Genomic DNA, 88,275 nt, shown 5'->3' with positions numbered 1-88,275 from the left:
CCAGGCCGACGGGCAGTTCTCGGTGGTGTGGCAGACCCAAGCGCCGATTCGTGCGCAACCGTGGAGCCCCTACATTCCGGGCAATGACAAAAAGCCGGACTATGCCGTGAAGAGCAACTAAAGCCCCCCACAGTTTGACCGCGCATGATCAGGACATTTTGCTATGCCCACTGCCCTCCACCGCCTCATCCTCGCCCTGCTGCTGTTGCTGTTGCTGCCCCTGGCCGCACACGCCAGCGACGCCGAAGACTTCCTCAACGCCAATCCGATGCAGCAAGCCAAACTCCTGCAGGACTGGGCCGCCAACCCCGACCCTGCGCGTATCGAGTTGGTGGACGCCCTTGAGCAAGGCCAGCTCACGCTCAACGGCGAAACCAAGACCTTGCGCCTGAACAACCGCCTGCGCGGCTTGATCAATAACGTGCAAGCCAGCCAGCAACTGCTCGCCGCCGACCCCAAGGTGCGCCTGGACGCAGCGCGAACCCTGCAAAAAAGCGCGGTGCCGGCACAACTTAAATTCCTCGACCAGCAGGTCGCCGCCGAGACGGATGAGCAGGTGCACAGCGCCCTCAGCCTGGCCCTGGCCAACCTGCAACTGGTCGACCCCGACCCGGTGGTACGCCTGGCGGCCGTGCGCTTGCTCGGCAGCACCGGCGACCCGCTGGCCCGCACGCGCCTTGAAGCGCTTCTGGCGCCAGGCGTGGAAGCCGACGCCGCCGTACACACCGCCGCTGAAACCAGCCTGGCCCAGGTCAAACGCAAACTGATGATGGGTGAGATCCTCGGCCAGGCGTTCAGCGGCATGTCCCTGGGCTCGATCCTGCTGCTGGCGGCCCTGGGCCTGGCGATCACCTTCGGCCTGCTCGGCGTTATCAACATGGCCCACGGCGAGATGCTGATGCTCGGCGCCTACTCCACCTATGTGGTGCAGTTGATGATGCAGCGCTATGTGCCCCAGGCCATCGAGTTCTACCCGTTGATCGCGTTGCCGGTGGCGTTCTTTGTCACTGCGGCCATCGGCATGGCGCTGGAACGCACAGTCATCCGTCACTTGTATGGCCGCCCGCTGGAAACCCTGCTCGCCACCTGGGGCATCAGCCTGATGCTGATCCAGCTGGTGCGCCTGGTGTTCGGCGCGCAAAACGTCGAAGTGTCGAACCCCGCCTGGCTGTCCGGCGGCATCCAGGTGCTGCCTAACCTGGTGCTGCCGTACAACCGCATCGTCATCATCGCCTTCGCGCTGTTCGTGGTGGTGCTCACCTGGCTGCTGCTGAACAAGACGCGCCTGGGTCTGAACGTGCGTGCGGTCACCCAGAACCGCAACATGGCCGCCTGCTGCGGCGTGCCCACCGGGCGTGTGGACATGCTCGCCTTCGGCCTGGGTTCCGGCATCGCGGGCCTTGGCGGCGTGGCGCTGAGCCAGATCGGCAACGTCGGCCCGGACCTGGGCCAGAGCTACATCATCGACTCGTTCCTGGTGGTGGTGCTCGGCGGCGTCGGCCAACTGGCCGGCAGTGTCATGGCCGCCTTTGGCTTAGGAATCGCCAACAAAATCCTCGAACCCCAGATCGGCGCCGTACTCGGCAAGATCCTGATCCTCGCGCTGATCATTCTGTTTATCCAGAAACGCCCGCAAGGACTCTTCGCACTGAAAGGACGGGTGATCGACTGATGAACCAGCCATTGATGCTCACGGCCACGCAAAAGGCCGGCCCCAAAGTCACGATTGCGGTAGGGGCGCTCATCCTGCTCCTGCTGCTGGCGCTGCCCTTGTGTTCGCTATTGCCTGCGGATAACCCGCTGCATGTGTCGGCCTACACCCTGACGCTGGTGGGCAAGATTCTCTGTTACGCCATCGTCGCCCTGGCGCTGGACCTGGTGTGGGGTTACGCCGGGATGTTGTCCCTGGGCCACGGTTTGTTCTTCGCCTTGGGCGGCTACGCCATGGGCATGTACTTGATGCGCCAGGCGGCCGGTAGCGAGTTGCCTGCGTTCATGACCTTTTTGTCCTGGACCGAATTGCCCTGGTATTGGGTCGGCACCGACCACTTCCTCTGGGCGTTGTGCCTGGTAGTACTGGCCCCGGGTTTGTTGGCGCTGGTGTTCGGTTTCTTTGCCTTCCGCTCACGGATCAAGGGCGTGTATTTCTCGATCATGACCCAGGCCCTGACGTTCGCCGGGATGCTGTTGTTCTTTCGCAACGAGACCGGGTTCGGCGGCAACAACGGCTTTACCAATTTCCGCAGCATCCTCGGTTTTGGCATCACCGAACCGGGCACGCGGGCGGTGTTATTTATCGCCACGGTGCTGTTGCTGGTGGCCAGCCTCTACATCGGCTGGCGCCTGGCGAAGAGCAAGTTCGGCCGTGTGCTCACCGCCCTGCGCGATGCCGAGAACCGCCTGATGTTCTGCGGTTACGACCCGCGCGGTTTCAAGCTGTTCGTGTGGGTGCTGAGCGCGGTGTTGTGCGGCCTTGCCGGCGCGCTGTATGTGCCGCAGGTGGGCATCATCAACCCCAGCGAAATGTCACCGACCAACTCCATCGAAGCCGCCGTGTGGGTAGCGCTGGGCGGGCGTGGCACGCTGATCGGGCCGTTGCTCGGCGCCGGCGTGGTCAATGGCATGAAGAGCTGGTTCACCGTGGCCTTCCCCGAGTATTGGCTGTTCTTCCTGGGGGCGCTGTTCATCATCGTCACCCTGTACCTGCCCAAGGGCGTTATCGGCCTGCTGAAGAAATGAGGAACGTCATGCTTGAACCTGTTTTCGACGCAGGCAGCGGCCGCGATGCGATTGGCATCGGCCAGGTCGCGGGCAAAGGGCTCAACACCCGCCACGGCACCATTCTGACCCTGGAAGATATCAGCGTCAGCTTCGACGGGTTCAAGGCCCTCAACGACCTGAACCTGTACATCGGCGTTGGCGAATTGCGCTGCATCATCGGCCCTAACGGCGCGGGCAAGACCACGCTGATGGACGTGATCACCGGCAAGACCCGCCCCAGCCACGGCAAGGCCTGGTTTGGCGAAACCCTGGACCTGACCCGCATGAGCGAAGTGCAGATTGCCCAGGCCGGCATCGGGCGCAAATTCCAGAAACCCACGGTGTTCGAAGCTCTGAGCGTGTTCGAAAACCTGGAGCTGGCGCAGAAGACCGACAAGTCGGTGTGGGCCAGCCTGCGTGCGCGCCTGAACGGTGAGCAGAAGGACCGCATCGAGGAAGTGCTCGACACCATCCGCCTCACCGCCTCGGTGCATCGCCCCGCCGGGTTGCTGTCCCACGGCCAGAAGCAGTTCCTGGAAATCGGCATGTTGCTGATGCAGGACCCGCAACTGTTGCTGCTGGATGAACCGGTGGCAGGCATGACCGACGCCGAAACCGAGTTCACCGCCGAGCTGTTCAAGCGCCTGGCCGGCAAGCACTCGTTGATGGTGGTGGAGCACGACATGGGCTTTGTCGGCTCCATCGCTGATCACGTCACCGTATTGCACCAAGGCAGCGTATTGGCCGAAGGGTCGCTGGAACAGGTGCAGGAAAACGAGCGGGTGATCGAGGTGTACCTCGGTCGCTAACGCTGACACGAACTGCTTTATGTGGGAGCTGGCTTGCCTGCGATGCAGACGACTCGGTGTATCCGGTACACCGCTATCGCAGGCAAGCCAGCTCCCACAGTTGATCCGGTTCCCGCAGGGGGATTGAGGAGGTTCTGAGAATGTTGCAAGTCGACACGCTGCACCAGTACTACGGCGGTAGCCACATCCTGCGCGGGCTGTCTTTTGACGTGAAGATCGGCGAAGTCACCTGCCTGCTCGGGCGTAACGGCGTGGGCAAGACCACCCTGCTCAAGTGCCTGATGGGCCTGCTGCCGGCCAAGGAAGGCGCGGTGAACTGGGAAGGCAAGGCCATCACCGGCTTCAAGCCGCACCAGCGCGTACATGCCGGCATCGCCTACGTGCCCCAGGGCCGCGAGATATTCGGCCGGCTGACGGTGGAAGAAAACCTGCTGATGGGACTGTCGCGCTTCCCCGGCTCCGAAGCCAAAGAGGTGCCGACCTTCATCTACGAGCTGTTCCCGGTGTTGCTGCAAATGAAGCATCGACGCGGCGGCGACTTGTCCGGCGGCCAGCAGCAACAGTTGGCGATTGGCCGCGCCCTGGCCAGCCGTCCACGCCTGTTGATCCTCGATGAGCCCACCGAAGGCATCCAGCCGTCGGTGATCAAGGAAATCGGCGCGGTGATCAAGCAGCTCGCGGAGCGCGGCGACATGGCGATCCTGTTGGTGGAGCAGTTCTATGACTTTGCCGCTGAACTGGCAGACCAGTACCTGGTGATGTCCCGTGGCGAAATCGTGCAGCAAGGACGAGGTGAAAATATGGAAAGCGACGGTGTGCGCGGGCTGGTAACCATCTAATCTGTAGCCTCCTGACGATAAGCCAAGAACCATGAACCTGCCCATTTCCCCTGCCCTGTTCACCCCCAGCTGGCACGCCGAGCTGGAACTTGGCTATGCGCGTTTGGGCGACACCACGCGCCCGGTAATGCGCCGCCACCTTGGCCCGCTGCGAGTGCAAAAGCACCTGTACGCCGAAGGCCCCGAGGTGTGCCAGCACATCATCGTGCATCCACCCGGCGGGATTGCTGGTGGCGATCGCCTGGACATCAGCGCCCATGTGGGCACGGGGGCCTGGGCACAACTGACCAGCCCCGGCGCGGCCAAGTGGTACCGCGCCAGCGGCCCGGCGTTTCAGCGCGTCGAGTTGACCGTCGAGGCCGGTGCGACGCTGGAATGGCTGCCCCAGGAAACCATCGTGTTCAGCGCGGCCCAGGCCGAACTCACCACGCGAGTCGAGCTGTCGGGCGATGCGCGTTTGTTCTATTGGGATGTGGTCGCCCTGGGCCGCCCGGCCAGTGGCGAACGGTTCGACCTGGGCCACTTTCAATCGCACCTGGACATTCGCCGCGACGGCCAGTTGCTCTGGCATGAACGCCAGCGCATTGTGGGCGCCGATGGGTTGTTGGATTCGCCTATCGGGCTGGATGGGCAACCGGTGTTTGCCACGCTGCTGGTGACCGGTGAAGTCGATGCTCAGTTGCTGGAACAATGCCGCTCACTGCCCCACGCAGTGCGCGGCGACCTGACCCAATTGCCCGGCTTGCTGGTGGCGCGTTGTCTGGCCAGTGAAGCGTTGCTAGCGCGGGGTTGGTTGATTGACCTATGGAAATTGCTACGCCCGGCCATATTGGGCCGGGAAGCGGTATCCCCAAGAATCTGGAGCACATGAAGATGTGCCCTTCTGTAGGAGCGAGCTTGCTCGCGAAAAACCTGAGGACGCCGCGTGCATTCAGGATGCCCGTGTTTTCGTTAACGATCTTCGCGAGCAAGCTCGCTCCTACAGGGGTTAACGCTCGCCCTTTTAATTGCCTGATTACGGACTGAACCATGGACCTGACCCCACGGGAAAAAGACAAACTGCTGATCTTCACCGCAGGCCTGGTCGCCGAGCGGCGCCTGGCGCGCGGGGTGAAGCTCAACTACCCGGAGACCATCGCCTATATCAGCGCTGCCCTGATGGAAGGCGCCCGCGATGGCCGCACCGTGGCCGACCTGATGCACTACGGCACCACCCTGCTCAGCCGCGAGCAAGTGATGGAAGGCATCCCGGAAATGATCCCGGATATCCAGGTGGAAGCCACGTTCCCCGACGGCACCAAGCTGGTCACCGTCCACCAGCCCATTGCGTGAGGCGCAGCCATGATTCGTGATGCAACCGAACACGACTTGCCGGCGATCCGCGCCATCTACAACGACGCGGTGTTGAACACCACGGCGATCTGGAACGAGCAACCGGTGGACCTGGCCAACCGCCAGGCCTGGTTCAGTGCGCGCCAGGCCCAGGGCTATCCGATCCTGGTGGCTGTGGATAACGACGAAGTCACCGGCTACGCCTCATTCGGCGACTGGCGCCCCTTCGAAGGCTTCCGCTACAGCGTCGAGCACTCGGTGTACGTGCGCAACGACCAACGCGGCAAAGGCCTCGGCCCGCGCCTGATGGAGGCGTTGATCGAGCGCGCTCGCACCTGTGGCAAACACGTGATGGTCGCCGCTATCGAAAGCGGCAACCTGGCCTCGATCCACCTGCACGAACGCCTGGGCTTCATCACCACCGGGCAAATGCCCCAAGTGGGCATCAAGTTTGGCCGCTGGCTCGACCTGACCTTTATGCAACTGACCTTGAACCCGGGCGCACAACCGCCCAAGGAGTGACATTGATGAGCGCTGCACAACTGCGTCGAGTCAATACTGAAAGTTTTGCCCATTACCGGCGGGGCTTGATCGAGCTGTTGCTGGACGCAGTGCAGCATGGCGCTTCGGTCGGCTTCATGGCCGACTTCGATGAGGCCCAGGCCCTGGACTACCTGACCGGCGTGCAAGCCGGCGTCGAGGACGGCAGCCTGCTGCTGTGGGTGGTGGTGCGCGACGAACAGGTGGTCGCCAGCGTGCAATTGGCGTTGTGCCAGAAAGCCAACGGCCTGAACCGCGCCGAGGTGCAAAAGTTGCTGGTGCACAGCAGCGCTCGTCGCCATGGCCTGGGCCAACAATTGATGAATACCCTGGAACTCGCTGCACGCCAGCACAAACGTGGCCTGCTGTACCTGGACACCGAGGCCGGCTCCGGCGCCGAGGCCTTTTACCAGTCGCTGCGCTACACCAAGATCGGTGAGCTGCCCGACTATTGCCAAAGCCCGGACGGGCGTTACAGCCCGACCGCCATCTATTTCAAGACCCTGGGGCAGCCTGCATGATTCCTGGTGAATTTCAGATCCAGCCTGGCGAAATCGAACTGAATGTCGGCCGCCGCACCCTCACCCTCGGCGTGGCCAACAGCGGCGACCGGCCGATCCAGGTGGGTTCGCATTACCACTTCTTCGAGACCAATGACGCGCTGGAATTCGACCGCGCCGCCAGCCGGGGCATGCGCCTGAATATTCCGGCGGGCACGGCGGTACGGTTCGAGCCGGGACAGCGTCGGGAGGTGGAGTTGGTGGAGTTGAGTGGGGCAAGGCGGGTATTCGGGTTTGCAGGGCGGGTCATGGGCGACCTTTAAGGCCTCATCGCAGGCAAGCCAGCTCCCACAGTTGGAATGTATTCCCCTGTGGGAGCTGGCTTGCCTGCGATAGCGATTTCACCTTCAACACACATCTTCAGGGCACACACATGAAAATCACCCGCCAAGCCTACGCCGACATGTACGGCCCCACCGTCGGTGACAAGGTGCGCCTGGCCGACACCGAGCTGTTCGTCGAAGTGGAACAGGACTTCACCGTCTACGGCGAAGAAGTCAAATTCGGCGGCGGCAAGGTGATCCGCGACGGCCAGGGCCAGAGCCAATTGCTCGCCGATGAAGTGGTCGACACGCTGATCACCAACGCATTGATCATCGACCACTGGGGCATCGTCAAGGCCGACGTCGGCTTGAAGAACGGCCGCATCCACGCGATTGGCAAAGCCGGCAACCCGGACATCCAGCCCGGCGTGACCATGGCCATCGGCGCCAGCACCGAAGTGATTGCCGGTGAAGGCATGATCCTCACCGCCGGCGGCATCGACTCCCATGTGCATTTCATTTGCCCACAGCAGATCGAAGAGGCCCTGACCAGCGGCGTCACCACCATGATCGGCGGCGGTACGGGGCCGGCCACCGGCACCAACGCCACCACCTGCACCTCCGGCCCGTGGCACCTTGCGCGGATGCTGCAGGCCAGCGACTCGTTCCCGATGAACATTGGTTTTACCGGCAAGGGCAATGCCAGTTTGCCCGAACCGCTGATCGAGCAGGTCAAGGCCGGCGCTATCGGCTTGAAGCTGCACGAAGACTGGGGTACCACGCCCGCGAGCATCGACAACTGCCTGAGCGTCGCCGATGCCTACGACGTGCAGGTGGCAATCCACAGCGACACCCTCAATGAGTCCGGCTTTGTCGAAACCACCCTCGCCGCGCTCAAGGGCCGCACCATCCACACGTACCACACCGAAGGTGCCGGTGGCGGTCATGCGCCGGATATCATCAAGGCCTGCGGTTTGCCCAACGTGTTGCCCAGTTCCACCAACCCGACGCGGCCATTCACGCGCAACACCATCGACGAACACCTGGACATGTTGATGGTGTGTCACCACCTGGACCCGAGCATTGCCGAAGACGTGGCCTTCGCCGAAAGCCGCATCCGTCGCGAAACCATCGCTGCCGAAGACATCCTGCACGACCTTGGCGCGTTCTCGATGATCAGCTCCGACAGCCAGGCCATGGGCCGCGTCGGTGAAGTGATCACACGCACCTGGCAGACCGCCGACAAGATGAAAAAACAGCGTGGCCCCCTGCCGGGCGACGGTGCGGGCAACGATAACTTCCGCGCCAAACGCTACATCGCCAAGTACACCATCAACCCGGCGATCACCCATGGCATCAGCCATATCGTCGGCTCCATCGAAGTCGGCAAATGGGCTGACCTGGTGCTATGGCGCCCGGCGTTCTTCGGCATCAAACCCACGCTGATCCTCAAGGGCGGCGCCATTGCTTCCAGCCTGATGGGTGACGCCAACGCTTCGATCCCGACGCCACAACCGGTGCATTACCGCCCGATGTTCGCCAGCTTCGGCAGCTCCCTGCACGCCACCAGCCTGACATTTATCAGCCAGGCCGCGCAGGCAGCCGGACTGCCCGAGGCCCTGGGCCTGAAGAAGCAGATCGCAGTGGTCAAGGGTTGCCGCGATGTGCAGAAAACCGACCTGATCCACAACGACTACCTGCCGGACATCGAGGTGGACCCGCAGACCTATCAGGTCAAGGCCGACGGTCAGTTGTTGTGGTGCGAACCGGCCGAGGTGTTGCCGATGGCCCAGCGGTACTTCCTGTTTTGAGGAGCTCGCTGATGGCCTGATCGGTGAGCCTCTGGTTCAAAGTGATCAGCTCGGCATTGATGCGGCCAAACGCGTCGTCATAGTCCTGCTGGGGCATCAGCCGCCCCGGTTCACTTTCCGAGGCGGACCGGCCCAGGCGCTGTGCGGCCTGGCTGATGGTTCGACGCAAGGCTTGCCTGTGCCTTTCGGGCAGATTGCCAGCGCCAGCCCATTGTTCCTGCGCAGCCTGATAGTCGATCAGTGCATCGAACTTTGCGGCTATCGGCGCGTAGTCAGCTGAATGAGCCCGCTGCAGAAAGTCGGTCCACATCGGTTGTTCCAGCAGGTTGTCACGCAGCAACTCGCCTTGGTCCAGCAGCTGTACGCGGTTAAATGCCGTCTCGACCATGGGCGCCGTCACATAATCCTCGCGGAACATCATGCTCCTGGATTGCCAGGGCAGGTCCAGTCGGGTTGCCAGTGGCACTGTATACGCCAGGTAGATCTCGACTTCGTCGATATCGGCGATCACATTGCCGTGGGCATCGTAATGATCGATGCGCGCGCCTTGCGCGTCGTATTCCGGAAACCTGACGCCGTCGGCCTGCAATTGGGACACACGCTCATGGGCGATGCGGCCCAGCTCATCGAGCCGCCACTTGCCTCTGGCCAGGTTGAACACAGCCCTGCGCACGGAGGCCACATCCTCGCGCATATACGCCGACCAATGCAGCACGGCAACGCCCATCGAGTTGAACAACTGGGCCCCGGCATCCACGCAGGCCGCGGGGTCCCTGGCCATCAGGAATAACTGCTCGCGCAACTCGGCGTCTTCGCCCATCGCCTCGAGCATGCGCCAGACCTTGGCAGTCAGCTCCGGCAACCACACACCGCTAGCGGCTGTTGCATCCCCTGAACGCCTGACGGCACGAAGAAGATTGAAAAAGCCCTCAGAGCCAAACGAGGCTTCCAGCATGTCCCATAACACTTGCCTGGACGGCCATTCCCGCGCCGAGTAACCGGTTTTCCACTGCTCGCTGTCGAGCGCCCCCCTCTTGGGCAATTGGCGATCCGGATCGCGGCCGGCGGCCTCGATGTAAAGCTTGAACTGAGCAAGCAGTTCAGGCGTCAGCTCTTCACGGCTGAGCAGCGTTTTCGCCACAATCAGCGCGTTATCGGAGCCCGGTGCAAACTCGGGAATCCGCGCTATCGGGTTCTGTCGCATATCCAGAATGAAATTTTCTGGCCGGGGCACACGAAACACGCTAGCGGGCCACTCCTCCAGGCTTGTGTCGTTAAGCAGCAAGGTCTGTAGCCGGGCCATGCGACCGACATCGGGCGGCAAGCCGAGTGGGTTCATGTCCAGGAATAACTCCTTGAGATGCACCCGATCTTTCAAGCGCAGGACGTCTTCAGGTGTCAGGACAATATCGTTGCCGCCCAAATGCAACCGCTGCAAATGTGGCATGTGTTCGATGGCTGACGGCAGGCGGGTCAGTTGAGCGGCCTCGATCCCTAACCGACGCAGACCGCGAAAGTTCGCAAGCAATGGCTGCACGTCTGCATCCGTCAGTTCAGAACCTGCGGTGCCCACGATCCCCACGTAGCTGACATGGTCAAAGTTTGCAGTCAGGGCGGGCAAGGTTCGCAGCTGCTGCGCCAGGTCATCTTCCAACCATTCGATTTTCTGCCCCATCAGACGCCCACTTCGATCGTAGTGCCGTGGGCCAATCCTTCTCCAGGCGTCATCCAGCGCCGCATAAATCTTGCGTCTGGCCCTGAGCATCTTGCGATGCTGTTCACTGAACGCCTCCATGCCCTGGGGTTGTGTGCTCAGCCATCGATGCAAGGTGGATTGCAGGGTTTTGTATTCTTGCTCCAGTGCACGCAGCCAACTCAGATCCAGCACGCCGCGCTCGTTGATCAGGGCGAGCATTTCGTCCTGGGTGATTTCCGGGTACAGGCTGCGGATGCGCTCACGCGTGAACCTTTCCCATTCAGTGCCGCCCCGCCCGCTCAATGGATAGCCGCGACGCTCACCCGGCAACACGCTCGGCGGTCGAAAAAACGGCAGTTTCTCCGGCGACATGCCCAAGACTTTGCGCAACGGTGCCCGGCCTAATGCATGCTGGCGGATCAACCCCTTCAATTGCTCACCCTGGCCGACATGGGGCAGGCCAATTGCGTTGCGATGGGCATCGGTCAACGCGTGCTGCAAGGCGCCGTAGAAACCATTGAGCCCATGCAGATGCTGGCCGTGCTCATCAAAGGCTTGGTAGCGCCCGTCATCCATGCGCGCCAGCACCTTGCGACTGCTCGCCTCCGGGGGGCCAAAGCTGGCACGCAGCGGGCCTTCAAACCGGCCTTCGCGAACTTCCAGGCGCAGATTGTCCGACCAGCCGGGAAGCGCCGCCAGCGTGTTGAGGGCCAGGGTTTCGGTGTCCGGCCCGGCCAGCTCGTCGAGGTACAAGCCCTCATACGCGTGGGTCAGGCGCATTTGCTGCTGCGCCCGGCGCGCCTTTTGAGCCAGACGCAGCGGGATGCGCTTGGCGCTGTTCAGGGTGTCGCGCTCGCTAGGCGTCGCGTCTGCCAGCACTTCGCGCGCCAGGATCGTCGGCACGCCGCTGAAGTCGCGCTGGATCAGCATGATCGCCGTGTCGGACGGTGGTTGCTGCTCGACATAAATACTCTTCATCAAGCGTTCGCGCACCTCGACGGCCCGCCGTTCCAGTTTCAATTGCAGGGCCTTGGCCCGCGCCTCGGGGGTACGGGCGGTGTAGCTGCCCACCAGAGCATCGCGCTGAGGTTCGCTGAACGCTTCGATAATGCGCCGGGGCAACTGGCCGTTCATCAAGTCGGTGCGGTGGATTTGCACGGTGTCCGCCGCCGTCGCCTGACGATTGCCATACTTGATCGATGGCCCGCTCAACTCGCTGCCTGCAAACGCCTCGATCGCCTTGCTCGCCGGCCACCCCGGCAACTCCACCACCAGGGATGCGGCGTAGCTGCACAGTTCGCTGCTGATCGAGCCCTGGCCAATGCCCTCGGCGACGTTCACCGCATCGCGATACGCCCTGAACTGGCGCAGGGTGTCGAGCAGGATCGCCGGCACGGGCTCGCCTTCTACATGCACCCGACGCAGCACATCCTCGCTCACAGCCGCCACGCTGCGCGCCTGCTCCAGTTCGACATCGCTGAAGCCGTCCGTCACAGGGCCCAACCGCCGCATCAACGCGGCGCCTTCCCAGGTATGCGGGCGCTCCAATTCATGGTTCCAGAGGCCACTGCCATTGCCCTTGAGCACCGGTTGATAAGCCTCGGGCCGGGTTGGATGCAGGATGCGGTAGTGCTCGGTCAGCGGGTCTTGTTGCACGACATAGCGTTTACCCTCCAACGTCAGCACGGTTTGGCCGTTGTGCCGGTGCAAGCCCTGCTCATCCGCCGCCACTGAAGGTAGAGAAGCGGTGTGCTCATAGCCCGACAAGTCAGGTTTCCACAGCCGAATCTTGCCACTGGGCAGGGTGACGGCCTTGAACTGCTCGATCAATGGCGAAACGGTGAAATGAAACACGGCCGCCTGTGCGGCCAGCGTCGCCAGGTTTTCCACCACATCCGTGATGTGCGCCCAACCCGCCTCGCGGTCGCCCTCGCTCAGCTCGATAACACCTTCGATGACTTCGTAAAGCATTTGCCCGGCCATCGCCACGGCCATCATCACGCCCAGCGGCGGCACCGCCATGGCCACCAGGTTCAGGCCGAACAGGCCAATGCTCATGTAATGCGCAGCACGCAGTGAGCGCGAGGCCTCATCGACATCGGCGGTGCTCACCGCACGATGCCGGGCATTCTCGAACAGGCGGGTACGCAGGCTGCCCAGGCGATAGGTCCACAGGTCCGGGACCTGCCAAAGGTCGGTCATGGTGTGGGCGCGAATGTTGAATTCAGGGGCAGTGGCATGCACGCGCACGTAGGGTTGTGGTTCGCCCAGTGTCGAAGGCGTGGCAAAGGAAGGAGAAGTCAGCAACCGTCCCCATTCCGATCGCAACGCCTGTGCGCCAAACGGCTGGGGAGGTGCGTCCAGCACCAGTTCGGTCAGCCTTTTGTAGTAGTACGCACGGTCTTTGTCAGCGACGAAGCGGGAAAAAAAATGCTGGTTCGGCGTGGCCCTCCAGCCTTTGGAGCGGTCGGCGTCCTGGGTGGTTTTCGCGCTCAGGCGCTCGGTCAAATCATTGCTGAAGTCACTGAAGGTTTCATAGCGCTTGATGGGATGCTCGGGGTCGTCGGGAATATAAACAATGACCCAACAGGTGTAGCCAGGCTTGGCGCAAGCATCGATGACCAGGCAATCGTGCAAATACAGGTTCATCAGGCTCAGGCGGCGATACCCGATAGGCTTGCCGTCGCTGAGGATGTGTTTTTCCCCCGCCGCCACCCGCATCAGCAGCGTGTGGTCGCTGTCGCCAATGTCGCCCTTGAGCAACGCCAGATACGCCGCCGCCTTGAAGGCGGCTTTCTGGTGCTGGACATAACGCTCGCGCAGTTCGGCTTGGGACTTGGCGTCGTCTGGTTTCAACTGCGCCCTCAGGTGGGCCTGGTATTGCTTGCCCAGGTCCAGGTCTCGGCACAATTGAGTGAACGCATGAATCTCCAGGGTCGTGGTGTGGCGCTCGAAATGATCGCGTACATCCGGTTGGGTAATGAAACCTGAAGCACTGTTGAAATAGCCCTCTCGAGCCTCCCGTTGCTCGAAGTTGCCAAGGGCGGCGTGGAGCAGGGAGAACGTCTTGACCTTGAAGCCACCGGTCTTTACCCCAAAGGCATCTTCGACCGGTACATACAGGCGCAACCAGGTTTGATTAACGTCCAGCTCATGGCCGATAGCCTTCAGTTTGGCTTCCAGCAGCGGTTGGGCAAACGCTTCCTCCGAGCGTATTTGACTGAAAGTTTTCTCCAGTTCGTTGAGCGAATGGCAACGGGCCTCCAGCAGCACCTTGAGCTGATCTTTCCGGGCTTGGGAAGCGGCGTCATACCAGTGGGGAATGGCCGGCGAGGTGTCTTTGAGAGCCTTGCGACGGGAGGGCGAACTGTTGACCAGGCAAGCGGGGATCGCCTGTTTGATCAGTTCGTAATGCTGGCCCTGCTCACCAGGAAGCGGGGTGGCGGGGTCGGTGACCTGAAAGTCCGGCATGGGATGACAACCTTTTCTTGGAAGAGGTTGTCATCCTAGGCATGCCGTTTTTGCGGCTGGCGCTAACTAAATCAATGACCCGTTCAGAACTGTTCGCGCGGATTGAACGCAGCCTTTTGCGCCAGGGCCTCCCACAATGCCTTGACCTCATCATCCGCCGCCTTGGGCATGACGGCCTTGAGCTGGATGAACAGATAGCCGCGTTGCCCGGCCTTGTTCAGCAAGCCATGGCCCTTGGCGCGCATGCGCTGGCCGTTCTGGCTGCCGGCAGGCACCTTGAGGTTGATCTTGCCGGTGAGGGTCGGCACGGCCACTTCCGTGCCCAGCGCCAACTCCCAGGGTGCCAGCGGCAGGTTGATGATCAGGTTATCGCCGTCCACCTCGAACCTGGGGTGGGGCGCAAACTTTATGATCAGGTACAAATCCCCATTAGCCCCGCCACCGATGCCCGGCGCGCCCTGGGCCTTGAGGCGAATGCGCTCGCCATCGGCCACACCGGCCGGGATCTTCACGTTCAGGCTTTTGGTGGTATTGCTCACATGCCGACCGGAGGCATCGTACTGTGGCACCTGGAAGCTGATCTGCTTGGACTCGGTAGACAGGGTTTCCTCCAGGGAAACCGTGAGCTGCATCTCCACATCCTGGCCCTTGCGCCCGGTAGGACGGCGCTGGCCGCCACCGAAAGCATCGCCGCGCGAGCCGAAGATCGAACTGAAAAAGTCCGAGAAGTCGCCCGCGTCCTGGCCACCGCCAAAACCGCCACGGCTCTGCCAGCCCGGCGGCCCCTGGAACGGCTGGCCATGCTGACCGTATTTGCGCAGTTCATCGTATTCGGCGCGCTTGTCGGCACTTTTCAGCGCTTCATAGGCCTCGGATGCATCCTTGAACTTGGCTTCGGCATCCTTTTCCTTGCTGACGTCCGGGTGATATTTACGCGCCAGCTTGCGATAAGCCGACTTGATCTCCTTGTCGTCAGCCGTCGGCTCGACACCGAGAATCTTGTAGTAGTCTTTGAAATCCATGGGGGCATCACCATCCGTTATCGATATCGCGCAGCCCGCCACACGGCACGCCATGGCTGGCAGCCTGGGATTTGATGTCAGGGCGCGTCATAAGTTAAGCGGCGGCACACAGGTTCAATGCAATGGCTGCGTACCGCCTGGATATGCCCACAAGATTGGGGCAAAACGCGGTCTTTCAAGATGTGATACCGCTATTTACGACGACGGACCGGTTACCGATACGGGTAGGATCAAGCGAACAGTTTTTTTATCATCCCCTCGGTGTACTGGTAGTCCATTCGCAGTTCGGTGCCCGCGGCGATATCTTGCGTTGCAAAAACGGTGTTGAGGATGAAGGGCTTGCGCTTTATTTGCGCCGCTGGGCCCACGCCCAGCCACATGTCGGCCTCGACATCGAACCCCGCTGCCTCGACGTTATAGCCACCTGGCGCCTGGCGTAGCGGCTTGCCGTTTTCGTCGTACTCAAAGTGAGTGTTTATTCGCGACAGGATATTGTCCCCCGACAAATGGATCGGCTCCTCCACCAGACTATTGCCCTCGGCAACCATCTGGCTGCCCACCTTCATGGTGTAAGTCTGGCCGCCTTTGCCGAAGATCCCCGACGGCAGTACGGTACCGCCGTATACACCGACGATCTCCCCTTTGGCGATACGCCGGTTGGCCACCACCATGGACTGACCGATCAATGCCTTTTCGCCAGGCACTTTCACATCCTGCGCCGTGAACGTGCGCAGTTGCAGTTGCGCTTCATAGCGTGCACCGACCTGTTCATACCCTTGAAACTGGATGTAGGGTTTGACCTGCGCAGAGGTGTATTGCGTGCCGGAGTCCAAGGTCACTTGTCTCTCCAGGGTTCGGATACGGATCGGCCTGCCCTGGTAATCCCTGAGTGGGTACTTGCCGTTGTTGGCGCGGATGTAACTGCCGGCCGGATTAGGGTTGGCCGTAAAGTGCACTTCCCGGCGCATGTAACTGAGTTCGGCCGTGGTATAGGGTTTCACCGGCATGGATTCCGAAGCGTCGACAAACTCATCGTCGGAACCCTGCGGCGCCATCCCGCCCGCCAGGCCTCGGCGCCGCCACACGCCATTGAGATCAGGCTTTGCGACGATTGCGCTGCTGGTCAGCCGCAAGGGGTTATCCGCCGCTTGTACCCATAACAGGTAATGCTCGCCATCGCCCGCATCGGGCATGCTCGCAACGAAGTAGCGCTTGCCATTGAAGTCGATGGCTTGCGCCTGGGACAGTTGCAGCCCAGGGCTGGCGTTCTCTACCAGTACTTCAAGGCTCGCAGTCGGAACCAGCGCCTGCGCCACTTCATCGCGGCTCAAGCGTTCGATCAATTGCGCTTCTTCGATCTCGAACTGCGCCTGCAACGCCTTGACCTTGGTGTCGTAGGTTACGCGGGGCAGTGCCCCGGCCTCGAGGTCGCGCTGCAAGGCTTCCATTTGCTCGTGATGGGGTTCGTTCTGTGCTTCAAACCGCGCACGGTATTTATTCGCCACATAGTCTTTCCAGAAGTCTCTGGCGAGCATGGCGTGCAACTCCTGGGCGGAGTTATCCAGGCTCAGCACCCGTTGGTAGGCAGCATCGAGCATCGCCTGGGTCACATTGCCAAAATGGGTAAATCGGGCCTGCTGCGGTTGGCCGGGCAATTCAAGACGGTCCTTGAGGCCATGGCGGTACGCCATGCGTACCTCCACGTCTTCCACGGCCATGAAGGCGCTCTCTCGCTGGGCGGGGGTCAAGTCCTCACGCGCGTTGATCGCGGCTCTGCGCTGGTCGATATCCTGCAGTGCGATCTTTTCCAGTTCCTCCAGGCGGAACAGTCCCTTGGACAGCTTCAGCAGCGCCGCGCCTTGGGTCGAGTCCAGCGCAAGCGCCTTGGCGTTGTGGGTCATCAGCAGGACCTCCAGGTTACTGAAGGTCAAGGCCGCCCGGTCACAGCAGGCCGCCCGGCCCGCCCACTCGAACATCTCCTTGCGCAACTGCTCGGACTCACTGCTGTTTTGCGTAATGCCATCGATCACCTCCCAGATGCGACGCTGCAGGTCCTCTTGGCCGGCAGGCGCTATTTCCAGGTCCCGGAGCACTTCAAAAAAACCGTCCGAACCGGGCAACGCACGCAAGGTGGCCCACTGGAGCCGGCGCTGCGCCAACGACTGCGTGGGCACACCCGTGGACCAGCGCTGAAACGGAGCGTCCGCGCCCTGCAGGTCCACCGGGCCATCCACCGCACTCGTCACGCTGGCGACCAATCGATTGGCCGCTCGCTCTGCGCCAGTGAGCCGGTCGCCGTAATCGTTAATGCGTTGTCGCGTATCGGCGGACAGCGGGTTCAGGCCCAGATCGGTTACACGGGTGACCCGCAGTGTCTGTTCCAGTTGCTCGTCCGACGGTGCGATCAGCGCATCAGGCAAGGTGGAAATGCGGTTGCTCCTGAGGAACACCGCATCCAGAAGCGGCTGCTCACCCAACCCGGTTGGCCAGGTTTCAATGCCGCACGCCCCCATGCCCAACGAGCGCAGATCCGTCATCTGGCTGAAATCCGGCGCGATACCCAGGGGGTTTGAATTGAGGAGTAAAGCCTTGAGGGTTGCGCGTGATGAGAGTATCGCGGCCGATTCGGTGGTCAGGTGAATCCGGTTGTTTTGCAGGGACAAACGGCTCAAGCCATGCATCTGCCCGAGCGCCGGCGGTAACTCACGCAACTGGTTGTTCGACAAATCGAGCCAGCGCACGCCACGAAAACCCGCGAGGAACCCTTCTGGCGAGGTGCTGAGGTTCATGTTGCTCAGTTTGAGCGAACCCACATGACTGAAGTCCGCATCCAGGTCAGGCAGGCTCGGCAGGTTTAGACCACTGAGGTCCAGTGCCAGCCCGAAAGGTTCGCCATCATGGGTGAGCTGTTGCGGTGTTTCTTGCCTCCAGCAGCGCAAGATGCGATCCCAGGCCTGATGGCGGTCACGCAACGACCCTGCATCATTGGCGCGCTCGCCGACACGCACATAGCGCTGACGCTCACCACCACCAGAGAACAACCATCCGTTCAGTTGCCGAAGCAGCACAGTATGCTCCTGCCAGCGCCGGTTCAGCTGCGCCTCGGCTCCCTCCCCCCAGGACCAGATAAGCGCCCTGGCCTTCTGCACGGAGTACTCGGGGTACATGTACCGCACCTTCTCGATGCGCGGATTTCTACTGTCAAAAGCGCCCTCAAGCGCCCCTTGCAGCAGGTCCGGCCGGGTCTGTGTCAGGTCACGCCAGTACGTGTCGAACGTCTGCCAGTAATCCGGGGGGAAGCGATTATCCTCAAGCAAGGTGACATTGTTGATCCGTACCGTGGTTTCCAGTTGATCCGCAGGCGGCGCCAGGTTGTCGTGCGGCACCTGTTGCAAACGGTTTTGGCGCAGGTCGAGCCGTTGCAGTCCTGCCTGCTCTCTCAACCCCGAGGGCCACCGCTCGATTCGCGTCCAATACAGATTCAGCTCTCTTAAATGAGGCATGCCACTGAAGTCAGGCGTCACTCCCAACGGGTTATTCGACAGGTCGAGCACTTGCAGCGCATTGAGATCGCTTACCAGGCCCGCGCTGTGTTCGGTCAACTGCAAGCCGTTGGCGGGCAGCTTCAACGAAGTGAGCTGCTTCATATCGCCAATCACCGCAGGCAGCTCGGTCATTTCGGCCCCCGTGATGCTCAGGCTGTTCAACTGGGTAAAGTTTTCGAGGAATAACGCGCTGGAGTGCCCACCCCATTTGACATTCGACAACACGAGTTCCTGGACGTGGCTGAAACCTGCTTTTATCGGCGGCAGGTCTACCCGATAGAAGCTGCCCCTGGGAAGGCTGATCTTCAACTGGCTCCCCGTCTCACGGCGCCAACAGCGCTTGATCTCTTCGCTCACACGCCACTCTTCGCTGTAAGGACCCAAGGCCCGCGGTCCTCTTGCTTGCGCCCAGACCTTCAAGGTTTTTTTCAGGGTGCGGTACTCCAACTCACGGCTGGCCAACTCGCCCCGCACGTCTTCGCCCAGCGACTCGATGAATGCCGTGACCTGCTCGTCGCTGAAGGTTGGAAACAACCGGCGTACGCGCTCCGCCGGGGAGCGCAGCACATTCCCTGCTGTCCTTAACAGTTGGCGAACCCCAGGCGCGCCGCCCAGCAGCCTGGCCATCGGGTCATAGTCAGGCTTGCGCAGCGGATTTTCCTCCAGCACCGTGCGCAGCGGTTCACGCGGTAACGGGCTGCGTTGAATCGCCTGCTTCAGCTCATTGGCGCTGTTCAGGCCCAGGCGCTGACGTTCATCGGGCGCCAATTGCTCCCAGATAGCATTGTAGAAGTCACCGGGCATGGAGGCCTGGAGCTCACCGCTTTCCAGCAGCACCAACGTGCGTTTATGTGGGAAGTCAGGCGAGCCGATGGCATCCAGCACCGTGCCTTCAGCCGAATACTGACGCAGCTCGATGCGCGAACCCCGGTGCCAGCCCGGCAGGGTTTCCAGGGTGCGCAAGGCCAGGCGCTGGCTGTCGAAGTGCGTCTGGGTGTCCAGGTGCAGCCCTTCATAGGCGCGGGCGACCCGGGTTTCCTGAGCACACCATCGGGCTTGCGTAGCCAAGGCCTCAGGCAAGCGGCGCGTGCGGCGAAAGGCCTCCAACTGATCCGTAGTCGCCCCTTGCAGCACACGCTCGGCGACCAGTGTGGGCAAGGCTGGGTAGGTATCCAACAGACGTTGAACATCGGCATCGGGCGTGGGGTTCAGCGCCTGGTAGCGCTGTTCCAGCAAGGGCCCCTTGAGCGTGTCAACGGCATCGCCGAGGTACTGGCGCAGCGTACCGGCGCGCACCGCCAGCGACGCCTCGGGGCTGCCGGGAAACTCCTTGAGCAGCGGGTCGACACCCTGCAGCGTGTACAGCAACTCTTGGAGCAAGCGGCCCTGAGCCATGGCGCTTTCGGTCACCACCATCACACGCTGGCTGGCTGACGCCGGTGCATCGAGCGTCTCCCAGAGCACCTCGCCCTGGGGGCCGATGACTTTCAGCGCCATGTTGTCGGGCAGCAGGCCACGACGTTGAAGCAGGTCAAATTGCAGCGCTGGTTCGGCTTTGGCGTACATCAATGGGTCGCTGCTTTTTATCTGTTCGACAAAGCGGGTGAGCTGCTGGTGCAGTTCGAAGCGTGTGAGCGTGTCTTGCAGCAGCAACGGCAGTGGCTCGTGATGGACCGCAGCCTGGCGCAGCACGTCGGTGTCGACGCCGCTGATGCGCAGTGGGTCCGCCTGTTCGGCAAGCCCCAGGCGCTTGAGCAGGGTCGGTTCGTCCCAGGTCAGCGGCTCTTCCAGTTCGTGGCTCCATACCCCGTTATGGTTGTGTTCCAACTGCGGGGTATAAGCGCCGGAGCGGGTCGGGTGCTGGATGCGGTAATCGCCGGTGAGGGGGTCTTGCTTGACCTGATAATGGGCGTCCTCGAATGCCAGTAATTGCTGGCCCTCGTGGTCATACAGGCCCAACGCGTTGGCCTTAGCCTCGGGCGCCGGTTTGACTGGCGATGCGTAAGGCGCCAGGTCGGGGTTCCACAGCATCTGCTTGCCGGACGGCATCGTCACAGGCTTGAGGTGGTCCACCGCGCTTTGCCATTTGACGGCTGGCAACACCTTGGCGCCGGTGGCAATAAACGCAACGTTCAACGCCACCGACGCAAAATGCGCCCACATTTGCCGTGGCTCGCCTTGCCCATAGGCTTCTATTCCTTCAAAGACCTCGTAGCACATCTGCGAGGCGCCCACGGCCAGCATGATCGGCCCCAGCCCTGGCACCACGAAAGCCGCCAGGTTGAACACGCTGACAGCGGCATCGAAAAAACTTTCCAGGCGCTCCAGCCGCGCCTTGCGGTCCTCGTCCTCGGTGGGTACGGCCACGGCGCGCGCATCACTCAAGATCTTGCTGATATGCGCCTGGCGACAGCGCGGCCAGAGGTCACCACTGAGCAGGAAGTCGGCCATTGGCAAACGTACCAACGGTGTACGCAGCGGATAATCCGCCCCTCCGTTGCCGTTATCGGCTGGCTGGTACAACCGGTTGAACCGGGCGAAAAACCCGCCTTGCTCGCGCACTGGCACAAAGCGGCTGAAAAAGCGTCGATAAGACGCGCTGTGCAAGCGCATGCGCAGGTCGGCCATGAACTCGCCACTCGAGGCGTACTCCTTGACCGGCTGTTGCGGGTCGCCGGGTATGTACACCACCAGGCGTTCGGTACGGTCCGAGCGTTCACGGTCTGGCCCGATCAACAGCGGCCCTACCAACACAGTGCCCAATACCCTGAGGGCGGCGTAGGTGACCGGCTTGCCCGTCAGCTTCGGCGTGCCGGAACCGGCCACCACCTGTTTGAGCATCTGGTAGGCATCGGCACTCAACACGCCGTTTGACTGCAACCGGGCAATCTCGATGCTCAGCGCCAGTTGCTGGCGTTGATGTTGCTCAAGCAATTGCTCCAGCGCCTCACGCTCTTGGGCGGCGTCGGGTTCGACGACCGCCTTGATGTGCTTCTGATACTGGGCGCCGAGGTCCAGGGAGCGGCAGAGCTTGGCAAATTCATGGGGCTTGATCGCCACCGCGTGGGCGCTGACTGCGGCGAATGTCGCGATGATGTGGGGGTTGTCGGGGTTCCAGCGGGTAATGAGTTGGCAATCGTTGCAGGGCGATGGCTGTTCTTCATCCGCCTCGAAATTGGCCAGGGCCGCTTCCAGCAGGGAGATACCTCGGTAGGTGTGGGTCAGGGAGGGATCGTTCTGCTGATCAAATACGAAGGCGCCATAAAAATCATCGCGAGCACCTTTGTAGGCATATTTGCGCACGAAGAACACATTGCGTACATCCAGCTCCAGGTTGAACTGCTTTTTGAGTGCGTCCTTGAGCGGCTGCTCGGCGAACGCGAGGATGTCGTCGATCTGGCCGAGATGCTCTTCGATTGAATTGAGGGTTTCGCGAAAACGTGTGTGCTGCGCGGCCAGGGTGGTTTTGGCTTGGTGAGTCGCGGCCAGGTACCAGGAGGGAATGTCCATCTCGTGCTGGCCCAGTTCTTCCTGGCGCTGGGTCGTGCCGTCCAGGAACCAGCCTGGCACGCGTTGTTTGAGGAAGTCATAGTGCACGCCGCGCAAGTCGGCAGTGAAGGTTGCATCAGGCATAGCGGTTCATCCGTGAGCGGTAAAACCGCAGCCTAGCCAAACCCCGGCAGGCTCAAGACGTAGCTATGTAGCGCGAAGGCGCGCCGATTTACAGATCACCGGTCTACGCATCCGCGCGCCAGTGGCATACACTGCGCGGCCGTTTTTTGCCCGGAACCTGTAAGACATGAAAAACGAATCTCCAGCCCGTGCCTGCGGCATCGACTTCGGCACATCCAACTCCACCGTCGGCTGGATCCGCCCCGGCGAGGAGACGCTGATCGCGCTGGAGGACGACAAAATCACCCTGCCATCAGTGGTGTTCTTCAACTTCGAGGAGCGCCGCCCGGTGTACGGTCGCCTGGCGCTGCACGAATACCTGGAGAACTACGAAGGTCGCCTGATGCGCTCGCTCAAGAGCCTGCTGGGTTCCAAGCTGATCAAGCACGACACCAGCGTGCTCGGCACTGCCATGCCCTTCACCGACCTGCTGGCGCTGTTTATCGGCCAACTCAAGAGCCGCGCCGAAGCCAACGCCGGCCGTGAGTTCGAAGAAGTGGTGCTGGGCCGCCCGGTGTTTTTCGTCGATGACGACCCGATGGCCGACCAGGAAGCGGAAAACACCCTGGTGGATGTGGCACGCAAGATCGGCTTCAAGGACATCTCCTTCCAGTACGAACCGATTGCCGCCGCCTTCGACTACGAGTCCACCATCGCCAAAGAAGAGTTGGTGCTGATCGTCGACATCGGCGGTGGTACCTCCGACTTCTCCCTGGTGCGCCTGTCGCCGGATCGTCGTCACAACGACAACCGCCAGAGCGACATCCTCGCCACCGGCGGCGTGCACATCGGCGGTACGGACTTCGACAAACAGCTCAGCCTGCAAGGCATGATGCCGCTGTTCGGCTACGGCAGCCGCATGAAGAGCGGCGCCTACATGCCCACCAGCCACCACATGAACCTGGCCACCTGGCACACCATCAACTCGGTGTATTCACAAAAATCCCAGCTGGCCCTGGGCAGCATGCGCTACGACATCGAAGACACCGGCGGCATCGACCGCCTGTTCAAGCTGATCGAACAGCGCGCCGGGCACTGGCTGGCCATGGAAGTGGAAGAAACCAAGATCCAGCTCACCCACGAAGACAGCCGCCATGTGCCACTGGACCGTATCGAAGCGGGCCTGAGCGTGGACCTGAGCCGGGCACTGTTCGAGTCGTCCATCGACAGCTTGCTGGAGCGTGTGCGCGGCAGTGTCACGCAGTTGCTCAACGACGCCTCGGTGAGCGTGGCGCAGGTGGACACGGTGTTCTTTACCGGCGGTTCCAGCGGCATCCCGGCGCTGCGCCACAGCATCTCGGCCATGCTGCCGAATGCGCGGCATGTGGAAGGCAATATCTTTGGCAGCATTGGGAGTGGTTTGGCGATTGAGGCGAGCAAGCGTTACGGCAGCTGAGTTTTAGCTAAGACCGTGGCGCGCCCTTCGCGAGCAAGCCCGCTCCCACACTTGACCGCGTTCCACCTTTGGAATGCAGTCGAATGTGGGAGCGGGCTTGCTCGCGAAGAGGCCAGTTCAGGCCCCGAATCTGTCTTTAAACCATCCCGCCGAGCTTCAGCTCACTCTTCAGATAGGCATAATAAATCGGCCCCGCCACCACCCCCGGCAGGCCGAACGCGGCCTCAAACACCAGCATCGCCAACAACAACTCCCATGACTTGGCACTGATCTGCCCGCCGACGATTCGCGCGTTGAGGAAGTACTCGACCTTGTGGATCACGATCAAATACCCCAGCGCCGCCACCGCCACCCAGATCGACAGCGACAGCGCCACGATGGTGATCAGCGTGTTGGAGATCAGGTTGCCGATCACTGGCAGCAGGCCGAGCAGGAAGGTCAGCACGATCAGGGTCTTGGTCAACGGCAGGTGAATGCCACACAACGGCAGCACCACTGCCAGGAACACCGCGGTGAAGGCGGTGTTCAGCGCGGCGATCTTGATCTGGGCGAAAACGATGTTGCGAAATGCCTGGACCAGCAGGTGCAGGCGGTCGAACAGCGCGGCGGCCAAGGGTTTGCGCTTGGTCAAGTCAGGCACGCGCTGCAAGGCGATGATCGCACCCAGCACCATGCCGATCAGCAAGGTGACGAACATGTGGGCGGCGTCTTTGCCAACCAGTTGCAGTTCGCTCAGGTGCTTGCTCAGCCAATCGCCAATCGCCACGCGAAATTCCGCGGCGCTGGCGGGCAGGTAAGCGTCGATGGACGGCGGTAATTGGCCGCGCGCGCGGTCGACCACGCCCATGAATTTGTCCAGGGAAGCCCCGGGGTTTTCCGCTTCGTGGAGCAGGAAGCTGATGGCGCCAGCGAAGATCAATGCCAACACGCTGACGATCAGGGTGCCCAGCAAGGCCACCGCCAGCCAGCGCGCGCGCCGGCCCTCGATCAGGCGTTGCAGTTGAGGGGTAAGCATGTTGACCAGCTCATAGACCAACAGGCCGGCCAGCAGGCTGGGCAGCAATTTCAGCGGCAGTACCAGCAGCAACCCGCCGAAAATGATGATGTAGCTGGACAGCAACAACACATGACGCTGAGAAAACGTTGGCATACAGCCTCAAAACAAACGGCGTTGAAGGATGTTGTAGGAGCGAGCTTGCTCGCGAAAAACGAAAGGGCGCCTCGTTTAGTCTGGGTGCCCGCGTGATCGTTCACGTTTTTCGCGAGCAAGCTCGCTCCTACAAAGGGGCTGTGTGCGAGTGTCGCAGCCTTCTATGGCCAGGGGCTATTATTTCTTCAGGCAAGTGCTCATGAAGGTTTTGCGCGCATCACCGGCCAAGGCTTGGGTTTTCGCCGACGCATTGCAGTCTTTCATCTTCTGCTGTTGCGCAGTCAGGGTCTTGGCGTCGTTGGCGGCAGGTGCCGACAGGCAGGTCTTCATGAAGGCCTTACGGTCATCGCCCTTGAGCGTCTTGGTGGTGGCCTCGGCATTGCAGGTGGTCATTTTGTTCTGCTGGGCAGTGGCGGCAAAACCCTGGGAACACATCAGCAGGCCCATCATCAACAACGGAATACGCAGCATCTTCATGGAGTTTTCTCCCTGTTACCGTGCCGACGGGCACGGCCTACAGCGCAGTGTAGTCAAAACCTGTTACAACTTCACCGGCCACGAATATTCGCCCGCCGGTATTGCTCCGGCGTGCAGCCGGCGTGGCGTTGGAACATAGCGATAAACGCCGAGGCGGTGCTGTAACCCAGATCAAACGCCACGTGTTGCACGCTGCTGTCGCTGTCCAGCGCTTCGATGGCCGCCAGGTAGCGCAGGCGCTGGCGCCATTCGCCAAAGCTCATGCCCAGCTCGCGCACAAACAGGCGCGCCAGAGTGCGCTCGCTCACATGCACCTGCTCGGCCCATTGGGCCAGCGGGCGATTATCCCCCGGCTGCGCCTGCATGCCTTCCAAGACGCCGAGCAACCCTGGGTGGCGGGCGTAGGGCAGGAAGCAGTCGTGGACCGGCGCCTGCCGGAGCTGGTCCACCAGCACTTGGGCCAGGCGGATGTCGGCGTCGGTGCGCGGTGCATTGACATCGCGCAGGGCGAAATCCTTGAGGATTGCCTTGAGAATGTCGCTGATCGCCAGGGTGCAAGGCTGCTGCGGCAACTGCTCGCACAGCTGCGGCGCCAGCCCTACGGAGTGGTAGACAATCGCCTCGGCATTGTAGGAGCTGTGCTCGGTATGCGGCGGCACCCACACCGCGTACTGCGGTGGCGACATGAAGCGATTGCCCGCCACTTCCATGCGCATCACGCCGCTGGCCGAGTAATCCAGCGAGCCCCAGCTGTGCTGGTGCGGGGTGCATTCGGTGTCCGAGGCAAAATCGGAATACCGAAAGTACACCGGGCTCGGCAGGCGGGCGAAATCGGGCAGGCGTATGGTGTGTCGGGTCATGTTGTCTGGATTCAACGCTCAGTTGTCTGGATCGCAGTATAGGCTTCGATCCAGACAGAGGATAATCCTGCCTCGTCAACACACTGGGTTTCTTTGAATGCAATACGCGTATCCGCTGCTGGCTATCTTTATCTGGGCCGGCAACACCGTGGTCAACAAATTGGCCGTGGGCTCGATCTTCCCGGCTGAAATCGGCTTTTACCGCTGGCTGTTCGCAGCGTTGCTGTTCACGCCGTTCATGCTCAAGTCAGTGATCGCCCACTGGCCGCAGATCCGCCCCAACCTGGGCAAGATCTTTATCCTCGGCGTGCTCGGCATGGCGGTGTATCAAAGCCTGGCCTACTACGCCGCGACGCTGACCAGTGCCACCAACATGGGCATCATCCTGTCGCTGATGCCGCTGATGGCGTTGACCGCCGCGATTATCAGCCTCGGCCAACGCCTGACCTTTGGCGCGCTGACCGGCGCGGTGCTGTCGTTCGCAGGCGTGGTAGTGGTGGTGTCGGCCGGTAGCCTGGGCGCGTTGCTGCAACATGGGGTCAACCTGGGCGACGGCATGATGCTGGTGGCGACGCTGGCTTATGCGGTCTACAGCACGCTGCTGAAAAAATGGCAACTGCGCCTGCCGCCGTTGGTGCTGCTGTATTTGCAGGTGCTGGTCGCAGTGGTGGTGCTGCTGCCGCTGTATCTGTTCTCGGCCAAGGCCGGTTTGGGCTGGGCGAATATTCCGCTGGTGCTATACGCCTGCCTGCTGGCTTCGATGCTGGCACCGCTGGCGTGGATGCACTCGGTCAAGACCCTGGGGCCAAGCCGTACCACACTGTTTTTCAACCTGCTGCCGTTGATTACCGCGCTGATCGCAGCCGCGGTGCTGAAGGAAGAGTTGGCGCTGTATCACCTGGTGGGTGGCTTGCTGACCCTGGGTGGAGTAATTCTGTCAGAGCGCTGGACCACACCGGTCAGACGCCCTCAGGACACATCCTGTTAAATCCGATAAAACTTTTCGCCTGGCCCGGGACTCACAACCAATAGCGATCACGCCGGCAGAGCGTGGCGTACAACCGGATTAGCCCCAGGAGATTGAAATGACTGAAGCACGATTGACTGACGTTGCGACCCTGCGCATCCGCGCCCGCCAGAACGTCGAAAACGGTGCCGTGACCGAAGGCTATGACGCCGACCGCGAAGAAATCATCCGCCTGCTCAACGAGTCGCTGGCCACCGAACTGGTCTGCGTGTTGCGCTACAAGCGTCACTACTTCATGGCCAACGGCCTCAAGGCCAGCGTAGCTGCCGATGAGTTCCTGGAACATGCGACCCAGGAAGCCGAGCACGCCGACAAACTGGCCGAGCGTATCGTGCAACTGGGCGGAGAGCCGGAGTTCAACCCCGACCTGCTGTCGAAAAACTCCCATGCGCAATACGTGGCGGGTAACACCTTGAAGGAAATGGTCTACGAAGACCTGGTCGCCGAGCGCATCGCGGTGGACAGCTACCGTGAAATCATCCAGTACATCGGCGACAAAGACCCGACTACCCGTCGCATCTTCGAAGACATCCTGGCCCAGGAAGAAGAACACGCCGACGATATGGCGGATATTCTGCAGGATCTGTAACCAACCACTGTAGGAGCGAGCTTGCTCGCGAAGAACGCACAGGCGCCGCGTTTATTCAGGAAACGCGCGCTATCGTTGACGTTTTTCGCGAGCAAGCTCGCTCCTACATATTTTGGCTTCACTTAACAGTCTTGGGCGCCTTGCCTTCCTTCATCTGTTGCAGCAACGGTGCGCACTCATTGGGCTCGCCACCGCTTGGGGCTACCAAGGCGAGCAAGCCGGCGGCAGGACCGGCAATCACACCCAAAGCGACCATGCCCGCACCGCGCAGAGCCAGCGGAATGGCCTTGACCCCGGCGTTGGGCTTGATGAACGGCCCGTTGACGTACAGCGGTGACCGCAGGGAGAACAGGCGAAAGCCCTTGGATTCCGGCGTGATGGTCAGGTCCAACTGCTCGGTGGCCATATTCGCGGTGCCGTCGATGTAGATGATCGCGTTCTCGGTATCGAACACAAACAGCCGCGTGGTCGCCAGGCCCGTCTTGATGCCGAAGTCCGCCGCTGCGCAGTTGATCTTCACCTCCTCGTCGCCGAACAGGCGGCCCACCACGTAGTTGCCTACGTTCAGACCGGCGATTTCCATCAGGCTTCGGCTGATGGCGCCATCGTTGATGAGCATCTTCAGGTCACCGCTGGACGTGCCCAACAGTGCCGCCACCGAGTTACCGCGCCCAGCAATATCGGCATCGCCGTTGAGTTCACCGAAGCTGGTTTTCATCGGTTCGAAAGTCGGGAACAGCTGCTTGAGCTTGAAGTTGCGCGCCGTCAGCTTGGCGCGGCCCTCCATCGGCGTAGTGCGGCCGTTCAAGCGAATCTGCGCATCGAGCTTCCCGCCGGCCACGCCAAAGCGCAGGGGTTCGAGGCTCAGTTGGCCGTCGTTGAGCACCAGGTGGGTGTAGAGGTCGGTAAAGGGCAAGTCGGCACTGTGCACGATACGCTTACCGGTGAACTCCACATCGGCATCCATCTCGCGCCAGCGTTCGGTGCGGAACTCTTCAACCGGCAGCACTTTGGTCGCCGGCTGCTTGCTTTCACCGCCACGGGCTTTTTGCTCGGCATTGGAATCTGCGCCAATCAGCGGCGCAAGGTCATCCATCAGCAGTTGGTTGGACACCAGCGCGCCACTGAGCTTGGGCCGTGGCTGGCTGGCGACATAGGCCAGGTCGCCGTGGATGTCGCTGTTGCCGACCTTGCCGTTGAAGTTCTCGTAGCGGAAGGAGGCGCCGCTGGCCTCATGCAGTTTAGCGATCAGGTGACCGTCGGTGGAATAGGCCGGCGAATCCGGCAGGGTCACGCCGGTCAGCGGGTATAGGTTGCCCAGGCTGCTGCCCGAAAGTTTCAGGCGCAGGTCCAGGGCGCCGAGGTTCAGCGGGTCGGTCAGGGTGCCGGCCAGGGCGATGCTGGTGTCCGCGATCTTGACCTGAGCTTGCAGCGGGAACGGCTTTGCCGCGTCCTGCAAGGCCAGCAAGCCACCGATCTTGCCCGTGCCCGCGAGCTTCTGGCCATGGTACTGGCCTTTGACCTTGAGGCCGAACGCGTAGTCCTGGGGCGCCGAGCCTTTTTCCAGGGCCTTCTTGGCATCGGCGTCGCCGACGATTTCACCGAAGGGGATCGGCTTGCCCAGCGGGTCAATGATCACATCCAGCTGGGTCTTGAGGCTTTGATCGTCAAGGGTTACATGGCCTTTGTCGAAACCGATGGCGCCAATGTCCACCACCCAGTTGGACGGTTCAGCGTTGGGGTCCTTGGGGTCGAACTTGAAGGTCCAGTTGGCGCGGCCATCAGCCAGGCGCTGCAACTGGGCACTGGGTTCGGTGAGGTCGATGCGCGGGATCACTACACGCTGCACCAGCAAGGCCAGGGGCGATATGCGCAGCTCAACCTTCTTGAGCGTGACCATCTGCGGTTGTTTCGACCAATCGGGGTTACCCAGGGTCAGGTCTTCGGCAATCACATGGGGCCACGGCACCCAGGCGCGCCAGCCGCCTTCATCGGGCTCACGCTGCCACACCACGGCGAGGTTGCCGTTGATGGCGAACGGACGATGCAGTTCTTCGGAGACCTTTGCATTGAGGGGCGGCTTGATGCGGTTCCAGTCAAAAAACACCAATACCAGTACCACGATGGCCATTAACAGAACGAAGCTGGCGCAGCTCCAAGCGAGAATTTTACGAGTGCGCGTCATTGCACAGGACTCCTGAATACGACTGGCTGGGCAACAGCCTTTTAAACAGCTTATAGGACTACGACTGGCAAAGTGCCTGGGGGTTTAACGCAACGGCGGATTTAGCTGAAAAAAGCAATTTTCCTGATCAACCAGACAATTTTTCCCTATCAGCGACGCACCATTGTTACCCAGGCTCGTGTCGAAAATACCCACATCGGTGCAAAGCCGCGGGCTTGAGAGGCTCGATCTAGAGCCTCCGGCGAGAACAATCAATTCTGTTGATTATTACCATTGTGTTTATGAACTTTTATATCGACTTATCAAGGGTAACATTAGCCCTGTACCCACTTTATCGCCCTCCCTAGGAGCAACCATCATGAAACGCCAATTACTCGCTACCGTCCTGTTATCTGTCCTGGCTTCCAGCGCTTTCGCCCTGCCAGCCGCCGAACAGGCCACCCCACAGAATAAAGCGCAAGCCGTGCAAACCAGCCAAACCGTGGCTCGCAGCGGTTCGCAAGAAGACGAAAATCGTGACTACGCCAAAGGCGCCGTGGCTGAAAATGGCTACAACCGCCTGCAAGAGAAAGGTCTGGTCGAAGGCGGTGCTGAACAAGCCAACAAACGCGCCTACACCGAAGGCGTTGCTGAAGGCGGTGCCGACCGTCTGCAAGAACTGCATCAAGCACAGAGCTAAGCCTGTGGTGGCCCAGAAAAAAGCCCGATCTGCCGATCGGGCTTTTGCTTTTATATAGACCGCGTCACGCCCCGCTCCTGCCAAGTTCGACGCCGGCAAAGCGCTTTTGCTAGAGTGCGTCGCTGTACTTGCCGACAAAGCTCATCCACTCATGCTGCCCCGCGCCGAACAGAAGCAACAGACCCGCCTCGCCCTGATGGACGCAGCCCGCCATCTGATGGAGTGTGGCCGTGGGTTTGGCAGCCTGAGCCTGCGCGAAGTGGCCAAGACCGCGGGTATCGTACCCACCGGTTTCTATCGCCATTTTGCTGACATGGACCAACTTGGGCTGGTACTGGTCAGCGAGGTCGGCCAGACCTTTCGCGCCACGATCCGCCTGGTGCGCCACAACGAATTCGTGATGGGCGGCATCATTGATGCCTCGGTGCGCATCTTTCTCGATGTGGTCTCGGCCAACCGCTCTCAGTTCCTGTTCCTGGCTCGCGAACAGTACGGCGGCTGTCTGGCCGTGCGCCAAGCCATCGCCGCCCTGCGCGAAGACATCACTCGCGACCTGGCCGCCGACCTGACGTTGATGCCCAAGTTGCAGCACCTGGATGCGGAAGGTTTGCATGTGATGGCCGACCTGATCGTCAAGAGCGTGTTCGCCACCCTGCCCGATATCATCGACCCACCGGCCCACGCCCTGCCGGCCCACCTAACGCCCCAGGCGAAAATTACCCAGCAACTGCGCTTTATCTTTATCGGTCTCAAGCACTGGCAAGGGCTGGGCAGCACTGAATAAACCAGTCAGCCCGCCGTGTGGAAACGCTTGGCGGTGGTGTAGTGCTTGCTCCAGTAGCTATTGCTCAATGAATCGATACGGATGGTTTTGCCGGTGCGCGGCGAATGGATGAATTTGCCTTTGCCGATGTACAGGCCGACATGGCTGACCTGCCCACGCCCGTTGCCTTTGAAAAACACCGCATCGCCAGGCTTCAAGGCATTGCGCTTGATGGTCGCCGCCGATGAGCGGTGCATGGCGGCAGTGGTGCGGGGTAGCTGGATATTGGCTTGGGTCTTGAACAAGTACACCAGGAAGCTACTGCAATCGAAGCCCTGCTCTACCGAAGTGCCGCCCCACTTGTAGGGCGTACCCAGCAACTCATGGGCACGGTCAATGACATCGTCGATAGAGGCCGGCTTGATGCTTTGCAGCGAAGAGCTGAAGGTGGTGCGGGGTTGCAAATTGGCCTTTGCCGATGAAATAAAGCAGGTCAGGCTGACAAGGAATACACAAAAAATTGATCGAAGCATGATGAACGTCGCGGTGGAATTAAACACGGCGCATAGCCTAAAGAACACGCAAGTAATTCCATGAACTCCAAATCCTGAGGACTCGTAGGAAAAATCCTAAAAAATACCTACAGAGAAAAAGATGAAAGAAATTTCATCAACCTGAGCGCCACCATCAACGCAAAACGCCCTTCCCCGGTGCTATAAACCTCGGAACGCACCAAATTGATACACACACGAAAATCATCCGATGTCCTATTGAGCAGCATGCCTGCCTGACTACAGGGAATTCCTACTCGATTGCGTGATTGGCAAGCCCCTTGCTCTAGGTCTTTCATCGCTCACAGTTGGAAGCTCTCTGATGCTGGTGATACACCGCCGAATCGCCCCCCAAGCCCTCTGGGCCGCCGAGTTGCTGCTCAACTTCGAAGCCCGCAGCAAAAGCCGCCTGCGCTGTTTCAGTGCCGACGGTGAAGACGTCGGCCTGTTCTTGGAGCGGGGCCAGCCGCCCTTGCACGATGGTGAATTCCTACAGGCCGAAGACGGGCGCGTCGTACGGGTTCGCGCCCGTCCTGAACAACTGCTGCACGTCACCTGCCGCAACGCCTTTGAACTGACCCGCGCCGCGTATCACCTGGGCAACCGCCATGTGGCCCTGCAAGTAGGCGACGGCTGGCTGCGCCTGCTCGATGACTACGTGCTCAAGGCCATGCTCGAACAACTGGGTGCCGATGCGCAGACCCTCGAGGCGCCGTTTCAACCCGAGCACGGCGCCTATGGCGGAGGCCATCATCATTCGCGCCATGGCGATGAAGACTTCAACTACGCGCCCAAGCTGCATCAGTTCGGCGTGCGTCTATGAACCCAGCCTGGGCGCTGCTGCGCCTGGCCAGTCCGCAACTGCCGATTGGCGGCTACAGCTATTCCCAGGGCCTGGAAATGGCGGTGGACAACGGCCGCGTGCAGGATGCCGCGAGCGCCAGGCGCTGGATCAGTGACCAGTTGCTGCTCAACCTGGCGCGTTTCGAAGCCCCGCTGCTGCTCGCCCACTGCCGCGCAGCCGTCGAGCAGGACTGGGCACAACTGGCGCAGTGGTGCGACGAGCATCGCGCCAGCCGTGAGACCCGGGAGCTGTATCAGGAGAGCCGCCAGATGGGCTATTCCCTGCAACAACTGCTCAACGGCTTGCCGGAACTGGACGACAGCGCCCGTGATTTTCTTGCACAACGCGACGAACCGCATCTGGCCCTTGGCTGGGCCTTGGCCGCGCGCGCCTGGCACATCAGCCCCGGCGATGCTCTTGCCGCCTGGCTATGGAGCTGGCTGGAAAACCAACTGGCGGTACTGATGAAAACCCTGCCATTGGGCCAGCAAGCGGCCCAGCGGTTGACCAGCGAACTGCTGCCGCTGCTGCAACAAGCACAGCAGGATGCCGAACGCATTAACCCTAACCATTTGGGCAGCGCCGCTTTTGGCCTGTCCCTGGCGTGCATGGCCCACGAGCGCCAGTACAGCCGCCTGTTCCGTTCCTGATTCTGGAGAAGCACATGAACACACAACCCCTGCGCGTCGGTATCGGCGGCCCGGTAGGCTCGGGCAAGACCGCCCTGACCCTGGCCCTGTGCCTGGCGCTGCGCGATCGCTACAACCTGGCGGTGGTCACCAACGACATCTACACCCGTGAAGACGCCGACTTCCTGGTGCGCAACCAGGCCCTGGCGCCGGAGCGCATCATCGGCGTGGAAACCGGTGGCTGCCCACACACGGCGATTCGCGAAGATGCCTCGATCAACCTGGAGGCCGTGGACCAACTCAACCGCCGCTTTCCCGGCCTGGACCTGATTCTGGTGGAGTCCGGCGGCGACAATCTGTCGGCCACCTTCAGCCCGGAACTGTCGGACCTGACCATCTATGTGATCGACGTCTCCGCCGGCGACAAGCTGCCGCGCAAAGGCGGGCCCGGTATTTGCAAATCCGACCTGCTGGTGATCAACAAGATCGACCTGGCCCCGCTGGTGGGTGCCTCGCTGGAGCTAATGAACAGCGACACCCAGCGCATGCGCAACGGCAAACCCTTTGTGTTCAGCAACCAGAAAACCGGGGTCGGCCTGGACGACATCGTCGCCTTCATCGAACGCCAGGGCCTGCTGACCGCCGCCTGATCAACCCATAAGGAACCTGTCCATGAGCCTCAACAAACTCTTCGCGGCCGCTGCGCTGCTGCTCGCCCCCGCCCTGGCCTTCGCGCATCCGGGCCATGGCGACAATGGCCTGGTGGCCGGTATCAGCCATCCCCTGGGCGGCCTCGATCACTTGCTGGCCATGCTTGCGGTGGGCCTCTGGGCTGCGCAGCAAAAAGGCGCCGCGCGCTGGGCGCTGCCATGCACCTTCGTCGGCACCATGCTGATCGGCGGGGTGTTGGGTTTTGAAGGGTTGCAACTGCCGGCACTGGAAAGCGGGATTGCTGCATCGGTACTGGCCTTGGGCCTGGCGGTAGCGTTGGCGGTGCGGCCGCCGCTGTTCGTGGCGGTGGGCGCCACGGCGTTGTTTGCGTTGTTTCACGGCGTGGCCCATGGCCTGGAACTGCCGGAGATGACCAGCCCTTGGGCGTATGCCATTGGTTTTGTGGGGGCGACGGCGGCGTTGCACGCTGCGGGTTATGCGGTGGTGCGCTTTTTGCCGGTTGCTGCAGCGCCATTGGTGCGGGTGGCCGGGGCGGCTTCGGCGGCGACTGGGGTTTGGTTGTTGGCGGGCTGATCGTCAGCGCCTGTAAAGGCCTCATCGCAGCATAAGTATCTACACAACTTTGCAGTTGCCAACAGTACCCACGATGCGAAGCGAGCCGCTCTTGATCTTGATCTGCTTTTGATCTCAGGCGCCCCGTTAAACCACGCTGGCCGGAATTCGACAGTGATTTGGGAGGTAAACCGGCAGGGATGCCGGTTTAGCCGCCCCGCGCCATGGATGGCGCGTGGCGGCGGCCCCCCAAATCACTGGCGGATTACGGGCACACCGAGCCTAGGCGAGGTGCCGAGTGGTGGGGCAAGAGCCTTTTGGTTACTTTTGGGCTCTTTTCAAAAGTGACCCGCTGTAAAAGCGGAACCAATAGCAGCCATTACCGCAGGAACGGATATGTACGCGGTCTGATCCGAGATCCTGGTCGGCTTTCAGGCCACCTTCGCAGGCAAGCCAGCTCCCACATTTGAGACGGTTCGCAGCTCAAAATGTGGGAGCGGGCTTGCCCGCGATAACGCCAGTACAAACATCACCGATCCCAAGCCTGCTACCATGCGCGGCTAAACACCCCCTGCCGTGACGACGCCAGCCAATGCCCATCGCTTCCCCCTCTTCCCTGACGCCTGTGCTCACGCACTTCCATGACCTGATCGTGCCCCTCTGGCAAGGCCCGGGCTGGAATGCCGACCTGGCACTGCCCTTTGAGGCACTGGATGCCGATCACCAGCCACTGCCCCCCCAGCGCTATCGCGCCATGGCCTGCGCCCGGCAGTTGTACCTGTTCGCCAGCCTGATCGGCGAACCCGGTGCGGCTTTTGCCGAAGAACGCGCGGCCGCGCTGTTTCGCTCCCTGCAACGGCACTTCCATGATGCCGAGCACGGCGGCTGGTTCTACAGCATCGACCCGGCCGGCCAACCGCTGGACACGCGCAAAGACCTCTACACCCACGCCTTCATTATTTTTGCCTGCGCCCATTACTGGGCCAAAGTGCGTGAACCCTTGGTGGAATCAGTGCTCAACGCCGCACTGGAGGTTGTCGCTCAACGCTTTGCCACAGGCGACGGCTTGTATGAGGCGGTACTTGAGCGCAACTGGGCTTCGCTCAAATCCGGCCCGCTGCAAAACCCGTTGATGCACCTGGCCGAAGGTTTCCTGGCCACCCTCGCGGTACGCGAGGACGCCGAGGTACAAGCGGCCCTGCTGGCACTGGCGACGGCCATGCAGCAACGCTTCATCGACCGCGAGCACGGCGTGATGATGGAGAAACCTTTGGGCGCTGTGGATAACTGGTTTGAGCCGGGGCACCAGTTCGAATGGTTCTTTTTGCTGGAATCTTCAGCTGTGCTGCGCGGCACTGCACTGCATGAGTCGCTGACACGGGCATTTGCCTATGCCGAGCAAAAGGGTGTGGATAAGTTAAGCGGTGCGGTCAGCGGCATGCTGGCGCTGGATGGCACGGTGCGCGACGGTACCCAACGTATCTGGGCCCAGGCCGAATACCTGCGGGCACTGACCTTGCGACCCGGCAGCGAAGCGGTGCTGCAGCGTCAGTTACAGGCGCTGCAACAGCGCTTCCTGCATGCCAAGGGTTGGCATGAATGCCTGGATGCCGAAGGTAAGGTGAGCCGGCGCGATATGCCTTCGACTACGCCTTATCATTTGGCGACTTGCTATCAGGGTTTGGTCCAGCATCTGGGCTGACCTGCAGCAGGCAAGCCAGCTCCACTATCACCTGTGGGAACTGGCTTGCCTGCGATAGCCTCACCTCGGTCTAACTGACCTCACGCAATCCACTTGCGGTCACCGGTAAAACTGATCGTCAACCACCGCGCCGCATCCGCCGCCCCCAGCCCTGTGGATATTTCTTCACGCAGCCCATCGAGGGTGGCGACGTTATCCACCGGGTAATCCGCCGGCAGCACCACATGAATCTCGATAAACCGTGCACGCCCGTGCTTCTGCACATAGGACACGTAGTCGTCGAAACCATGCTTGGCCTGCGCCGCGTCCATCACTTCGCGGACCTTGTCGTCCAAATGATCCGGAGCGATCCCCAACACTTCGCGCAGCGCCGGGCGCAGGATCTTGAACGCCGGCGCCAGCATGCTCAGGGCCAGCAGGATCAGAATCAACGGGTCCACATAGACCGCCCACTCGCCATAGCCTTGGGACTTGAGCAACAGTGCGGTCAGGAAGCTGATCAACAAGCCCACCGACAGCATCGCATCCACCAGCCAGCTGATGTTGTCGAACTGGATTAACGACGATTTGAGTGTGCGATTGCGATAGCGCACGTAGAAAAAGTAGGCGAACTCCACGACGGTAAACACCGCCGCATAAATGATCACCAGCCCCAACTCGATTTCGCGCCCGCCATTGATAATGCCGAACACGCCGTTGAGGAACGCGTAGATGGCTATCAGCAGCAGAAAACTGCCTTCTATCAGCAGCACCATCGGCTCCAGGTGCCAATAGCCGAACTGGAACCGCTCGTTGCTTTTCTTGGCGATCAGCTTGGCCGTGATCAGCATCAACACCTTGATGGCGGTGGCGATCAACGAGAAAAAGCCGTCGAACAGAATGGATTGGGCGCCGGATATCACACCCGTGACAATCCCGGCGATCGCGACTGCGAACATCAGAATGGTCGATTGTTTGAGCAGTGCCTGCTCACCTCGGTTACTCACATTGCCTCCTGTCAAAACCTTTAAACCGCTGGTTGCGGTGGGGTCTTCAGGCGGGCAGTGTACCTTATGCCGCATTTTGGCCGATTTGCCGCATTTACTGTAGGAGCGAGCTTGCTCGCGAAAAACTTGAGCGCGCCGCGTGCATTCAGAATGCCCGCGTCATCGTTAACGTTTTTCGCGAGCAAGCTCGCTCCTACAGAGTACCGCGCAGGTGCTTAGCCCTTGGCCCCACGCTCAATCGCAAACCCAGCCCAGGTCTGGCTCACTGGCATCAGCTCCAGGCGGTTGATGTTCACGTGCGCCGGGGTGTTCATCACCCAGAAGATCGTGTCGGCGATGTCCTGCGGCTGGATCGGCTCGGCCCCGGCATAGGTGGCGTCGTAGCGCGCCTGGTCGCCACCGAAGCGCACCAGGGAGAACTCGCTCTCGCACAGGCCCGGCTCGATGTTGGTCACCCGCACGCCGGTGCCTTGCAGATCGCAGCGCAGGTTCAGCGAGAACTGCTTCACGAACGCCTTGGAGCCGCCGTACACATGGCTGCCCGGGTACGGGTAGTTACCGGCGATGGAGCCCAGGTTGATGATCCCGGCACCGCGGCCATGGGCAATCAGGCGCGGTAACAGCAGGTTGGTGGTGGTCAGCAGGCCCTTGATGTTGGTATCGACCATGGTTTCCCAATCGTCGAGGTCGCACTTAGGGGCAGGGTCGGTGCCCACGGCCAGGCCGGCGTTGTTGATCAGGCCGCGCAGCGTGGCGAACGACGGTGGCAAGCTGGCGATGGCCTCCTCCATGCCTTTGCGGTCGCGCACATCCACCACCAGGCCATGCACTTCGGTCTGCTTGGAAAGCTCTTCGACCAAGGCGCTCAAGCGCTCGGCACGACGACCAGTGAGCACCAGTTTCCAACCGGCCTCGGCAAAGCGACGGGCACAGGCTTCGCCGAAACCTGAAGTAGCGCCAGTGATAAACAGCGTGTCGGACATGGTGTTCTCCTTGCGGGCATCGGGAAAAAAACAGCCAGCAGAATGCCCTTACGCCGCGTTTGCGGCAACCGCTGTGCACACACACGCGTGCTTGGCTGATCATTTTTCAATCAAGCGACGCAAAGCCTTATAAACCGTAGCTTGCAGCCATATGCGCGCAGGTTATCCACAACTGCGCCCACAGTCTTTGGGGGCAAGTGCAAACGGCTCAAAGCCTCTGTGTACAAGGGTTGCAGGCGGTTTTATAAAGTTTTTTGCTTGACCTGGGCGAGCGCCTATGTAGCCGCTGACAAATGCAGAAAAACACAACGATGGCTCCAGGCCAGTCATTCCGGCCCCTGCGCAAGTCTTTCCAGAGTTTAGTCACAGACTTATCCACAGGCTGGAAGGACTTATTTCGTTCATATACCTGTGTCTTTAAACAGGTTGACAAACCCTTGAGACGGTCGCGAAAAACACACTGGTCGAAAAACAACCAACACGCTACAAGCCACGTAATTAAAGGCTTTCAGCCAGCTACTCCCACGTTACCCACAGCCGGTTCCACAGTGGATGGGGACAAGTCAAAACTGTGACAAAACAGGGATTTGCGGCGGCTATATGTCGCGCTTTTGAGGTGGGCTGGATTTGTTTTCCACAATTTGGCGCTGGCCTTGTGGACACCTTAAATAACTGTAGGAGCGAGCTTGCTCGCGAAGAACTCAAGAACACCGCGCGCATCCAGAATGCCCGCGTCATCGTTGACGTTTTTCGCGAGCAAGCTCGCTCCTACAGGTTTAAGCGTATTGCTAGTGACCGCCCAGGTAGGCGTTGCGCACTTCCTCGTTCACCAGCAACTCCTTGCCGGTGCCTGTCAGGCGGATCTCGCCGTTGACCATTACATACGCCCGGTCCGACAGGCGCAGCGCATGGTTGGCGTTCTGTTCCACCAGGAAAATAGTCATCCCGGTGGATGCCAGCTCGCGCAGGGTGGAAAAGATCTGCTTCACAACAATCGGCGCCAACCCCAGGCTTGGCTCATCGAGCAGCAACAGCTTGGGCCGGCTCATCAGCGCACGGGCGATGGCGAGCATTTGCTGCTCACCACCGGACATCGTCATCGCCCGCTGGTTGCGCCGCTCCTTGAGCCTGGGGAACAGCTCGAACATGCGTTGCATGTCCTCGCTGGCGAACTTGTCGCCAATGGGGATGGTGCCCATCAGCAGGTTTTCCTCGACGGTCATGTCGGGAAATACCCGCCGCCCTTCCGGCGACTGCGCAATGCCGTTGGAAGCGATGTAGTGGGACGACTTGTGAGTAATGTCGACGCCGTTGTAGAGGATCTGCCCCGACTCGGCCCGAGGCTGACCGAAGATCGACATCAGCAACGTGGACTTACCCGCGCCGTTGGAGCCGATCAGGCTGACGGTTTCGCCTTCGTTGATGTGCAGCGAGACTTTTTTCAGGGCCTGGATCGGGCCGTAGAACACGTCCAGGTCCTTCATTTCGAGGATAGGTGCGCTCATACCAGCTCCTCTTCATCCGCACCAAGGTAGGCGGCGATCACTTTCGGGTCGTTGCGGATCGCATCCGGGCCGCCTTCGGCGATCACGTTGCCGTGGTCCAGCACCACAATGTGGTCGGAAATACTCATCACCATGCCCATGTCGTGTTCGATCAGCACCACCGTAAGGTCGTGTTCGTCGCGCAGCAGGCGAATCATCGCGCTGAGGGCTTCGGTTTCCTGTGGGTTGAGGCCCGCTGCCGGTTCGTCCAGGCAGATGATCTGCGGCCGCGTGCACATGGCACGGGCGATTTCCAGGCGGCGCTGCTGGCCGTAGGAGAGCTCACCGGCCAGGCGGTTGGCGCAGTCCACCAAGTCGACCACTTCCAGCCAGTAGAACGCGCAGTCCAGCGCATCGCTTTCGGCCTTGCGGTAGGCCTTGGTGTTGAGGATGCCGGCAAGCATGTTGCGGTTGACCCACATATGCTGGGCCACCAGCAGGTTTTCCAGCACCGACATTTCCTTGAACAGGCGAATGTTCTGGAAGGTACGCGCCAGGCCGGCACGGTTCACCAGGTGAGTGCCGCCGAACATCTTGTAGTACACGCGGCTGAGGAAGCTTTTGGGCGAGACAAAGTCGGTGGCCTCAAAGCGTTCACCCAGCAACTGGATGACGTTGGTTTGCTTGCCCCGCACGTTGAGTTCGATCTTGCCGCCGCTGGCTTTGTAGAAGCCAGTGAGGCAGTTGAACACCGTGGTCTTGCCGGCGCCGTTGGGGCCGATCAGGGCGAAGATCGAGTTGCGTTCGACCTTGAGGCTCACGTCGCTCAAGGCCTTGATGCCCCCGAAGTGCATCATCAAATGTTCCACGGACAGGACGACTTCCTTGCTCATGGCGCCACTCCTTTACGTGGGGTCACACCAGTACGGCTGATCCGGATCAAACCACGCGGTCTCCAGATCATCATCACCACCATCAACACGCCGAACAGCAGTACTCGGTATTCAGAGAAGCTGCGCAGCAATTCAGGTGCCACGGTCAGCACAAACGCGGCGATCACCACGCCGACCGTCGAGCCCATGCCGCCCAACACCACGATGGCGAGGATCAACGCCGACTCGAAGAAGGTAAACGACGATGGGTTGACGAAGCCCTGGTAGCTGGCAAAAAACACACCGGCCAAACCTGCGGTGGATGCACCGATGGTGAATGCCGAAAGCTTGACTAGCACATGGTTCAGGCCCATGGAACGGCAGGCGATTTCATCCTCGCGCAGGGCTTCCCAGGCGCGACCGACCGGCATGCGCGTCAGGCGATGCTTGATGTACAGCACGGCCAGCACCACCAGAAACAGCACGATGTAGATGAACATGAACTTGATGTTGGGGTTGTAATCGATGCCGAAAAACTCGTGAAACGGTATGCCACCCTCCTTCGCTCGCCTGCCGAACTCCAGGCCCAGGAAGGTCGGTGACGGTACTGGCATACCGTTCGGGCCGCCGGTGAACGACAGCCAGTTGTTGAGCACCAGGCGAATGATTTCACCGAAGCCCAGGGTCACGATGGCCAGGTAGTCACCGTGCATTCGCAGCACCGGGAAGCCGAGTATGCACCCCGCCAACGCCGCCGCGATGGCCGCCAGTGGCAGCACGGTCCAGAAGCCCAGGCCCAGGTATTGATAACCCAGCGCCAAGCCGTAGGCACCGATGGCGTAGAAGGCCACGTAACCCAGGTCGAGCAGGCCCGCCAGGCCCACCACGATGTTCAACCCCAGGCCGAGCAACACGTAGATAAGCCCCAGGATCACCACGGTGAGCAGATACTTGTTGGCAAAGATCGGGAACACGATGGCGATCACGATCAGCGCCGGGATGATCCAGCGCAGCCGCGACTTGTAGTCCGGTGGCAGCACGTGCACACCGGAGCCGCTGCTCTCGAACCCCTGCAGGATCTTCACGCCCTTGGGTGTTTGCAGGAACAGGCTGAGGGCAAAGCGCCCGGCCATGACGATGGCGACCAGCACGGCAACCCGCGCAGGTTCCAGGTTGAAGCTGTAGCCGTCGAGCACCACGCCGACAATCGGGCCGAACACGATCAGCGAAATCAGCCCCGCGAGCACCGTATCGACGACACTTTTCTTGATATCAATGGATTTGGCAGCAGACATGTTTACACCTTCGCCACGAGTGGGCGACCAAGCAGGCCCTGGGGACGGAAAATCAGAATCACCACCAGCAGGGAGAAACTGAACACGTCTTTGTAGTCAGAGTTGATCAACCCCGAGAACAGCGACTCGGAGATACCGAGGATGATCCCGCCCAGCATCGCCCCAGGCAGGGAGCCGATGCCGCCGAGTACCGCCGCGGTAAACGCCTTGATGCCGATAATGAAGCCGGCATAGAAGTCGAAGGTGCCGTAATTGAGGGTGATGAGCACGCCGGCCAGGGCGGCCATGGCGGCACCGATGACAAACACGTAGGAGATCACGCGATCGGTATTGATGCCCAGGATCGAGGCCATCTTGCGGTCTTGCTGGGTAGCGCGGCACATGCGGCCCAGCTTGGTGTATTTGATGATGTAGGTGAGCAAGGCCATGCCGGCAAAAGCGGCGACCAGGATGAACACTTTGGTGTAGGTCAGTTGCACGAACCCGGTGCCGATATCGACACGCCAGGCGCCGGCCAGCAGAGTGGGAATGCCTTGTTGCTTGGCGCCCTGGGCGATCTGCGCGTAGTTCTGCAGGATCAGGGAGATACCGATAGCGCTGATCAGCGGTGCCAGCCGGGTGGAGTTACGCAGGGGTTTGTAGGCGACACGCTCAATCACCCAACCGTACACGCCGGTGACGACCACGGTGAAGATCAAGGTACCGAGAATGAGCAGCGGGAAGGATTCGATGCCGAAGTAAGCCAGCAGTGCCAGACTGATCGCCGCGAGGTAAGCGGAAATCATATAAACCTCGCCGTGGGCGAAGTTGATCATGCCAATGATGCCATAGACCATTGTGTAGCCGATGGCGATCAGGCCATAGACCGACCCGAGGGTCAGGCCGTTGACCAGTTGCTGCAGGAAAATACCATCCATAACGCAATCTCACGCGGTGAGCACCTGCACACCGGTAGGTGTGCGGCGCTTCTGGAGGAAAAGACAGGTCGGGGTCAAAACACAGCCCTTATGTGGGAGCGGGCTTGCTCGCGAATGCGGTGTGTCATAAACACATTCGGCGACTGACACTCTGCTTTCGCGAGCAAGCCCGCTCCCACATTGAGTCCGTGGTGCTTGTACTTACTTCTGCTTTTCCAACTGATGGTATTTGCCGTCTTTGTCCCACTGGTAAACCACGTAGTCAGAGACTTTCAGGTCGCCTTTGCCGTCCCATTCCTTCTTGCCCATCACCGTCTGGACCGGGTTGGCCTTGAGCCACTTGGCAGCGTCTTCGCCCTTGTTGGACTTGGCACCGTTGAAGCCGGCGGCCAGGGCCTGGATCGAGGCGTAGGCGTACAGGGTGTAGCCTTCAGGCTCGGTGCCGTTCTTGCGGAACTCTTCCACGACCGTCTTGCTGTCTGGCAGCAGGCGCGGGTCGGCGCCGAAGGTCATGTACACGCCATCGACGTACTGCGCGCCGCCGGCGGTGGCTACGAGTTCGTCGGTGACCACGCCGTCATCGGACATGAACTTGACGTCTTTCAAGCCCGCTTCACGGATCTGGCGCACCAATGGGCCGGCTTCCGGATGCAGGCCGCCGAAGTACACGACGTCGGCGCCCAGGGAACGGATCTTGGTGACCAGGGCGCTGAAGTCTTTCTCGCCACGGGTCAGGCCCTCCTCCAGCACCGGCTTGACGCCGCGCTTGGTCAACTGGGCTGCGGTGGCGTCGGCCAGGCCTTTGCCGTAGGTGTCCTTGTCGTTGATCACCGCGACTTTCTTGCCCTTGAGCACATCGACGATGTAGTCGCCGGCCACGATGCCTTGCTGGTCGTCACGCCCGCACATACGGAACATGGCGGCCAGGCCGCGTTCGGTGACCTGTGGGTTGGTGGAGCCTGGCGTGATGGCGATGATGCCCGCCTCGTCATAGACCTCAGACGCCGGGATGGTGTTGGACGAGCAGAAGTGCCCGACCACGCCGATCACTTTGTCCTGGTCGGCCAGGCGGTTGGCCACGGCCACGGCCTGCTTGGGTTCGCAGGCGTCATCGCCCGCCACCAGTACGATTTTCTCGCCGTTGATACCGCCGGCCTTGTTGATCACCTCGGCTGCCGCCTGGGCACCCTTCATGTACTGCTCACCGAAAGCGGCGTTGGCACCCGTCATCGGGCCCGCCACACCAATTTTCACATCAGCTTGGACAAACGTAGAAACACCCAGCGCCGCAGCAACGGCGAGGGCCAGAAAACCTTTCTTGTAAAACGTCTGGGACATGAGTGGTGCTCCGATATTTTTGATTTTTGGCACGACAACTTGCATTCAAACCTTTCACCGAAAGCTCAGAGCAAGCCGCGTGCCATTACTTTTTTATTCTTCAAAAAGACACGGTGTCATTGTTATTACAGGCGTTTCGACGCCTTTTGCCAGGACGTGCAACCGTCTAGCGTCTATAGGTGCAACCAACACTCCAAAAAAGTACAACCTTGGCAGGTCGCACCTGCAACCACAGGCATAAACGACAGTTCCTACAGCTGTAACAATGTGCGTAACGGAACTGCACATTTACAGTGCGTGATTGCTACGACTTGCACCAATACAGATGGGTAGCCTGCTAAGAAAACGCAGGCTTCTGAGGGGTATTTCGCTGATCAGATCACGATCCTCAGGCATTGCCCGGCGTGATAGAGCGAGAAGCCGGCTTCATACAGACAACTGCGCAGGCCCACGGCGGCCAGGGGTTGCATGGGCGCAAAAGGAATCGGTAAGGCTTGGGGGGCCTGGTGACACAGGTAGTCGGCAAACGCCTTGCCCACCACGCTGCCGGTGGTCACGCCGCGCCCGTTATAACCGGTGACTGCCACCAGGCCGGGGGCCGGTTCAAACAGGCGCATCAAGTGGTCGGGAGTGAACGCGATGCAGCCGGTCCAGGTGTATTCCCACTGCACCGGTTTGAGGTACGGGAAGTAGTGTTGCTGCACCCGATCGGCCCATGCTTTGAGGAACCACGCCGGTTTCTGGTTGCCGTTACCCAGGCTGCCCAACAACAGGCGGCCATCGGCATCGCGGCGAATACTGCTCAGGACTTGGCGCGTGTCCCATGACCCCTGGCCGCCGGGGAGGATTTGCCGGGCGGCGTCATCGGTCAGCGGCGCCGAGGCCACCTGGTAGTAATAGCCGGGGAAGAAGTTACGCCGCAGCTCAGTCCATTCGCCTTCGGTGTAAGCATTGGAGGCGATCACCACCTGGGCGGCCTGCACCGCCCCCTCGGCAGTCTGCACCGACCAATCAGCGCCTTGACGCTCAAGCTGGGTGACCGGGGAATGATCGAACAATTGCCCGCCCAGCCCCGCGGCGGCATTTGCCAACCCAGTGGTGTAGGCCATGGGGTTCAAGGTGCCGGCGCGCCGATCGAGCAACGCGGCGGCGATTTTTCGGGTGCCGGTGGCGTGCTCGCAGGCCTGGCCGGTGAGTAACTCAACCGGTGCGCCACGGCGCTTCCACTGCTCCTCACGGCTGCGCAAGTCCGCCTCGCCACGGGCGTTGTGCGCCATATGCAAGGTGCCTTCACGGCGCAATTGGCAGTCGATGTTGTACTTGTCGATCAGGCTGAACACCAGGGACGGCGCCGCACCCAACATGCGGTTGAGCTGGCTGCCCACTGCCGTGCCGAAACCGGCTTCGATCTCATCCGGTGGAATCCACAGGCCGGCATTGACCAGCCCGACGTTGCGCCCCGAACCGCCGTGGCCGGTGCGATGGGCCTCCAGTACCGCGACGCTTTTACCCTGTTCCAGCAAATGAATGGCCGCCGACAAACCGGTGATACCGGCGCCGATCACGCACACATCCACCTTGACCGCGCCCTTGAGCGCAGCGCGATCCGGCCGGCTTGGGGTGAGGTGTTCCCATAAACATGTTTCGCGCAGTGCCATTGCCAGACTCCGATGAGACCTAACAAACAACTCAATTCAGTTTCAACTTGGTAATCCGATCAAATGTGGGAGCGGGCTTGCTCGCGAATGCGGTGGATCAGCTGTAAATCTGTTGACTGACACACTGCATTCGCGAGCAAGCCCGCTCCCACATTTTCAACCGCGTTTCGACAGTGGTTTAGTCGAAGGTGATGCCTTGTGCCAACGGCAGCTCCAGCGAGTAGTTCACGGTATTGGTCTGCCTGCGCATATACCCGCGCCACGCATCCGAGCCCGATTCACGCCCGCCGCCGGTTTCTTTTTCACCCCCGAACGCGCCACCGATCTCCGCGCCGCTCGGCCCGATGTTGACGTTGGCAATGCCACAGTCACTGCCCACCGCCGACATGAACTGCTCGGCTTCACGCACGTCGGTGGTGAAGATGCAGGACGACAAGCCTTGTGGCACGGCGTTGTTCAGGCGCAGGGCTTCGGCGAAGTCGGTGTAGCCGACCACGTAAAGAATCGGCGCGAAGGTTTCGCTGCACACCACGTCGCTTTGCTCAGGCATTTCCACGATGGCCGGCGATACGTAGTAGGCGTTGGGGAATTTGTCTTGCAGTTGGCGCTTGCCGCCGAACACCTTGCCGCCTTCGCTCAAGGCTTGCTCAAGGGCGTCCTGCATGTTGTCGAAACTGTGCTTGTCGATCAGCGGGCCGATCAGGTTGCCTTCCAGCGGGTGGCCGATGCGCACTTTGGAATAGGCGGCCTTGAGGCGCGTGACGATCTCTTCCTTGACCGACTCATGGGCGATCAGCCGGCGCAGGGTTGTGCAGCGCTGGCCGGCGGTGCCCACCGCGCTGAACAGGATGGCGCGCACGGCCATGTCGAGGTCGGCGCTTGGGCCGAGGATCATCGCGTTGTTGCCGCCCAGCTCAAGGATGCTGCGGGCGAAACGCGCGGCGACTTTGGGTGCCACTTCGCGGCCCATGCGCGTGCTGCCGGTGGCGCTGATCAGGGCGACGCGCGGGTCATCCACCAGCGCAGCGCCGGCGTCGCGGCCGCCGATGATCACTTGGCTGAGGTACTCGGGGGCACCGTCGAACGTCTTCAACACGCGCTCGAACAGGGCCTGGCAGGCCAGTGCGGTGAGCGGGGTCTTTTCCGACGGTTTCCAGATCACCGCGTTGCCGCACACCAAGGCCAGCGCGGTGTTCCACGCCCACACCGCCACTGGGAAGTTGAAAGCGCTGATCACGCCGACCACGCCCAGTGGGTGCCAGGTTTCACGCATATGGTGGCCGGGGCGCTCGGAGGCGATGGTCAAGCCGTACAACTGGCGCGACAGGCCGACGGCGAAATCGCAGATGTCGATCATTTCCTGCACTTCACCCAAGCCTTCCTGGGTGATCTTGCCGGCTTCCCAGGAAACGAGTTCACCCAGGTCGGCCTTGTACTCGCGCAATACGTCGCCGAACTGGCGCACCAGCTCGCCACGTCGCGGCGCCGGCACTTTGCGCCAGGCTTCGAATGCATGCTCGGCGCGACTGACCTGTTGCTCCACCTCGGCGGCACCTTCCCAATGGACACTGCCGATACGGCTGCCATCAATCGGTGAATGCACGGGTTGTTTCCCAGCCTGGTACAGCGCCGGGTTTACCCCGAGACGATCAAGCAATGCGGCAACCATGGGTCACTCCTTCAAATCTGCGTAGAAAAATCGCGCCGCTACTTGCACGGCGATCCTGAGCCTATTTGTAGCTGGCCCAAGACTTGCCAACAAACGACGATTAGGCGAGATATCATTCCCTTTATTCATGCAAAGAATAAAAAGAGGCATGCCGTGCTGAACAAAAGACATTTGCCCTCGATCACCGCCCTGCAGTGTTTCGAAGCGGCCACCCGCCACCTGAGCTTCACCCGCGCCGCCGAGGAACTGAACCTGACCCAAAGCGCGGTGAGCAAACAAGTAGCGCAGTTGGAAGAGCTGTTGCAACACCTGCTGTTTCGCCGCGTGCGCCGCCGCTTGCAGATGACACCTGCGGGCGACCTGTACCTGGTGGAAGTGCGCAAGATCCTCACCCAGGTGGAAATGTCCACCCACTACCTGCGCTCCTACGGCGGCGAAACCGAAGTGCTGCGCGTGTCCACGCCCTACACGTTTGGCGCACGCTGGCTGGTGCCGCGCCTCAAGGGTTGGCGTTTGCGCCACCCGCAGATCCACCTGGACCTGTGCAACGAACAGGCCCCGGATGAACTGCTGCAAGGCAAGGCCGACATGGCGTTCTATTTCGGCCAGGGCGCACGTCCCGGCACCGAGAGCCTGAAACTGTTCAGTGAAGAGCTGGTACCCGTCTGTTCGCCCGACAGCCTGCCTGCCCAGCCCTTCACCGCCCCTACGCAACTGAGCGAGCTGGTGCTGCTGCAAAACGCCTCGAGGCCCCAGGGCTGGCATGACTGGTTCGCCAGCCAGGGTTTCCATACCGAGCACAGCTACCATGGGCCGCGGTTCGACACGTTCTACATGTGCATTCGCGCGGCACAGGTGGGTTGCGGCGCGGCGCTGTTGCCGCGTTTTTTAGTGGAAGAGGAGTTGGCCGAGGGCAAGTTGGTGATTCCCTGGCAGCATGGGATGCCGAGCCAGGATGCCTACTACCTGGCGTATCCTGAGCATTCAGCGGAGGTGCCCAAAGTGCGCGAATTTGTGAAGTGGATGATGGAGCAGGTTATTTAGTGCCTGAAATATCGCTTTCGCGAACAAGCCCGCTCCCACATTTGGAATGCATTCCAAGTGTGGGAGCGGGCTTGCTCGCGAAAGCGCCAGTGGCCTTGGCAAAAAAATCACTGGCAATCCCCCACAGGTCTATGCGCCACTAACCCCCTTCCTCAATTGTGCGTAAAGGCCGGCCTCCATCGCCGACCCGTCTGGAGATTCCCGTTATGAGCGAGAGTGTGTTTGCCGATCGCATCGTGCAGAACCTGCTCGACACCGACTTCTACAAGCTGACCATGATGCAGGCGGTGCTGCACAACTACCCGAACGTGGAAGTTGAATGGGAGTTTCGTTGCCGTAACAGTGAAGACCTGCGCCCTTACCTGGCGGAGATTCGTTACCAGATCGAGCGCCTCGCCGAGCTGAGCCTGAGCCCCGATCAATTGGGGTTCCTGGAACGCATCAGCTTTATGAAGCCGGATTTTCTGCGTTTCCTCGGGCTGTTTCGCTTCAACCTGCGGTATGTGCAAACCGGCATCGAGAACGGCGAGTTGTTTATCCGCCTGCGCGGGCCGTGGCTGCATGTGATCCTGTTTGAAGTCCCGATGCTGGCTATCGTCAGCGAGGTGCGTAACCGCTACCGCTACCAGACCGTGATCCTTGAACAGGCCCGCGAGCAGTTGTATCGCAAGTTCGACTGGTTGACCGCCAATGCCAGCAGCGAAGAGCTGTCGGAGCTGCAAGTGGCGGACTTCGGCACGCGCCGGCGTTTTTCCTACCGGGTGCAAGAGGAAGTGGTCAGCGTGCTCAAGCACGATTTCCCTGGCCGCTTTGTTGGCACCAGCAATGTGCACCTGGCCCGTGAGTTCGATATGAAGCCGCTGGGTACCATGGCCCATGAATGGATCATGGCCCACCAGCAACTGGGCCCGCGCCTGATCGACAGCCAGATCGCCGCGCTTGATTGCTGGGTGCGCGAGTACCGTGGCCTGCTGGGTATCGCCCTCACCGACTGCATCACCACCGACGCGTTCCTGGGCGACTTCGACTTGTACTTCGCCAAGCTGTTCGACGGCCTGCGCCATGACTCCGGTGATCCGATCCAGTGGGCAGAAAAAGCCATCGCTCACTACCACAAGTTGGGCATCGAACCGATGAGCAAGACCCTGGTGTTCTCCGACAGTCTGACATTGCCCAAGTCGTTGGAGATATTCCGGGCACTGCGTGGTCGCATTAATGTGAGCTTTGGCATCGGCACCAACCTGACCTGTGATATTCCAGGGGTGGAACCGATGAGCATCGTGCTTAAAATGACAGCCTGCAATGGCCAGCCCGTCGCGAAAATCTCCGATGAAGCGGGCAAGACCCATTGCACCGACCCGAATTTTGTCGCCTATTTGCGTCACGTTTTCAAAGTACCTGCCCTATCCAGCAAGGAGTGAATCATGCAAGCCGTACAGCGTGAGATTGCACAACAGCTCAAGGTGCAAGCCCCGTTCAAGGACCAGGCCGCACTCGAAGCCGAGGTTGCCCGGCGCGTGGCCTTTATCCAGGACTGCCTGCGCAATTCCGGGCTCAAGACACTGGTGCTCGGCATCAGTGGCGGTGTCGACTCCCTGACCGCAGGCCTCTTGGCCCAACGTGCGGTGCAGGAACTGCGCGCCAGCACCGGCGATGAGGCGTACCGCTTTATTGCCGTGCGCCTGCCCTACGAAACCCAGTTCGACGAACACGACGCCCAGGCCTCGGTGGACTTTATCGAGCCGGATGAGCGCCAGACCGTCAACATCGGCCCGGCGGTGAAAGCCCTGGCCAATGAAGTGACCGCCTTTGAAGGCAAGGCCGCAGCGTCCCGCGACTTCGTGCTGGGCAATACCAAGGCGCGCATGCGCATGGTGGCGCAGTACACCATCGCCGGCGCGGTCGGTGGGCTGGTGATCGGCACCGACCATGCGGCGGAAGCGGTGATGGGCTTTTACACCAAGTTCGGTGACGGGGCTTGCGACCTGGCGCCGTTGAGCGGGCTGGTGAAGCATCAGGTGCGTGCCATTGCCCGCCACTTTGGCGCGCCGGAATCGCTGGTGGAGAAGGTGCCGACCGCCGACCTCGAAGACCTGTCGCCGGGCAAGCCGGACGAGGCGTCACATGGCGTGACCTATGCCGAGATCGATGCGTTCCTGCAGGGGGAGCCGGTGCGTGAGGAGGCGTTCAGGATTATCTGCGATACCTATCGCAAGACTGAGCACAAGCGGGTGATGCCGTTTGCGCCTTGAGGTGAACCAGATCGTTTTGCATTGATTGTCAGATCGCCTTCGCGAGCAAGCCCGCTCCCACAGTTGACCGAGTTCCAACATGAGAATGCGGTCGAATGTGGGAGCGGGCTTGCTCGCGAAGAACGATAACGCGGTCTTACTTCAGGACCACAGCACCTTTCATCATGGAGTTATGGCCAGGGAACGAGCAGAAGAACTCGTAATCAGTACCTGCTGCCAGCTTGGACACGTCGAAGGTCACCGAATCTGTCTCACCAGCGCCAATGATCTTGGTATGGGCGATGACGCGGGTGTCGCCTTCTTTCAGGTAGTTCTTGTCAATGCCAGCCGCCATGCCGTCGGTGGCGACGCCGGCCATGTCGGCCTTGGTGGTCAGCACCCAGTTATGGCCCATCACGTTTTTCGGCAGGTTGCCCGAGTGCTTCAGCTCAACGGTGAACTGCTTGCAGCTCTTGTCGATGGTGATTTCTTTAGTGTTGAACGACATCTGGTCAGTGGAGTCGACAGTGACCTTGCACTCTGCAGCAAGCAACTGGCCGCTCGCCAGAGTCAGCAGGGAAACAGCAACGAGTTTGGCAAACATGTGAATCTCCAAGGCAGGGTTTTAAAAACGCGGATTGCGGTAAGGGTGCCTCAATCAGGCTTGAGTTCTTATGATCTGCATCAACAGATTGTATACAACTTTAGGCTATCAGCTTCATCAACACAATCAACCAGCCAAACTGCCGCCCCCTGATTATGATCGGCCCATCACTCACGGGAGTTCATGCCATGCACCTTAATCACCTGTTCAACGGCCTTCTGGCTGCCTACGCCTGCGGTAAGTGAAAGCAAAGGGCACCTTGAAGCTGCTACCATGACGACCCAAGGCAGCTGCGCGCCGCCACCCTCACCTTCGACCCTAGAGGATCGCCCATGGCCAAACCTAATTACTCCTTCGCCAAACGTCAGAGAGACTTGGCCAAGGAACAGAAGAAAGAGGAAAAGCTGCAACGCAAGAAAGCCGCTGCAGACGAAGAAGCCGGCGCACTGAACCCGGATGCCGAAGGTGAAGCGGCAACTGACGAGACCGAAACCCCGAAAGACCCGGCTGAATAAGCATTCCTGTAGGAGCGAGCTTGCTCGCGAAGAACGTCAACGATGACGCGGGACGCCTGGATTAACGTGGCGCCCCAAGATCCTTCGCGAGCAAGCTCGCTCCCATTACAAAAATCGACAGCCCGCAGTCATTATTCCAGCGGCATCACCGTCACCCGCACCTCCGGATCATGGCTGCCTCCCCCCAGAATCACCCCACGCAACGGCGACACATCGGAAAAGTCCCGGCCCCAGGCCAGGGTGATGTGCTCCAACGCCGGCTGCACATTGTTGGTCGGGTCAAAATCCACCCAGCCTGATACCGGGCAAAACACCGAGACCCACGCATGGGACGCATCCGCGCCAATCAGCCGTGGCTGGCCGGACGGTGGCTGGGTCAGCAGATAGCCGCTGATATAGCGCGCCGCCAGGCCACGCGAACGCAGGCAGGCAAGCATCAGGTGAGCGAAGTCCTGGCACACGCCGCGACGGCGCTCCAGCACTTCCACCAGCGGCGTGGCGACCTGGGTGGCTTCGGCATCGAAGGTAAATTCGCTGAAGATCTTCTCCATCAATGCCTGCGTGCCCAACAGTAGAGGTTCGCCGGGCGGGAAGCAGCTTTCAGAGAACTCGACGAAGGTTTTCTTCAGATGAACATAGGGCGACTCGAAGCGATAGCGGCAGGCTTCGATCAAGTCGGCGATCAAAGGCTGGCTGCTGTAGGTCAGGCTGTCGCGGGTGTGGTCCCAGGGCGGCGACCGCTGGAAGTCCAGAGCGGGTCGCGCCAGCACTTCTACAGTGAGCCCGGCGTTCACCAGTAATTCATCATGGGGCCGTTCGAACGCCAGGCGGGTGATCGGGTTGCCGAACACGTCCAGCTCATCGCGGCGCGAGGTGGGTTCCGGGCTGATATCCAACTGCTGCCAGGTGCACTTCTGCCAGGCGCACGGCCGTGGCCAGAGGTGCGCCAGTTGCTGGGCCAGGGACACCGGGCTGTCGTAGTGGTAATGGGTATCGTGGAAAATCTGATAGCGCGCGCTCATTACACCGACACCGTTTGCTGGCTGACATCATCCACATGGGCAAAATGGCGCAACGCCAGGCGATCCGACACTTGCCCGCTTTCATCGGCCACCGCTTGCAGCAAGTCGGCCAGGCCGTCCAGCGCGGCACGCACGCTGGTTTCGCCAAACAGGCCGTTCTCCAGGCAGCCCAGGTCAAAACGCGCCAGGCACTCGACCAAAGGCGCCAGCCCGGTTTCACGGGGCACGCCAAAATCATCATTGAGACGGCGCAGGGTGCGGCTCACCAACTTGAGCTGGAACAGCACCGCATGGGGGTTCTGCTCGTCGAGCAGCAGCAGGTCGAGCACCGGGATCAACTGCGGCACCGCCAGGTAGCGCGAGCGGTAGGTGATGCTGCTGTTGCCCAGCTCCAGCAACCATTCCAGCCCGGCCTGATCGAACACCGCCACGCCGCGTAGGAACGCCGCAAGGCTACTGCTCAGAAATTGCAGACGCTCGATACGCCGGCCCATCATCAAGAAGCGCCAGCCTTCATCGCGGGTCATGTCGTCCAGGGCGAAACCGGACAGTGCCGCCAGGGACATCACCAGGCGGTTGAGAAAGTCGAGCAGCTCGCCAAAATCTGCGGTGTCGCTTTCCAGCTCCATGGCTTCGCGTTGCAACTCCACCAGGGCCTGCCAGTTTTCCCGGGACAACTTGCCGCGCACCTGGGACGCCGCCCACTGCAGGCGCTGCAGGTTGGCGCGCAAACTTGAAGGCCAGTCATCACCCAGCAAGGCGGCGAGCAGACGCTCAGGCAACTCGCCCTCCTCCGGCAGCAGACGCAGGCTTTCGCCCAGTTCGACGGCGGCCTGCAACGCCAGCGGATCGTCGCCATCGACATACCGCGCCAGCACGATGCGCAGCCAGCGCGCACTGTCGTCGCAGCGCTCGCAGTAACGACCGAACCAGAACAGGTTTTCCACCACGCGCGAGGGCAGATAGGGATCGCGGCGCACCAGGTCATAGGCGCCAATGGTGCGTTGGGCGCGCCACTGCTCGCCACCCGGCACGCGTTCGCCGAGCACCCAGGTGTCCTTGCTCGCCCCGCCGCGCTGCATCGACACCACCTCGGCATCGGCGTCGGCCGCCACGCGAGTCAGGCCGCCGGGCAGTACCCGATAGCCGTCATCACTGGCCACGGCGTAGACACGCATGCCAATGGCACGGTGTTGCAGGTGGTCATCCACGGTGTGCCATACCGGCGCCTGAGACAGTTGCGCCAGCTCTTGGGCGACATAGGCATAGGGCCGCGCACGCATGCGTTCGGCCAGGGCCTGGCGCTGTTCATCATCAAGGTCGCGACCAAACACCGGGGCGAAACTTTGCGAGGGGAATGCCGGCTTGATCAACAGCTCCGGCAGCTTCTCCAGGGCTTCGGCGAGTACCGGCGCTTCACCGCACCACCAGGTGGCAATCGATGGCAGGATCAAGGCTTCACCGAACAAAAACTCGTTGATCCTGGGCAAAAAGCCCAGCAACCCAGGGGACTCCAGCACGCCGCTGCCCAACGCATTGGCCACCAGCACATTGCCTTGGCGCACGGCGTCGAGCAGGCCCGGCACGCCGAGCGCGGAGTCGGTGCGCAGCTCCAGCGGGTCGCAGAAATCATCATCAAGGCGACGCATGATCGCGTGCACCCGGCGCAGGCCGCTAAGGGTTTTCAGGAACACGGTGCTGTCGCGCACGGTGAGGTCGCCGCCCTCTACCAAGGGGTAGCCGAGCTGGCGCGCCAGGTACAGGTGTTCGAAATAGCTTTCGTTGAAACGCCCCGGCGTGAGCAGCACGATCAGTGGCGGCTGGTCATCGCCAGGGGCCTGGCGCGCCAGGGTTTCCTGCAACGTGCGAAAGAAACCGGTGAGGTGCTGCACCTGCATATCCCGGTACAGGTCCGGGAAAGCGCGGGACACGATGGTGCGGTTTTCCAGGGCGTAGCCGGCGCCCGACGGGGCTTGGGTACGGTCGGCGGTGACCCACCAGCGGCCATCCGGCGTGCGTGCCAGGTCGACCGCGTACAGATGCAGGAACGCACCGTCGGGCGGCTGGATACCCTGGCACGGCCACAGAAAATTGTTATGCCCGAACACCAGTTCGGCGGGCAGCAAGCCTTCCTTGATCAGGCGCTGCGGGCCATACAGGTCGGCCAGTACCGCATTGAGCAGGCGCGCACGCTGGGCGATGCCAGCCGACAGTTGCTGCCACTCCTCAGCGGCCAGCACATGGGGCAACAGGTCCAGCTCCCAGGGGCGATCGGCGCCCTTGGGGTCGGCGTAGACGTTGTAGGTCACGCCGTTTTCCTGGATCTGCCGCGTCAGCAATGCCTGGCGCTGGGCCAGTTGTGCGGACGTGCTGCGTTGCAGGTGATCGAACAAGCGTCGCCAATGAGCACGCACCGCGCCGCTGTCGTCCAGTAGTTCGTGATAGGTGCCCGCGGTGAGCGGGTAACGGTCGAGCAAGTCGGACATGGAACGCTCGGCAGAGGCAAGGGAAGTCAAAGTCACCACAGTCTAATGTGGGAGCGGGCTTGCTCGCGAATGCGGCGGGTCAGTCTATGCATATTTCGACTGATACACCGCTTTCGCGAGCAAGCCCGCTCCCACATTTGGATCGCATTCAGTCATTTTTATGGGGAAAGCGTCGCAGGTCCAAGGTCATCGGCAACTCGTCATTAATCACCAGAGCAGGCACCGCAAGCTTGCCCGGGCTATGCCCCAAGCGGAAAAACCGCGCCATGCGCCGGCTCTCCGCCTCATTGGCATTGACCGGCAGGCTGTCGTAATTGCGCCCGCCCGGGTGCGCCACATGGTATTGGCAGCCGCCCAACGAGCGCTGCATCCAGGTGTCGAGCAAGTCGAATACCAGCGGCGCATGCACGGGGATGGTCGGTTGCAGGCAGTTGGCCGGTTGCCAGGCGCGGTAACGCACGCCCGCCACGAACTCGCCGACGCGGCCGGTCGCTTGCAGCGGCACCGGCACGCCATTGCAGGTCAGCAGGTAGCGTTGCGGTGGCAACCCGCTCAACTTCACTTGCAGGCGCTCCAGGGACGAATCCACATAGCGCACCGTGCCACCCACTGCGCCCTCCTCGCCCAGCACGTGCCAGGGTTCCAAGGCCTGGCGCAGTTCCAGTTCGATACCGCTGACGGCGTAGTCGCCCACCTTGGGGAAACGAAACTCCAGGTGCGCCGCGAACCATTCGGCACGCAGCGGGTAGCCGGCCGCGTTCAGCTCGACGATCACGTCGGCAAAGTCCTGCTCGATAAAGTGCGGCAACAGGAAACGGTCATGCAGTTCAGTGCCCCAGCGCGCCAGCTTCGGCGGCGCATAGGGCTCGCGCCAGAACCGCGCGACCAGCGCCCGCAGCAACAACTGCTGGGTCAGGCTCATGCGCGCGTGGGGCGGCATTTCAAAGGCGCGCAGTTCCAGCAGCCCCAGGCGGCCAGTGGCGCCGTCGGGTGAGTAGAGTTTGTCGATACAGAATTCGGCGCGATGGGTATTGCCTGTCACGTCGATCAGCAGGTTGCGCAACAGGCGATCCACCAACCATGGCGGGCAGTCCTCGCCCGGTGCCGGCATCTGCGCGAAGGCGATTTCCAGTTCATACAGCGCATCATTGCGCGCCTCATCTACCCTGGGGGCCTGGGAGGTGGGGCCGATAAACAGGCCGGAGAACAAATAGGACAACGACGGGTGGTTATGCCAGTAGCTGATCAGGCTGCGCAGCAGGTCCGGCCGACGCAGGAAGGGCGAATCCTTGGGCGTCGCACCGCCCAGCACGAAGTGGTTACCGCCACCCGTGCCGGTGTGACGCCCGTCGATCATGAATTTTTCGGTGGTCAGCCGGGTTTGCCGGGCCTCTTCGTAGAGGAATTCGGTGCGTTCCACCAACTCGTCCCAGGTGGTGGACGGCTGTACGTTGACCTCGATGACACCAGGGTCTGGCGTGACCCGGAAATTGCTCAGGCGCGTATCCGCTGGCGGCTCGTAGCCCTCCAGCAGTACCGGGCAATGCAGCTCTTGGGCGGTGGCCTCAATGGCAGTCACCAGCTCCAGGTAATCCTCGACGCGCTCCAGCGGCGGCATAAACAGGTACAGGCGCCCTTCGCGTGCTTCGGCGCACAGCGCGGTACGGGTCAGCCAGTCAGCAGACTCGTCAACCTTGGGCACACGCTCATCACCCGGCGCGGGCTCGCCATGGTTTTGCAACTGGGCGCTGGTCGGCAGATCCGGCTGATCCTGGTTAGGGTCGGTCGGATGCACAAACGGATACTGCGCCGCAGTCACCCAGGGCTGCGAAGCGAGCGGCAGGCGATAGCCCAGCGGCGAATCCCCCGGCACCAGGCGGCAATGGTTGTCGCGCAGGTACCAACGCCCACTCTGCCAGCGGTCATTGGCCGCAGTCCGTGCCAGCGGCAGCACTTGGCCGATGACTTTATCCAGGCCCTGGCTGAACACCTTGCGCAGGCGCTCACGCTCCAGGTCGTCGCTCAGGCGCGGGTCCTGGGCGGTGACGTTCTGGGGCAGCGCACCTTCGCGCCACAGGTAGTAGTAATTGTCCTCGAACGCAGGGAACACAAAGCGCGCCGGCAGTTTCAGGCGCTCGGCGACGCTGGCCAGGAAACGCCCAGCCATCACCCCATCGGCGCCATAGTCCTGCTGTTCATCGGCGATCAGCGCGCTGTTGTGCCAGATCGGCACGCCATCGCGGCGCCAATAGCAGTTGAGCGACCAGCGCGGCAGTTGCTCGCCGGGGTACCACTTGCCTTGGCCGAAATGCACCAGGCCCTTGGGCGCATAGTGCTGGCGCAGGCGCTGGAACAGCTCGGCCGACAGGCGACGCTTGTCCGGGCCCAGGGCTGCGGTGTTCCACTCGGCGCCGTCGGGATCGTCGATAGAAACGAAGGTCGGCTCGCCGCCCATGGTCAGGCGTACGTCGTGCTTGAGCAGGTCGCCGTCGATCTGCCGGCCCAGAGCCTGGATCGCCAGCCATTGTTCTTCGGTGTAGGGCTTGGTCACCCGTGGCGCTTCCCAGATGCGCTCCACCGACATCTCATGGGTGAACTCGCATTCGCACGGCTCAACCAACCCACTGATCGGCGCGGCAGACGATGGATCAGGGCTGCAGGCCAAGGGGATATGCCCTTCACCGGCGAACAACCCGGATGTGGCATCCAGTCCAATCCAGCCAGCGCCGGGCAAATACACTTCGCACCAGGCGTGCAGGTCGGTGAAGTCCACCTCGGTACCGGACGGGCCGTCGAGGGCTTTGACGTCAGCGGTGAGCTGGATCAGGTAACCAGAGACAAATCGTGCCGCCAAGCCGAGGTTGCGCAGCAATTGCACCAACAACCAGGCCGAGTCGCGGCAGGAGCCGGATGCGTTTTCCAGGGTGAATTCCGGGGTTTGCACGCCCGGTTCCATGCGAATCAGGTAACCGATATCGGCGGCCAGGCGCTGGTTGAGGCCGACCAGGAAATCCACAGCAGGCAGCGGCGTGCGGTCGATACCGGCCAGGTAGGCGGCAAACCTTGGCGTCAGCGGCAAGGTTTCCAGGTACGGCGCCAGCTCGCGCTGCTCATCGGCGGCGTAGCTGAACGGGATTTTTTCGGCGTAGGGTTCCAGGAAAAAATCGAACGGATTGAACACCGCCATCTCGGCGACCAGGTCGACCTCAATGCGCAACTCGTCAGTCTTTTCCGGGAACACCAGGCGCGCCAGGTAATTGCCCTGGGGGTCTTGCTGCCAGTTGATGAAATGCTGCTCGGGCAACACCTTCAGCGCGTAGGACAGTATTCGCGTACGGCTATGGGCTGCCGGGCGTAGCCGAACGATCTGTGGGCCGAGTTCGACAGCACGGTCGTAGCGGTAATGCGTAACGTGGTGCAACGCGACATGAATCGACACGGCGGCCTCCTGCGAGCCAGGGCATAAGCACAACGCGCGCAAGACTTATGCCACAGCAGCAGTCATTGCACTAAAACGTCAGGCCCGGTGCAGTACAGCACCAAAACAGCGCCAACGTTGCGGCTATGGTGCAGGCGCTGCACACATTTGTAGCGCCGGGCTGAGGGCAGGTGGTGAATCTACCCAATCAACGGGCTTTGCGTTGCGCAATGACCGCTTGGCGCAGATGGCGGATTTCGAGCAGCCGCTGGCGCATTTCACGATGGCGCTTGCTGTTGAGCAGCAACAAACCCAGCAGCGGAAACAGCACTGCCGAGCCGTACACCAGGGTATTGAGGCCGTATTGAATCATCGGCAAAACGAACAGCAGGCAACACACCAGATAGCCCGCCACCAGCCGGGTCGCCCAGGGGTACCCGCGGGCAATCATCACATTACCAAACACCAGCACCGCTACCAGCACCAGTATTGCAGCCCCGGAGTAGTTGGCCTTGAGCGCCGGTTCAACCCCGCGCAAATAGGTTACGCCCGCCGTGGAGACAGCCACCGAACCAGAGAAAATCGCCATGAAGATGGTGCCCATGAACACCGGAAAATAACGCGCAAGGAAACTGCGCCTATCGGGAAACCCCTTCATTCCGTCAGTTCCTCATACAGGCCAATGGCAAGCGTCGACGCCGAGCCGACGTGACCGGTTCGATAGCTGCCCCAGATACCCAACATGCCGCCCAAGGCGTCCTTGAGCTGGGTGAGGGTGGCATGACGAATTTCCGTAGAGCTGTAGCGCTTGGGCAACGTGCCGGCGCGCTGCTGCAACTTGAGCAACTTGGGGGTCAGGCTTGGGTCTTTGAGGCTGAGCAATTCCTGGGTCAACTTCTTGCGCTCCTGGCGATTCAAGCCCTTGAGCAGCTCATACCAACTCTTGCCCAACGCAGCGGCCTTTTTGGCCTTGAGCAGCCTTAATGTGGTGAAGGCTCCCGTTCCGATCCCGACCAACGATGCGGCATCGAGAATCGGTGACACCGCGCCATACCACTGGGCGTCGTCCATACGGTCGTTGGCATCCGGGTCAAGGATCTCGTTATAGGTACGGGCCACGCCAAACCCGCACTGAGCGCTGCTGGCCAGCGCCGCCGTGACACCAATACCCACCACAAAAGCACTGGCACCGGCGGTGAAGGGTACGGCGACGCTGCCACTGAACACCACGATCCAACCGATCACCGCCGCTCCACAGGAGAGCCCCATATCAAAGGCCTCCTTCTGGAGACGCCCTTCACGGGGGTCGGTCTTCACCTGCTCGACAAACTGCGCCGGCGAGATGTACTTCTGCGCCTCGCGCAAAATGACGCGCTTGGGTTTGATGCTGCAGATGGGCTTGAATTCGCGCAGGGTGATCACGTTGAAGTCGGCGTCGATGTAAACCACGCCAGCGCCGACGATGCTGGGGTCGGCGTCGATGACGGCGAACAGCCGCGGCAGGTTGATCTGGCTTTCAATGCGCTGGCGCGCCATGAATTGGGAGCGGTTGGAGTCCATGCCGATGTTGAGCAAGGGGTTGCCCATAAGTGTTCTTCCTTGAAATTGAGAGTGCCCAGACCGGCCTCATCGCAGGCAAGCCAGCTCCCACATTTGAAACACATTCCCCTGTGGGAGCTGGCTTGCCTGCGATAGCAATCTAATGGGCGCCACCTTACCAAACAGACTCACCACCGACCAGAAAGCAAAACGCCAGCACAAGGCTGGCGTTTTGCATTTCAGGCGTCGATCAACGCGGCACAACCGGCTTGCGCGTAGGCTTGCCGCCCTTGCCCTTGGCCGCATCGCTGCGCTCTTTGGCCGCCTGCTTATTGCGCGCCTGGGCCGCAGCCTTGGCTTGCTCGCGCTTGTCCCACGGGTTGCTGCCGTCGCTGCCACGGGGTGGCAGGCCGGTGTGCTGGGTGAGGATCCTGCTGGTGGTTTCCTTGGCGACCTTATGGCTGCCGGCCGGCGTCGAGTTCTTGCGCCGGGCGCTCTGGTAGCTGTCGGTGGACGGCTGGTGCAGCGGGATCAACTGGTCCTTGCCCGACCCGATCAGGTCGGCACGGCCCATGCGGGTCAATGCTTCACGCAGCATCGGCCAGCCCTTCGGGTCGTGGTAACGCAGGAACGCCTTGTGCAGGCGGCGCTGCTCCTCGCTCTTGACGATGGTCACCGCGTCGCTCTTGTAGGTGACCTTGCGCAGCGGGTTCTTGCCCGAGTGGTACATCGCGGTGGCGGTGGCCATCGGCGACGGGTAGAACGCCTGCACCTGATCGGCGCGGAAGCCGTTGCCCTTGAGCCACAGGGCCAGGTTCATCATGTCTTCATCGGTGGTGCCGGGGTGGGCGGCGATGAAGTACGGGATCAGGTACTGCTCCTTGCCCGCTTCCTTGGTGTACTTCTCGAACATGCGCTTGAACTTGTCATAGCTGCCAATGCCCGGTTTCATCATCTGGTTGAGCGGACCCTCCTCGGTGTGTTCCGGGGCGATCTTGAGGTAGCCACCGACGTGGTGGGTGACCAGCTCCTTCACGTATTCCGGCGACTCGACGGCCAGGTCGTAGCGCAGGCCGGAAGCGATCAGGATCTTCTTCACACCCGGCAAGGCACGGGCGCTGCGGTACAGCTGGATCAACGACGAGTGGTCGGTGTTCAGGTTCGGGCAGATGCCAGGGAACACGCACGACGGCTTGCGGCACGCGGATTCGATTTCCGGGCTTTTGCAGGCGATGCGGTACATGTTCGCGGTGGGGCCGCCGAGGTCGGAGATCACGCCGGTGAAGCCCGGCACTTTGTCGCGGATCTCTTCGATCTCGCGAATGATCGACTCTTCGGAACGGTTCTGGATGATGCGGCCTTCGTGCTCGGTGATCGAGCAGAAGGTGCAGCCGCCAAAGCAGCCACGCATGATGTTCACCGAGAAACGGATCATGTCGTAGGCCGGAATCTTCTCCTTGCCATACGCCGGGTGCGGTACGCGGGCGTACGGCATGCCGAACACGTAGTCCATTTCTTCGGTGGTCATGGGAATGGGCGGCGGGTTGAACCACACGTCCACTTCACCATGTTTCTGTACCAGGGCGCGAGCGTTGCCCGGGTTGGTTTCCAGGTGCAACACGCGGTTGGCGTGGGCGTAGAGCACCGCGTCGCCGCGGACTTTTTCCACCGACGGCAGGCGGATCACGGTCTTGTCACGGGTCATGCGCGGGCTGGCCAGGATCTGCACAACCTTGGCTTCTTCCGGATCGTCGACCGGCCCCTTTTCCTGCTCGATGGCGCAGGCCTGGGTGTCCTGGGTGTTGACGTACGGGTTGATGATCTTGTCGATCTTGCCCGGACGGTCGATGCGCGTGGAATCCACTTCGTACCAACCGGCTGGCGTATCACGGCGGATGAACGCGGTACCGCGCACATCGGTGATGTCTTCGATCTTGTGGCCCCACGACAAGCGCTGGGCAACTTCGACGATGGCCCGCTCGGCGTTGCCGTACAGCAGGATGTCGGCAGTGGCGTCGATCAGGATCGAGTTGCGCACGCGGTCCTGCCAGTAGTCGTAGTGGGCGATGCGACGCAGGGAGGCTTCGATACCACCGAGCACGATCGGCACGTTCTTGTAGGCTTCCTTGCAACGCTGGCTGTACACCAGGCTCGCGCGGTCCGGGCGTTTGCCGGCCATGCCACCAGGGGTGTAGGCGTCGTCGGAACGAATTTTCTTGTCGGCGGTGTAGCGGTTGATCATCGAGTCCATGTTGCCGGCCGCGACGCCGAAGAACAGGTTCGGCTCGCCAAGCTTCATGAAGTCGTCTTTGGACTGCCAGTTTGGTTGCGCGATGATCCCGACGCGAAAGCCCTGGGACTCCAGCAGCCGGCCGATGATCGCCATGCCGAACGACGGATGGTCAACGTAGGCATCACCGGTGACGATGATGATGTCGCACGAATCCCAGCCAAGCTGATCCATCTCCTCCCTGCTCATCGGCAGGAATGGCGCAGGACCGAAACATTCGGCCCAGTACTTGGGATAGTCAAATAACGGCTTGGCTGTTTGCATGACGGTGACCGGTGTTGAGATGAAAAATCGCGGGCGCGGAATATAGCACAAATTTTGACCAATTCCGACGGTAGTAGTCGGAATTGTGGTGACCCTGAATTGTGAACCCATTCAAATGCGGGAGCGGGCTTGCTCGCGAAGGCGGTGTGTCAGTCAATACACCTGCTGACCGATCCACCGCCTTCGCGAGCAAGCCCGCTCCCACAAACTACTCGTCGTCGTCGAAGTTGTAGCTGCCCGGAGCGAGGTTCTCGAAACGCGTGTACTTGCCGATGAACGCCAACCGGATAAACCCGATCGGGCCGTTCCGCTGCTTGCCGATGATGATTTCGGCAATGCCCTTGTGTTCCGTCTCGGGGTGGTACACCTCGTCGCGGTACACGAACATGATCACGTCGGCGTCCTGCTCGATCGCTCCGGATTCACGCAAGTCAGAGTTCACCGGGCGCTTGTTGGGGCGTTGTTCCAGGGAACGGTTGAGCTGGGACAGCGCCACCACCGGGCAGTTGAATTCCTTGGCCAGGGCCTTGAGGGACCGGGAAATTTCGGAAATCTCGTTGGTGCGGTTGTCGCCGCTGGAGCCGGGAATCTGCATCAACTGCAGGTAGTCGATCATGATCAGGGCGATGTCGCCATGCTCACGCACCAGGCGGCGGGTACGCGCGCGCATTTCGGACGGGCTGATACCGGCGGTGTCATCGATGAACAGCTTGCGGTCGTTGAGCAGGTTGACCGCCGAGGTCAGGCGCGGCCAGTCGTCGTCTTCCAGCTGGCCGGAACGCACCTTGGTCTGGTCGATACGCCCCAGCGACGAGAGCATACGCATGATCAGCGATTCGCCTGGCATCTCGAGGGAGTACACCAGCACCGCCTTGTCGCTGCGTAATACGGCGTTTTCCACCAGGTTCATCGCGAAGGTGGTCTTACCCATGGACGGACGACCGGCGACGATGATCAAGTCGGACGGCTGCAGGCCGCTGGTCTTTTCGTCGAGGTCGGTGTAACCGGTGGAAATACCGGTAATCGCGGCATCGGTGTTGAACAGGGTGTCGATGCGGTCGATGGCTTTGGTCAGCAGGTCGTTGACGCTGACCGGGCCGCCGGTTTTCGGGCGGGCCTCGGCGATCTGGAAGATCTGGCGCTCGGCTTCGTCAAGGATCTCGGCAGCGGTGCGGCCTTCGGGGTTGAAGGCGCTGTCGGCGATTTCGGTGCTGATGCCGATCAACTGGCGCAACGTGGCGCGCTCGCGGACGATCTGGGCATAGGCCTTGATGTTGGCGACGGACGGCGTGTTTTTTGCCAGCTCACCGAGGTAGCCCAGGCCACCCACTTGGGAGGTCTGGCCTTCCTTGTCCAACTGCTCGGCCAGGGTTACCACGTCGATCGGTGAGTTCTGGTCGGCCAGCTTGGCGATGGCGCGGAAAATCAGGCGGTGGTCATGACGATAGAAGTCACCGTCCGAGACTTGATCCAGCACGCGTTCCCAGGCGTTGTTGTCCAGCATCAAGCCACCGAGCACGGCCTGTTCGGCCTCGATGGAATGCGGCGGCACCTTCAGGGCAGCGGTTTGCAGATCGTATTGCTCAGGAGCGGAGATTTCGTTCATGGCCACTTGGAATTTGGGGTGTGTAGAAAAACAAAAGGCACGACCTGTAAACAGGATCGTGCCCGATGTTAACCGGCTGGCACGCGAGGTGCCAGTCAGTTAGGTGCGACTTAAGCTGCTACCACGACAACGCGTACGGTGGCTTCAACTTCGGCGTGCAGGTGCACGGCTACGTCGAATTCGCCTACGTTGCGGATGGTGCCGTTCGGCAGACGAACTTCGCTCTTCTGCACTTCAACGCCGGAGGCGGTCAGTGCGTCAGCGATGTCGTGGGTGCCGATCGAACCGAACAGCTTGCCTTCGTCACCAGCGGTGGCAGTGATAGTCACTTCCAGCTCAGCCAGTTGGGCAGCGCGAGTTTCGGCCGACGCTTTTTTGTCAGCTGCGGCTTTTTCCAGCTCAGCACGACGCTCTTCAAACGCAGCCAGGTTGGCAGCGGTTGCAGCGGTGGCTTTGCCGTATGGCAGCAGGTAGTTACGACCGTAGCCGGCCTTAACGTTCACTTTGTCGCCCAGGTTGCCCAGGTTGGCGACTTTTTCCAGAAGGATCAGTTGCATGTGAAAATCCTCTAACTTTTAACCTTCACCGTTCGCGTTATCGGCGTCTTTCGACGCCAGACGACCGCGAAAATCAATCAGGCTGTCAACAATGGCCAAGACCACGAGTAACGGATAGATCAGCTGCATGAACAGCAACAGCGTGACGTACAACCCCACCAGCCAAAACCTGGCCAGTCGCTTTTGCGCGGCAAGCCCATGAATCAGGGCCAGCCCGGCAAACACCAGCGGTACGCTGCAAATCGGCGCCAGCAAGGCCATCTGCGGGCCGAAGTTCGGCCCGACAACCATGCACGCCAGCAGCAACATCGCCGGCCCCGCTGGGATTCTGATACTGCGAAACTCGCGACCAAAACCACCCGGGTTGTACAACAACGCCTGCCAATAACGCCCAAGAATCAGGCTCAGCACGCTGACGACCTGCAACAAAGCCGCAATCAGGCCGGTCAGGACCGGGGCAATCAGTGATGCAAACCGCGCTCGCTCATCTACCGACAAATGCTGGTAGAGATCCCCGAGGGCCAACGGCAGGATCTTGACGATCTCCTGCGCCAGCGCCTCGATCTGCGGGCGGAAAGCCGCGCCAAGCATCACTGAGTACACCAACCCCAATGCCACGCTGACCAGCAGCGTACGGACCCAGGACTCACTTGCGCGCAAAACCAACGCAAGGCTCGATGACCCCAGCAGTACCAGAAGTACCCGTGGATCACCCATTTGCAGCCACCAGATCAAGGCCGGCAACAAACCCAGGGCAAGAACGCCAAGGGCGTCCTTCAAACCGCGCCGCAGTAGCACAAGGCAACCTGCGGCAGCACCCAACCAATAAAGCAACGGCAATGCCGCACATCCAGCCACTACCAGAGTGGCCTGCACGCGACCGCGCATGATGAACTCAGCTAAGGCGCGCATGCATTCAATCCCTTACTACTTGTCGACTGCCCGGTCTCAGCGGCCGTGGCTGTCGGTGTAGGCCAGCAGGGCCAGGAAGCGGGCGCGCTTGATAGCGGTGGCCAGCTGACGCTGATAACGTGCTTTGGTACCGGTGATACGGCTTGGAACGATTTTGCCGGTCTCGGATACGTAGGCTTTCAGAGTGTTGAGATCTTTGTAATCGATCTCTTTCACGTCTTCAGCGGTGAAGCGGCAGAATTTACGACGACGGAAGAAACGTGCCATTTGATAGGCTCCTTAAAAGGTCCGTGGATTACTCGTCAGCGTTATCGCTGTTGTCGCTGTCATCACTATCAGCGCTATCAGCGCCTTCGTGCTCAGGACGGTCGCGACGCTCACGGCGCTCACTGCGGTTTTCTTCAGCCTTGAGCATCTCGGATTGGCCAGTAACGGCTTCTTCGCGACGGATGACCAGGTTACGGATCACTGCATCGTTGTAGCGGAAGTTGTCTTCCAGCTCGGCCAGGGCCTTGCCAGTGCACTCAACGTTCAGCATCACGTAGTGAGCCTTGTGAACATTGTTGATTGCGTAGGCCAGTTGACGACGGCCCCAATCTTCCAGACGGTGGATTTTGCCGCCGTCTTCTTCGATCAGCTTGGTGTAACGCTCAACCATGCCGCCGACTTGCTCGCTTTGATCCGGGTGGACCAAAAAGATGATTTCGTAATGACGCATGAATGCTCCTTACGGGTTGTAGCCTGCCGCTCAAAAACGGTCAGACAAGGAGTGAATGACACTTATGGATCTTGCCGCAGGGGAGGCACATCGGTGCCTGCCAGGAAGGCAAGGGGCGCAATTGTAGAGAAGGGGGAGAACGGGCGCAAGGTGATTGGTGATTATTTGAACAACCCCAAGCACCACAAACACAAATGTAGGAGCGAGCTTGCTCGCGAAAAACGTCAACGATAACGCGTGCGTCCTGAATGAACGCGGCGCCTGCGAGTTTTTCGCGAGCAAGCTCGCTCCTACATTAGGATTGGGGCAAGCCCCACATTGCAATTACTTCTTGGGCTTGGCCTTGGCTTTCGCACCACGCTGACGCTGGGCTTCAAACAGGCAAACACCCGTCGCAACCGACACATTGAGGCTGCTGACGCTACCGGCCATCGGCAAGTGCACCAGGTAATCGCAATGCTCACGGGTCAAACGGCGCATGCCTTTGCCTTCGGCGCCCATGATCAGGATGGTCGGGCCGGTAAGGTCCTGGTCATAAATGCTGACCTCAGCCTCCCCCGCCGTGCCCACTACCCACAGGCCGCGCTGCTGGAGCTTCTCCAGGGTACGCGCAAGGTTGGTCACGGCCACCAGCGGAATCACTTCCGCCGCACCGCAGGCGACCTTGCGCACCACCGGCGTCAGGGTCGCGGACTTGTCCTTGGGCACGATCACCGCCAGCGCACCGGCAGCATCCGCCGAACGCAGGCAGGCGCCGAGGTTGTGCGGGTCGGTCACGCCGTCCAGCACCAAGAGCAACGGTGCGCCTTCGGTACGGTCGAGGAGCTCGTCGAGCATCGCCTCGCCCCACACCTGGCTCGGGCTGACGTCAGCCACCACCCCCTGGTGAACGCCTTCGACCCACACGTCCATTTCACGACGCTCGGCCTGGCCGATGGCAACCTTGTTCTGCGTGGCCAACTCGACCAGCGCCTGTACGCGCGGCTCGCTGCGACCTTCGGCCAACCACACCTGCTTGACGCGCTTGGGATGGTGACGCAGCAGTGCTTCTACGGCGTGCACGCCGTAGATTTTTTCCAGACTCATGACTTGGCCTTAGGTTTGCGCGACCCGCCGCTTTTTGCGGGAGCCGAACCCGCTTTTGGCGGGCCTTTACGGTGTTTACTTGGCTTGCTCGACGGCTTTTCCGCCCCTTGGGACTTTCCCCCAGACGCCGCTTTACCACCGCTTTTGGCTTCGTTGAGCAACTGCTGCTTCAACTCGCGGCTCTTGCGCAGCTCGGCGTTTTTCGCCGCAGCATCGCTTGGGCGGTAGGCTTCAGGGGCCTTGTCCTTGGCGGAAGAACGACGACCAGCCTTGGCAGGTGCAGGCTCGGCCGTGGTTTTTGCGGTGGCCGCTTTGCCTTTGGACGCAGGCGCTGAGGTTTCGCCACGCTTTTTACGACCCGCAGGCTCAGCCGGCTTGTCAGGCATGCCGAAGTCAATCTTGCGTTCGTCCAGGTCGACACGCATGACCTGCACTTCAACGGTATCGCCCAAGCGGAAGCTGCGACCGGTGCGCTCGCCCGCCAGGCGGTGGTGCACAGGATCGAAGTGGTAGTAGTCACCCGGCAAGGCGGTGACATGCACCAGGCCCTCGACGTAGATGTCGGTCAGCTCGACGAACAGGCCAAAGCCGGTCACGGCGGTGATCACACCCGGGAACGACTCGCCCACGCGATCCTTCATGAACTCGCACTTGAGCCAGTTCACCACGTCGCGGGTGGCTTCGTCAGCGCGGCGCTCGCTCATGGAGCACTGCTCGCCCAGCTGTTCCAGGGCCGCTTCGTCGTACGGGTAGATCCGCGCTTTCGGAATGGTCATGGCACCGGCGCGCTTGACGTGCGGGGTGTTCTGCTTGGAATGGATCACGCTGCGGATCGCCCGGTGCGTGAGCAAGTCCGGGTAACGGCGAATTGGCGAAGTGAAGTGGGTGTACGCCTCGTAATTCAGGCCGAAGTGGCCCTGGTTATCGGCGCTGTACACCGCCTGGCTCAGCGAGCGCAGCATCACGGTCTGGATCACGTGGTAATCCGGACGGTCCTTGATGCTGGCCAGCAGGGCCTGGTAATCCTTCGGCGTCGGACCGTCCTTGCCTTTGTGCAGGGACAGGCCGAGTTCGCCGAGGAACGCACGCAGTTTTTCCAGGCGCTCCGGCGGCGGGCCGTCGTGCACACGGTACAACGCAGGAATCTCGTGCTTCTTGAGGAACTCGGCAGTGGCCACGTTGGCCGCCAGCATGCACTCCTCGATCAGCTTGTGTGCGTCGTTACGGGTGGTCGGGGTGATCGCCGCAATCTTGCGCTCGGAGCCGAAGACAATGCGGGTTTCCTGGGTTTCGAAATCGATCGCGCCACGGGTATGACGGGCCCCCAGCAACACCTTGTACAGCGAGTACAGCTGCTTGAGGTGCGGCACCACGCCAGCGTATTCGGTACGCAGGGCCTTGGCTTCGCTGGTCTTCGGCGTTTCCAGGATGGTGCTGACCTTGTTATAGGTCAGGCGTGCCTGGGAGTGGATCACCGCCTCGTAGAACTGGTAGTCGGTCATTTCGCCGGTTTTGGAGATGGTCATCTCGCACACCATGGCCAAACGGTCGACTTTCGGGTTCAGGGAGCACAGTCCGTTGGACAGCTGCTCGGGCAGCATCGGGATCACGCGCTCTGGGAAGTACACGGAGTTGCCGCGCACCTGGGCTTCGTTATCCAGGGCCGAACCGATTTTCACGTAGCTGGAGACGTCGGCAATCGCGACGTACAACTTCCAGCCGCCGGAGAACAGGCGCAGCTTGCCAGGCTTGGCTTCGCAGTAGACCGCATCGTCGAAGTCGCGGGCATCTTCGCCGTCAATGGTGACGAACGGCAGATGACGCAGGTCGATGCGTTTTTCTTTGTCTTTCTCTTCGACTTCCGGCTTGAGCTTGGCGGCTTCCTTGAGCACGGCCTCAGGCCAGACGTGAGGAATATCGTAGGTGCGCAAGGCAACGTCGATCTCCATGCCCGGCGCCATGTAGTTGCCGACCACTTCAACGATATCGCCCTGGGGCTGGAAGCGCGCAGTAGGCCAGTGGGTGATTTTCACCTCGACGAACTGGCCGACCTTGGCCGCGCCATTGCGGCCCGGGGTGATCAGCACTTCCTGCTGGACCTTCGGGTTATCCGGCACAACGAAACCGATGCCGCCTTCTTCGAAGTAACGGCCGACGATAGATTCGTGGGCACGGGACACCACTTCGACGATCACACCTTCACGACGACCACGGCGGTCGAGGCCAGAAACCCGCGCCAGGGCACGGTCGCCATCGAACACCAGACGCATTTGCGCCGGGCTCATGAACAGGTCGTCGCTGCCGTCGTCCGGGATCAGGAAGCCGAAGCCGTCACGGTGGCCGGCAATGCGACCCAGGATCAGGTCCAGCTTGTCGACCGGCGCGTAAGTGCCACGACGGGTGTAGATCAATTGAGCATCGCGCTCCATCGCACGCAGACGGCGGCGCAGGGCTTCGAGCTGGTCTTCGGTGGTCAGACCGAATTCTTCAACCAGCTGCTCACGGCTAGCAGGCGAACCACGATCGGCGAGGTGCGCCAGGATCAGTTCGCGGCTAGGAATAGGGTTTTCATATTTTTCCGCTTCACGAGCGGCCTCGGGATCGAGGGACTGCCAATCGGCCATTAGAGAGTTTTCACCTTGTCTATATGTGGGTTAGTTTGGCATACGCGTATTGAAACGGGAAATTTCAGGTATCAACAAGCGTTTAAAAGCTCTTTGCGACCCCCGGCGCGCACCTTGCCCGACCACTGGCGAAATTTTCCAGGCTTTTTTCATGGCAGGGGTTTACAGCTCAAATATCGCTCCGTATAGTGCGCGCCATCGACGACGGCAACGTTGTCAGATAATGCCCAGGTGGTGAAATTGGTAGACACGCCAGCTTCAGGTGCTGGTGATCGCAAGGTCGTGGAAGTTCGAGTCTTCTCCTGGGCACCAAATTCAGATCAAACCCGCGAAAGCGGGTTTTTTCGTTTCAGGCCACTGATTTTTAACGGAAAAATTGATTTATATTTTTCGAATCAGGGGTTTACAGATCAAAAGCCCCGCCGTATAGTTCGCCCCATCAACAGCGGCAACGTTGTTAGATAATGCCCAGGTGGTGAAATTGGTAGACACGCCAGCTTCAGGTGCTGGTGATCGCAAGGTCGTGGAAGTTCGAGTCTTCTCCTGGGCACCAAATTCAGATCAAACCCGCGAAAGCGGGTTTTTTCGTTTCCGGGGTTTGAAAACTTCCCCAGTGATTTTCCCCTCATCCGCACTTGAGAAGATTTATCGTTTATCCTTGCAATGATTTGTTGCATATAAGCGAGGAACACTTCGGATGATGATCCGTGACAACCGACTCAAGACATCCCTTCTGCGTGGCCTGACCCTCACCCTACTCAGCCTGACCCTGCTCTCGCCCGCCGCCCATTCTGCCGACAAGGTCGCCCTGACCTTATATAACGGCCAACACAAAGAAGTCGGCGATGAACTCGCCAAGGCCTTCGAAGCCAAGACCGGCATCCACGTCAACGTGCGCAAAGGCAGCAGCAACCAGCTGGCCAGCCAGGTCGTCGAAGAAGGTGAGCGCTCCCCTGCCGACGTCATCTACACCGAAGAATCACCGCCCCTGAACAAACTCGGCGAGCAAGGCCTGTTGGCAAAAATCGATGCCAGCACCCTCGATGTACTGCCCAAGGATTACGTGGGCAAAAACGGCGACTGGATGGGCGTGACCGCACGCACCCGCGTCGTAGCCTTCAACCCCAAACTGATTGCCGAAAAAGACCTGCCCAAGTCGGTACTGGATTTTGCTGGCCCCGAGTGGCAAGGCAAAGTCGGCTTCGTCCCCACCAGCGGCGCGTTCCAGGAACAAGCCGTGGCGATCATCAAGCTGCACGGTCGCGAAGCCGCAGAAGAATGGCTGACCGGCCTGCGCGCCTTCGGCAAGGTGTACAGCAACAATATGGTCGCCCTAAAGGCCGTGGAAAACGGCGAAGTGGCCACCGTACTGGTGAATAACTACTACTGGTTTGCCCTGAAAAAGGAAAAAACCAATCTGGATTCCCAACTGCACTACTTCACCGATGGTGATGCTGGCGGCCTGATCACCGTGTCCTCCGCTGCCGCACTCAAATCCAGCAAGCATCCCAAAGAAGCTCAGCAATTGCTGGCATTCATGGCCAGCGAAGAAGGCCAGCGCGTGATCACCAATACGTCGGCCGAGTACCCGCTGCGCAAGGGCATGGAATCGAACCGCGGCCTCAAGCCATTCAGCGAGCTGCAGCCACCAAAGGTCACCCCCGCAGACCTGGGCAACGCCGAAGAAGCCCTGGAACTGGAACGTGACGTTGGCCTGAACTGATGAACCCATCGCTTTCCGTCGCGGGGTTCACCCCCCGTCGCAAACGCCCGTCGATCTGGCTGCTGCTGCCTGTGCTGTTGCTGGTTGGCCTGAGCCTGTTGCCGCTCGCCTATGTCGGGCTCAAAGCCTGGCAGGCGGGCTGGACGGAGGCGGTGCATCTACTGTGGCGGCCTTATGTGTTCGGGCTGCTGCGCAACACCCTGGCGCTGATGATCGGCGTGACCCTGACCTGCGGCGTGATCGGCCTGTCCCTGGCCTGGCTGCTGGAACGCAGCAACCTGCCAGGACGGCGCATCTGGGGTGTGATCCTGTGCCTGCCGTTTGCGGTGCCGGCGTTCGTCAGCAGTTTTACTTGGGTGTCGCTGAGCGCCCAGTTCGAGGGGCTCGGCGGCGCGATCCTGGTGATGAGCCTGTCCAAATACCCGCTGGTGTTTCTGCCGGTGGCGGCGACGCTACGCAATCTTGACCCCTCCCTGGAAGAATCGGCCCGCACGCTGGGACTCAACCGCTGGGGCGTGTTCTTTCGCATTACATTGCCGCTGCTGTGGCCATCGCTGCTGGCCGGGGCACTGTTGATCGCGCTGCATATGCTGGTGGAATTCGGCGCGCTGTCGATCATTGGCCTGCAGACCTTCACCACCGCGATCTACCAGCAGTTCGAGCTGGAATTCAGCAATGCCAATGCGGCGATGCTCTCGGCAGTGCTGCTGGTGATGTGCCTGACCCTGCTGTGGCTGGAGCTGCGCGTACGCGGCAAAGGCCGGCACGTGCGCATCGGCCAGGGCGCGGCGCGGCACACCGAGCAGGTTCGACTAGGCAAGTGGGCGCCATTGGGCCAGGTGTATTGCTTGGCACTGGCGATCATTGGCAGTGGCATCCCGCTGGGTATGCTCGGGTATTGGTTGGCAGTCGGTTCGTCGGCAGCGTTTCCGATGGCCGAGATCGGTGAGGCGATGCTGTCTTCCCTGGCGCTCTCACTGGGCGGCGCCGCACTGTGCCTGGTACTGGCAGTGCCGGTTGGGTTGCTGGTGGTGCGCTACAAAGGGCAACTGGCGATATGGGCCGAACGCTTGCCGTACTTACTGCATGCCCTGCCCGGCCTGGTGATTGCGCTGACCCTGGTGTATTTCGCCCTGCATTACGTGCCGGCGCTGTACCAGACCTCGGCATTGCTGCTCATCGCTTATGCATTGCTGTTTTTGCCGTTGGCGCAGGCGCCGATTCGCACAGCACTGAACAAGGCGGCGCCACAATTGGAAGAAGCCGCGCGCACACTCGGCGCCTCCTCGTTCAGCGCATTTTGCAGAGTCACCCTGCCGATCATTTTCCCCGCATTGGGCGCAGCATTTGCCTTGGTCTTCCTGGATGCGATGAAGGAATTGACGGCCACGTTGCTGCTGAGCCCGACCGGGCTGAATACCTTGGCGACTGCCGTCTGGGCGCATACCTCGAATGTGGAGTTTGCGGCGGCGGCGCCGTATGCAGCGTTGTTGATTCTGGTGTCGGGGTTGCCGGTGTATCTACTTACGACGCGGATGTATCTGAGTCGCTGAGACCGCTATCGCAGGCAAGCCAGCTCCTACAGTCGACCGAGTTCCAACTTTGGAATGCAGTTGAATGTGGGAGCTGGCTTGCCTGCGATGAGCATAGGTATCTACATAACTCTGTAAGCTCAACGGTAACCACGATGCGAAGCGAGTCGCTCTTGATCTGCTCTTGATCTTGATCTCAGGCGCCCCGTTAAACCACGCTGGCCGGAATTCGACAGGGATTTGGGGGGTAAACCGGCAGGGATGCCGGTTTAGCCGCCCCGCGCCATGGATGGCGCGTGGCGGCGGCCCCCTAAATCACTGGCGGATTACGGGCACACCGAGCCTAAGCGAGGTGCCGAGTGGTGGGGCAAGAGCGTTTTGCTTACTTTTGTCTGGGCCGGCATTCCGGCTTTTCAAAAGTGAGCCGCCGTCAGGGCGGAACCCTAGGTGGCCGTTACCGGATATGTACTCGGTCAGCCCCAACATCCTGGTCGGCTGTCAGGCCGCCTTCGCGAGCAAGCCCGCTCCCACAGTTTGATCGTGGTGTGTCAGGTAGATAGGCGTCGGCTGTCTAATCGTCACGGGAGCAAGCTCCCTCGCCACAGATTTAGCGTCGTGCCGAAGTTGTGTAGATACCTATGCTGCGATGAGGCCAGGACAGGCGACATCAAGCCCTGAACTGCCCCAAGCTCGCCTTCAACTGCGCCGCCAACCCATCCAGCACCTTCCCACTGGCCGTCGTCTCCACCACCGCCTGCGCCGCACGCTCGGCCTGGGCATGGATCACCTCGACGCGCCCACGCACTGCATGCGCGCCTTGGGCCTGATGCTCGGCCGCTCGTGTCGCCAGGCCAATCGCCGCATGCACCTGCTCCACAGAAGCTTGCACCGTCTGCTGCAGGCGCACGCTGTCGCGCAACACCAACAAGCCCTCATTGGCCTGGCGCCCGGCCTTGCCGATGGTTTCCACCGCCTCACGCGCGCCCTGCTGCAACGCGACGATATGCGCCTGGATATCACCGGTGGAGCTTTGGGTCTTGCTGGCCAGCGCACGCACTTCGTCGGCCACCACCGCAAAGCCGCGCCCGGTCTCGCCAGCCCGCGCTGCTTCGATGGCCGCGTTGAGCGCAAGCAGGTTGGTTTGCTCGGCGATGCCGTGGATTACGGTCAACACCACTTCAATCTGTTCGCTTTGCTGCGCCAGCCGTTCGATCACCTGGGAACCGGCCTGCACCTGCCCCGCCAACGCCTCGATCAAGCTGCCGACCTCAGCCGAGGTTCGTGAGTTTTCATCCGTGGCCTGGCGAATATCCACCACCTGCTGCAAGGCCGCCTGCATAGCGTGGCTTTCGGCCTGGGCCTCGTCGGCCATTTGCGACAAGGCGCGCAAACTCTCGGCCACTTCATCACGCTGCAAGCCCGCCGCCGCATCGGCGCCAGCATTGCGCAACGTCATGGCGCCGATTTCCACGCCAGTACGCTGGGCCACGTCACCCGCCTCCCGCACGATAGGCTGCAACTTATCCACAAAGCGATTGACCGCCGAGGCCATATCACCGATTTCGTCCTTGCTGTTGATCTGTACGCGCTTGGTGAGGTCGCCCTCGCCGGCCGCCAGGTCATCCATAGCGGCAATAAGCAGCTTCAGGCGATTGACCACGCGCCGGCCCAGCACAATAGCGATCAGCAGCAATACGCCCAACCCCACCAGTGCCAGGCCCATGCCGATGCGCCAACGCAGAGTGCCCGCCGCTTCCTGCACGGCGGCGGCGGTGTTGGCCGTCATTTGCGTGGCAGTGGCTTGCGCCGATTGCAGCCTGGCGCCCATGGCGGCGGCACTGTCAGCCGCCGCCCCCTTGAGGCTATCGCCCACCAGTTGATCACCGCTGGCGATCAACGCGGCAAAGCGCTTATCCAACGCTTGCAGGTCAGCTTCAACCGTTGCGGTCGACACGCCCATGCGCACCTTGCCGATTTCCACACCGTTGGGGCTGATAGAGGCTTCGACGTAATACACGGACGGGTCAGTCTTGGCCGCGTCCAGCACCTTGTCCAGGGCACGCTCCCCTGCGCCTTTCGCCAGCAAGGCCTGGTTGATCGGGTTTTCGCGGTTGAGGTAACGGGTAAGGTGCTCGCCTGCGGCGTCGTCATACACCACGAACAGCACATTGGGATTGCGCTGGGCCCGGCGGGCAAACTCCGACAGCGTAGGTACATCGCTGTCCCACATGGCGCGAGGCGCGACCGAGGCCAGCAGTTGCGCCATGTCATTGGCGGAGTCCTGCAGGTCTTTTTCCAGCGTCGCACGCAACTGCTTTTGCTCTTCCTGCAAGCGGGTGGAGAGCCCCGCCGTCAGGCGCTGTCGGGTGCTGGCGGACAGGCTGTCCAAGCTGGACGTGACTTCCTTGCCAGCCTGGGCCAATTCGCCAGACAGCTTCTGGCTATCAACGCCCAGGCGATTGCCCAAATCGGCTTCCAGCGCCGTCACTGTGCTCCGCGTCAGAGCGACGGCCACCAGCACTTGCACCAAAAGAGCGATACCAAGGGTAACGAACACCGGCCGCAACAGACGGCTTTGTAACAACGAGAGAACGGCAGACACTGGAAATCCCTCCACCAAGGGTGCCACTAATTTGATAGCACCTCGAAAGAGGGAAACACAGCAAGGGTCGTGCCGCTTGCCAGGCAGAAACGACAAAGGGCTCCCGAAGGAGCCCTTTGCTTTTTACATCAACCGCTTATTACGCGAACGGGTGACGCAGAACGATGGTCTCGTTGCGGTCCGGGCCCGTCGAAATAATGTCGATCGGTGCGCCAATCAGCGCTTCGACGCGCTTGATGTACGCACGGGCGTTGGCTGGCAGCTCTTCCAGGGTTTTGGCGCCCACGGTCGATTCAGTCCAGCCCGGCACTTCTTCGTACACAGGCTGCAGGCCCACGTAGCTGTCAGCGTCGGTCGGGGCAACGTCGTTACCTTCAGCATCTTTGTAGCCGGTGCAGATGTTGATGGTTTCCAGGCCGTCGAGTACGTCCAGCTTGGTCAGGCAGATGCCCGAGATGCTGTTCACATCGATAGCACGACGCAGGATAACGGCGTCGAACCAGCCGCAACGACGAGCACGGCCAGTGGTGGCGCCGAATTCGTGACCTTGCTTGGCCAGGTGCGCACCAACGTCGTCGAACAGCTCAGTCGGGAACGGGCCCGAACCTACGCGAGTGGTGTAGGCCTTGGTGATACCCAGGATGTAATCCAGGAACATCGGGCCAACGCCAGAACCGGTGGCAACGCCGCCAGCGGTGGTGTTGGAGCTGGTCACGTACGGGTAGGTACCGTGGTCGATGTCCAGCAGCGAACCCTGGGCACCTTCGAACATGATGTCCTTGCCAGCGCGACGCAGGTCATGCAGCTCCGCCGTCACGTCCAGCATCAGCGGCTTGAGCAGCTCAGCGTATTCCTTGCACTCGGCCAGGGTCTTTTCGAACTCGATGGCCGGCTCTTTGTAGTAACCCACCAGCATGAAGTTGTGGTAATCCACCAGTTCACGCAGTTTGTCTTCAAAGCGCGGCATGTTGAGCAGGTCGCCCACACGCAGGCCACGACGTGCAACCTTGTCTTCATAGGCCGGGCCGATGCCGCGACCGGTGGTGCCGATCTTCAGCTCGCCACGCGCCTTTTCACGGGCCTGGTCCAGCGCAACGTGGAAGGACAGGATCAGCGGGCAGGACGGGCTGATACGCAGGCGCTCGCGCACCGGTACGCCTTTCTCTTCCAGCTTGGTGATCTCGCGCAGCAGGGCGTCAGGTGCGACCACCACGCCGTTGCCGATCAGGCACTGCACGCCTTCGCGCAGCACACCCGACGGGATCAGGTGCAAGACGGTTTTTTCGCCATCGATGACCAGGGTGTGGCCAGCGTTGTGGCCACCTTGGTAGCGCACTACGGCGGCAGCATGTTCGGTCAGCAGATCAACGATCTTGCCTTTGCCCTCATCACCCCATTGGGTGCCCAGGACTACGACATTCTTACCCATAACACTTGTCCTCATTCGCGCAAACTTGGTGCCGGCGATGGCCGGCAGGAAAACTCAAGAAGCCAGTGGCGATACTTGCCAAAGCCCGTTCTGCTGAATCAATTGCCGGTCGCAGTCCGCTTCACGGGCGGCGGCCAATGGCTGCCCAGGCAAGGCCTGGACTACACGCTGACCCTCACGGCGTAACTGGCAAACCTGCTGCCAGAGCGCTGCGTCCGTACTGTCGGGCATCCAGATGCCACCAGACGGCAGCTCGACCTCAGCACGCCCCAGGGTCACCAGGGTTTTCAAATCGGTGGAAAAACCAGTGGCCGGACGCGCACGACCGAAGTCGGCGCCGATATCGTCATAACGACCACCTTGGGCGATGGCCTGGCCAACACCCGGAACGAACACCGCGAACACCACACCGGTGTGGTAGTGGTAGCCGCGCAATTCACCCAGATCAAAATACAGCGGCAGCTCCGGGAACCGCGCCGACAGGCGCTCGGCAATTGCCAGCACATCATCCAGTGCTGCCAATACCGGTGCCGGCGCATTGGCCAGGCGCTCACGCGCAGCCACCAGCACTTCACGGCCGCCGCACAGGTCTACCAGCGCTCGCAGCATGCCAGCCAGTTCGGCAGGCACACCTTCGGTGAGGGCGATCACTTCGTCGATAGCCTTGCGCTGCAGGGCATCGAACAGCTGTTGCTCCACTTCACCGGACAACCCGGCGGCGCGCGCCAGGCCACGGTAAATACCGACGTGGCCGAGGTCCATGTGCACATCCGGCACATCCGCCAGTTGCAGCATGGCCAGCATCAGGCTGATCACTTCAACATCGCTGCTTGGGCTGGCATCACCGTACAACTCGGCGCCCAACTGGATCGGGCTGCGCGAAGACGACAAGGCGCGTGGTTGGGCATGCAATACGCTGCCGGCGTAGCACAGGCGGCTCGGGCCTTCGCGACGCAGGGTGTGCGCATCGATGCGCGCCACTTGCGGCGTGATGTCAGCACGGAACCCCATTTGCCGGCCCGATTGCGGGTCGATGACCTTGAAGGTGCGCAGATCCAGGTCCTGGCCCGCGCCGGTCAGCAGGGATTCCAGGTACTCGATATGGGGAGTCACGACAAACTCGTAACCCCAGCTCTGGAACAGATCCAACACCTGGCGACGCGCTACTTCAATGCGCGCAGCCTCTGGTGGCAGTACTTCTTCGATGCCATCTGGCAGCAGCCAGCGGTCTACCGTTGCCATTACGCCATTCCCCTTTGATCCGGGCGGCCAGCCCTCGGCCGAGCCTTGAGTGAAGCAGAAAATACCCGTCCCTTGCATAAACCACGCGCAAGAGCGACGTGACGAACGGCCTGCAAACGGCCTCGTCGGGCACTTTCCTCGAGAAACCTGTCACGCCTGCCGAATCAAACATGCAGACGCAAAAAAGCCGGGAATTTCCCGGCTGCCGCATCATACACCCGTTTTCTGAAAGGATCACCCCGCCAGGCATTTTAGCCGCCCGACGGAGTGCGCCTTACAGAATCACGGGCTGGTTACTTGGACTTTTCCAGGTAGCGGAAGAAGTCGCTGCTTGGGTCCAGCACCAGTACGTCGGTTTTGTTCGCGAAGCTTTCACGGTAGGCGCGCAGGCTACGGTAGAACGCGTAGAACTCCTGGTCCTGGCCGTAGGCCTTGGCGTAGATCGCCGCGGCTTGAGCATCGCCATCACCTCGGGCCTCTTCAGACTCGCGATAGGCTTCAGCCAACAGTACACGGCGCTGACGGTCGGCATCGGCGCGGATACCTTCTGCCAGCTCGTTACCCTTGGCGCGGTGCTCACGCGCTTCACGCTCACGCTCGGTGCTCATACGCTCGAACACGCTGCGGTTTACTTCCTTGGGCAGGTCAATGGCCTTGACGCGAACGTCGACCACTTCGATACCCAGCTCTTTTTCCGCCATGGTGTTCAGCGAGCGAGTGATGTCAGCCATCAGCGCATCACGTTCACCGGATACCACCTCGTGCAGGGTGCGCTTACCAAACTGGTCACGCAGGCCCGATTCCAGACGACGGGACAAACGCTCGTCGGCAATCTGCTTGAGGCCGGAGGTCGCGGTGTAGAAGCGCTCGGCATCCTTGACGCGCCACTTGGCGTAGGCGTCAACCATCACGGCTTTCTTTTCCAGGGTCAGGAAGCGCTGTGTCGGTGCATCCAGGGTCATCAGGCGGGCGTCGAACTTGCGCACCTGGTTGACGTAGGGGACTTTCACATGCAGGCCCGGCTGGACATCCGCCTGGACCACGCGACCGAATTGCAGCAGCACCGCACGCTCGGTCTGAGCGACGATGTAGAAGCAGTTCCAGGCAGCGATGACCACGACGACGCCCACAATCAGGGCGGTCAGCGATTTATTGCTCATCAACGGCTCTCCCTGGTACGTGTTTGCTGTTGCAGCAAGTCAGCGGCCGCACGGGCGCTCGCTTCGTTGGCAGCGGCATTCGAACCGGTGGACGGTGCACTGGCGCCACTACGACCACCTTCGATCATCTTGTCCAGCGGCAGGTACAGCAGGTTGTTCTGCCCACCTTTGCTGCCGGTCACGAGAACCTTGCTGGTGTTGCTGAAGACTTCCTGCATGGTGTCCAGGTACAGACGCTCGCGGGTCACTTCAGGGGCCTTGCGGTACTCGGCGACCAGCTTGGTGAAACGATCTGCCTCACCCTTGGCGCGGGAGACCACTTCGTCGCGGTAACCGTTGGCATCTTCAAGGATGCGCTGGGCCTGGCCACGGGCTTCCGGCACAACGCCGTTGGCATAGGTTTCAGCCTGGTTGCGCGAACGCTGCTCGTCTTCACGTGCACGGATCACGTCGTCAAAGGCTTCCTGCACTTCACGCGGTGCCGCTGCGCTCTGTACGTTCACCTGGGTAACGGTGATACCGGTGCGGTAAGTGTCGAGGAAGCGTTGCAGACGCTCCTTGATTTCGCTGGCCATCAACTCACGACCTTCGGTGAGCACCTGGTCCATGGCGGTGGAACCCACCACGTGGCGCAGGGCACTTTCGGTTGCGTGTTGCAGGCTGATTTCCGGCTGATCAACGTTCAGCACGAAGTCTTGCAGGTTGCTGATCTTGTACTGCACGGTCAGCGGCACTTCGACGATGTTCTCGTCTTCGGTCAGCATCTGGCCTTGCTTGGTGTACGCACGCTCACGCGTCACGTTCTCCATGTACTTCTTGTCGATCGGCGGGAAATAGATATTCAGGCCCGGGCCGACAGTCTCGTAGTACTTGCCGAAGCGCAGCACCACGGCTTGCTCCTGCTCGTCCACCACGTACACGGCACTGTAGAGCCATACGGCCGCCAGCACGACAAGGCCCAGACCCAGCAGGCCATAGCCACCGCCCTTGCTGGTGCGACCGCCGTCGTCACCACCGCGTTTTTTTCCACCACCGAACAACCCATTCAGGCTTTCCTGCAGCTTTCGGAAGGCCTCGTCGAGATCCGGTGGCCCCTTGCGGTCGCCATTATTGCGGCGCTTACCACCCCAAGGATCCTGATTATTCGAGTTGCCACCCGGCTCATTCCAAGCCATAGCGCTCTCCATCTGATAAAGCAAAGACGCACCCACGGCGCGCCGACCAATGCTACAGAATGCCTGCTACTGCGGCACAACCGCTTTCTCAGGCTTTTATTGCAAAGTGTGTTGTTCGATGAACTCTGCCGGTACAACACCCTCTCGGCTGACCAGCCGATTGAGTTCCGAGCGTGGCAATCGAACAGCCAGCAAGCTGACACCTTCTTCGTCGTGTTCTTCTTTCTGTACCGCGCCCAACTCGAAAAACTGTGCACGCAGTCGAGCAAAACGCTGCGGCAAGCGCAAGGTGCCGACGAACAAATCGCTGCCGAGCAATTCGGCAATGGCTTGTTCAAGCAGCTCCAAGCCACTGCCGTCACGCGCCGACAGCCAGACCCGCTGGGGCTTGCCGTTCTCGTCGCGCTGGATCTGTGGCTCAACGCCTTCAAGCAAATCGAGTTTGTTATAGACCTCCAGGATCGGCAAGTCCTGGGCACCAATCTCGCCCAGCACCACCATTACCTGTTCAATCTGCAACATGCGATCCGGTTCGGCCGCATCGATCACGTGCAACAGCAGGTCGGAATTGCTCGACTCTTCGAGCGTAGACCGAAATGCCTCGACGAGCTTGTGGGGCAGGTGACGAATGAAACCCACGGTATCGGCCAGCACAATCGGCCCCAGGTCGTCGATATCCAGACGCCGCAGGGTCGGGTCGAGGGTGGCGAACAGTTGGTCGGCCGCGTAAACATCCGACTTGGTCACGTTATTGAACAGCGTGGATTTGCCGGCGTTGGTGTAGCCCACCAACGACACCGTTGGGATATCCGCACGGGAACGGCCACGTCGCGACTGCTCACGCTGGCTGCGCACTTTTTCCAGGCGGCCCTTGATCTGGCGCAGGCGAACCCGCAGCAGACGCCGGTCGGTTTCCAACTGGGTTTCACCCGGGCCACGCATGCCGATACCGCCACCCTGACGCTCAAGGTGAGTCCAGCCGCGAACCAGGCGCGTGCTCATGTGGTCAAGCTGGGCCAGTTCAACCTGGAGCTTGCCTTCATGGGTGCGGGCGCGTTGGGCGAAAATATCGAGAATCAGACCGGTACGGTCGATCACGCGACACTCGAAAACACGTTCGAGGTTACGTTCCTGACTGGGCGTGAGGGTGTGATTGAAGATCACCAGATCGGCTTCTTCGGCATGAACCAGGTCGCGCAGCTCCTCGACCTTGCCGCTGCCAATCAGGTATTTGGCGGTTGGCCGATGACGCGGTACGTTAAAAAACGCAACGGTCTCGGCGCCGGCCGAATTTGCCAACTCCTGAAACTCCTGCGGATCTTCGCGCGCCTCAGGGTCCTGTCCATCCAAGTGAACGAGGATTACTCGCTCACCACCACCGTGGCGCTCAAAGAACAAAGGAGACTCCTATCAGGCGTTACCTGGCTCAGCGTCACCCTGTTCATCACCTGCTGCGCTAGGCAGACGGATTGGACGAACTGGAACGACTGTCGAGATAGCGTGCTTGTAAACCATCTGGCTGACGGTGTTTTTCAGCAGGATAACGAATTGGTCGAACGACTCGATCGTACCTTGCAGCTTGATGCCGTTGACCAGATAGATGGAAACCCCAACTTTCTCTTTACGTAAAGTATTCAAGTAAGGGTCTTGTAGCGAATGCCCTTTTGACATGTGCCGCACTCCTTTAAGGATCAATAATAAAAAATCGGAAAATAGATAGCTTATGGCCGTCACACCCCCAAGGATAGACGGCAATTGCAAGGACTCAGCTCAATATGGAGACCGTTCCCAAGTATTTCAAGGCGCGTGACAGATTGTCGCTGTCCAGGCTGTCCAACCAGTGCAAATCGCTCCAGCTGCGCAGCCAGGTGAACTGGCGCTTCGCCAATTGGCGCGTGGCAATGATGCCGCGCTCCTGCATTTCGGCTGACGTCAGCTTGCCATCCAGATGATCCCAGACTTGGCGGTAGCCTACAGCACGTATCGAAGGCAGCCCGGCATGCAGGTCACCTCTTGAACGCAATGCTACGACCTCGTCCACAAACCCCTGTTCCAACATTATTGTGAATCTTTGTGCAATTCGTTCATGCAACACCTGGCGGTTTGCCGGAGCGATGGCCAGATTCGCAACAGTATAGGGCAATTGTGACTGTCCAGATGCGCCTGCATCAGTACTTTGCGCAGTTTGTTTCAGCCGATGTTCAGTCATGGTCTGGCCACTGACGCGCCAGACTTCCAGGGCGCGTGTGAGCCGCTGGGGGTCATTGGGGTGAATACGTGCCGCAGACACCGGGTCTACCGCCGCCAACTGGTCGTGAAGGGCCTGCCAGCCAAGGCGCGCAGCCTCTTCTTCAAGTTCGGCGCGCACCTGGGCGTCGGCAGGCGGCATATCGGCCAAACCTTCCTGCAACGCCTTGTAGTAGAGCATGGTGCCGCCCACCAACAGCGGGATATTGCCGCGCGCGGTGATCTCGGCCATGGCCGCCAGGGCGTCGGTGCGAAAATCCGCCGCCGAATAGCTCTGCGCCGGATCGATGATGTCGATCAACTGGTGCGGATATTGGGCCAATAGCGCTTTTGACGGCTTGGCCGTACCGATATCCATGTCCCGGTAAACCAGGGCAGAGTCGACGCTGATCAACTCGCAGGGCAGCACCTTGGTCAGCTCGATGGCCAGGTCGGTCTTGCCGGCGGCCGTGGGGCCCATCAGGAAGATGGCGGGAGGCAAGGCGCTCATCAACGGCCGCGCAAGAACAGTTTGTCCAGATCGTCCAGGCCCATCTGGGTCCAGGTCGGCCGGCCATGGTTGCATTGGCCGCTGCGCTCGGTGTTTTCCATGTCGCGCAGCAAGCCGTTCATTTCCGGCAGGGCCAGGCGGCGATTGGCGCGGATGGCGCCGTGGCAGGCCATGGTGCCGAGCAATTCGTTGATATGCGCCTGGATACGGTCGCTGGTCCCGTACTCCATCAGGTCTGCCAGCACGTCGGCCACCAGGCGGTTGGCTTCGGCCTGCTTGAGCAGCGCGGGAATCTGGCGGATCGCCAGGGTTTCCGGGCCCAGGCGTTGCAGCTCGAAGCCCAGCTTCTGGAACACACTGTGATGTTCTTCTGCGCAGTCGGCTTCACGCTGGCTCACCGCCAGGGATTCGGGCACCAGCAGCGGCTGGCCACTGAGGCCTTCGCTGGCCATGGCGATCTTCAGGCGCTCGTACATGATCCGCTCATGGGCAGCGTGCATGTCCACCAGCACCAGGCCATGGGCGTTTTCGGCGAGGATATAAATGCCTTTGAGCTGCGCCAGGGCATAGCCCAGCGGCGGAATATCACCGCCGCCTTCGGGCAACGCCACAGTCGCACCTGGCTCGGCACCCGGCAGCGGCGCGAAAAACTCACGGTACGCCGCCTGGGCCTCGGCCACCGGCACTGTCGATTGCGGGCGCGGTGTGTATTGATACTGATAACCCGCACCGGCACCGGAGTTTGGCGCCGTGTAGGCTGGCTGTGCCTGTGGCGATTGCAGAAGGTTGGCCGCCAGGCTCATCTCGCCCTGGGGGCCGAACTCGCCGGCTTCCGGACCACTTGGCCGCACCACCGCCGTGACAATCGGCGCTGACAACTGATCATCGGGGCGCACGTCACCCAAGGCGCGGTGCAGCGTACCGTAGAGGAAGTCATGCACCATGCGTCCGTCACGAAAGCGCACTTCGTGCTTGGTCGGGTGCACATTGACGTCGACCACCGAAGGGTCAACCTCAAAGAACAGTACAAAGGTCGGGTGCCGCCCGTTGAACAGCACATCGCGATAAGCCTGGCGTACCGCATGGGCCACCAGCTTGTCGCGGACCGCCCGGCCGTTCACAAAGAAATACTGCAAGTCGGCCTGGCTGCGGGAGAACGTCGGCAACCCGACCCAGCCCCACAACCTCAAGCCATTGCGCTCGATCTCAATCGGCAGCGCCTGCTCCAGGAACCCGCTGCCACACACCGCTGCCACCCGCCGAGCACGCGCGGCGTCGTCGTTGGCTTCGTGCAGGCTGAGGATGGTTTTGCCATTGTGGCGCAGGTGAAAGGCCACATCGAAACGCGCCAAGGCCAGGCGCTTGATGACTTCTTGCAGGTGATCGAATTCGGTTTTCTCGGCCTTGAGGAACTTGCGCCGCGCCGGGGTATTGAAGAACAGGTCGCGCACTTCCACTGAGGTGCCCACCGGATGCGCCGCCGGCTGGACCCGAGGCGCCATGTCGCGGCCTTCGGTTTCCACCTGCCAGGCTTGCTCGGCGCTGCGGGTGCGAGAGGTCAGGGTCAGGCGGGCCACGGAGCTGATGGAGGCCAGGGCCTCACCACGAAAGCCCAGGCTCATGACCCGCTCCAGATCCTCCAGATCGCGGATCTTGCTGGTGGCGTGACGGGCCAGGGCCAGGGGCAGGTCATCCGAAGAGATGCCGCTGCCATCGTCACGTACCCGCAGCAGCTTGACGCCGCCCTGCTCCACATCGACATCGATGCGCTTGGCGCCGGAGTCGATACTGTTCTCCAGCAATTCTTTGATTACCGACGCCGGCCGTTCAACCACCTCACCTGCGGCGATCTGGTTGGCAAGACGCGGGCTGAGCAATTCAATGCGCGACCCGCTGTTCAAGATGGATTCACTCATTACTGCGCCGCCAATGAAGTGCCGGGGATGGTCAACACCTGACCGATCTTCAATTCATCGGTTTTCAGGTTATTGGCGCTGCGCAGGGCAGCAGGCGTGACCTGGAAACGTACCGCCAGCATGGCAACGGTGTCACCGGGTTGCACACGATGATCACGCGGGCCCTGGGCGATTTTGCCGGAGTCGCGCAGCCAGGCGATGTAGGTGCCCGGCGGCGGGTTCTGCTGGAAGAACTGGCGCACGCCAGCGCTGATCGAGCGCGCCAACGCTTGCTGGTGACTCGCGCTGGCCAGTTTCGAGGCTTCGTTGGCGTTGGAGATAAACCCGGTTTCCACCAGGATCGACGGGATATCCGGCGATTTCAACACCATGAAACCGGCCTGTTCCACACGTTGTTTATGCAGCGAGGTCACGCGCCCGATATTGCTCAGGACTTTCTGGCCCACGTTCAGGCTGGAGGTCAGCGAAGCGGTCATCGACAGGTCGAGCAGCACGCCTGCGAGCATCTTGTCCTTGTCATCAAGGGACACGTTGCCGGCACCGCCGATCAAGTCGGAACGGTTTTCACTGTCGGCCAGCCAGCGCGCGGTCTCGGAGGTAGCGCCGCGATCTGACAGGGCAAATACCGAGGCACCAAATGCAGCGGTTGAAGGCGCGGCGTCGGCGTGAATGGACACAAACAGGTCCGCGCCCTTCTTGCGGGCAATTTCGGTACGGCCCCGCAATGGAATGAAGTAGTCACCGGTGCGGGTCAACTCGGCGCGGTAGCCTTTCATGCCGTTGACCTGGCGCTGCAGTTCACGGGCGATGGCGAGCACCACGTCTTTCTCATGCTGGCCGCGGGAACCGGAGGCACCCGGGTCTTCGCCACCGTGGCCGGCGTCGATCACCACGATGATGTCGCGCTTGCCTGCCGGGGCGGGCGGCGGCGGTGGCAGCTTGACCTGGGGTTGCGAGGGGTTGACCGGCACCGCAGGCACTGTCGCCACGCTCGGCGTTGGCGCAGGCGGCGGTGCGGCGTCGGCGGGGTTGTCGAACAGGTCGACCACCAGGCGGTTGCCGTATTGGGCGTTGGGCGCCAGGGAGAAGCTCTTGGGGGTCACGGCCTTTTTCAGGTCGATGACCACGCGCAGGTCGGTCGGCGTGCGCTGGGCTGAGCGCATGGCGGTAATGGGCGTGTTGGCGGTGGAGACTTTCAGCGGCGCGGCCAGGCTGGCACCGTTGATGTCGATCACCAAGCGATCAGGCGCCGTCAGGGTAAAGACACTGTGCTGGACCGGGCCAGACAGGTCGAACACCAGTCGCGTGTTATCCGGCGCTCGCCACAGGCGAACACTTTTCACCTGTGAAGCAGCCAGAGCATTGACAGTCATTGCCGCAAGCAACACCCCCACGACAGCAACCAACGCGCGAAAGCGCATACCTAACCCCACCAATTATTTGAATTCCAATGCCAGAGCAGCACACCACGACTCAGCGCGTGGGCTCTGGGGCAACAACTTCAGCTGACGTCCGTGCTCATGCGGCGTAATGGTAATGGTCAGGTCCGGCTTTGGCAAAAAGCCTGTGCCTTTATTTGGCCACTCGATCAGGCACAGCGCATCATCGTCGAAGTAATCACGGATGCCCATGAACTCCAACTCTTCCGGATCGACCAGGCGATAGAGGTCGAAGTGGAAGGCGCGTATATCCCCGATCTCGTAGGGCTCGACCAACGTGAAGGTCGGGCTTTTTACCGCACCGGTATGGCCCAGGCCGCGAATAATCCCCCGGGACAATGTGGTTTTACCTGCCCCCAGGTCACCCTCGAGAAAGATCAACCCAGCCCCTCGCGTGACCTGCGAAATACGCTGACCCAACGCGACCATGGCCTCTTCATCTGCCAGGAAAAGAATCACTTCAGGCACGGCGACTGCTCCTCCAGCAATTGACGAATGGCGGGGATCAGGTCGCTGGCCGCTAACCCTCGACCAAGGCCACCTTGGCGCTCCCCGGCTGTGGCGTGCAACCACACGGCCAGGCAACTGGCCTCGTACGCGGGCATACCCTGAGCCAATAGTGCGCCGACCAGACCGGCCAAGACATCACCGAGCCCCGCCGTCGCCATCGCCGGGTGGCCTTGATCACAACGGGCAAGCCGCCCATCCGGGCTGGCAATCAAACTGCCAGCCCCCTTGAGGATAGTCACTGCATTGAATTTCTGACTCAACGCGCGCGCCACCTTAAGGCGATCAGCCTGAACCTC

General features: G+C 61.0%; 70 protein-coding genes and 2 tRNA genes (1 of these 72 cut by a window edge). 29 read left to right on the top strand and 43 right to left on the bottom strand.

The annotated features are described in order from the left end of the window. The 11 genes from BUE92_RS29315 to ureC form a co-directional block, all read left to right on the top strand. Positions 1–121 (top strand): transporter substrate-binding protein (locus BUE92_RS29315; RefSeq protein ID WP_178380716.1); only part of this gene is annotated, 121 nt, incomplete at its 5' end. Between the two features lie 42 nt (positions 122–163). Then, positions 164–1,672 (top strand): urea ABC transporter permease subunit UrtB, encoded by a 1,509-nt coding sequence (gene urtB, locus BUE92_RS16380; protein WP_073524949.1) that lies wholly within the window; start codon positions 164–166, stop codon positions 1,670–1,672. Next, entirely contained in the window at positions 1,672–2,739 is a 1,068-nt protein-coding gene (gene urtC / locus BUE92_RS16375) for an urea ABC transporter permease subunit UrtC (RefSeq protein ID WP_073524948.1), read from the top strand. The genes urtB and urtC overlap by 1 nt, the downstream gene beginning before the upstream one ends. Then, positions 2,736–3,569 carry an urea ABC transporter ATP-binding protein UrtD gene (urtD, locus tag BUE92_RS16370; RefSeq protein ID WP_178380715.1) on the top strand — a complete coding sequence of 278 codons (834 nt, stop codon included), beginning with the start codon at positions 2,736–2,738 and terminating at the stop codon, positions 3,567–3,569. Before urtC ends, urtD begins: the two co-directional genes overlap by 4 nt. 140 nt (positions 3,570–3,709) lie before the next feature. After that, a complete protein-coding gene (urtE, locus tag BUE92_RS16365; protein ID WP_073524944.1) occupies positions 3,710–4,408 on the top strand; it encodes an urea ABC transporter ATP-binding subunit UrtE in 699 nt (232 codons plus the stop codon). A gap of 31 nt (positions 4,409–4,439) precedes the next feature. Then, positions 4,440–5,279 (top strand): urease accessory protein UreD, encoded by an 840-nt coding sequence (locus BUE92_RS16360; RefSeq protein WP_073524942.1) that lies wholly within the window; start codon positions 4,440–4,442, stop codon positions 5,277–5,279. A 158-nt stretch (positions 5,280–5,437) separates the two neighbouring features. Then, positions 5,438–5,740, top strand: a complete 303-nt coding sequence (gene ureA / locus BUE92_RS16355) for an urease subunit gamma (RefSeq protein ID WP_003171437.1) — start codon at positions 5,438–5,440, stop codon at positions 5,738–5,740. A 9-nt stretch (positions 5,741–5,749) separates the two neighbouring features. Continuing rightward, positions 5,750–6,262 (top strand): GNAT family N-acetyltransferase, encoded by a 513-nt coding sequence (locus BUE92_RS16350; protein WP_073524939.1) that lies wholly within the window; start codon positions 5,750–5,752, stop codon positions 6,260–6,262. 5 nt (positions 6,263–6,267) lie between these two features. Beyond that, positions 6,268–6,801, top strand: a complete 534-nt coding sequence (locus tag BUE92_RS16345) for a GNAT family N-acetyltransferase (protein ID WP_073524937.1) — start codon at positions 6,268–6,270, stop codon at positions 6,799–6,801. Then, positions 6,798–7,103, top strand: coding sequence for an urease subunit beta (locus BUE92_RS16340; protein WP_073524934.1), 306 nt, complete (start codon positions 6,798–6,800; stop codon positions 7,101–7,103). Before BUE92_RS16345 ends, BUE92_RS16340 begins: the two co-directional genes overlap by 4 nt. Positions 7,104–7,213: 110 nt before the next feature. Further along, positions 7,214–8,914, top strand: a complete 1,701-nt coding sequence (gene ureC, locus BUE92_RS16335) for an urease subunit alpha (protein WP_073524932.1) — start codon at positions 7,214–7,216, stop codon at positions 8,912–8,914. Here ureC and BUE92_RS16330 read toward each other — a convergent pair. From BUE92_RS16330 to BUE92_RS16320, 3 genes are all read right to left on the bottom strand, one after another. Next, positions 8,838–14,081 carry a dermonecrotic toxin domain-containing protein gene (locus tag BUE92_RS16330; RefSeq protein ID WP_256673974.1) on the bottom strand — a complete coding sequence of 1,748 codons (5,244 nt, stop codon included), beginning with the start codon at positions 14,079–14,081 and terminating at the stop codon, positions 8,838–8,840. The genes ureC and BUE92_RS16330 overlap by 77 nt on opposite strands. A gap of 83 nt (positions 14,082–14,164) precedes the next feature. Further along, positions 14,165–15,103, bottom strand: coding sequence for a DnaJ C-terminal domain-containing protein (locus tag BUE92_RS16325; RefSeq protein WP_073524930.1), 939 nt, complete (start codon positions 15,101–15,103; stop codon positions 14,165–14,167). Positions 15,104–15,333: 230 nt separating this feature from the next. Further along, entirely contained in the window at positions 15,334–22,281 is a 6,948-nt protein-coding gene (locus tag BUE92_RS16320; RefSeq protein WP_073524927.1) for a dermonecrotic toxin domain-containing protein, read from the bottom strand. A 166-nt stretch (positions 22,282–22,447) separates the two neighbouring features. Between BUE92_RS16320 and BUE92_RS16315 the strand changes: the two genes are divergently transcribed. Next, a complete protein-coding gene (locus BUE92_RS16315; RefSeq protein ID WP_073524925.1) occupies positions 22,448–23,716 on the top strand; it encodes an Hsp70 family protein in 1,269 nt (422 codons plus the stop codon). Between the two features lie 136 nt (positions 23,717–23,852). Here BUE92_RS16315 and BUE92_RS16310 read toward each other — a convergent pair whose 3' ends face one another. From BUE92_RS16310 to BUE92_RS16300, 3 genes are all read right to left on the bottom strand, one after another. Continuing rightward, positions 23,853–24,866, bottom strand: coding sequence for an AI-2E family transporter (locus tag BUE92_RS16310; RefSeq protein ID WP_003188124.1), 1,014 nt, complete (start codon positions 24,864–24,866; stop codon positions 23,853–23,855). 177 nt (positions 24,867–25,043) lie between these two features. Beyond that, entirely contained in the window at positions 25,044–25,343 is a 300-nt protein-coding gene (locus tag BUE92_RS16305) for a PsiF family protein (RefSeq protein ID WP_073524923.1), read from the bottom strand. 71 nt (positions 25,344–25,414) lie between these two features. Next, positions 25,415–26,203: an AraC family transcriptional regulator gene (locus tag BUE92_RS16300; RefSeq protein ID WP_073524921.1), complete on the bottom strand. Its 789-nt coding sequence runs from the start codon at positions 26,201–26,203 to the stop codon at positions 25,415–25,417. A 97-nt stretch (positions 26,204–26,300) separates the two neighbouring features. Between BUE92_RS16300 and BUE92_RS16295 the strand changes: the two genes are divergently transcribed. Both BUE92_RS16295 and BUE92_RS16290 read left to right on the top strand, forming a co-directional pair. After that, positions 26,301–27,191 carry a DMT family transporter gene (locus BUE92_RS16295; protein WP_073524920.1) on the top strand — a complete coding sequence of 297 codons (891 nt, stop codon included), beginning with the start codon at positions 26,301–26,303 and terminating at the stop codon, positions 27,189–27,191. Between the two features lie 97 nt (positions 27,192–27,288). After that, the gene (locus tag BUE92_RS16290) at positions 27,289–27,819 is read left to right on the top strand and encodes a ferritin-like domain-containing protein (RefSeq protein WP_073524919.1); all 531 of its coding nucleotides are present in this window, start codon (positions 27,289–27,291) and stop codon (positions 27,817–27,819) included. 118 nt (positions 27,820–27,937) lie between these two features. Here BUE92_RS16290 and BUE92_RS16285 read toward each other — a convergent pair whose 3' ends face one another. Then, positions 27,938–30,004: an AsmA family protein gene (locus tag BUE92_RS16285; protein ID WP_073524918.1), complete on the bottom strand. Its 2,067-nt coding sequence runs from the start codon at positions 30,002–30,004 to the stop codon at positions 27,938–27,940. 358 nt (positions 30,005–30,362) lie between these two features. Here BUE92_RS16285 and BUE92_RS16280 point away from each other — a divergent pair, with 358 nt between their 5' ends. Together BUE92_RS16280 and BUE92_RS16275 are read left to right on the top strand one after the other, a co-directional pair. Next, positions 30,363–30,683 carry a hypothetical protein gene (locus tag BUE92_RS16280; RefSeq protein WP_003188116.1) on the top strand — a complete coding sequence of 107 codons (321 nt, stop codon included), beginning with the start codon at positions 30,363–30,365 and terminating at the stop codon, positions 30,681–30,683. Positions 30,684–30,834: 151 nt separating this feature from the next. Next, positions 30,835–31,467: a TetR family transcriptional regulator gene (locus tag BUE92_RS16275; RefSeq protein WP_003188114.1), complete on the top strand. Its 633-nt coding sequence runs from the start codon at positions 30,835–30,837 to the stop codon at positions 31,465–31,467. A 5-nt stretch (positions 31,468–31,472) separates the two neighbouring features. Here BUE92_RS16275 and BUE92_RS16270 read toward each other — a convergent pair whose 3' ends face one another. After that, on the bottom strand, positions 31,473–31,979 hold the full coding sequence (locus BUE92_RS16270; protein WP_073525038.1) for a C40 family peptidase: 507 nt from the start codon (positions 31,977–31,979) through the stop codon (positions 31,473–31,475). 340 nt (positions 31,980–32,319) lie between these two features. Here BUE92_RS16270 and ureE point away from each other — a divergent pair, with 340 nt between their 5' ends. The 5 genes from ureE to BUE92_RS16240 all read left to right on the top strand — a co-directional run bounded on the left by ureE (position 32,320) and on the right by BUE92_RS16240 (position 36,396). Then, entirely contained in the window at positions 32,320–32,820 is a 501-nt protein-coding gene (gene ureE / locus BUE92_RS16265; protein ID WP_073524917.1) for an urease accessory protein UreE, read from the top strand. After that, on the top strand, positions 32,817–33,491 hold the full coding sequence (locus tag BUE92_RS16260) for an urease accessory protein UreF (RefSeq protein WP_073524916.1): 675 nt from the start codon (positions 32,817–32,819) through the stop codon (positions 33,489–33,491). The genes ureE and BUE92_RS16260 overlap by 4 nt, the downstream gene beginning before the upstream one ends. Before the next feature lie 14 nt (positions 33,492–33,505). Then, positions 33,506–34,120 (top strand): urease accessory protein UreG, encoded by a 615-nt coding sequence (gene ureG / locus BUE92_RS16255; RefSeq protein ID WP_003188109.1) that lies wholly within the window; start codon positions 33,506–33,508, stop codon positions 34,118–34,120. A 22-nt stretch (positions 34,121–34,142) separates the two neighbouring features. Continuing rightward, complete coding sequence (locus BUE92_RS16250) at positions 34,143–34,715, top strand: HupE/UreJ family protein (RefSeq protein WP_073524915.1); 573 nt, start codon at positions 34,143–34,145, stop codon at positions 34,713–34,715. A 571-nt stretch (positions 34,716–35,286) separates the two neighbouring features. Beyond that, a complete protein-coding gene (locus BUE92_RS16240; protein WP_073524912.1) occupies positions 35,287–36,396 on the top strand; it encodes an AGE family epimerase/isomerase in 1,110 nt (369 codons plus the stop codon). Between the two features lie 80 nt (positions 36,397–36,476). Here the strand turns inward: BUE92_RS16240 and BUE92_RS16235 are convergent, their stop codons facing one another. The 9 genes from BUE92_RS16235 to amaB all read right to left on the bottom strand — a co-directional run bounded on the left by BUE92_RS16235 (position 36,477) and on the right by amaB (position 47,598). After that, complete coding sequence (locus BUE92_RS16235) at positions 36,477–37,382, bottom strand: cation diffusion facilitator family transporter (RefSeq protein WP_073524911.1); 906 nt, start codon at positions 37,380–37,382, stop codon at positions 36,477–36,479. Positions 37,383–37,597: 215 nt separating this feature from the next. After that, on the bottom strand, positions 37,598–38,365 hold the full coding sequence (locus BUE92_RS16230; protein WP_073524910.1) for an SDR family oxidoreductase: 768 nt from the start codon (positions 38,363–38,365) through the stop codon (positions 37,598–37,600). A gap of 788 nt (positions 38,366–39,153) precedes the next feature. Continuing rightward, complete coding sequence (locus tag BUE92_RS16225; RefSeq protein WP_005784287.1) at positions 39,154–39,870, bottom strand: ABC transporter ATP-binding protein; 717 nt, start codon at positions 39,868–39,870, stop codon at positions 39,154–39,156. Beyond that, positions 39,867–40,742: an ABC transporter ATP-binding protein gene (locus tag BUE92_RS16220; RefSeq protein WP_073524909.1), complete on the bottom strand. Its 876-nt coding sequence runs from the start codon at positions 40,740–40,742 to the stop codon at positions 39,867–39,869. The genes BUE92_RS16225 and BUE92_RS16220 overlap by 4 nt, the downstream gene beginning before the upstream one ends. Further along, positions 40,739–42,016: a high-affinity branched-chain amino acid ABC transporter permease LivM gene (gene livM, locus BUE92_RS16215; protein ID WP_073524908.1), complete on the bottom strand. Its 1,278-nt coding sequence runs from the start codon at positions 42,014–42,016 to the stop codon at positions 40,739–40,741. Before livM ends, BUE92_RS16220 begins: the two co-directional genes overlap by 4 nt. A 2-nt stretch (positions 42,017–42,018) precedes the next feature. Next, positions 42,019–42,933 (bottom strand): ABC transporter permease subunit, encoded by a 915-nt coding sequence (locus BUE92_RS16210; protein ID WP_003188099.1) that lies wholly within the window; start codon positions 42,931–42,933, stop codon positions 42,019–42,021. A gap of 201 nt (positions 42,934–43,134) precedes the next feature. Beyond that, positions 43,135–44,271: a branched-chain amino acid ABC transporter substrate-binding protein gene (locus BUE92_RS16205; RefSeq protein ID WP_073524907.1), complete on the bottom strand. Its 1,137-nt coding sequence runs from the start codon at positions 44,269–44,271 to the stop codon at positions 43,135–43,137. 374 nt (positions 44,272–44,645) lie between these two features. Continuing rightward, positions 44,646–45,929 (bottom strand): L-pipecolate oxidase, encoded by a 1,284-nt coding sequence (gene amaA / locus BUE92_RS16200; RefSeq protein ID WP_073524905.1) that lies wholly within the window; start codon positions 45,927–45,929, stop codon positions 44,646–44,648. Positions 45,930–46,107: 178 nt separating this feature from the next. Next, a complete protein-coding gene (gene amaB, locus BUE92_RS16195; RefSeq protein WP_073524902.1) occupies positions 46,108–47,598 on the bottom strand; it encodes an L-piperidine-6-carboxylate dehydrogenase in 1,491 nt (496 codons plus the stop codon). A 153-nt stretch (positions 47,599–47,751) separates the two neighbouring features. On the opposite strand from amaB, the gene BUE92_RS16190 reads away from it, so the two are divergent. From BUE92_RS16190 to nadE, 3 genes are all read left to right on the top strand, one after another. Next, positions 47,752–48,642 carry a LysR family transcriptional regulator gene (locus BUE92_RS16190; protein ID WP_073524900.1) on the top strand — a complete coding sequence of 297 codons (891 nt, stop codon included), beginning with the start codon at positions 47,752–47,754 and terminating at the stop codon, positions 48,640–48,642. A gap of 206 nt (positions 48,643–48,848) precedes the next feature. Further along, entirely contained in the window at positions 48,849–50,063 is a 1,215-nt protein-coding gene (gene pncB / locus BUE92_RS16185) for a nicotinate phosphoribosyltransferase (RefSeq protein ID WP_073524899.1), read from the top strand. A 3-nt stretch (positions 50,064–50,066) separates the two neighbouring features. Further along, positions 50,067–50,894, top strand: coding sequence for an ammonia-dependent NAD(+) synthetase (nadE, locus tag BUE92_RS16180; RefSeq protein ID WP_073524898.1), 828 nt, complete (start codon positions 50,067–50,069; stop codon positions 50,892–50,894). Between the two features lie 136 nt (positions 50,895–51,030). On the opposite strand, the gene azu is transcribed toward nadE, so the two are convergent. Continuing rightward, entirely contained in the window at positions 51,031–51,477 is a 447-nt protein-coding gene (azu, locus tag BUE92_RS16175) for an azurin (RefSeq protein WP_073524897.1), read from the bottom strand. A 332-nt stretch (positions 51,478–51,809) separates the two neighbouring features. On the opposite strand from azu, the gene BUE92_RS16170 reads away from it, so the two are divergent. Then, positions 51,810–51,992 carry a hypothetical protein gene (locus BUE92_RS16170; protein ID WP_005784271.1) on the top strand — a complete coding sequence of 61 codons (183 nt, stop codon included), beginning with the start codon at positions 51,810–51,812 and terminating at the stop codon, positions 51,990–51,992. Positions 51,993–52,123: 131 nt separating this feature from the next. On the opposite strand, the gene BUE92_RS16165 is transcribed toward BUE92_RS16170, so the two are convergent. The 13 genes from BUE92_RS16165 to rnr form a co-directional block, all read right to left on the bottom strand. Further along, positions 52,124–53,014: a transglutaminase family protein gene (locus BUE92_RS16165; protein WP_073524896.1), complete on the bottom strand. Its 891-nt coding sequence runs from the start codon at positions 53,012–53,014 to the stop codon at positions 52,124–52,126. Further along, positions 53,014–55,500: a circularly permuted type 2 ATP-grasp protein gene (locus tag BUE92_RS16160; protein ID WP_073524895.1), complete on the bottom strand. Its 2,487-nt coding sequence runs from the start codon at positions 55,498–55,500 to the stop codon at positions 53,014–53,016. Before BUE92_RS16160 ends, BUE92_RS16165 begins: the two co-directional genes overlap by 1 nt. 148 nt (positions 55,501–55,648) lie before the next feature. Next, on the bottom strand, positions 55,649–58,939 hold the full coding sequence (locus tag BUE92_RS16155) for a transglutaminase family protein (RefSeq protein WP_073524894.1): 3,291 nt from the start codon (positions 58,937–58,939) through the stop codon (positions 55,649–55,651). Between the two features lie 187 nt (positions 58,940–59,126). Then, positions 59,127–59,576, bottom strand: coding sequence for a hypothetical protein (locus tag BUE92_RS16150; RefSeq protein ID WP_073524891.1), 450 nt, complete (start codon positions 59,574–59,576; stop codon positions 59,127–59,129). Further along, positions 59,573–60,505 (bottom strand): hypothetical protein, encoded by a 933-nt coding sequence (locus tag BUE92_RS16145; protein WP_014716676.1) that lies wholly within the window; start codon positions 60,503–60,505, stop codon positions 59,573–59,575. The genes BUE92_RS16150 and BUE92_RS16145 overlap by 4 nt, the downstream gene beginning before the upstream one ends. Positions 60,506–60,707: 202 nt before the next feature. After that, positions 60,708–63,011, bottom strand: a complete 2,304-nt coding sequence (locus BUE92_RS16140) for a YgiQ family radical SAM protein (RefSeq protein WP_073524889.1) — start codon at positions 63,009–63,011, stop codon at positions 60,708–60,710. A gap of 208 nt (positions 63,012–63,219) precedes the next feature. Continuing rightward, positions 63,220–64,617: a replicative DNA helicase gene (gene dnaB, locus BUE92_RS16135; protein WP_003188079.1), complete on the bottom strand. Its 1,398-nt coding sequence runs from the start codon at positions 64,615–64,617 to the stop codon at positions 63,220–63,222. Positions 64,618–64,727: 110 nt separating this feature from the next. Further along, positions 64,728–65,174, bottom strand: coding sequence for a 50S ribosomal protein L9 (rplI, locus tag BUE92_RS16130; protein ID WP_003171376.1), 447 nt, complete (start codon positions 65,172–65,174; stop codon positions 64,728–64,730). A gap of 18 nt (positions 65,175–65,192) precedes the next feature. After that, positions 65,193–66,086 (bottom strand): hypothetical protein, encoded by an 894-nt coding sequence (locus tag BUE92_RS16125; RefSeq protein ID WP_034125655.1) that lies wholly within the window; start codon positions 66,084–66,086, stop codon positions 65,193–65,195. 36 nt (positions 66,087–66,122) lie between these two features. After that, the gene (gene rpsR, locus BUE92_RS16120; RefSeq protein WP_002551829.1) at positions 66,123–66,353 is read right to left on the bottom strand and encodes a 30S ribosomal protein S18; all 231 of its coding nucleotides are present in this window, start codon (positions 66,351–66,353) and stop codon (positions 66,123–66,125) included. Positions 66,354–66,381: 28 nt separating this feature from the next. Then, positions 66,382–66,804, bottom strand: a complete 423-nt coding sequence (rpsF, locus tag BUE92_RS16115; protein WP_003236224.1) for a 30S ribosomal protein S6 — start codon at positions 66,802–66,804, stop codon at positions 66,382–66,384. A 324-nt stretch (positions 66,805–67,128) separates the two neighbouring features. Beyond that, a complete protein-coding gene (gene rlmB / locus BUE92_RS16110; RefSeq protein WP_003188074.1) occupies positions 67,129–67,890 on the bottom strand; it encodes a 23S rRNA (guanosine(2251)-2'-O)-methyltransferase RlmB in 762 nt (253 codons plus the stop codon). Next, positions 67,887–70,514 (bottom strand): ribonuclease R, encoded by a 2,628-nt coding sequence (gene rnr, locus BUE92_RS16105; protein ID WP_073524888.1) that lies wholly within the window; start codon positions 70,512–70,514, stop codon positions 67,887–67,889. Before rnr ends, rlmB begins: the two co-directional genes overlap by 4 nt. 225 nt (positions 70,515–70,739) lie before the next feature. Between rnr and BUE92_RS16100 the strand changes: the two genes are divergently transcribed. The 4 genes from BUE92_RS16100 (at position 70,740) to BUE92_RS16085 (ending at position 73,790) form a co-directional block, all read left to right on the top strand. Continuing rightward, positions 70,740–70,826, top strand: a tRNA-Leu gene (locus BUE92_RS16100). Between the two features lie 154 nt (positions 70,827–70,980). Further along, positions 70,981–71,067 (top strand) — tRNA-Leu (locus BUE92_RS16095). A 144-nt stretch (positions 71,068–71,211) separates the two neighbouring features. After that, entirely contained in the window at positions 71,212–72,237 is a 1,026-nt protein-coding gene (locus BUE92_RS16090; RefSeq protein ID WP_073524887.1) for an extracellular solute-binding protein, read from the top strand. After that, positions 72,237–73,790, top strand: a complete 1,554-nt coding sequence (locus BUE92_RS16085; RefSeq protein WP_073524886.1) for an ABC transporter permease — start codon at positions 72,237–72,239, stop codon at positions 73,788–73,790. The genes BUE92_RS16090 and BUE92_RS16085 overlap by 1 nt, the downstream gene beginning before the upstream one ends. Before the next feature lie 646 nt (positions 73,791–74,436). On the opposite strand, the gene BUE92_RS16080 is transcribed toward BUE92_RS16085, so the two are convergent. The 12 genes from BUE92_RS16080 to BUE92_RS16025 form a co-directional block, all read right to left on the bottom strand. Continuing rightward, on the bottom strand, positions 74,437–76,371 hold the full coding sequence (locus BUE92_RS16080) for a methyl-accepting chemotaxis protein (RefSeq protein ID WP_073524885.1): 1,935 nt from the start codon (positions 76,369–76,371) through the stop codon (positions 74,437–74,439). A 139-nt stretch (positions 76,372–76,510) separates the two neighbouring features. Next, positions 76,511–77,800, bottom strand: a complete 1,290-nt coding sequence (locus BUE92_RS16075; protein ID WP_003188067.1) for an adenylosuccinate synthase — start codon at positions 77,798–77,800, stop codon at positions 76,511–76,513. 54 nt (positions 77,801–77,854) lie between these two features. Continuing rightward, positions 77,855–79,042, bottom strand: a complete 1,188-nt coding sequence (locus BUE92_RS16070) for an ATP phosphoribosyltransferase regulatory subunit (protein ID WP_003188066.1) — start codon at positions 79,040–79,042, stop codon at positions 77,855–77,857. A gap of 293 nt (positions 79,043–79,335) precedes the next feature. Further along, complete coding sequence (gene hflC, locus BUE92_RS16065) at positions 79,336–80,202, bottom strand: protease modulator HflC (RefSeq protein ID WP_003188064.1); 867 nt, start codon at positions 80,200–80,202, stop codon at positions 79,336–79,338. Then, positions 80,202–81,377, bottom strand: a complete 1,176-nt coding sequence (hflK, locus tag BUE92_RS16060) for an FtsH protease activity modulator HflK (RefSeq protein ID WP_003188062.1) — start codon at positions 81,375–81,377, stop codon at positions 80,202–80,204. The genes hflC and hflK overlap by 1 nt, the downstream gene beginning before the upstream one ends. A 96-nt stretch (positions 81,378–81,473) precedes the next feature. Then, positions 81,474–82,775, bottom strand: coding sequence for a ribosome rescue GTPase HflX (gene hflX, locus BUE92_RS16055; protein ID WP_003188061.1), 1,302 nt, complete (start codon positions 82,773–82,775; stop codon positions 81,474–81,476). Between the two features lie 12 nt (positions 82,776–82,787). Beyond that, positions 82,788–83,048: an RNA chaperone Hfq gene (hfq, locus tag BUE92_RS16050; protein ID WP_003188059.1), complete on the bottom strand. Its 261-nt coding sequence runs from the start codon at positions 83,046–83,048 to the stop codon at positions 82,788–82,790. A 94-nt stretch (positions 83,049–83,142) separates the two neighbouring features. Next, entirely contained in the window at positions 83,143–84,114 is a 972-nt protein-coding gene (gene miaA / locus BUE92_RS16045; protein WP_073524884.1) for a tRNA (adenosine(37)-N6)-dimethylallyltransferase MiaA, read from the bottom strand. After that, entirely contained in the window at positions 84,114–86,030 is a 1,917-nt protein-coding gene (gene mutL / locus BUE92_RS16040; RefSeq protein WP_073524883.1) for a DNA mismatch repair endonuclease MutL, read from the bottom strand. The genes miaA and mutL overlap by 1 nt, the downstream gene beginning before the upstream one ends. Next, the gene (locus BUE92_RS16035) at positions 86,030–87,451 is read right to left on the bottom strand and encodes an N-acetylmuramoyl-L-alanine amidase (RefSeq protein ID WP_003188054.1); all 1,422 of its coding nucleotides are present in this window, start codon (positions 87,449–87,451) and stop codon (positions 86,030–86,032) included. Before BUE92_RS16035 ends, mutL begins: the two co-directional genes overlap by 1 nt. A gap of 15 nt (positions 87,452–87,466) precedes the next feature. Next, positions 87,467–87,937 (bottom strand): tRNA (adenosine(37)-N6)-threonylcarbamoyltransferase complex ATPase subunit type 1 TsaE, encoded by a 471-nt coding sequence (gene tsaE / locus BUE92_RS16030; RefSeq protein WP_073524880.1) that lies wholly within the window; start codon positions 87,935–87,937, stop codon positions 87,467–87,469. Next, on the bottom strand, positions 87,925–88,275 hold the 3' end of the coding sequence (locus BUE92_RS16025) for an NAD(P)H-hydrate dehydratase (protein WP_073524878.1). It continues 510 nt past the right edge of the window; only the last 351 of its 861 coding nucleotides appear in the window; its start codon lies beyond the right edge, outside the window; the stop codon is at positions 87,925–87,927. Before BUE92_RS16025 ends, tsaE begins: the two co-directional genes overlap by 13 nt.

This window comes from Pseudomonas fluorescens, assembly GCF_001902145.1.
Classification (GTDB): domain Bacteria; phylum Pseudomonadota; class Gammaproteobacteria; order Pseudomonadales; family Pseudomonadaceae; genus Aquipseudomonas; species Aquipseudomonas fluorescens_BV.
The sequence above is the reverse complement of the archived record's forward strand: the minus strand, read 5'-3'. Positions and strand labels throughout refer to the sequence as shown.

Excerpts from the sequence above, each read along its gene's own strand:
- urtB (WP_073524949.1), top strand. The coding sequence starts at position 164 with ATGCCCACTGCCCTCCACCGCCTCATCCTCGCCCTGCTGCTGTTGCTG.
- urtC (WP_073524948.1), top strand. The coding sequence starts at position 1,672 with ATGAACCAGCCATTGATGCTCACGGCCACGCAAAAGGCCGGCCCCAAA.
- urtD (WP_178380715.1), top strand. The coding sequence starts at position 2,736 with ATGAGGAACGTCATGCTTGAACCTGTTTTCGACGCAGGCAGCGGCCGC.
- urtE (WP_073524944.1), top strand. The coding sequence starts at position 3,710 with ATGTTGCAAGTCGACACGCTGCACCAGTACTACGGCGGTAGCCACATC.
- BUE92_RS16360 (WP_073524942.1), top strand. The coding sequence starts at position 4,440 with ATGAACCTGCCCATTTCCCCTGCCCTGTTCACCCCCAGCTGGCACGCC.
- ureA (WP_003171437.1), top strand. The coding sequence starts at position 5,438 with ATGGACCTGACCCCACGGGAAAAAGACAAACTGCTGATCTTCACCGCA.
- BUE92_RS16350 (WP_073524939.1), top strand. The coding sequence starts at position 5,750 with ATGATTCGTGATGCAACCGAACACGACTTGCCGGCGATCCGCGCCATC.
- BUE92_RS16345 (WP_073524937.1), top strand. The coding sequence starts at position 6,268 with ATGAGCGCTGCACAACTGCGTCGAGTCAATACTGAAAGTTTTGCCCAT.
- BUE92_RS16340 (WP_073524934.1), top strand. The coding sequence starts at position 6,798 with ATGATTCCTGGTGAATTTCAGATCCAGCCTGGCGAAATCGAACTGAAT.
- ureC (WP_073524932.1), top strand. The coding sequence starts at position 7,214 with ATGAAAATCACCCGCCAAGCCTACGCCGACATGTACGGCCCCACCGTC.
- BUE92_RS16330 (WP_256673974.1), bottom strand. The coding sequence starts at position 14,081 with ATGCCGGACTTTCAGGTCACCGACCCCGCCACCCCGCTTCCTGGTGAG.
- BUE92_RS16325 (WP_073524930.1), bottom strand. The coding sequence starts at position 15,103 with ATGGATTTCAAAGACTACTACAAGATTCTCGGTGTCGAGCCGACGGCT.
- BUE92_RS16320 (WP_073524927.1), bottom strand. The coding sequence starts at position 22,281 with ATGCCTGATGCAACCTTCACTGCCGACTTGCGCGGCGTGCACTATGAC.
- BUE92_RS16315 (WP_073524925.1), top strand. The coding sequence starts at position 22,448 with ATGAAAAACGAATCTCCAGCCCGTGCCTGCGGCATCGACTTCGGCACA.
- BUE92_RS16310 (WP_003188124.1), bottom strand. The coding sequence starts at position 24,866 with ATGCCAACGTTTTCTCAGCGTCATGTGTTGTTGCTGTCCAGCTACATC.
- BUE92_RS16305 (WP_073524923.1), bottom strand. The coding sequence starts at position 25,343 with ATGAAGATGCTGCGTATTCCGTTGTTGATGATGGGCCTGCTGATGTGT.
- BUE92_RS16300 (WP_073524921.1), bottom strand. The coding sequence starts at position 26,203 with ATGACCCGACACACCATACGCCTGCCCGATTTCGCCCGCCTGCCGAGC.
- BUE92_RS16295 (WP_073524920.1), top strand. The coding sequence starts at position 26,301 with ATGCAATACGCGTATCCGCTGCTGGCTATCTTTATCTGGGCCGGCAAC.
- BUE92_RS16290 (WP_073524919.1), top strand. The coding sequence starts at position 27,289 with ATGACTGAAGCACGATTGACTGACGTTGCGACCCTGCGCATCCGCGCC.
- BUE92_RS16285 (WP_073524918.1), bottom strand. The coding sequence starts at position 30,004 with ATGACGCGCACTCGTAAAATTCTCGCTTGGAGCTGCGCCAGCTTCGTT.
- BUE92_RS16280 (WP_003188116.1), top strand. The coding sequence starts at position 30,363 with ATGAAACGCCAATTACTCGCTACCGTCCTGTTATCTGTCCTGGCTTCC.
- BUE92_RS16275 (WP_003188114.1), top strand. The coding sequence starts at position 30,835 with ATGCTGCCCCGCGCCGAACAGAAGCAACAGACCCGCCTCGCCCTGATG.
- BUE92_RS16270 (WP_073525038.1), bottom strand. The coding sequence starts at position 31,979 with ATGCTTCGATCAATTTTTTGTGTATTCCTTGTCAGCCTGACCTGCTTT.
- ureE (WP_073524917.1), top strand. The coding sequence starts at position 32,320 with ATGCTGGTGATACACCGCCGAATCGCCCCCCAAGCCCTCTGGGCCGCC.
- BUE92_RS16260 (WP_073524916.1), top strand. The coding sequence starts at position 32,817 with ATGAACCCAGCCTGGGCGCTGCTGCGCCTGGCCAGTCCGCAACTGCCG.
- ureG (WP_003188109.1), top strand. The coding sequence starts at position 33,506 with ATGAACACACAACCCCTGCGCGTCGGTATCGGCGGCCCGGTAGGCTCG.
- BUE92_RS16250 (WP_073524915.1), top strand. The coding sequence starts at position 34,143 with ATGAGCCTCAACAAACTCTTCGCGGCCGCTGCGCTGCTGCTCGCCCCC.
- BUE92_RS16240 (WP_073524912.1), top strand. The coding sequence starts at position 35,287 with ATGCCCATCGCTTCCCCCTCTTCCCTGACGCCTGTGCTCACGCACTTC.
- BUE92_RS16230 (WP_073524910.1), bottom strand. The coding sequence starts at position 38,365 with ATGTCCGACACGCTGTTTATCACTGGCGCTACTTCAGGTTTCGGCGAA.
- BUE92_RS16225 (WP_005784287.1), bottom strand. The coding sequence starts at position 39,870 with ATGAGCGCACCTATCCTCGAAATGAAGGACCTGGACGTGTTCTACGGC.
- BUE92_RS16220 (WP_073524909.1), bottom strand. The coding sequence starts at position 40,742 with ATGAGCAAGGAAGTCGTCCTGTCCGTGGAACATTTGATGATGCACTTC.
- livM (WP_073524908.1), bottom strand. The coding sequence starts at position 42,016 with ATGTCTGCTGCCAAATCCATTGATATCAAGAAAAGTGTCGTCGATACG.
- BUE92_RS16210 (WP_003188099.1), bottom strand. The coding sequence starts at position 42,933 with ATGGATGGTATTTTCCTGCAGCAACTGGTCAACGGCCTGACCCTCGGG.
- BUE92_RS16205 (WP_073524907.1), bottom strand. The coding sequence starts at position 44,271 with ATGTCCCAGACGTTTTACAAGAAAGGTTTTCTGGCCCTCGCCGTTGCT.
- amaA (WP_073524905.1), bottom strand. The coding sequence starts at position 45,929 with ATGGCACTGCGCGAAACATGTTTATGGGAACACCTCACCCCAAGCCGG.
- amaB (WP_073524902.1), bottom strand. The coding sequence starts at position 47,598 with ATGGTTGCCGCATTGCTTGATCGTCTCGGGGTAAACCCGGCGCTGTAC.
- pncB (WP_073524899.1), top strand. The coding sequence starts at position 48,849 with ATGAGCGAGAGTGTGTTTGCCGATCGCATCGTGCAGAACCTGCTCGAC.
- nadE (WP_073524898.1), top strand. The coding sequence starts at position 50,067 with ATGCAAGCCGTACAGCGTGAGATTGCACAACAGCTCAAGGTGCAAGCC.
- azu (WP_073524897.1), bottom strand. The coding sequence starts at position 51,477 with ATGTTTGCCAAACTCGTTGCTGTTTCCCTGCTGACTCTGGCGAGCGGC.
- BUE92_RS16170 (WP_005784271.1), top strand. The coding sequence starts at position 51,810 with ATGGCCAAACCTAATTACTCCTTCGCCAAACGTCAGAGAGACTTGGCC.
- BUE92_RS16165 (WP_073524896.1), bottom strand. The coding sequence starts at position 53,014 with ATGAGCGCGCGCTATCAGATTTTCCACGATACCCATTACCACTACGAC.
- BUE92_RS16160 (WP_073524895.1), bottom strand. The coding sequence starts at position 55,500 with ATGTCCGACTTGCTCGACCGTTACCCGCTCACCGCGGGCACCTATCAC.
- BUE92_RS16150 (WP_073524891.1), bottom strand. The coding sequence starts at position 59,576 with ATGAAGGGGTTTCCCGATAGGCGCAGTTTCCTTGCGCGTTATTTTCCG.
- BUE92_RS16145 (WP_014716676.1), bottom strand. The coding sequence starts at position 60,505 with ATGGGCAACCCCTTGCTCAACATCGGCATGGACTCCAACCGCTCCCAA.
- BUE92_RS16140 (WP_073524889.1), bottom strand. The coding sequence starts at position 63,011 with ATGCAAACAGCCAAGCCGTTATTTGACTATCCCAAGTACTGGGCCGAA.
- dnaB (WP_003188079.1), bottom strand. The coding sequence starts at position 64,617 with ATGAACGAAATCTCCGCTCCTGAGCAATACGATCTGCAAACCGCTGCC.
- rplI (WP_003171376.1), bottom strand. The coding sequence starts at position 65,174 with ATGCAACTGATCCTTCTGGAAAAAGTCGCCAACCTGGGCAACCTGGGC.
- BUE92_RS16125 (WP_034125655.1), bottom strand. The coding sequence starts at position 66,086 with ATGCGCGCCTTAGCTGAGTTCATCATGCGCGGTCGCGTGCAGGCCACT.
- rpsR (WP_002551829.1), bottom strand. The coding sequence starts at position 66,353 with ATGGCACGTTTCTTCCGTCGTCGTAAATTCTGCCGCTTCACCGCTGAA.
- rpsF (WP_003236224.1), bottom strand. The coding sequence starts at position 66,804 with ATGCGTCATTACGAAATCATCTTTTTGGTCCACCCGGATCAAAGCGAG.
- rlmB (WP_003188074.1), bottom strand. The coding sequence starts at position 67,890 with ATGAGTCTGGAAAAAATCTACGGCGTGCACGCCGTAGAAGCACTGCTG.
- rnr (WP_073524888.1), bottom strand. The coding sequence starts at position 70,514 with ATGGCCGATTGGCAGTCCCTCGATCCCGAGGCCGCTCGTGAAGCGGAA.
- BUE92_RS16090 (WP_073524887.1), top strand. The coding sequence starts at position 71,212 with ATGATGATCCGTGACAACCGACTCAAGACATCCCTTCTGCGTGGCCTG.
- BUE92_RS16085 (WP_073524886.1), top strand. The coding sequence starts at position 72,237 with ATGAACCCATCGCTTTCCGTCGCGGGGTTCACCCCCCGTCGCAAACGC.
- BUE92_RS16075 (WP_003188067.1), bottom strand. The coding sequence starts at position 77,800 with ATGGGTAAGAATGTCGTAGTCCTGGGCACCCAATGGGGTGATGAGGGC.
- BUE92_RS16070 (WP_003188066.1), bottom strand. The coding sequence starts at position 79,042 with ATGGCAACGGTAGACCGCTGGCTGCTGCCAGATGGCATCGAAGAAGTA.
- hflC (WP_003188064.1), bottom strand. The coding sequence starts at position 80,202 with ATGAGCAATAAATCGCTGACCGCCCTGATTGTGGGCGTCGTCGTGGTC.
- hflK (WP_003188062.1), bottom strand. The coding sequence starts at position 81,377 with ATGGCTTGGAATGAGCCGGGTGGCAACTCGAATAATCAGGATCCTTGG.
- hfq (WP_003188059.1), bottom strand. The coding sequence starts at position 83,048 with ATGTCAAAAGGGCATTCGCTACAAGACCCTTACTTGAATACTTTACGT.
- miaA (WP_073524884.1), bottom strand. The coding sequence starts at position 84,114 with ATGAGCGCCTTGCCTCCCGCCATCTTCCTGATGGGCCCCACGGCCGCC.
- mutL (WP_073524883.1), bottom strand. The coding sequence starts at position 86,030 with ATGAGTGAATCCATCTTGAACAGCGGGTCGCGCATTGAATTGCTCAGC.
- BUE92_RS16035 (WP_003188054.1), bottom strand. The coding sequence starts at position 87,451 with ATGCGCTTTCGCGCGTTGGTTGCTGTCGTGGGGGTGTTGCTTGCGGCA.